Source organism: Streptomyces sp. NPDC007905 (assembly GCF_042959345.1).
Taxonomy (GTDB): domain Bacteria; phylum Actinomycetota; class Actinomycetes; order Streptomycetales; family Streptomycetaceae; genus Streptomyces.
This window is the reverse complement of the sequence record NZ_JBIBKS010000009.1, coordinates 225,700-334,428: the sequence shown is the minus strand read 5'-3', so window position 1 is coordinate 334,428 and position 108,729 is coordinate 225,700. Positions and strand designations below refer to the sequence as shown.

General features: G+C 71.8%; 106 protein-coding genes, 7 tRNA genes and 5 pseudogenes (1 of these 118 only partly in view). 45 read left to right on the top strand and 73 right to left on the bottom strand.

Going from position 1 to position 108,729, the window contains the following annotated elements; genetic code table 11:
- Nucleotides 1-357 precede the first annotated feature (357 nt).
- Nucleotides 358-2,004, top strand: a complete 1,647-nt coding sequence (locus ACFZDC_RS18865) for a hypothetical protein (protein ID WP_391325090.1) — start codon at nucleotides 358-360, stop codon at nucleotides 2,002-2,004.
- 73 nt (nucleotides 2,005-2,077) lie between these two features.
- Here ACFZDC_RS18865 and ACFZDC_RS18860 read toward each other — a convergent pair whose 3' ends face one another.
- Complete coding sequence (locus ACFZDC_RS18860; protein WP_391325088.1) at nucleotides 2,078-2,638, bottom strand: HIT domain-containing protein; 561 nt, start codon at nucleotides 2,636-2,638, stop codon at nucleotides 2,078-2,080.
- Between the two features lie 67 nt (nucleotides 2,639-2,705).
- Between ACFZDC_RS18860 and ACFZDC_RS18855 the strand changes: the two genes are divergently transcribed.
- Nucleotides 2,706-3,365 carry an ion channel gene (locus ACFZDC_RS18855; protein ID WP_391325086.1) on the top strand — a complete coding sequence of 220 codons (660 nt, stop codon included), beginning with the start codon at nucleotides 2,706-2,708 and terminating at the stop codon, nucleotides 3,363-3,365.
- Between the two features lie 37 nt (nucleotides 3,366-3,402).
- On the opposite strand, the gene thrS is transcribed toward ACFZDC_RS18855, so the two are convergent.
- The 3 genes from thrS to ACFZDC_RS18840 form a co-directional block, all read right to left on the bottom strand.
- Complete coding sequence (thrS, locus tag ACFZDC_RS18850; protein ID WP_391325084.1) at nucleotides 3,403-5,379, bottom strand: threonine--tRNA ligase; 1,977 nt, start codon at nucleotides 5,377-5,379, stop codon at nucleotides 3,403-3,405.
- A gap of 98 nt (nucleotides 5,380-5,477) precedes the next feature.
- Nucleotides 5,478-6,719, bottom strand: a complete 1,242-nt coding sequence (locus ACFZDC_RS18845; protein WP_391325082.1) for a hypothetical protein — start codon at nucleotides 6,717-6,719, stop codon at nucleotides 5,478-5,480.
- A complete protein-coding gene (locus ACFZDC_RS18840) occupies nucleotides 6,716-7,282 on the bottom strand; it encodes a DUF4365 domain-containing protein (protein ID WP_391325080.1) in 567 nt (188 codons plus the stop codon). The genes ACFZDC_RS18845 and ACFZDC_RS18840 overlap by 4 nt, the downstream gene beginning before the upstream one ends.
- Nucleotides 7,283-7,449: 167 nt before the next feature.
- Between ACFZDC_RS18840 and ACFZDC_RS18835 the strand changes: the two genes are divergently transcribed.
- On the top strand, nucleotides 7,450-8,175 hold the full coding sequence (locus tag ACFZDC_RS18835) for an exonuclease domain-containing protein (RefSeq protein WP_391325078.1): 726 nt from the start codon (nucleotides 7,450-7,452) through the stop codon (nucleotides 8,173-8,175).
- Between the two features lie 387 nt (nucleotides 8,176-8,562).
- On the opposite strand, the gene ACFZDC_RS18830 is transcribed toward ACFZDC_RS18835, so the two are convergent.
- The 6 genes and pseudogenes from ACFZDC_RS18830 to ACFZDC_RS18805 form a co-directional block, all read right to left on the bottom strand.
- A tRNA-Val gene (locus ACFZDC_RS18830) sits at nucleotides 8,563-8,634 on the bottom strand.
- Between the two features lie 39 nt (nucleotides 8,635-8,673).
- Complete coding sequence (locus tag ACFZDC_RS18825; protein ID WP_391325112.1) at nucleotides 8,674-9,120, bottom strand: SRPBCC family protein; 447 nt, start codon at nucleotides 9,118-9,120, stop codon at nucleotides 8,674-8,676.
- 123 nt (nucleotides 9,121-9,243) lie between these two features.
- Nucleotides 9,244-9,495 (bottom strand): annotated as a pseudogene (locus ACFZDC_RS18820) (Tat pathway signal sequence domain protein); the annotation flags it as partial.
- Nucleotides 9,496-9,504: 9 nt separating this feature from the next.
- Nucleotides 9,505-10,280, bottom strand: a pseudogene (locus ACFZDC_RS18815) (ABC transporter substrate-binding protein); the annotation flags it as partial.
- A 489-nt stretch (nucleotides 10,281-10,769) separates the two neighbouring features.
- Nucleotides 10,770-10,841: transfer RNA gene (locus ACFZDC_RS18810), tRNA-Val, on the bottom strand.
- A gap of 83 nt (nucleotides 10,842-10,924) precedes the next feature.
- Nucleotides 10,925-11,404, bottom strand: coding sequence for a TIGR02611 family protein (locus tag ACFZDC_RS18805; protein WP_391325076.1), 480 nt, complete (start codon nucleotides 11,402-11,404; stop codon nucleotides 10,925-10,927).
- A gap of 191 nt (nucleotides 11,405-11,595) precedes the next feature.
- Between ACFZDC_RS18805 and ACFZDC_RS18800 the strand changes: the two genes are divergently transcribed.
- On the top strand, nucleotides 11,596-12,009 hold the full coding sequence (locus ACFZDC_RS18800; RefSeq protein WP_004002642.1) for an SsgA family sporulation/cell division regulator: 414 nt from the start codon (nucleotides 11,596-11,598) through the stop codon (nucleotides 12,007-12,009).
- Between the two features lie 287 nt (nucleotides 12,010-12,296).
- A complete protein-coding gene (locus ACFZDC_RS18795; protein ID WP_391325074.1) occupies nucleotides 12,297-12,857 on the top strand; it encodes a CGNR zinc finger domain-containing protein in 561 nt (186 codons plus the stop codon).
- A 62-nt stretch (nucleotides 12,858-12,919) separates the two neighbouring features.
- On the opposite strand, the gene ACFZDC_RS18790 is transcribed toward ACFZDC_RS18795, so the two are convergent.
- Nucleotides 12,920-13,120: a hypothetical protein gene (locus tag ACFZDC_RS18790; protein WP_391325115.1), complete on the bottom strand. Its 201-nt coding sequence runs from the start codon at nucleotides 13,118-13,120 to the stop codon at nucleotides 12,920-12,922.
- Nucleotides 13,121-13,193: 73 nt separating this feature from the next.
- Nucleotides 13,194-13,637 (bottom strand): hypothetical protein, encoded by a 444-nt coding sequence (locus ACFZDC_RS18785; RefSeq protein ID WP_391325072.1) that lies wholly within the window; start codon nucleotides 13,635-13,637, stop codon nucleotides 13,194-13,196.
- 249 nt (nucleotides 13,638-13,886) lie between these two features.
- On the opposite strand from ACFZDC_RS18785, the gene ACFZDC_RS18780 reads away from it, so the two are divergent.
- A complete protein-coding gene (locus tag ACFZDC_RS18780) occupies nucleotides 13,887-14,408 on the top strand; it encodes a DsbA family protein (protein ID WP_391325071.1) in 522 nt (173 codons plus the stop codon).
- Nucleotides 14,409-14,417: 9 nt separating this feature from the next.
- Here ACFZDC_RS18780 and ACFZDC_RS18775 read toward each other — a convergent pair whose 3' ends face one another.
- Genes ACFZDC_RS18775 through ACFZDC_RS18765 form a run of 3 tightly spaced genes read right to left on the bottom strand, consistent with a single transcriptional unit; the run spans nucleotide 14,418 to nucleotide 17,215 of the window.
- Nucleotides 14,418-15,242: a GNAT family N-acetyltransferase gene (locus ACFZDC_RS18775; protein WP_391325069.1), complete on the bottom strand. Its 825-nt coding sequence runs from the start codon at nucleotides 15,240-15,242 to the stop codon at nucleotides 14,418-14,420.
- Between the two features lie 54 nt (nucleotides 15,243-15,296).
- Complete coding sequence (locus tag ACFZDC_RS18770) at nucleotides 15,297-16,118, bottom strand: aminotransferase class IV (RefSeq protein WP_391325067.1); 822 nt, start codon at nucleotides 16,116-16,118, stop codon at nucleotides 15,297-15,299.
- Nucleotides 16,115-17,215, bottom strand: coding sequence for a chorismate-binding protein (locus tag ACFZDC_RS18765; RefSeq protein ID WP_391325065.1), 1,101 nt, complete (start codon nucleotides 17,213-17,215; stop codon nucleotides 16,115-16,117). The genes ACFZDC_RS18770 and ACFZDC_RS18765 overlap by 4 nt, the downstream gene beginning before the upstream one ends.
- Nucleotides 17,216-17,392: 177 nt before the next feature.
- On the opposite strand from ACFZDC_RS18765, the gene ACFZDC_RS18760 reads away from it, so the two are divergent.
- The 5 genes from ACFZDC_RS18760 to ACFZDC_RS18740 all read left to right on the top strand — a co-directional run bounded on the left by ACFZDC_RS18760 (nucleotide 17,393) and on the right by ACFZDC_RS18740 (nucleotide 17,874).
- Nucleotides 17,393-17,465 (top strand) — tRNA-Gly (locus tag ACFZDC_RS18760).
- A gap of 38 nt (nucleotides 17,466-17,503) precedes the next feature.
- A tRNA-Cys gene (locus ACFZDC_RS18755) sits at nucleotides 17,504-17,577 on the top strand.
- 1 nt (nucleotide 17,578) lies between these two features.
- A tRNA-Val gene (locus ACFZDC_RS18750) sits at nucleotides 17,579-17,650 on the top strand.
- A 26-nt stretch (nucleotides 17,651-17,676) separates the two neighbouring features.
- Nucleotides 17,677-17,748 (top strand) — tRNA-Val (locus ACFZDC_RS18745).
- Nucleotides 17,749-17,802: 54 nt separating this feature from the next.
- Nucleotides 17,803-17,874: transfer RNA gene (locus ACFZDC_RS18740), tRNA-Val, on the top strand.
- Between the two features lie 53 nt (nucleotides 17,875-17,927).
- On the opposite strand, the gene ACFZDC_RS18735 is transcribed toward ACFZDC_RS18740, so the two are convergent.
- The 3 genes from ACFZDC_RS18735 to ACFZDC_RS18725 form a co-directional block, all read right to left on the bottom strand.
- Nucleotides 17,928-18,239 (bottom strand): zf-TFIIB domain-containing protein, encoded by a 312-nt coding sequence (locus ACFZDC_RS18735; RefSeq protein WP_391325064.1) that lies wholly within the window; start codon nucleotides 18,237-18,239, stop codon nucleotides 17,928-17,930.
- A gap of 80 nt (nucleotides 18,240-18,319) precedes the next feature.
- The gene (locus tag ACFZDC_RS18730) at nucleotides 18,320-19,276 is read right to left on the bottom strand and encodes a phosphotransferase (RefSeq protein WP_391325062.1); all 957 of its coding nucleotides are present in this window, start codon (nucleotides 19,274-19,276) and stop codon (nucleotides 18,320-18,322) included.
- A gap of 407 nt (nucleotides 19,277-19,683) precedes the next feature.
- Entirely contained in the window at nucleotides 19,684-19,860 is a 177-nt protein-coding gene (locus ACFZDC_RS18725) for a hypothetical protein (protein WP_391325060.1), read from the bottom strand.
- A 604-nt stretch (nucleotides 19,861-20,464) separates the two neighbouring features.
- Between ACFZDC_RS18725 and ACFZDC_RS18720 the strand changes: the two genes are divergently transcribed.
- A complete protein-coding gene (locus ACFZDC_RS18720) occupies nucleotides 20,465-21,853 on the top strand; it encodes a protein kinase (protein ID WP_391325058.1) in 1,389 nt (462 codons plus the stop codon).
- A 16-nt stretch (nucleotides 21,854-21,869) separates the two neighbouring features.
- Here the strand turns inward: ACFZDC_RS18720 and ACFZDC_RS18715 are convergent, their stop codons facing one another.
- The 9 genes and pseudogenes from ACFZDC_RS18715 to ACFZDC_RS18675 all read right to left on the bottom strand — a co-directional run.
- Nucleotides 21,870-22,688 (bottom strand): TrmH family RNA methyltransferase, encoded by an 819-nt coding sequence (locus ACFZDC_RS18715; protein ID WP_391325056.1) that lies wholly within the window; start codon nucleotides 22,686-22,688, stop codon nucleotides 21,870-21,872.
- A gap of 74 nt (nucleotides 22,689-22,762) precedes the next feature.
- A complete protein-coding gene (gene cobA / locus ACFZDC_RS18710) occupies nucleotides 22,763-23,995 on the bottom strand; it encodes a uroporphyrinogen-III C-methyltransferase (protein WP_391325054.1) in 1,233 nt (410 codons plus the stop codon).
- A 138-nt stretch (nucleotides 23,996-24,133) separates the two neighbouring features.
- Nucleotides 24,134-28,351: a nicotinate-nucleotide--dimethylbenzimidazole phosphoribosyltransferase gene (cobT, locus tag ACFZDC_RS18705; RefSeq protein WP_391325052.1), complete on the bottom strand. Its 4,218-nt coding sequence runs from the start codon at nucleotides 28,349-28,351 to the stop codon at nucleotides 24,134-24,136.
- A gap of 345 nt (nucleotides 28,352-28,696) precedes the next feature.
- Nucleotides 28,697-29,935 carry a precorrin-6y C5,15-methyltransferase (decarboxylating) subunit CbiE gene (gene cbiE, locus ACFZDC_RS18700; protein WP_391325050.1) on the bottom strand — a complete coding sequence of 413 codons (1,239 nt, stop codon included), beginning with the start codon at nucleotides 29,933-29,935 and terminating at the stop codon, nucleotides 28,697-28,699.
- Nucleotides 29,936-30,068: 133 nt separating this feature from the next.
- On the bottom strand, nucleotides 30,069-30,707 hold the full coding sequence (locus ACFZDC_RS18695; RefSeq protein WP_391325048.1) for a GNAT family N-acetyltransferase: 639 nt from the start codon (nucleotides 30,705-30,707) through the stop codon (nucleotides 30,069-30,071).
- A gap of 199 nt (nucleotides 30,708-30,906) precedes the next feature.
- A complete protein-coding gene (locus ACFZDC_RS18690; protein ID WP_391325047.1) occupies nucleotides 30,907-31,737 on the bottom strand; it encodes a MetQ/NlpA family ABC transporter substrate-binding protein in 831 nt (276 codons plus the stop codon).
- A gap of 85 nt (nucleotides 31,738-31,822) precedes the next feature.
- Nucleotides 31,823-32,560: an ABC transporter permease subunit gene (locus ACFZDC_RS18685; RefSeq protein ID WP_391325045.1), complete on the bottom strand. Its 738-nt coding sequence runs from the start codon at nucleotides 32,558-32,560 to the stop codon at nucleotides 31,823-31,825.
- Nucleotides 32,557-33,609: an ATP-binding cassette domain-containing protein gene (locus tag ACFZDC_RS18680; RefSeq protein WP_391325043.1), complete on the bottom strand. Its 1,053-nt coding sequence runs from the start codon at nucleotides 33,607-33,609 to the stop codon at nucleotides 32,557-32,559. Before ACFZDC_RS18680 ends, ACFZDC_RS18685 begins: the two co-directional genes overlap by 4 nt.
- Before the next feature lie 389 nt (nucleotides 33,610-33,998).
- A pseudogene (locus tag ACFZDC_RS18675) lies at nucleotides 33,999-34,136 on the bottom strand (HAD family hydrolase); the annotation flags it as partial.
- A 141-nt stretch (nucleotides 34,137-34,277) separates the two neighbouring features.
- On the opposite strand from ACFZDC_RS18675, the gene ACFZDC_RS18670 reads away from it, so the two are divergent.
- Complete coding sequence (locus ACFZDC_RS18670; RefSeq protein ID WP_391325041.1) at nucleotides 34,278-34,637, top strand: hypothetical protein; 360 nt, start codon at nucleotides 34,278-34,280, stop codon at nucleotides 34,635-34,637.
- Nucleotides 34,618-35,058, top strand: coding sequence for a hypothetical protein (locus tag ACFZDC_RS18665; RefSeq protein WP_391325040.1), 441 nt, complete (start codon nucleotides 34,618-34,620; stop codon nucleotides 35,056-35,058). The genes ACFZDC_RS18670 and ACFZDC_RS18665 overlap by 20 nt, the downstream gene beginning before the upstream one ends.
- Here ACFZDC_RS18665 and ACFZDC_RS18660 read toward each other — a convergent pair.
- The 3 genes from ACFZDC_RS18660 to ACFZDC_RS18650 form a co-directional block, all read right to left on the bottom strand.
- Nucleotides 35,048-35,545 carry a GNAT family N-acetyltransferase gene (locus ACFZDC_RS18660; protein ID WP_391325038.1) on the bottom strand — a complete coding sequence of 166 codons (498 nt, stop codon included), beginning with the start codon at nucleotides 35,543-35,545 and terminating at the stop codon, nucleotides 35,048-35,050. The genes ACFZDC_RS18665 and ACFZDC_RS18660 overlap by 11 nt on opposite strands.
- 45 nt (nucleotides 35,546-35,590) lie before the next feature.
- Nucleotides 35,591-36,097: a sigma-70 family RNA polymerase sigma factor gene (locus ACFZDC_RS18655; protein ID WP_391325036.1), complete on the bottom strand. Its 507-nt coding sequence runs from the start codon at nucleotides 36,095-36,097 to the stop codon at nucleotides 35,591-35,593.
- 93 nt (nucleotides 36,098-36,190) lie between these two features.
- A complete protein-coding gene (locus ACFZDC_RS18650; RefSeq protein WP_391325034.1) occupies nucleotides 36,191-37,366 on the bottom strand; it encodes a glycerophosphodiester phosphodiesterase family protein in 1,176 nt (391 codons plus the stop codon).
- A gap of 384 nt (nucleotides 37,367-37,750) precedes the next feature.
- Here ACFZDC_RS18650 and ACFZDC_RS18645 point away from each other — a divergent pair, with 384 nt between their 5' ends.
- Nucleotides 37,751-38,422: a 1-acyl-sn-glycerol-3-phosphate acyltransferase gene (locus tag ACFZDC_RS18645; RefSeq protein WP_391325032.1), complete on the top strand. Its 672-nt coding sequence runs from the start codon at nucleotides 37,751-37,753 to the stop codon at nucleotides 38,420-38,422.
- Nucleotides 38,423-38,501: 79 nt separating this feature from the next.
- On the opposite strand, the gene ACFZDC_RS18640 is transcribed toward ACFZDC_RS18645, so the two are convergent.
- The 6 genes from ACFZDC_RS18640 to ACFZDC_RS18615 all read right to left on the bottom strand — a co-directional run bounded on the left by ACFZDC_RS18640 (nucleotide 38,502) and on the right by ACFZDC_RS18615 (nucleotide 45,546).
- The gene (locus ACFZDC_RS18640; protein WP_391325030.1) at nucleotides 38,502-40,058 is read right to left on the bottom strand and encodes an MFS transporter; all 1,557 of its coding nucleotides are present in this window, start codon (nucleotides 40,056-40,058) and stop codon (nucleotides 38,502-38,504) included.
- An 11-nt stretch (nucleotides 40,059-40,069) separates the two neighbouring features.
- On the bottom strand, nucleotides 40,070-40,621 hold the full coding sequence (locus tag ACFZDC_RS18635; RefSeq protein WP_391325028.1) for a TetR family transcriptional regulator: 552 nt from the start codon (nucleotides 40,619-40,621) through the stop codon (nucleotides 40,070-40,072).
- A gap of 84 nt (nucleotides 40,622-40,705) precedes the next feature.
- A complete protein-coding gene (locus ACFZDC_RS18630; protein WP_391325026.1) occupies nucleotides 40,706-41,677 on the bottom strand; it encodes an aldo/keto reductase in 972 nt (323 codons plus the stop codon).
- A gap of 86 nt (nucleotides 41,678-41,763) precedes the next feature.
- Nucleotides 41,764-42,528, bottom strand: coding sequence for an alpha/beta fold hydrolase (locus tag ACFZDC_RS18625; RefSeq protein ID WP_391325024.1), 765 nt, complete (start codon nucleotides 42,526-42,528; stop codon nucleotides 41,764-41,766).
- A 268-nt stretch (nucleotides 42,529-42,796) separates the two neighbouring features.
- On the bottom strand, nucleotides 42,797-44,227 hold the full coding sequence (argH, locus tag ACFZDC_RS18620) for an argininosuccinate lyase (protein ID WP_391325023.1): 1,431 nt from the start codon (nucleotides 44,225-44,227) through the stop codon (nucleotides 42,797-42,799).
- Nucleotides 44,228-44,352: 125 nt separating this feature from the next.
- Nucleotides 44,353-45,546, bottom strand: a complete 1,194-nt coding sequence (locus tag ACFZDC_RS18615) for an argininosuccinate synthase (protein WP_391325021.1) — start codon at nucleotides 45,544-45,546, stop codon at nucleotides 44,353-44,355.
- A gap of 765 nt (nucleotides 45,547-46,311) precedes the next feature.
- On the opposite strand from ACFZDC_RS18615, the gene ACFZDC_RS18610 reads away from it, so the two are divergent.
- From ACFZDC_RS18610 to ACFZDC_RS18590, 5 genes are all read left to right on the top strand, one after another.
- Entirely contained in the window at nucleotides 46,312-46,746 is a 435-nt protein-coding gene (locus ACFZDC_RS18610; RefSeq protein ID WP_391325019.1) for a hypothetical protein, read from the top strand.
- 9 nt (nucleotides 46,747-46,755) lie between these two features.
- Nucleotides 46,756-47,616 carry an alpha/beta fold hydrolase gene (locus ACFZDC_RS18605; protein WP_391325017.1) on the top strand — a complete coding sequence of 287 codons (861 nt, stop codon included), beginning with the start codon at nucleotides 46,756-46,758 and terminating at the stop codon, nucleotides 47,614-47,616.
- Between the two features lie 19 nt (nucleotides 47,617-47,635).
- A complete protein-coding gene (locus ACFZDC_RS18600) occupies nucleotides 47,636-47,761 on the top strand; it encodes a hypothetical protein (RefSeq protein ID WP_391325015.1) in 126 nt (41 codons plus the stop codon).
- Nucleotides 47,762-47,887: 126 nt separating this feature from the next.
- Nucleotides 47,888-48,475: a pyridoxamine 5'-phosphate oxidase family protein gene (locus ACFZDC_RS18595; RefSeq protein WP_391325013.1), complete on the top strand. Its 588-nt coding sequence runs from the start codon at nucleotides 47,888-47,890 to the stop codon at nucleotides 48,473-48,475.
- 3 nt (nucleotides 48,476-48,478) lie between these two features.
- Nucleotides 48,479-49,192 (top strand): L,D-transpeptidase family protein, encoded by a 714-nt coding sequence (locus ACFZDC_RS18590; RefSeq protein ID WP_391325011.1) that lies wholly within the window; start codon nucleotides 48,479-48,481, stop codon nucleotides 49,190-49,192.
- On the opposite strand, the gene ACFZDC_RS18585 is transcribed toward ACFZDC_RS18590, so the two are convergent.
- Nucleotides 49,179-50,672 (bottom strand): ATP-binding protein, encoded by a 1,494-nt coding sequence (locus ACFZDC_RS18585; RefSeq protein ID WP_391325009.1) that lies wholly within the window; start codon nucleotides 50,670-50,672, stop codon nucleotides 49,179-49,181. The two genes, ACFZDC_RS18590 and ACFZDC_RS18585, sit on opposite strands and share 14 nt — an antisense overlap.
- Nucleotides 50,669-51,409 (bottom strand): response regulator, encoded by a 741-nt coding sequence (locus ACFZDC_RS18580; RefSeq protein WP_391325110.1) that lies wholly within the window; start codon nucleotides 51,407-51,409, stop codon nucleotides 50,669-50,671. Before ACFZDC_RS18580 ends, ACFZDC_RS18585 begins: the two co-directional genes overlap by 4 nt.
- A 208-nt stretch (nucleotides 51,410-51,617) precedes the next feature.
- Here ACFZDC_RS18580 and ACFZDC_RS18575 point away from each other — a divergent pair, with 208 nt between their 5' ends.
- The 8 genes from ACFZDC_RS18575 to ACFZDC_RS18540 all read left to right on the top strand — a co-directional run bounded on the left by ACFZDC_RS18575 (nucleotide 51,618) and on the right by ACFZDC_RS18540 (nucleotide 59,644).
- Nucleotides 51,618-52,970 carry a ferric reductase-like transmembrane domain-containing protein gene (locus ACFZDC_RS18575; protein ID WP_391325007.1) on the top strand — a complete coding sequence of 451 codons (1,353 nt, stop codon included), beginning with the start codon at nucleotides 51,618-51,620 and terminating at the stop codon, nucleotides 52,968-52,970.
- A 10-nt stretch (nucleotides 52,971-52,980) separates the two neighbouring features.
- Complete coding sequence (locus ACFZDC_RS18570; RefSeq protein ID WP_391325005.1) at nucleotides 52,981-53,490, top strand: FMN-binding protein; 510 nt, start codon at nucleotides 52,981-52,983, stop codon at nucleotides 53,488-53,490.
- A 59-nt stretch (nucleotides 53,491-53,549) separates the two neighbouring features.
- On the top strand, nucleotides 53,550-54,932 hold the full coding sequence (locus tag ACFZDC_RS18565; protein WP_391325003.1) for a ferric reductase-like transmembrane domain-containing protein: 1,383 nt from the start codon (nucleotides 53,550-53,552) through the stop codon (nucleotides 54,930-54,932).
- Nucleotides 54,933-54,949: 17 nt separating this feature from the next.
- Nucleotides 54,950-55,762, top strand: coding sequence for an FMN-binding protein (locus ACFZDC_RS18560; protein WP_391325001.1), 813 nt, complete (start codon nucleotides 54,950-54,952; stop codon nucleotides 55,760-55,762).
- 55 nt (nucleotides 55,763-55,817) lie between these two features.
- A complete protein-coding gene (locus ACFZDC_RS18555) occupies nucleotides 55,818-56,558 on the top strand; it encodes an FAD:protein FMN transferase (protein ID WP_391324999.1) in 741 nt (246 codons plus the stop codon).
- 91 nt (nucleotides 56,559-56,649) lie between these two features.
- A complete protein-coding gene (locus tag ACFZDC_RS18550) occupies nucleotides 56,650-56,832 on the top strand; it encodes a hypothetical protein (protein WP_391324997.1) in 183 nt (60 codons plus the stop codon).
- A gap of 74 nt (nucleotides 56,833-56,906) precedes the next feature.
- Nucleotides 56,907-58,742 (top strand): ABC transporter transmembrane domain-containing protein, encoded by a 1,836-nt coding sequence (locus tag ACFZDC_RS18545; RefSeq protein ID WP_391324995.1) that lies wholly within the window; start codon nucleotides 56,907-56,909, stop codon nucleotides 58,740-58,742.
- Nucleotides 58,739-59,644 (top strand): protein kinase, encoded by a 906-nt coding sequence (locus tag ACFZDC_RS18540; RefSeq protein WP_391324993.1) that lies wholly within the window; start codon nucleotides 58,739-58,741, stop codon nucleotides 59,642-59,644. Before ACFZDC_RS18545 ends, ACFZDC_RS18540 begins: the two co-directional genes overlap by 4 nt.
- 19 nt (nucleotides 59,645-59,663) lie before the next feature.
- Here ACFZDC_RS18540 and ACFZDC_RS18535 read toward each other — a convergent pair whose 3' ends face one another.
- The 9 genes and pseudogenes from ACFZDC_RS18535 to ACFZDC_RS18495 all read right to left on the bottom strand — a co-directional run.
- A complete protein-coding gene (locus ACFZDC_RS18535) occupies nucleotides 59,664-60,437 on the bottom strand; it encodes a hypothetical protein (RefSeq protein ID WP_391324991.1) in 774 nt (257 codons plus the stop codon).
- Nucleotides 60,427-61,014, bottom strand: a complete 588-nt coding sequence (locus tag ACFZDC_RS18530; RefSeq protein WP_391325108.1) for a sigma-70 family RNA polymerase sigma factor — start codon at nucleotides 61,012-61,014, stop codon at nucleotides 60,427-60,429. Before ACFZDC_RS18530 ends, ACFZDC_RS18535 begins: the two co-directional genes overlap by 11 nt.
- A 97-nt stretch (nucleotides 61,015-61,111) precedes the next feature.
- Nucleotides 61,112-61,657, bottom strand: a complete 546-nt coding sequence (locus ACFZDC_RS18525) for an arginine repressor (RefSeq protein WP_391324989.1) — start codon at nucleotides 61,655-61,657, stop codon at nucleotides 61,112-61,114.
- A 53-nt stretch (nucleotides 61,658-61,710) separates the two neighbouring features.
- Nucleotides 61,711-62,904, bottom strand: coding sequence for an acetylornithine transaminase (locus ACFZDC_RS18520; RefSeq protein WP_391324987.1), 1,194 nt, complete (start codon nucleotides 62,902-62,904; stop codon nucleotides 61,711-61,713).
- On the bottom strand, nucleotides 62,901-63,815 hold the full coding sequence (gene argB / locus ACFZDC_RS18515; RefSeq protein ID WP_391324985.1) for an acetylglutamate kinase: 915 nt from the start codon (nucleotides 63,813-63,815) through the stop codon (nucleotides 62,901-62,903). Before argB ends, ACFZDC_RS18520 begins: the two co-directional genes overlap by 4 nt.
- A complete protein-coding gene (gene argJ / locus ACFZDC_RS18510) occupies nucleotides 63,812-64,963 on the bottom strand; it encodes a bifunctional glutamate N-acetyltransferase/amino-acid acetyltransferase ArgJ (protein ID WP_391324983.1) in 1,152 nt (383 codons plus the stop codon). The genes argB and argJ overlap by 4 nt, the downstream gene beginning before the upstream one ends.
- A gap of 175 nt (nucleotides 64,964-65,138) precedes the next feature.
- Nucleotides 65,139-66,167: an N-acetyl-gamma-glutamyl-phosphate reductase gene (gene argC / locus ACFZDC_RS18505; RefSeq protein ID WP_391324981.1), complete on the bottom strand. Its 1,029-nt coding sequence runs from the start codon at nucleotides 66,165-66,167 to the stop codon at nucleotides 65,139-65,141.
- A 45-nt stretch (nucleotides 66,168-66,212) separates the two neighbouring features.
- A complete protein-coding gene (locus ACFZDC_RS18500) occupies nucleotides 66,213-66,584 on the bottom strand; it encodes a GtrA family protein (RefSeq protein ID WP_391324979.1) in 372 nt (123 codons plus the stop codon).
- Nucleotides 66,584-66,822 (bottom strand): annotated as a pseudogene (locus ACFZDC_RS18495) (glycosyltransferase); the annotation flags it as partial. The pseudogene ACFZDC_RS18495 and the gene ACFZDC_RS18500, both read right to left, overlap by 1 nt.
- Before the next feature lie 393 nt (nucleotides 66,823-67,215).
- Between ACFZDC_RS18495 and ACFZDC_RS18490 the strand changes: the two are divergent.
- Both ACFZDC_RS18490 and ACFZDC_RS18485 read left to right on the top strand, forming a co-directional pair.
- Nucleotides 67,216-67,641, top strand: a complete 426-nt coding sequence (locus tag ACFZDC_RS18490; RefSeq protein ID WP_391324977.1) for a MerR family transcriptional regulator — start codon at nucleotides 67,216-67,218, stop codon at nucleotides 67,639-67,641.
- A complete protein-coding gene (locus ACFZDC_RS18485) occupies nucleotides 67,638-68,081 on the top strand; it encodes a carboxymuconolactone decarboxylase family protein (RefSeq protein ID WP_391324975.1) in 444 nt (147 codons plus the stop codon). Before ACFZDC_RS18490 ends, ACFZDC_RS18485 begins: the two co-directional genes overlap by 4 nt.
- Here ACFZDC_RS18485 and ACFZDC_RS18480 read toward each other — a convergent pair.
- Nucleotides 68,068-68,458, bottom strand: a pseudogene (locus ACFZDC_RS18480) (alpha-N-arabinofuranosidase); the annotation flags it as partial. The gene ACFZDC_RS18485 and the pseudogene ACFZDC_RS18480 sit on opposite strands and share 14 nt — an antisense overlap.
- Before the next feature lie 98 nt (nucleotides 68,459-68,556).
- Here ACFZDC_RS18480 and ACFZDC_RS18475 point away from each other — a divergent pair.
- Entirely contained in the window at nucleotides 68,557-69,000 is a 444-nt protein-coding gene (locus ACFZDC_RS18475; protein ID WP_391324973.1) for a DUF6314 family protein, read from the top strand.
- Here the strand turns inward: ACFZDC_RS18475 and ACFZDC_RS18470 are convergent.
- The 3 genes from ACFZDC_RS18470 to ACFZDC_RS18460 all read right to left on the bottom strand — a co-directional run bounded on the left by ACFZDC_RS18470 (nucleotide 68,982) and on the right by ACFZDC_RS18460 (nucleotide 71,696).
- A complete protein-coding gene (locus tag ACFZDC_RS18470; RefSeq protein WP_391324971.1) occupies nucleotides 68,982-69,575 on the bottom strand; it encodes a histidine phosphatase family protein in 594 nt (197 codons plus the stop codon). The genes ACFZDC_RS18475 and ACFZDC_RS18470 overlap by 19 nt on opposite strands.
- 73 nt (nucleotides 69,576-69,648) lie before the next feature.
- Nucleotides 69,649-70,104: a GNAT family N-acetyltransferase gene (locus ACFZDC_RS18465; protein ID WP_391324969.1), complete on the bottom strand. Its 456-nt coding sequence runs from the start codon at nucleotides 70,102-70,104 to the stop codon at nucleotides 69,649-69,651.
- Nucleotides 70,105-70,169: 65 nt separating this feature from the next.
- Nucleotides 70,170-71,696 (bottom strand): aminotransferase class I/II-fold pyridoxal phosphate-dependent enzyme, encoded by a 1,527-nt coding sequence (locus ACFZDC_RS18460; protein ID WP_391324967.1) that lies wholly within the window; start codon nucleotides 71,694-71,696, stop codon nucleotides 70,170-70,172.
- Between ACFZDC_RS18460 and ACFZDC_RS18455 the strand changes: the two genes are divergently transcribed.
- Both ACFZDC_RS18455 and ACFZDC_RS18450 read left to right on the top strand, forming a co-directional pair.
- The gene (locus tag ACFZDC_RS18455) at nucleotides 71,695-72,606 is read left to right on the top strand and encodes an EamA family transporter (protein ID WP_391324966.1); all 912 of its coding nucleotides are present in this window, start codon (nucleotides 71,695-71,697) and stop codon (nucleotides 72,604-72,606) included. The two genes, ACFZDC_RS18460 and ACFZDC_RS18455, sit on opposite strands and share 2 nt — an antisense overlap.
- 16 nt (nucleotides 72,607-72,622) lie before the next feature.
- Nucleotides 72,623-72,820: a DUF1918 domain-containing protein gene (locus ACFZDC_RS18450; RefSeq protein ID WP_391324964.1), complete on the top strand. Its 198-nt coding sequence runs from the start codon at nucleotides 72,623-72,625 to the stop codon at nucleotides 72,818-72,820.
- Between the two features lies 1 nt (nucleotide 72,821).
- Here ACFZDC_RS18450 and ACFZDC_RS18445 read toward each other — a convergent pair whose 3' ends face one another.
- On the bottom strand, nucleotides 72,822-74,066 hold the full coding sequence (locus ACFZDC_RS18445) for a family 10 glycosylhydrolase (RefSeq protein WP_391324962.1): 1,245 nt from the start codon (nucleotides 74,064-74,066) through the stop codon (nucleotides 72,822-72,824).
- Nucleotides 74,067-74,236: 170 nt separating this feature from the next.
- On the opposite strand from ACFZDC_RS18445, the gene ACFZDC_RS18440 reads away from it, so the two are divergent.
- Together ACFZDC_RS18440 and ACFZDC_RS18435 are read left to right on the top strand one after the other, a co-directional pair.
- Nucleotides 74,237-75,112 (top strand): 3-hydroxybutyryl-CoA dehydrogenase, encoded by an 876-nt coding sequence (locus tag ACFZDC_RS18440; RefSeq protein WP_391324960.1) that lies wholly within the window; start codon nucleotides 74,237-74,239, stop codon nucleotides 75,110-75,112.
- A gap of 194 nt (nucleotides 75,113-75,306) precedes the next feature.
- Nucleotides 75,307-75,564 (top strand): hypothetical protein, encoded by a 258-nt coding sequence (locus ACFZDC_RS18435; protein WP_391324958.1) that lies wholly within the window; start codon nucleotides 75,307-75,309, stop codon nucleotides 75,562-75,564.
- 30 nt (nucleotides 75,565-75,594) lie between these two features.
- On the opposite strand, the gene ACFZDC_RS18430 is transcribed toward ACFZDC_RS18435, so the two are convergent.
- From ACFZDC_RS18430 to infC, 10 genes are all read right to left on the bottom strand, one after another.
- Complete coding sequence (locus ACFZDC_RS18430) at nucleotides 75,595-76,131, bottom strand: NUDIX domain-containing protein (RefSeq protein WP_391324957.1); 537 nt, start codon at nucleotides 76,129-76,131, stop codon at nucleotides 75,595-75,597.
- A 65-nt stretch (nucleotides 76,132-76,196) separates the two neighbouring features.
- Nucleotides 76,197-77,537 (bottom strand): transcriptional regulator, encoded by a 1,341-nt coding sequence (locus ACFZDC_RS18425; protein ID WP_391324955.1) that lies wholly within the window; start codon nucleotides 77,535-77,537, stop codon nucleotides 76,197-76,199.
- A 208-nt stretch (nucleotides 77,538-77,745) separates the two neighbouring features.
- Nucleotides 77,746-78,840, bottom strand: a complete 1,095-nt coding sequence (locus ACFZDC_RS18420; protein WP_391324953.1) for a SpoIIE family protein phosphatase — start codon at nucleotides 78,838-78,840, stop codon at nucleotides 77,746-77,748.
- 268 nt (nucleotides 78,841-79,108) lie between these two features.
- A complete protein-coding gene (pheT, locus tag ACFZDC_RS18415; protein WP_391324951.1) occupies nucleotides 79,109-81,628 on the bottom strand; it encodes a phenylalanine--tRNA ligase subunit beta in 2,520 nt (839 codons plus the stop codon).
- A complete protein-coding gene (gene pheS / locus ACFZDC_RS18410; protein ID WP_391324949.1) occupies nucleotides 81,628-82,749 on the bottom strand; it encodes a phenylalanine--tRNA ligase subunit alpha in 1,122 nt (373 codons plus the stop codon). Before pheS ends, pheT begins: the two co-directional genes overlap by 1 nt.
- A 128-nt stretch (nucleotides 82,750-82,877) precedes the next feature.
- The gene (locus ACFZDC_RS18405; RefSeq protein WP_391324947.1) at nucleotides 82,878-84,023 is read right to left on the bottom strand and encodes an ATP-binding protein; all 1,146 of its coding nucleotides are present in this window, start codon (nucleotides 84,021-84,023) and stop codon (nucleotides 82,878-82,880) included.
- Nucleotides 84,024-84,073: 50 nt separating this feature from the next.
- On the bottom strand, nucleotides 84,074-84,937 hold the full coding sequence (locus tag ACFZDC_RS18400) for a TrmH family RNA methyltransferase (RefSeq protein WP_391324946.1): 864 nt from the start codon (nucleotides 84,935-84,937) through the stop codon (nucleotides 84,074-84,076).
- 166 nt (nucleotides 84,938-85,103) lie between these two features.
- Nucleotides 85,104-85,487 (bottom strand): 50S ribosomal protein L20, encoded by a 384-nt coding sequence (gene rplT, locus ACFZDC_RS18395; protein WP_006141703.1) that lies wholly within the window; start codon nucleotides 85,485-85,487, stop codon nucleotides 85,104-85,106.
- Nucleotides 85,488-85,585: 98 nt separating this feature from the next.
- The gene (rpmI, locus tag ACFZDC_RS18390) at nucleotides 85,586-85,780 is read right to left on the bottom strand and encodes a 50S ribosomal protein L35 (RefSeq protein WP_004933563.1); all 195 of its coding nucleotides are present in this window, start codon (nucleotides 85,778-85,780) and stop codon (nucleotides 85,586-85,588) included.
- Between the two features lie 111 nt (nucleotides 85,781-85,891).
- Entirely contained in the window at nucleotides 85,892-86,611 is a 720-nt protein-coding gene (gene infC, locus ACFZDC_RS18385) for a translation initiation factor IF-3 (protein WP_391324944.1), read from the bottom strand.
- 359 nt (nucleotides 86,612-86,970) lie between these two features.
- Here infC and ACFZDC_RS18380 point away from each other — a divergent pair, with 359 nt between their 5' ends.
- Nucleotides 86,971-87,327 (top strand): DUF1844 domain-containing protein, encoded by a 357-nt coding sequence (locus ACFZDC_RS18380; RefSeq protein ID WP_391324943.1) that lies wholly within the window; start codon nucleotides 86,971-86,973, stop codon nucleotides 87,325-87,327.
- Between the two features lie 65 nt (nucleotides 87,328-87,392).
- On the opposite strand, the gene ACFZDC_RS18375 is transcribed toward ACFZDC_RS18380, so the two are convergent.
- Nucleotides 87,393-88,124 carry an SseB family protein gene (locus ACFZDC_RS18375; protein ID WP_391324941.1) on the bottom strand — a complete coding sequence of 244 codons (732 nt, stop codon included), beginning with the start codon at nucleotides 88,122-88,124 and terminating at the stop codon, nucleotides 87,393-87,395.
- A 749-nt stretch (nucleotides 88,125-88,873) separates the two neighbouring features.
- On the opposite strand from ACFZDC_RS18375, the gene ACFZDC_RS18370 reads away from it, so the two are divergent.
- Together ACFZDC_RS18370 and ACFZDC_RS18365 are read left to right on the top strand one after the other, a co-directional pair.
- The gene (locus ACFZDC_RS18370) at nucleotides 88,874-89,542 is read left to right on the top strand and encodes a methyltransferase domain-containing protein (RefSeq protein ID WP_391324940.1); all 669 of its coding nucleotides are present in this window, start codon (nucleotides 88,874-88,876) and stop codon (nucleotides 89,540-89,542) included.
- Nucleotides 89,543-89,701: 159 nt separating this feature from the next.
- Nucleotides 89,702-90,661: a serine hydrolase gene (locus tag ACFZDC_RS18365; protein ID WP_391324938.1), complete on the top strand. Its 960-nt coding sequence runs from the start codon at nucleotides 89,702-89,704 to the stop codon at nucleotides 90,659-90,661.
- 61 nt (nucleotides 90,662-90,722) lie between these two features.
- Here the strand turns inward: ACFZDC_RS18365 and mycP are convergent, their stop codons facing one another.
- The gene (mycP, locus tag ACFZDC_RS18360) at nucleotides 90,723-91,898 is read right to left on the bottom strand and encodes a type VII secretion-associated serine protease mycosin (RefSeq protein ID WP_391324936.1); all 1,176 of its coding nucleotides are present in this window, start codon (nucleotides 91,896-91,898) and stop codon (nucleotides 90,723-90,725) included.
- 8 nt (nucleotides 91,899-91,906) lie between these two features.
- Nucleotides 91,907-93,787, bottom strand: coding sequence for a hypothetical protein (locus ACFZDC_RS18355; RefSeq protein ID WP_391324934.1), 1,881 nt, complete (start codon nucleotides 93,785-93,787; stop codon nucleotides 91,907-91,909).
- Between the two features lie 271 nt (nucleotides 93,788-94,058).
- Between ACFZDC_RS18355 and ACFZDC_RS18350 the strand changes: the two genes are divergently transcribed.
- Nucleotides 94,059-95,261 (top strand): alanine racemase, encoded by a 1,203-nt coding sequence (locus ACFZDC_RS18350; RefSeq protein ID WP_391324932.1) that lies wholly within the window; start codon nucleotides 94,059-94,061, stop codon nucleotides 95,259-95,261.
- A gap of 7 nt (nucleotides 95,262-95,268) precedes the next feature.
- On the opposite strand, the gene ACFZDC_RS18345 is transcribed toward ACFZDC_RS18350, so the two are convergent.
- The 4 genes from ACFZDC_RS18345 to ACFZDC_RS18330 are packed head-to-tail and all read right to left on the bottom strand — an operon-like array spanning nucleotide 95,269 to nucleotide 100,053.
- Nucleotides 95,269-96,498 (bottom strand): haloacid dehalogenase-like hydrolase, encoded by a 1,230-nt coding sequence (locus ACFZDC_RS18345; RefSeq protein WP_391324930.1) that lies wholly within the window; start codon nucleotides 96,496-96,498, stop codon nucleotides 95,269-95,271.
- 26 nt (nucleotides 96,499-96,524) lie between these two features.
- Complete coding sequence (locus tag ACFZDC_RS18340; protein WP_391324928.1) at nucleotides 96,525-97,307, bottom strand: 3-oxoacyl-ACP reductase; 783 nt, start codon at nucleotides 97,305-97,307, stop codon at nucleotides 96,525-96,527.
- Entirely contained in the window at nucleotides 97,304-98,677 is a 1,374-nt protein-coding gene (locus ACFZDC_RS18335) for an aldehyde dehydrogenase family protein (RefSeq protein ID WP_391324927.1), read from the bottom strand. The genes ACFZDC_RS18340 and ACFZDC_RS18335 overlap by 4 nt, the downstream gene beginning before the upstream one ends.
- Nucleotides 98,678-98,688: 11 nt before the next feature.
- Nucleotides 98,689-100,053 carry a glutamine synthetase family protein gene (locus ACFZDC_RS18330; protein ID WP_391324925.1) on the bottom strand — a complete coding sequence of 455 codons (1,365 nt, stop codon included), beginning with the start codon at nucleotides 100,051-100,053 and terminating at the stop codon, nucleotides 98,689-98,691.
- A gap of 95 nt (nucleotides 100,054-100,148) precedes the next feature.
- Here ACFZDC_RS18330 and ACFZDC_RS18325 point away from each other — a divergent pair, with 95 nt between their 5' ends.
- Both ACFZDC_RS18325 and ACFZDC_RS18320 read left to right on the top strand, forming a co-directional pair.
- The gene (locus ACFZDC_RS18325) at nucleotides 100,149-100,901 is read left to right on the top strand and encodes an FCD domain-containing protein (protein ID WP_391324923.1); all 753 of its coding nucleotides are present in this window, start codon (nucleotides 100,149-100,151) and stop codon (nucleotides 100,899-100,901) included.
- Nucleotides 100,902-100,953: 52 nt separating this feature from the next.
- Nucleotides 100,954-101,640: a gamma-glutamyl-gamma-aminobutyrate hydrolase family protein gene (locus tag ACFZDC_RS18320; RefSeq protein WP_391324921.1), complete on the top strand. Its 687-nt coding sequence runs from the start codon at nucleotides 100,954-100,956 to the stop codon at nucleotides 101,638-101,640.
- A 6-nt stretch (nucleotides 101,641-101,646) separates the two neighbouring features.
- Here ACFZDC_RS18320 and ACFZDC_RS18315 read toward each other — a convergent pair whose 3' ends face one another.
- On the bottom strand, nucleotides 101,647-102,576 hold the full coding sequence (locus ACFZDC_RS18315; protein WP_391324920.1) for a LysR substrate-binding domain-containing protein: 930 nt from the start codon (nucleotides 102,574-102,576) through the stop codon (nucleotides 101,647-101,649).
- A gap of 70 nt (nucleotides 102,577-102,646) precedes the next feature.
- Here ACFZDC_RS18315 and ACFZDC_RS18310 point away from each other — a divergent pair, with 70 nt between their 5' ends.
- Nucleotides 102,647-103,804: a TDT family transporter gene (locus ACFZDC_RS18310; protein WP_391324918.1), complete on the top strand. Its 1,158-nt coding sequence runs from the start codon at nucleotides 102,647-102,649 to the stop codon at nucleotides 103,802-103,804.
- Here ACFZDC_RS18310 and ACFZDC_RS18305 read toward each other — a convergent pair.
- The 3 genes from ACFZDC_RS18305 to ACFZDC_RS18295 all read right to left on the bottom strand — a co-directional run bounded on the left by ACFZDC_RS18305 (nucleotide 103,716) and on the right by ACFZDC_RS18295 (nucleotide 105,623).
- Nucleotides 103,716-104,435 (bottom strand): helical backbone metal receptor, encoded by a 720-nt coding sequence (locus ACFZDC_RS18305; RefSeq protein ID WP_391324917.1) that lies wholly within the window; start codon nucleotides 104,433-104,435, stop codon nucleotides 103,716-103,718. The genes ACFZDC_RS18310 and ACFZDC_RS18305 overlap by 89 nt on opposite strands.
- Nucleotide 104,436: 1 nt before the next feature.
- Nucleotides 104,437-105,009 carry a helix-turn-helix domain-containing protein gene (locus ACFZDC_RS18300; RefSeq protein ID WP_391324915.1) on the bottom strand — a complete coding sequence of 191 codons (573 nt, stop codon included), beginning with the start codon at nucleotides 105,007-105,009 and terminating at the stop codon, nucleotides 104,437-104,439.
- Between the two features lie 389 nt (nucleotides 105,010-105,398).
- Nucleotides 105,399-105,623: a hypothetical protein gene (locus ACFZDC_RS18295; RefSeq protein WP_391325114.1), complete on the bottom strand. Its 225-nt coding sequence runs from the start codon at nucleotides 105,621-105,623 to the stop codon at nucleotides 105,399-105,401.
- Between the two features lie 9 nt (nucleotides 105,624-105,632).
- On the opposite strand from ACFZDC_RS18295, the gene ACFZDC_RS18290 reads away from it, so the two are divergent.
- The 3 genes from ACFZDC_RS18290 to ACFZDC_RS18280 form a co-directional block, all read left to right on the top strand.
- Nucleotides 105,633-106,559, top strand: coding sequence for a 5'-3' exonuclease H3TH domain-containing protein (locus tag ACFZDC_RS18290; RefSeq protein ID WP_391324913.1), 927 nt, complete (start codon nucleotides 105,633-105,635; stop codon nucleotides 106,557-106,559).
- A 106-nt stretch (nucleotides 106,560-106,665) separates the two neighbouring features.
- The gene (locus ACFZDC_RS18285; protein WP_391324911.1) at nucleotides 106,666-107,514 is read left to right on the top strand and encodes a siderophore-interacting protein; all 849 of its coding nucleotides are present in this window, start codon (nucleotides 106,666-106,668) and stop codon (nucleotides 107,512-107,514) included.
- 222 nt (nucleotides 107,515-107,736) lie between these two features.
- Nucleotides 107,737-108,729, top strand: partial view of an amino acid permease gene (locus ACFZDC_RS18280; protein ID WP_391324909.1) — the 5' portion only. 531 nt of this gene lie beyond the right edge of the window; 993 of the gene's 1,524 nt are visible here — the first part of the coding sequence; it begins with the start codon at nucleotides 107,737-107,739; the stop codon falls past the right edge of the window.

Below are 108,729 nucleotides of genomic sequence, written 5' to 3'. Positions count from 1 at the left end.
TAGAGTGCGGTCACGAGGGTGTCCAGGTTCGTCGTCACAAACGATCATGGACACCCTCTCCTCGCGCCCGCAGGCATTTGGAAAGACTCGTCTAGGAGCCCGGGGCGGACCGGGTACGGCGTTCATGGAGTGCACGTTCACGGAGTTCACCACCGCTGAACTCCGTGCGCCGGCGGGCGGCTTCGGCCGTCCGCCGACGCGGTGTCAGTGGCTACGGATACGCTGATCACCCGATCACGTCGTGCCGAACTCGTGCGGTAGTGATGTGGTATCGGCAGGACGGCCTGGACAACAGGTGTGCGGGGCAGGGAAGTCGGGAAGGCCGCAGGAGCGACACCGGCGGCGATGGGGGCGGGAATGTCGGTTGGAACGGAGTGGGACGGACCGCAGGTGCCCGTGTCCGGTGACGAGGGCCAGGCGGCGACCTTCGCGCTGGCCTCGGCCGCCTACCGGGACAACGTGATCGAGGACATCAAGAAGACCGACAACGAGTGGCACCAGTCGACGGTCAAGGCCGGCAAGTGGAGACTGGTCCGGCCGAATCTCGGCGAGGCCTTCTCCCGGGCCGTCGTCGATCGCATGCTCACTCCCGGCCGCACGCCGCTCATCCAGTCCTTCGGCGCCGAGCCCCAGGTCGTCGTGGAGCACTGCCTGGCGGCCAACAACATCCGCCGCGAGCGCGACAGCCGGCTGTCCGTCGTCGTGGCCCTGTGCGGCCTGATCTTCCTGCCGGGACTCATCGGCTGGCTGCTCGTCTTCCAGCTGCGCACCTTGGTCGTCAGGCGCGACGACAAGCGGGCCGGGGCACTGGCCACCGCCCTGCTCACCGGGGTCGGTGTGCTCGCCGGGCTCTTCCTGCTGAAGATGCCGTTCAGCGGGTTCTGGGCGTGGTACGCGCGTGGGGCCGTCGTCGCCCCGGTGCTCGGCTGGTTCTGGGCCAAGCAGATCTGCGAGCGCACCGCGAAGGACCTGCGGGCGCGCTGGGACGGTCTGCTCTCGGGCAGCAGCGTCGGCGCCAAGGTCCCCGAGGCCGTGCCGCGCGGTCCCGGTGAGACCGCGGCCGAGCAGCTGCGCCAGTCGCTGGCCCGGCTGAGCGCCGAGCAGCAGTCCAACTCGGTCTTCTACGCCGGCCCCAAGGGCATACTCGGCATGGGCACCCGCTGGGGCGCCTGGCAGCTCGCCGAGGACCTGGTGCCGGCCGACCCCACCCGGGAGATCCACCCCTTCCGCAGCTGGGACGTCATACGCGCGATCCACGACCAGCTGCGCATGCTGGAGCGGGGCCCGCTGAACACCGGCGGCTTCCCGAAGCCGTCGATACGGCACTGGATCGTCACGCCGATCGGGGAGAAGGCGACGGCGGTGTCCCGGCCGGAGGGCACGGACGTCGAGGCGTTCCAGGTCAAGCCGCACGCCATACAGGAAATCTGCAACAAGCAGCAGTTCGGCAGCGGCGACCGGCACTACCTGGGCGTGCAGTGGACCCTGTGGGACGGGCAGCTCGTCATCACCATGCTGATCACGGTGACCGTGCTGCACGAGACGCTGCGCATCGAGGTGACCGGACATGCCCTGGGCCCGGTGAACCCCCTGTTCACCACGAAGCCGGAGGCGCCGGCCAAGGAGGTCTCCAAGTCCTTCAAGCCCTGGGAGACCCGCACGGTCAAGCTGCCGCTGGTCCCCACCGACGAGGTGGTACGGCTCACCGCGCGCGCCCCGCTGACCTGGTATCCGCCGCTGCTGAACTGGCTCGGCGGCTCGCTCGTGCTGCCCGAGCCGTTCGGCCTGCGGCACGCGTGGGCCGACCAGCCCTGGCGGCACCGCTTCATGGCCGACGACGCGCTGCGCGCGGCCACGCCGGTCCTGCGGGTGGTGCACTCGGCCGCGCTCCGGGTCCTGGAGGAGAACGGCGTGGACATCGAGAAGTTCGGCAACCGCTCGTCCGTCCTCAGCGGCCTGGTCCAGGACCCGACACCGAAGAAGGCCGACCTGTACGACGCGTGAGCCTCCGGCGGTCCGGCGGGGTGCGGGTCGGTGGGGGCAGCGGCTCCGGGGGCTGCCGGCCGGCGCAGCAGGGTCAGGCCGCCGGCCAGGCCTCCGCGAGCATCTTGCGGGTGTCGGCGAGCAGCTGCGGCAGTACCTTCGTGTGGCCGACCACCGGCATGAAGTTCGTGTCACCGCCCCAGCGCGGGACGATGTGCTGGTGCAGGTGGGCCGCGATGCCGGCACCGGCCGCCGTGCCCTGGTTCATGCCGATGTTGAAGCCGTGCGCGCCGGAGGCGGTGCGCAGGGCCGTCATCGCCTGCTTGGTCAGCTCGGCCAGCTCGGCGGTCTCCGGGCCGGTCAGCTCGGTGTAGTCGGCCACGTGCCGGTACGGCACGGTCATCAGGTGGCCGCCGTTGTACGGGTAGAGGTTGAGGACGGCGTAGACCTGCTCGCCGCGGTGGACGATCAGGCCGTCCTCGTCGGACTTGGCCGGGATCGAGCAGAAGGGGCAGCCGTCGTCGGCCCCCGGACCGGTCGGCTTGTTCTCGCCCTGGATGTAGGCCATCCGGTGGGGCGTCCACAGGCGCTGGAACGCGTCCTGCGTCCCCACTCCGATCTGCTGCTCCGGCTCACTCGTCATGCAAGGCAGCATATGGCTTCGCCCGTTCGCGGCGTGTCGCCGGGGCGGCGAGACGGCGGTGACCGGCCAAGCTTGGCCGGTGGACGACGACAGCCCCGCGGCTCACTGGGAGCAGCGCACCGAGATTCCGCTCTTCGTGGCGTCACTGGTGTTCATCGCCGCCTATGCCACTCGTGTCCTGGCCGTGAGCCTGCCGTCCGGCTGGCGGAACCTGTGCGGGTTCACGATGCTCGCCCTCTGGGTGCTGTTCGCCGCGGACTACGTGGTGCGCTGGCGGCTCAGTGGGCAGCACTTCCTGCGTTTCGTCAGCACGCACTTCCTGCACACGGTCGTGGTCATCCTGCCGCTGCTGCGCCCGCTGCGGATCGTTCCGCTCTACGACGTCATCCAGCGCCGGCAGGGAGAGCCCCGGCTGTCCCTGTACGCACGCGTGATCGCCTACGCGAGCCTGTCCACCCTGCTGCTCGGCTTCTGCGGCGCCCTCGCGGTCTACCAGCAGGAGCGCGGGGCGCCCGGCGCCACGATGAAGACGTTCGGGGACGCCGTGTGGTGGGCCGCCTCGACCCTGAGCACGGTCGGCTACGGCGACATCACCCCGGTGACCGCGCTCGGCAGGGTGATCGCGATCGGGATGATGGCCTGCGGCCTCGGCCTGCTCGGCGCGGTGACGGGTTCGTTCTCGTCCTTGCTGATGCAGATCTTCTCCCGCCAGAGCGACGAAAGGCCCCCGGGACGCTGAGCCTCCCGGGAGCCTTTCGTGCGGGTCAGGTGCCGGATCAGACCTGGGTCCGCTCCTCCACGACCTTGGCGATCTTCGCGATGGCGTCGTCGAACGGGATGCCGTTCTCCTGCGAGCCGTCGCGGTAGCGGAAGGACACCGAGCCGTTCGACATGTCCTCGTCGCCCGCGATGACCATGAAGGGCACCTTCTGCTTCTGGGCGTTGCGGATCTTCTTCTGCATACGGTCCGAGGAGGAGTCGACCTCGACGCGCAGGCCCTTCTTCTTGGCCGCCGCGGCGAACTTCGCCAGGTACTCGACGTGCGCGTCGCCGATCGGGATGCCGATCGCCTGGACCGGGGCGAGCCACGCCGGGAAGGCACCCGCGTAGTGCTCCAGGAGTACCGCGAAGAAGCGCTCGATGGAGCCGAAGAGCGCGCGATGGATCATGACCGGACGCTGCTTGGCACCGTCGGGGCCGGTGTATTCGAGGTCGAAGCGCTCGGGCAGGTTGAAGTCGAGCTGGATGGTCGACATCTGCCAGGTACGGCCGATCGCGTCCTTGGTCTGGACGGAGATCTTCGGGCCGTAGAAGGCGGCGCCGCCCGGGTCGGGAACCAGGGGCAGGCCCTGCTTCTCGGCGACCTGGCGGAGGGTCTCCGTGGCCTCCTCCCAGACCTCGTCCGAACCGACGAACTTCTCCGGGTCCTTGGTGGACAGCTCCAGGTAGAAGTCGGTCAGGCCGTAGTCGCGCAGCAGGCCGAGGACGAAGGTGAGGGTCTTGTCCAGTTCCTCGGACATCTGCTCACGGGTGCAGTAGATGTGCGCGTCGTCCTGGGTGAAGCCGCGGGCCCGGGTCAGGCCGTGCACGACTCCCGACTTCTCGTACCGGTACACGGTCCCGAACTCGAAGAGACGCAGCGGCAGTTCGCGGTACGAGCGGCCGCGCGCGTCGAAGATCAGGTTGTGCATCGGGCAGTTCATGGGCTTGAGGTAGTAGTCCACGCCCTCGTCGAGCTGCATGGGCGGGTACATGCCCTCGGCGTACCAGTCCAGGTGCCCGGACGTCTCGAAGAGCTTCCCCTTGGTCGCGTGCGGGGTGTAGACGAACTCGTAGCCCTCTTCCTCGTGGCGGCGCCGCGAGTAGTCCTCCATCACACGGCGGACGATGCCGCCCTTGGGGTGGAAGACGGCGAGACCGGAGCCGATCTCCTCGGGGATCGAGAACAGGTCCAGCTCGGTGCCGAGCTTGCGGTGGTCGCGCTTCTCGGCCTCGGCGAGGAAGTCGAGGTGCGCCTTCAGCTCGTCCTTGGACGGCCAGGCGGTGCCGTAGATGCGCTGCAGCATGGGGTTCTTCTCGCTGCCGCGCCAGTAGGCGGCCGCGTTGCGCATCAGCTTGAACGCCGGGATGAGGCGGGTGGAGGGCAGGTGCGGACCACGGCAGAGGTCCTTCCAGCACAGCTCGCCGCTCTTGGCGTCCAGGTTGTCGTAGATCGTCAGCTCGCCGGCGCCGACCTCCACGTCCGCGCCGTCGTCGGCGGAGGCCGAGCCCTTGAGGCCGATCAGCTCCAGCTTGTACGGCTCGTTCGCCAGTTCCTCGCGGGCGTCCTCGTCGGTCACCACGCGGCGGGAGAACTTCTGTCCCCGCTTCTGGATCTCCTGCATCTTCTTCTCGACGGCCTTGAGATCCTCGGGCGTGAACGGCTTGGCGACCTCGAAGTCGTAGTAGAAGCCGTCCTTGACCGGCGGGCCGATGCCCAGCTTGGCCTCGGGGAAGAGCTCCTGCACGGCCTGCGCCATGACGTGCGCGGTGGAGTGGCGCAGGATGTTCAGACCGTCCTCGGAGGAGATCTCGACGCCCTCGACCTCGTCACCGTCGGACAGCTCGTGGCTGAGGTCCTTCAGCTCGCCGCCCACGCGCGCGGCGATGATCGAGCGCTCGCCCGCGAAGAGGTCGGCGGCCGTAGTGCCCGTCGTCACCACGCGTTCTTCCCGCTCGGAATCGCGTTGGATGATCACACGGACGTCTGACACCGGTCTCTCCTGACTGAAGGGGGGTGCGGCGCCATACCAGGAGCGCGCGCACAAGGGATCGTACCGACCCGACGCCGCCGACCGCGAAACGGTCACCCTCAGTCCTCGTCCCCGTACGCCTCCCCGCACGCCTCCTCGAAGAAGTCCCCTTCCTCGGGGGTCTCCTGCAGGGACTTCATCAGCCGGTCCCGCTCGGCGTCGTCCACCTGCACGGGTACGACCCCAAAGGCGCCGGTGAGCCTGCGGAAGCCGCCCCGGCGCTCCAGCCGGCCGTGCACGCGCACCGGGAGGCCCACGAGGTGGGCATGCCCGGCGATGCGGTAGTCCTCCTCGTCCAGCGTGACGCGGAGGTGCGGGACCTCGGCGCCGGCCAGCACCCGCAGCCGTACGGTGCCCTCGCCGCACGGCCCGGAGCGGCGCAGACGGACCACGGCGCCGGTGATCTGCACCGGCACGGAGGGTTCCTCCTGCAGATAGCGGGCTCCCGCGGCGTGGAGCACGGGCAGGTCGCCGGGTGAGAACTCGACGGGTTCGGCCGAGGGGGCACAGCCCACGGGCACACCGGGCCCGGGGGCCCAGGCGATGGCGATGCGCGCACCCTCGGTCCCGCGGACGAGCGCGGTCAGCGCCTCGGTCAGCTCGCGGCTGACGCCGGCCGCCACGGCGCCGTCGAAGGCGTCCATGCCGCCGGTGGCCCGCTGGTAGTCGATGGCCTCGCGGGCCGCGTACAGGGCCTGGTGGAGGCGGACGGCGAGCGGGCGGCCGGTGGGCACGGGCACGAACGCGGTCAGCCGGCGGCCCTCGGCGGTGGGGCCGACGAGGACGTTCTCCAGGAGCGAGGCGGCGGGCCGGCGGTGCCGGGCGCCGTAGTAGCCGGCACGCGCGCGCGTGGCGAGCGCGGCGGCGAGCAGCGTCCGGCGGGCGGCGGCGCGCAACTGTTCGTCGACCGTCCAGGGGGCGGCGCCCACCGGCCCGCTCGGGATGTCCCGCCACCAGCGGATCTCGTCGCTGGGCACGGCGAGGGAGATCAGCATCTCGCGCGCCGAGGGGGTGTCGCTGCGGGCGAGGGCGTCGAGGGCCTCGCCGAGCAGGTCGTCGCTGTCGGGGAAGGCCCGGCTCTCGGGCACCAGCAGGCTGGTCCCGTTGCCGCCGGGCCCGGGTGGGGTCCAGCGGCCGTAGCGCCCGGCCGCTCCCCCGCGCCGCTGCCAGCCGTGCCGGTGCAGCAGGGCGCCGAGCACGGCCGGGTCGACCTCCGCGGGCACGGGCGGCCGGTTCCAGGCGAGGTCGTCGGGGTGCGGCCGGACCTGCCGGGCCGGCTCGTCGTACGGGCGGATCCTCATGGCCTGCCTCCCGTCCCGACCCGCGTCATGATCTCGCACAGCGCACGGTCGTCGAAGATGCGCGAGGTCGGTATCCGCACGGTGGTCCGGTGCCGGCCGGTGACCGGATGGCCGGCGAGGTTGACCCAGTAACAGCAGTGCCTGAGGTCGAGCCGGTCGTGGCTGGCGCGCAGCCAGTCGTCCTGGGAGCGCGGGACGAGCATCACGACCAGGATCTTGTGCACCGAGACGGGCGTGCGGGCGAGCTTGCGCAGGTGGGCGTTGTCGAGCGTGAAGGAGAAGAAGCGGCCCGGCGGGTTCGGCGCGACCTGGTAGGTGCACTTCAGCTGCACCTTGATGGTGACCTCGTCGTCGACGGTGTGGCCGGGTGCGCTGTGGCTGACGTGCCAGTCGATGCCGTTGTCCGGGAAGGGCTGGGACAGCGAACAGCCCGCGGCCGCGGCGACCGCGTGCAGATAGCCGACCTGCAGTGTCTCCATGCAGGCGGTGGTGGCGAGCGTGCCGCGAAGGGTGCCCGTACGTTCGGGCAGCAGCCCGCCCCGCTCGGGCTGCGCTATGGCCATGACCAACAGCCTTCCAAGCCAAGAGTTTCCCGCTGCGGGCCGCTGAACTGCAAAGACCCGTACTCCTGTTGTGTCCTTGCGGCGTACGGCGCAAACGGCCCGGGTATCACCAAACGGGCAGAAGACGGAACGTCTCTTGCCGTGGGTGAACGAGGAGTTGGGTTGGGATGACGTGCTGGTACGAGGGGCCGCTGGCTGCCTTCGACACGGAGACGACGGGCGTGGACGTCGAGACCGACCGGATCGTGTCGGCCGCCGTCGTCGTCCAGGACGCGCCGGGCACCCGGCCCCGGATCACCCGCTGGCTGGTGAACCCGGGTGTGCCGGTGCCCGAGGCGGCGACGGCGGTGCACGGACTGACGGAGGATCACCTGCAGCACCACGGCCGCTGGCCGGCGCCGGTGATGTACGAGATAGCCGAGCAGCTGGCCGAGCACGCGGCGATGGGGCGCCCCCTGGTGGTGATGAACGCCCCCTTCGATCTGACGCTGCTGGACCGGGAGTTGCGCCGGCACCGCGCCACCTCGCTCGACCGCTGGTTCGAGGCGGCCCCGCTGCGGGTGCTGGATCCCCGGGTCCTGGACAAGCACCTGGACCGCTACCGCAAGGGCCGGCGCACGCTGACCGACCTGTGCGCGCACTACGGCGTGACGCTGGAGGGCGCGCACGACGCGGCAGCGGACGCACTGGCCGCGCTGGACGTCGTACGGGCCTTGGGCCGCCGTTTCGCGACGCGGCTCGAGCGGCTCTCCCCCGCCGAGCTGCACACGCTCCAGGCGAACTGGCACGCGGCGCAGGCGCGCGGGCTTCAGGCATGGTTCGCGCGCAGCGGCTCGGAGGAGATCGTCAGCACGGAGTGGCCGCTGCGTCCGGAGCTGCCGGCGGCGGCGTGAGGGTGCGGGGCGGATGCGACACCGAGGGCCACGACCCACGCGGCGTACCGGTCCGCCCGTTGCCCGACGGGCAGTTCGTCGGGGCAGGTGGCGGGGTCGGCCAAGTAGGGCCGGAATGCCTCGGCCTGGAGCCGGAGGGCGGTTCCGCGCGGCGTGCGCCTCTCCAGTTTCCCGTGGCGGCCGACGAGGGCCACACTGACGCCCGCGACGACGGCGGCCGCCGGCAGGACGGCTGCGACCACGCTCAGCGCCCGCACCCTGCGCCGCGCACCGAGATCGCCTTTCCCGGTCTTCTCCTGCCTGCCCCACCCCTCATGACGTCCCCGTCACGACGTACGACCGGACACGAAAAGGCCGGTCTGCGTGTGCAGACCGGCTCTTTCCCGGTGGGCGATACTGGGTTCGAACCAGTGACCTCTTCGGTGTGAACGAAGCGCTCTCCCACTGAGCTAATCGCCCGGGAACGCACTGAACCATACAGGTCCCCGCGGTGTTACTTCAAACCGCTTCGAGGTACCGCAGCAGTCCGCGCCGCCCGGCGGCCATCATCAGCCGGTGGTTGGCGCGGAAGACGGGCCGTCCGGGCGCCGCCAACCGCCTGAGCAGGGGCTTGCGTACCTCGACCTCCTGCTCGTACAGGGCGAGGGTTCCGGGACCGCCGGCGGTGACCGTCCAGCGTGCCCAGCCCTCGATGTCACCGGACACGGCGATCTCCAGCACACCGGCGTCGGGTTCGTCGCGGCTCCGGCGTGCGGTGAAGGTCATGGCGTACGGGAGGACGGACCGGATGGTGATCACACCGGTGTCGTCGTCCAGCCGGGTCACCGACCGCACCTGCGGCCACCAGCGCGGATAGTCCTCGGGCCGCTCCAGCGCGGCATACACGACGGCCGGCGCCGCGGGCAGGGGCCACAGGCTGCGGAAGCGGTAGTGGGTCCAGTCCATGAGGCGAGTCTGCCCGCGGACACATGGATCTGAGTACGCGTACTCATGCGTCGCAGCGTGCTCCCGGCCACACTCCGGGCGGGAGCACCGCCGCCCGTGCGACGGTGCTCCCCTCCACCACTGGGGCATCCTGTCGCCGAGCAGGGCCAGGTTCTCGATGGCCGCGAGGCCGTACCGCGCGGTGTCGTTATGGACACCCAGTTCGCCTCGCTGCCTCGACCAGGGTGGGCGGTCCGGTCAGCTTCTCGGTCTTCCACGGCGAGCCGGACCCGGTGTAGCCGTCGGAGCCGTAGAACTTGGTCCGGGCGCGCTTGGCGAGCGCCGCGTCACGGTCTGTACGGCGGCGTGGGCGTGCAGGCGCGAGTGGCCCTGGAAAGCGCAGCAGAGGGCGGACTGCGGCATGTCCTGCTGGACGACCTTCGGTCGGTGACGATGCCGGCCTTCACACGGTTGCAGCCGTCCGTCCACCACTCCGTCAGGTCGGCCCTGTCGAAGCCGAGTCCGTCCTTGGTGAAGAACGCCTCGCCGTTCTGGCGGAGGTAGAGGCCGTACAGGTGCATGATGCTGAAGTAGCCGGTGTCGCCGCGACCTTCGTGTTGTCGTTGAAGGTCGTCACGGCCTTGAAGTACTCGTCCCAGGTCCAGCCGTGCCGCGGCTCGACGCCCGCCTTCTGGAAAACCTTCTTGTCGGTGACGAGCGCCATCGTGTTGGACCCGACGGGAATTCCCAGCTGCTTGCCGTCGACCTCGCCGACCTTCGTGCGCCGCCCGGAAGTGATCCATGCTCAGATTGCCCGCCTGCACCTGGGACTTCAGGTCGAGAAGAATTCCCCGCGTGTCGTACTTCCGAAGGAAAGTGACGGCGTTTTGGAAAACGTCCGGGGGATTTCCGCCGGCCGCCTGCGTCCGGAACTTCTCCCAGAACGACCGGTAGGTCTGGAAGTCGGTCTTGCCCTTGATCTCCGGGTACTTCTTCTCGAAGAGCGCGATCGCACTGATTGATCTTCTTTGGCCCGCTCTTCGGCATCCCACCAGGAGTAACGGATCGTCACCGTGCCGTCCCTCGCCCCACTGCCCGCCACACCCGGCTGTCGCGGCGAACCCGAGCGCGGCCGCCTTCAGGACCGTACGCCTCTCAAGCTTCCTGTTGGTTCCCGCAATTCTTCCTCGCAGCGTCGTCGCGCGTCATGAATCGTTTCAAGAAATGCGACGGCGGTGGCCGGCCGTCGCCGAGGGGGTGGTCAAGGGGTGACGGCGCAGGTGAAGGGAGGTCCGGCCGGCAGAACGGGCGCGGGCGACGAGTCAGCCGGAACCGGTCGACGCCGGACGCACGTACGGAGCCGGCCGGAGACGGACAGCGGTGGGCCTCGGCGCAGGGGGGGGGCGACCGGCTCAGGCGTCACACCGGTCGCATGTCGGCCCGATGAGTGCGGGTCATGCGCCTCGGCCACCTGCGTGGCGCCCTGGACGCGTCCTGCGGCGAGTGGCTCTCGGCGCGGTCCAGGCGGCCCCGTCGAGCAGGGGAATGCCATGACGGTGGGTGCCGCTCGCGCACCCGGAGAGTCGGCTCCCGCAGTGCGTCCCGGCAACGGCCTGCCGCGGCAACGACGACGGCCCACCTGCTCTCGCGGGTGGGCCGTCGTGTCCGGGTGGGCGATACTGGGTTCGAACCAGTGACCTCTTCGGTGTGAACGAAGCGCTCTCCCACTGAGCTAATCGCCCGGACGCAGGAAGAACATTACCCCATGTCAGGGGATGCCTCCGACCAGGGCCGGACCGGTGGACGGCCGCGCCCCGGCGCCGGATCACTGGTCATTGATCTTCCACGGCATCACGGCGCCGAAGTTCCACAGGTAGATCCCGACGAGTGTGCCGACGATCACCAGGCCGATCACCGTGAGGGTGATGTTCCGGCGGCGCACCTTCGGATCGAGGGCCCGCTGGGCCGCCTCGGTGACCTTGCGCTTCGTCCAGCGCAGCACGAGCTGGGCCCAGACGAACTCGGTCGCCCAGATCGCCATGCCGGCGAAGATCACGACCCAGCCCGGTCCGGGCAGCGGCAGCATGACGACGCCGGCGCCGACGACCGCCAGGCCGACCACGAAGACGCCGACCTGCCAGCTCAGGTGCAGGGCCCGGCGGGCCTTGACGAATTGGGGCGCCCGGGAGCCGAGCCTGCGCTCGGACCGCTCCGAGCCCGCCTTCGCCTTGTCCATCCCGTTGGCCTTGTCCGCCTCGCCCGATGCTACGACAACCTCGCCCGGCTCGTCACTCCCCGTATTCATGCAGACAAACCCTACCGGAGTGAATCAGGTCACCGGAATGGGCGTAGACCTCGTACGAGTTCTCGGCCGGAAGAGTTACGTAAAGGCACGCAAAACACTCAGAGGGGTTTACAACGGCACCGTAGGTGGCATGTCGATTTCGCCGACGTGCGAATCCCCGAGCGCACACTGAGCGAAAGGCCCTGGCGCTTATGAACACCACGGTCAGCTGCGAGCTGCACCTGCGCCTCGTTGTGTCGAGCGAGTCCTCCCTGCCTGTCCCCGCAGGCCTGCGGTACGACACGGCCGACCCCTACGCCGTGCACGCCACCTTCCACACCGGAGCCGAGGAGACCGTCGAGTGGGTGTTCGCCCGCGACCTCCTCGCCGAGGGGCTGCACCGGCCCACCGGCACCGGCGACGTCCGCGTCTGGCCATCCCGCAGTCATGGTCAGGGCGTCGTGTGCATCGCCCTCAGCTCCCCGGAGGGGGAGGCCCTGCTCGAGGCCCCGGCGCGGGCCCTGGAGTCCTTCCTGAAGCGAACAGACGCCGCTGTGCCCCCCGGCACGGAACACCGGCACTTCGATCTGGATCAGGAGCTTTCGCACATCCTGGCGGAGAGCTAGGTCGCGGCACCCCTGAGCCGCCCGGCGCCGTCCACTCGGGGAGACGGCTCGGGCCAAGACAACCGCATACGGCACACGCCGACGCCGTCACCGTGAGTGTTCACGGGGCGGCGCCGGCCTGTTCTCCGTGCGCTCCAGGGGCGTAGGTCTCGGGAACCCTCAGAGGCACGGAGGCGTTCCACCGGCAATCGCCGGTGGGGCGGAACCCGGTGCGGTGGGCGTGGATGTCGCTACCATCGGCCAGCATCGGCGGGCGCCCGCCCGACATCCAGGCCAGGGAGCGAAACGTGCTGATCACCCACGACACCCGGTGCGCCCTCGACACCGTGGTGGATCTGGTGAACACCGTGCCGGAGGACGACACGGCGGCGGACGGACTGCCGGATGTCCCGGCACTCGCCGATTTCGTGCGAAGCCACGCCATCAGCGATGTCGGGGTGCTGTCCGAGTTCGACCTGTCGGCGGTGCGCAAGGTCCGGGGCCGGTTCGCGGGGATCTTCGCGGCCCCGGACGCCCGGTCCGCCGCCGGGATGATCAACGAGCTGGTCGCCGCGGCCGGCACCACCCCGCGACTCACGGACCACGACGGCTACGACTGGCATGTGCACTACTTCGCACCCGGCGCCTCCGTGGCCGACCATCTGGCCGCCGACTGCGGAATGGCACTCGCCTTCTTCGTGGTGGCCGGGGAGCAGGAGCGGCTGCGGCGCTGTGAGGCGCCGGACTGCCGACGTGCCTTCGTGGATCTCTCCCGCAACCGCTCGCGCCGCTACTGCGACAGCCGCACCTGCGGGAACCGGCTGCATGTCGCCGCCTACCGGGCACGGCGCAAGGAAGCGGCGGGCTGACCACGGGGGCGCCCGGGGCGACGCCGGTCCCGGCGGGTGACGCCGGGACGGACGTGTACGGCTCACAGCAACAGCAGGTCGTGCAGCGCAGCCATGAGGAGCAGACACCCGATCACCGCAAGGAAGATCATCAGCGGTGGCTGGGAAAGGGCGAAGAGGCACCCGCGCGGCTCGTCCTTCGGCGGCGCGGCCTCGCTCTGTGTCGTGTCCAGCATCTCGCCGGTGATGATGGCCCAGGCGGCACCCCGTTGGCGATCACACACTCGCCGAGTGCAGGACTTCACCGATTTCCGTACCGGCCTGTTCGACTTGCTTCCGGTAGTGAACGGTTTCAGGTCATATGCCGTGCTTCTTCAGGATGGCCTCGATGTCGCTGAAGTCGTCGGCGGAGCTGCTGGAGCGCGGGGCGGCGGTCGGCCGGGCGGCGGGGGTCGTCCCCGCACCGAGTGAGGGCGCCGAGGCCGCCGGTGCCACCGTGTCGGCGCGCGCGCCCCGGGCCGCCCTGCGCTCGGCCCGGGTGCCGCCGCGGCGGCGCTCCACGGCGCGGGCGCCCGCGAACAGCAGCCAGGCCGCAGCCAGCACGCCGAAGCCCGCCCAGGCCGTGGGGCTGAAGGCGGTGTCGGCGAGCCAGCCGACGACTCCGGTCATCACCAGGCCGATCGGCACCAGCGAGTAGGCGGCGATACGCGCGGCCGAGAGGAAACGCTTGCGGTAGGCCGTGACCACCGCGATGCCCAGGCCCGCGACGGAGACGGCGGAGCAGACGGTCTCGGCAATCATCCGGTCCTCCTGGCGGGCTCGGTCGGTGGGCGGCGGACGCAAGAGCACGAGCAAGGTGCGCTTCGTCCCTTCCATCCTGCACCGCCCGGTCCACGCCATGCCATGCTCAGGTCCGACATCAGGGAGATCTCCGGGTCGCCTCCTCCTCGGGTGCCGGTCCGCCGGCCCCGCCCCACCAGGCGCCATGGTCGTGCGGGGCCGTACGGTCCCGATTGGGTCGGCCGCCTCCGGCCTGGAAGACTGGACCGCATGAGCGACTCCTCCCCCGCCCGCGCCGAAGCCCTCGTCCTCGACGTCTGGTGCGAACTGCAGTGCCCCGACTGCCGCGGCGCCCTGGACGACGTCCGTGCCCTGCGCGCCCGCTACGGCGACCGGCTGGAGCTGCGGCTGCGGCACTTCCCGCTGGAGAAGCACAAGCACGCCTTCGCCGCCGCCCAGGCCGCCGAGGAGGCACTGGAGCAGGGCAAGGGCTGGCCGTACGTGGAGGCCGTGCTGGAGCGGGTCGAGGAGCTGGACCGTGCGGGGGAACCCTTCCTGGTCGACGTCGCCCGTGAACTGGGGCTGGACGCCGAGGAGTTCGACACCGCGCTGATCGACGGCCGGCACATCCTGATCGTCGACGCGGACCAGGCCGAGGGCAAGGCGATCGGCGTCACCGGCACGCCCACCTACGTCATCGGGGGCGAGCGCCTGGACGGCGGCAAGAGCCAGGAGGGGCTGCGCGAACGCATCGAGGAGATCGCGGACCGCCTGCTGGCCGGAAAGGTCTGACCCGGAGCCCTACAACAGCGGCTTGGAGAAGGCGCGCTGCGTCGTCTCGTAGCCGAGCGACTCGTACAGCCGCTCGGCCGGGGCGTTGCCGGCGAACACGTTGAGGGCGAGGACGGACCGGCCCGCGGCGAGCGCCTGGCGCTCCGCCAGCAGCATGAGAGTCCGGCCGTGCCCACGGCCGCGGTGGGCCGTGTCGGTCTCGACGTCGAAGACGAACGCCTCGGCGTCCTGCAGGGCCACCCACAGCGTGCCCACCCGCGTCCCCTCGTGTTCCAGGACGCTGAAGAGCATGTCCTCGGTGCCGAGGCCGTGCGGCAGCAGCGTCTCGTGGTCCCGTCGCGACTTGGCGCGTGCCACGGCCTCGGGTACACCCAGCTCGATCCAGTCACGGGCGTACCGCTCGGACTCGTACTCCTCCCACGCGTCGTACTCGGCCGGGGTCATCGGCCGTGCGTGGCTGCCCGGGGGCAGTGCGGGCGGGGTGGCTCCGAGACGTTTCCCCATGCCGCGGTTGCGCAGCGTGTAGCCGAGGACGTCGACGAGCCGCAGCACGGCCTCCGCTCCGGCGGGGACCACGATCTCGATGTGGGTGCAGCCCCAGCCGCGGGCCACCTCCTCCGCGGCGAGCGCTGCCACCGTGCCCCGGCCGCGCCGCCGGTCGGGCTCGGCTATCCGCAGGGTGAGGATGCGGGCCACCGAGGCGCCGAGGGACGGCGAGGTGCCGAGACGGATCTCGCCGACGGGACGGCTGTTCACGCACACCTGGTAGCGGCGCGAACGGGTGCCGTCGGCTTGCTGCTGGAGCGGCTCGGCCGGCCGCAGGGTCGTCGTCATCACGGGAGTTCTACCCGCTCACGAGCCCTCGGTCAGCCGGATTTCCCGCTTCTGTCAGGGGTCCAGGTCCCGGCCGGAGTGCTCGTCGAAGATCCGCATCGCCTTGGCGGTCACCGGGCCGGGTGCCGCGGGAAGTTCCCTCTCGTCGATCCGGTGCACGGCCTGGACGTCCCGCAGGGTGGAGGTGAGGAAGACCTCCTCGGCCCGCTCCAGGACGTCGAGCGGCAGGTCGGTCTCCCTGGCGCCGGTCCATTCCACGGTCAGGGCCCGGGTGATGCCGGGGAGGCAGCCGGAGGAGACCGGCGGGGTGTGGATCTCGCCGTCCAGGACGACGAAGACGTTGGACCCGGTGCCCTCGCAGAGCCGGCCGACCGTGTTGCCGAACAGGGCCTCGGAGGCGCGGTGTTGGTGAGCGCGGGCGAGGGCGACGACGTTCTCGGCGTACGAGGTGGTCTTCAGGCCGGTGAGGGCGCCGCGCTCGTTGCGGGTCCAGGGGACGGTGATCACGGCGGTGACGTCGGGACGGCGTGCGGTCTCGCCGAGGGCGACCACCAGGGTCGGGCCGTGGTCGCCGCGGTCGGAGCCGAGGGGGCCGTGGCCGCCGGTGTAGGTGATGCGCAGCCGGCCCAGCGGCATCGGGTTGGCCTCCAGGACCGCCGTACAGGCGCGGCGCACCTCGTCGTGGTCGGGGTCGGGCAGGCCGAGGCCCCGGGCCGAGCGGGTCAACCTGTCCAGGTGGCGGGTGAGCGCGAAGGGCTTCCCGTCGACCGCCTTGACCGTCTCGAAGACGCCGTCTCCGACGGTCAGGCCGTGGTCGAAGACGGAGACACGGGCGGACTCGATGTCCTGCAGCCCGCCGTCCAGCCAGATCCTCATGTGAGCGCCCCTTCGTCCGTTCCCGCCCCGCCCGCCCGGTCTTCCTGGTACATCCCCGACGCTACCGCGAGCAGCCGGGACGCCTTCAGGTCGGTCTCCCGCCACTCCCCCTGGGGATCGGATCCCCAGGTGATGCCGGCGCCGGTGCCGAAGCGCAGCATCGCCGTGCCGGGGGAGGGCCGGTCGATCCAGAAGGTACGGATGCCCACGGCCAGCTCCCCGACGCCCCGGTCGGCGTCGACCCAGCCGATGCCGCCGCAGTAGGGGCCGCGCGGCGCGGTCTCCAGGGCCTCGATGATCCTGAGGGCGCTCGACTTGGGGGCGCCGGTGACCGAGCCGGGCGGGAAGGCCGCGGCGAGCAGGTCCGGCCAGCCGGCGTCCTCACGCAGCTCGCCGCGGACGGTGGAGACCAGGTGGACCAGACCGGGGTGCTTCTCCACGGCGCACAGGTCGGGCACCGTCACGCTGCCGGTGGCGCAGACGCGCCCGATGTCGTTGCGGACCAGGTCCACGATCATCACGTTCTCGGCGTAGTCCTTCTCCAGGAGGTCCGCCTCGGTGCGGCCGGTGCCCTTGATGGGGCCCGACTCGACCGTACGGCCGGCCCGGCGCAGGAACAGCTCGGGCGAGGCGGTGGCGATCTCCACGCCGTGCTCCGGCAGACGGATCGTGCCCGCGTAGGGCGCCGGGTTGCCGCGGGCCAGCTCGGCGGTCAGCGCGTCCACGTCGGCGTCGGGGGCCACCGGCGCGCTGAGCACCCGGCAGAGGTTGGCCTGGTAGACCTCGCCGGCCGCGATGTGCTCGCGTATCCGGCCGACGGCGGCGGTGTACGCGGCGCGGTCCAGGGAAGAGGTCCAGTCCCCGACGGCCGGGCCCTGCCAGCCGCCCGGCACCGGGGCGGGCACCGACTCCTCCCGTACGTCCGCGAAGCGGGCGCAGGTCAGCCGGCCCTCGAAGTCCGCGCAGACGGCCCAGAAGCCGGCGGAGTCCAGGGCGGCGGGATCGCTGGTGACGTCGAGGAGGCCGGTGGCGAGTCGGTCGCCGAAGCGGGCGAGGGGAGGGAGCCCGGAAGGGCGCCGAGGAGGGTGGTGGAGCACGGGTCGAGTCTAGGACGGGTGTCCGAAAGGCGGCCCGGGCATGTCCCGCCGCGGGCGCCGACCACGTCGTCCGGTGGGTGCAGCGCAGCACGCTGCGCAAACGCGTTTTTGTGCTGGCCCAGGAATCCGCTAGAGTTCAACACGTCGCCGGGACGTGGAAGCGGACCGAAACGACAGGCGGACGTAGCTCAGTTGGTAGAGCGCAACCTTGCCAAGGTTGAGGTCGCGAGTTCGAGCCTCGTTGTCCGCTCGAAGGAAGAAGGGGTCTTCCCGGTCCCCTACACTCCTGGTGGAGTGGCCGAGAGGCGAGGCAACGGCCTGCAAAGCCGTCTACACGGGTTCAAATCCCGTCTCCACCTCCAAGGACGATTAGCTCAGCGGGAGAGCGCTTCCCTGACACGGAAGAGGTCACTGGTTCAATCCCAGTATCGTCCACTGGATCTTCTCGAAGATCCCTACCCGCGCGATTAGCTCAGCGGGAGAGCGCTTCCCTGACACGGAAGAGGTCACTGGTTCAATCCCAGTATCGCGCACGCAGTGCCCATGATCCGCTCTGTGGAGTGACGTCCGAGTGATCGTGGTCCCGAGGACGATTAGCTCAGCGGGAGAGCGCTTCCCTGACACGGAAGAGGTCACTGGTTCAATCCCAGTATCGTCCACACACCGAAGAAGCCCCCGGCCGTCTCGTACGGCCGGGGGCTTCTTCGTTCGCTCAGCTGGAGAAGAGCATGTGGCCGAAGCTCTTGGGGCGGTGGTGGCCACCGTGGCCGCCGTGGCCGCCGTAGTGACCCCCCTGGTGGCCGCCGCCGTGCGGGGCGCCCCAGGCGGGGGCGGACGGCGCGGGGTACGCCTGCGGGGCCGACGGGGGCGGGGGCGCCGGCTGGGACCACTGGGACTCCAGGCGGGTCAGCGCCTCCAGCTCGCCGTAGTCGAGAAAGATGCCGCGGCAGCCGCTGCACTGCTCGATCTGAACGCCGTTGCGGTTGTAGGTGTGCATCGGCGCATGGCACTTCGGACACTGCATGGTCGGCTCAACTCCTCGCCGGTCGGTCCTGCTTCGTGTTTCCCCAGGACAGACTCCGTCCGGCCCCGGTCGGTTGCAGCCTATGCCGGGAATCCGTGCGTCAACTGGTGCGGGACGGGAGTCATTCGGGCACAGGCGTCCACCAGGGCCTGGTCCACCTCGTCCAGCGGGCGGTCCGCCGCGAGCGCCTTGGTGATCGCGCGGGCCGCGGTCTGCACGGTGAGGGTGCGGGCCGGGACGTCCAGGGCGGCCCAGGGGTCGCCGTCCGCGGGTACGGCGGGGCCGCCGGCCTCACGGTACGCGGTCAGGAAGCGGGTCCACTCGTCGGGCGGGAGCAGCCCGCAGGCGTACCAGGCGGCGGGGCGGGCGAGGTCCCAGGCCGGGACGCCGAGGCCGAGGTCGTCCACGTCGATCAGCCGCCAGGGGCCGCCGGGTGCGGGGTGGCGGACGAGCTGGCCGAGGTGCAGGTCGCCGTGGCAGAGGACCGGGGTTCCTGGCATGGGGGCCTCGGCGCGGGCCCAGGCGGGCAGGCCGTGCCAGGCCTGGAGGACAGGGGGTGCGGCGGGGTGGGGAGCGCTGCCCACGGCCGTCCGCAGGCGGCGGACGGCGTGGGCGGCTTTCCCGGGGCCGCGCATCGGGGGCAGGGGAACGGGAGGGGCCGTCCGGTGAAGCCGTGCGAGGAGGGTGGCGGCGGCTTCCCAGGGAGCGGCGTCCGGATCGTCCGGGTCCACGGGGGCGCCGTACGGCCAGAAGGTCACCAGGCGGTCGTGCAGGGCGACGGGGTCGCTGGTGAGCGGCGCGAGGAGGACGTCCGGGAGCCGGTCTGCCATGGCGAGGCGGAGAGCCAGCTCGGCGGGGTCGGTGTCCGGCGCGTGGGCCTTCGCGACGGTGCCGGCATGCCGGACGACGGTGGCGTCGGGGCGCACGGCGAGGGGGGTGGTGGCGCAGGTGCAGGGGGCTTCGCCGGTTTGGGGGTGGGCGGCGGCCGTGAGCGTCGCGGTGAGGGCAGGCAGGAGCGCGGGGGTGTCTGGGGTCACGGGGGCCTCGAGAAGGTGGGCTGTGCGGTGAGGGTACTGGTAGCCGGCCGAGGGAGGCTTCGCCTGCCCGCGCTTGCGGGGTGCCGCTGCGCCCGCCCGCGCCGCCCCAGCGGCACGACTGCCCGCACCACGTGGGCACGACGGCCCACCGCTGCGGCGAGTGCTGAGGCTCTGTGGCCGACGGTGGCGCTACTCCTCAGGGGCGCGGGGAACTGCGCGACCGGCCAAGGGCCGGCCGCGGTCGGCGATGGTGCTGCCGGCCGGCGTGGGGGGGACCGGAAACGGCGATGCCGGCGCAGCTCCCCAGCTGCGCCGGCATGTGTGCCGTCCGCCGCACCCCCGTCCCCACGGGGTTTCATGGATGGATGTCCCCGCCCGGACCGCTCTTCCGGGCCTGGGGTCGCCGCTCAGCGCCCCAACATCGCACCCACGGACGACGCCTGTGTGGCCACCGTCTCCCAGCCGTCGAAGACGAGGAGGAGCAGGGCCGCGAGGGGAAGGGCCATGAGCGTCGCCACCAAGGGGTGGCGGCGGGCCGTCCGGCGGGTGGCGAACACTGTGCGCCGCGGTGCCGTGTGGGCCATGGTCCCTCTCCTGACCGTTTCGGTTGTCGTTCGCAGCGGCGGGTGCCTGACCTCGGGGGACGAGTGTTGCACCCGCCGCTTGACCTCAAATCTAGGGGCGCGGCGCCCGGCGGACGTCATGCCCTCGTACCGAATCCCGGGCCTCCCGGAGGATGAGCCATGACCTGTGGAGTACTCCCCTGGGTGGAGAAGCGGTCCCGGATCTCGGGGTCTTCCCGGAGGGGTCGCCCGCTGTGTCCCGTCATGTCCGGACCGGTCCGGCGGGGCGGTTCGAGTGACTTCGATCACTTCGACCGGATCCGGGGGAGGGGTGACGTCCGCGCCGCGGACGGCTCTGGGCGGCGTACGCCCGTCCACCGGTGGGCCCCTCCGGGCGGTGGCGGGCCCCCACTCATGGTCACCGGCCTCGGCTTCAACCTCCGTGACACACATGTGCGTTGGAGTGCCGGGCGTCCCAAGGGCTCCGCAGACAGTGGCTTCCTGACCGTGTTTCACCTCGCGCGCCCGCCACGCACAATCCATCCGCCCGAGAGGGCGCGGCCTCTGCGCGCGGGCGGCCGTGGAAACGTAAGCTGTGCCACGTCACAGGGACCGGGCAGCGGGGATGAACATGGCGATGATGCGCCTGAGGCGCGAGGACCCGCGCGTCGTCGGCTCGTTCAGGCTTCACCGACGGCTCGGCGCGGGCGGGATGGGCGTGGTCTACCTCGGCTCCGACAAGAAGGGGCAGCGGGTCGCGCTGAAGGTGATCCGGCCCGATCTGGCGGAGGACCAGGAGTTCCGGTCGCGGTTCGCCCGTGAGGTCTCGGCGGCCCGGCGCATCAGGGGCGGGTGCACGGCCCGGCTGGTGGCGGCGGATCTGGAGGCGGAGCGGCCCTGGTTCGCGACGCAGTACGTACCCGGGCCCTCGCTGCACGACAAGGTCGCCGACGAGGGCCCGCTCGGCGCGGCCGAGGCGGCGGCGATCGGCGCGGCGCTGTCCGAGGGGCTCGTCGCCGTGCACGAGGCCGGCGTCGTCCACCGGGACCTGAAGCCCTCCAACATCCTGCTGTCCCCCAAGGGGCCACGGATCATCGACTTCGGCATCGCCTGGGCCACCGGCGCCTCCACGCTCACCCATGTCGGCACCGCGGTCGGCTCCCCCGGCTTCCTCGCTCCCGAGCAGGTACGCGGCGCGGCGGTCACCCCGGCGACGGACGTCTTCTCGCTGGGCGCCACCCTGGCCTACGCCTCGACCGGCGACTCACCCTTCGGGCAGGGCAGTTCGGAGGTGATGCTGTACCGCGTGGTGCACGAGGAGCCGCAGCTGCACGGCGTACCGGACGCCCTGGCCCCGCTCGTACGGGCCTGTCTGGCCAAGGACCCCGAGGACCGGCCCAGCACGCTCCAACTGGCGCTGCGGCTCAAGGAGATCGCCGCCCGCGAGGCACAGGGCCCGACCGACGTACGACCGCCCGCGCCGCGCGCCGCGGAAACCGACCGGCCCACCGGACGACTCGTGGACACCTATCCCGAGCAGCAGCGCACCCAGCGGCGGACCGCCCCCGGCACCCCGGTGCCGCGCGGTGGCACACCCGCCCGGGGTGGTGCGCCCGCGCGGGGCGGCAGCAACCCGCGCGGGGGCGTCACCTCCCGGTCGGGCGCGGCCCGCCCCACCCCGGTCCCGCGTGTCGGCGGCCCCCGCTCGGGAAGCGGGAGCCGGTCCGCTCCGCGCAGCGGTACCGGGCGTCCGGCGCCGCGTGCGACGGGGACCGGGCGGCGGCCCGCCAATCCCCGGCTGCTGCGCCAGCGGCTTTTCGTGTTCGTGGTGGTGACGCTGCTGGTGGCGCTGGGCATCGCGGTGGCGCAGGGCTGTCAGGGTCCGGCGCGCGGGCTCGGCGGCGGCGACGGCCGGCCTCAGCAGCACGCGGCGACGGGCTTCGGGCCACTGGACGACGGGAAGCCGATGCCGCGGCGGTACGAGTCGGTCCTCACCTCCGGCTCAGGGACGTGACGCTCCCGATTCCGGCTCAGGCCCCCGGCCGTCCCGTCGCCACCGCGTAGAACGCCACCGCGGCCGCCGCGCCCACGTTGAGGGAGTCCACGCCGTGGGACATGGGGATGCGCACCCATTCGTCGGCGGCGACCAGGGCCTGCGTGGACAGGCCGTCCCCCTCGGCGCCGAGCATCAGGGCCACCCGGTCCATCCTGTGGGGAGCGGCCTCGTCCAGGGGCGCGGCCTTCTCGTCCGGGGTGAGCGCGAGCAGGGTGAAACCCGCCTCGCGGACCGACTCCAAACCCTTGGGCCAGGTCTCCAGACGGGCGTAGGGCACGGAGAACACCGCACCCATGGAGACCTTGACGCTACGGCGGTACAGCGGGTCGGCGCAGTCGGGCGACAGCAGTACCGCGTCCATGCCGAGGGCGGCCGCTGAGCGGAAGATCGCGCCGATGTTGGTGTGGTCGTTGACCGACTCCATGACCACCACCCGGCGGGCGGAGCGGAGCAGTTCCGCCGCCGTCGGCAGCGGCTTGCGCTGCATGGAGGCGAGGGCGCCCCGGTGTACGTGGTAGCCGGTGACCTGCTCGGCGAGTTCCGGGCTGACGGCGTACACGGGGGCCGGGAGTTCGTCGATGACGTCGCGCATGACGTCGATCCACTTGGCCGAGAGCAGCATGGAGCGCATCTCGTATCCGGCTTCCTTGGCCCTTCTGATGACCTTCTCGCCCTCGGCGATGAACAGGCCCTCGGCCGGCTCGCGCTTGCGGCGCAGTTCGACGTCGGTCAGGCCCGTGTAGTCGCGCAGGCGCGGGTCGTCGGGATCCTCAACGGTGATGAGATCGGCCACAGGGTGATACTGCCTTGTCCTGGGTGTGCTGCCAACGGCTCGGAACGGGTTGTGTTACCCCGGGTTACGCGTGATCAAGCCACAGGCCCCGGACCGGCGTTCACGACCTCGCCGATGACGATGACCGCCGGGGGCTTCACGTCCTCGGCGCGTACGGTCTCGGCGACCGTGGCGAGGGTCGCGTCCACGCGGCGCTGCGCGGCCGTCGTGCCCTCCTGGACGAGGGCGACGGGGGTCTCGGGCGACTTGCCGTGCGCGACGAGCGTCTCGGCGATCTTCCCGATCTTGTCGACGCCCATGAGGATCACGAGCGTGCCGGTGAGCTTGGCGAGCGACGGCCAGTCGACCAGGGAGCGCTCGTCGTCGGGAGCGACATGGCCGCTGACCACGGTGAACTCATGGGCGACACCGCGGTGGGTGACCGGAATGCCGGCCGCGCCCGGCACCGAGATCGAGCTGGAGATGCCGGGGACGACCGTGCAGGGGATGCCGGCCTCGGCGAGCGCCTGGACCTCCTCCATGCCCCGGCCGAAGACGAACGGGTCGCCTCCCTTGAGCCGTACGACGGACTTGCCCTGCTTGGCGTGCTCGACCAGCGCGTTGTTGATGGCCTCCTGGGCCATGAAACGGCCGTACGGGATCTTCGCGGCGTCGATGACCTCGACGTGCGGCGGGAGTTCGGCGAGCAGGTCGCGTGGGCCGAGCCGGTCGGCGATGACGACGTCCGCCTCGGCGAGGAGGCGGCGGCCGCGGACCGTGATCAGGTCGGGGTCGCCGGGGCCGCCGCCGACCAGCGACACGCCGGGGGTGCGGGTGCGGTGGTGCGGGGCGACCAGGGTGCCGTCGCGCAGGCCCTCGACCACCGCGTCGCGGATGGCGGCCGTGTGGCGCGGGTCGCGGCCGCGGGCGTCCGTGGTGAGGACGGCGACGGTGACGCCTTCGCTGTGACCGGTCGCCGGGGTCCAGGCCGTCGCCCGGTCGGCGTCGTCGGAGCGGACGCACCAGACGCGGTGGCGCTCCGCTTCGGCGGAGGCCTGCGCGTTGGCTTCGGGGTCGCTGGTGGCGATGAGGGCGTACCAGGCCTCGGCGAGGTCGCCTTCGGCGTAGGCGCGCCGCTCCCAGCGGATTTCCCCCGCGTCCGCCATGGCCTCCACCGAGGGGGTCGCTTCCGGGGAGACGAGCACGATGTCCGCCCCGGCGGCGATGAGCGCCGGAAGACGCCTCTGGGCCACCTGACCGCCGCCGAGGACGACCACGCGGCGGCCGGAAAGGCGGAGGCCTACGGGATAGGCGGGGTGTTCGGCCATGAGGTACGGCTCCTCGTGCAGCTGTGAGGTGGGCGCCCTGCAACTCCGGAGCGGCCCTGACGTGCGGATTTTATGCCGTGAGCAGGGCAGACGGCACAGGTGGTCCGGCAGCTGAACACCGGACCACTTCCGCGCCCGCTACTTCTCGGTGACTCCCGCCGAATCGAACGTCGCCACCTCGTGCATCGCCCGGGCCGTGCTCTGGACCAGGGGCAGGGCCAGCAGGGCGCCCGTGCCCTCGCCGAGGCGGAGGTCGAGGTCGACCAGGGGGCGCAGACCCAGCCTGTTCAGGGCTGCCACGTGGCCGGGCTCGGCGCTGCGGTGCCCGGCGATGCAGGCCGCGAGGACCTCGGGGGCGATCGCACGGGCGACGAGAGCCGCGGCGCCGGCGCTGACGCCGTCCAGGATCACCGGCGTACGCAGCGAGGCACCGCCGAGGAGCAGGCCGACCATGGCGGCGTGCTCGAAGCCGCCGATGGCCGCGAGGACACCGATCGGGTCGGCCGGGTCCGGCTGGTGGAAGTCCAGGGCGCGGCGGACGACCTCGGTCTTGCGGGCCAGCGTCTCGTCGTTGATGCCGGTGCCCCGGCCGGTGACCTCGGTGGGGTCGGCCCCCGTGAAGACGGAGATGAGCGCGGCGGACGCCGTCGTGTTGGCGATGCCCATCTCACCGGTGAGCAGCGCCTTGTTGCCGGCCGCCACCAGGTCTCGGGCGGTCTCGATGCCGACCTCGATGGCCGCCTTGGCCTCCTCGCGGGTCATCGCGGGGCCGGTGGTCATGTCGGACGTGCCGCCGCGGATCTTGCGGGGCAGCAGGCCCGGCGTGGCCGGCAGGTCGGCGGCGACACCGACGTCCACGACGCACACCTCGGCGCCGACCTGGGTGGCGAAGGCGTTGCAGACCGCTCCCCCGCCCAGGAAGTTGGCCACCATCTGAGCGGTGACCTCCTGCGGCCAGGGGGTGACGCCCTGGGCGTGCACGCCGTGGTCGCCGGCGAAGATGGCGACGGCCGCGGGCTCCGGGATCGGCGGCGGGCACTGCCGGGACAGCCCGGACAGCTGCGCGGAGATGATCTCGAGCATGCCGAGCGCGCCGGCCGGCTTGGTCATGCGCTTCTGGCGCTCCCAGGCCTCGCCGAGGGCCTTGGCGTCCAGCGGGCGGATCTGTGCGACGGTCTCGGCAAGCAGGTCGTGGGGTTCCTCTCCGGGCAGGGCGCGGCGGCCGTAGGTCTCCTCGTGCACCACCCAGGACAGCGGGCGCCGCTTGGACCAGCCGGCCTGCATCAGCTCGGGCTCGTCCGGGAATTCGTCGACGTACCCGACGCACAGGTAGGCGATGACCTCCAGGTGCTCGGGCAGGCCGAGGGCGCGGACCATCTCGCGCTCGTCGAAGAAGCTGACCCAGCCGACGCCGAGGCCCTCGGCGCGGGCGGCGAGCCAGAGGTTCTCCACGGCGAGCGCGGCGGAGTACGGCGCCATCTGCGGCTGGGTGTACCGGCCGAGGGTGTGGCGGCCTCCGCGGGTCGGATCGGCGGTGACGACGATGTTCACCGGGGTGTCGAGGATGGCCTCGATCTTCAGTTCCTTGAACTGCTTCGCCCGGCCCTTGGGAAGCGACTTCGCGTACGCCTCGCGCTGGCGCATGGCCAGTTCGTGCATGGTACGGCGGGTGTCGGCGGACCGGATCACGACGAAGTCCCAGGGCTGCGAGTGGCCCACGGAGGGCGCCGTGTGGGCCGCCTCCAGCACGCGCAGCAGCACCTCGTGCGGGATCGGGTCGCTGCGGAAGCCGTTGCGGATGTCGCGCCGCTCGCGCATCACCTTCAGGACGGCCTCGCGCTCGGCGTCGTCGTAGGCGGGAGCGGCCGGTCCGGTGGACTGTTCTGCCTCTTCCACAGCGGCCGTGCTCTCTTCCTGGTCGGCGGCCCTGGTCTCCAGGTCCTCCGCCTGCTGTACGACGTCGGGGGCGTACTCGTCCGCCGGTGCGGCCGGTACGGCAGCGGGCTCGGCCTCGCGGGGCGCGGGGACCGTGGCCACGGGCTCCTGCAGCTCCTGGGCGGGCAGGACGAGGGGCTGCGGCGGGGTCGGGGCCAGGTGGGGGGTGGTCGGCACCTGGCCGTCGACCGGCACGAACTGCCCGAGCGGCTGCTCGGGGTGCGCCTGCAGCGGAACGCCGGAGGGCAGGGGGTCGGTGGCGGCGGCCGGTCGCGGGCTCTCCGCGGCCGGGCCTGCCTCGGCGGCCGGCTCGGACGGCGGCACAGCCTCGTCGGCGCCCGCGGCGGGAGCGGCCTCGGTGGGCTGGAGCTGCGGGCCGGAGGGCACGGCGGCCACGGCGGTGACCGGGGCCGGCGGCCCGGCGGCAGCGGCCTGGTCGGCGGCATCCTGCGACTGCTGCTCGCCGGTCGCGGCTTCGCCGTCGTGCGGAACGGGCCCGGCGAGCTGCGGGCCCTGGGCCTGCGAAAGGGCGGGCTCGGTCGCCGTGGGAAGGCCGTCGGCGAGCGGGGCCTGTACGGCGTCCTGGGCCGAGCCGACCGCTTCGGGGGTCGCCTCGGCCGCTTCGGGCCCGTACGCCGGCATCGGCTCGGCAGCGGGGACGGGCTCGGGCGCCTGCGCGGGGTCGGTGGCGGGCGGGACCTGGGCCGCGGCGTGGGCGGCGGTTTCGGGGGCGTCGGCGGGCATGGCCTCGGCGGTGCCCTGGGCGGCCGCGTGGGCCTGTACCGGGGCGCCCTCGGCGGCTTGGGCCACGCCTTGAGCGGCGACAGCGGGGTCGGCGACGCCCTGGACACCGGCGTCGGCAGCCTCGGCCTGCACCGGAACGGAGACAGCGGGGTCGGCCATGCCCCGGACACCGGCGTCGGCAGCCTCGGCCTGCACCGGAACGGAGACAGCGGGGTCGGCCATGCCCCGGACACCGGCGTCGGCGGCCTCGGCCTGCACCGGAACGGAGACAGCGGGGTCGGCCATGCCCTGAGCCGCGGCGTCGGCAGCCTCGGCCTGCACCGGAACGGAGACAGCGGGGTCGGCCATGCCCTGAGCCGCGGCGTCGGCAGCCTCGGCCTGCACCGGAACGGCGACAGCGGGGTCGGCGACAGCCGCAGGTACCTCTGCCTGCGGGGCCTCGGTGCTCTGCGCGCCCTCAACAGGCGGTACGGGCTCAGCGGGCTCTACCGGCTCAGCGGGCTCGGGCGGCTGGACGGCCTGCGCGACCTGCGCCGCTTCCGGCGCCTGGACCGGAGCACCCGGTTCCACCGCGTCCGCCACCCGCCCGGTCTCGTCCCCTGCCGTGACCTCGGCGGGCTGGACGGTCCCTGCGGCCTCTGCGGCCTCCGCCGCGGGTACCACCGCGTCGGCCTGCGGGGCGGCCTCAGTCACGGCCGGCACTTCGGCCACCACCCAACCGTCGGCAGCGCCCCCGCCATCGGCGGCGGCCACGGCTCCGGCGGCAACCGCGCCCTCGGGCCCGGGCCCGGGCACGTCCATGGCCGGCTGCGCGCTCGGCACGCCCTGCCCGGGCCCGACCGGAGCCCCGGCCGCATCCTGGGCGGCCTCGGGCGCCTGGCCCGCGTCGCCCCGAGCGACGTACACCCCGTCGTGGCCGTGTGCGGGCTGCACACCGTCGTGACCGTGCACGACCTGCGCCTGGCCCGCGGCCTGGACCTCCTCGACCGCTACCTGCGCGGCCGCCTGGGTGGCGAGTCGGGCCATGGCGGCCCGGGCGGCGTCGGACGCGTCGGCGGCGGGCTGGGTGACTCCGGCCGGACCAACCGTTTCGGCAGCCGGCGCCTCCGCGCCGGCCTGGGCCACGGCGGCGGGCGCCGCGCCCCAGGGAGCCGCGTTCTGCGGGGCCATGTCGCGCAGCGGCTGGACGTCGAGGTACTCGGGGCCGACCGTGGCCGGACCCGGCTGCCGTACCGGCGCTCCAGCGGGGCCGCGGTCGGCGAGGGAACGGACCGGGCTCGCGGAGGCGTCGGGGATCGGCGGGCCGAGGTGCAGCGGCCGGCGCGGCGGCTGGGGTGCCGGAGCCGGCTCGTGCGGGGCCGAGAGGATGGGCGACGGCGGCACGGAGGCCGGCGCCGGGTTCGGCAGCCGGACGCCGCCGAGGTCGACGGAACCGCTGTCCCGGCCGGCCGTCGCGTGCGGGTCCGGTTCGTGGACGGCCTCGACGATCGGTTCCGGGGCCGGGGGCGGCACTTCGTTGCCCCACGCACCCTGGGCACCCGGCAGCAGCAGGTCTTCGTCCTCGGCGGGTGCCTCGGAGAGGTAGGTGTACGCGCCGTGCGCGGGGACGCCCGGCTGTTCCACCATGCCTGCGCTCTCCGGCTGCCCCTCGCCCGGGACCTGGCCGGTGTCGGTCATGCGTACCCCTCGCCCATCGGTTAGTGCTTCTACGACCAGCTCACCCGGAACGGCGCACCGACCGCCCCATAGTGAAGAACGAGCGTGCGTGCCCAGCGGCACGAACGACCCGCCCCAAAAAGGCGACAAAGCCATTCAGTGGCATTGTCCCGGCCGTTGCGCCATCGCGACAGCATGATCCGCGACAGTCCGCTGTGGACTGCGCCACGTTGCGCGTCCTCGGGTTCTGCCGTACCACACCCACCCCAAAACGGGCGCGCTTTCCGGACATTGGCGAACGAAGTTCCGGGCCACCGGTGCGGTACAACGATCGGCCAGCCTACCGCGCGCAGTACGACAACAGGATCACGGGGCGCGATCCGGCAATACCCCGCTGAGCAGGAACGCCACGTTCCGCTCGGTCTCCGTCCAGGCCCTGGTGTCCAGTTCGACGGACTGCAGCAGGGCGCACTCGACCCGGTATCCGTGTTCGGTCAGGCCACGGCCGACGAGTTCGGCCTCGTCGCGGGTCGCGGCGTGGGCCACGATGCGCTGCGGGCGGCGGTCGGCGACCGCGGAGACCACGGCCGCTCCCCCGCCGCCGACCCGTACGACGTCCGGTTCGGGCAGGTTCTCGAGGACGTGCGGGGCGGTCCCCCGCACCACCTGGAGCTGGACACCGAAGCGACGCGCGACCGCCTCGGTGCGGGCGCAGGCCTCGGCGAGCCGGTCGACGGCGATGACGGCGGCGCCCGCACGCGCGGCCTCAGCGGCGAACGCCCCGCTGCCGCAGCCGATGTCCCAGACGAGGTCGCCGACCCGGGGGCCGAGCCGGGCCAGTTGGGCGGCTCGGAGCAGTTGCGTCTCTCCCTCGGCGAGCCCGCCGCCGTACGCCGCGTACGCGGCGTACTCGTCGTCGGGCTGCACCCAGCCGCGCGGCCCGGCACCCGGGTCGCGCCCGGCGATCCAGCCGCCGCCCTCGGCCGCGGCCCCCGGTCCGGCGGGTCCGCCGATGACCATGACGACGTTCGGATCGCGCCAGCTGTGGTCGGCGGCCTTGTCGGACGTGACGACGGTGACCTGCTCGCGTTCGGTGCCCAGTTCCTCGCAGATGACGAAGGTCCGGTGGATCCCGTCCAGGAGCAGACCGAGTTCTGCGGGGCCCGCGCCCGGCGAGGTGAGGACGGCGACCTTGGTGTGGGCGCGGCACACGTTCACGGCCCGGCGCAGGGTACGGGGGTGGGCGACGACCACCTGGGCGTCGTCCCACGGCATGCCGGCCCGGGCGAAGGCCGTGGCCACGGAGGAGACGGCGGGGACGACCTCGATCTCCAGGCCGAACTCCGGTGCGCGCAGAGTCCGTACGATGCCGAAGAAGCCGGGGTCGCCGTCGGCGAGCACCACCGCGGTGCCGCGGTGTGCGGCGATCCGGCGGGCGGCCAGGGCGAGGCTGCCGAGGCGGATGCGCTCGGCGCCGGGCGGGACCTCGGGGAGCGCCAGGTGGTGGGCCGCGCCCGCCACGAGCGTGGCGGCGCCGAGGGCGGCGCGTGCCGCGTCGGTCAGCGGCGAGCCGTCCCAGCCGATCACCGTGACCCGGTCGGCCATCGTCGTCAGTCTCCAGGTTTGCGCAGATCGTCAGGGATACGGGCCCGTGGGCGGGCTTCGTGAGCGTATCGGGTGAAGGTGACGGACGCGCGCGGGCGGGGCCGTGCGCGGATCCGGGCGCGCCTCGGCGGGGTCAGTTCCAGTCGGAGTACGCGGTGAAACCGCCGGTGTCGGCGAGCTGCTCGTCGGCGCCTTCCAGGTCCTCCGGCAGGAGGCTCCACACGATGAAGTCGCTGCGCACGTCGGTCCAGGTGCCGTCCTCGGTGCGGTGGTGCACTATGCAGGCGTTGCGCAGCACGCCCTCGCTGATACAGCCGATCTTCTGGGCGACCTGCTGGGAGGCGGTGTTGTCGGCGGGGGTGCGGATCTCGATGCGTTCGAACTTCTGGTCGCCCAGGAGCCATTGGGCGGTGGCGAGCGCGGCCTCCGAGGCGTAGCCCTCGCCGCGGGCCCAGGGGGCGATGATGTAGGACAGCTCGGTGGCGCGGATGTGCCAGTTGGTCCTGGTCAGCTGGACGACGCCGACCAGGCGCTGGGTGAGGAACTCGGTGACGGCGAGGTCCAGGCCCCGGCCGGCGGTGCGCTCGGCGGGCGCGTACTCGGTGATCCAGTGCCGGGCGCCGTCCTCGGTGAACGGCCGGGGGACGTCGGTCCAGGCGGCGACCTGCTCGTCGTTCATCATCTCGGCCAGGGCGGGCACGTCGTCCTCGTCGAGGGGACGCAGCACCAACCGCTCCGTGCTGATGGAGATGTTGGGGAAGGTGCTAGTCATGCGCCGCTCCGTAACCTTCGGAAAAAACGTGAGAGACCATCAGGACGTGTCGGGGAGCCCTGCTGAACTGCCCAGCATGCAGCATGAAACCACTGAACCGCACGACGGGTCCCACTCCGGGTGAGGGAGTGGGACCCGTGCGTGGCGATACGCCGTAAAGGTGCCGTCGGATCCGGGTCTTTCCCGGCGACCAGCCGGCTCAGAAGGAGGGGAGGACCGAGCCCTGGTACTTGTCCTCGATGAACTTCTTGACCTCGGGCGAGGTGAGGAGCTTGGCGAGCTTCTTCACCCGCGGGTCCTTCTCGTTGCCCTTCTTCACGGCGAGGAAGTTGCCGTACGGGCTGTTCTTCGCGGACTCCAGGACGAGGGCGTCCTTCGCGGGCTTCAGGCCCGAGGGGATGGCGAAGTTGCCGTTGATGACGGCCGCGTCCACGTCGTCCAGGGAGCGCGGGGTCTGGGCCGCCTCGACCTCCTTGAACTTGAGGTTCTTGGGGTTCTTGGCGATGTCCTGCGGCGTGGCCTCGGCGCCGGCGCCGTCCTTCAGGGTGATGAGCCCGTGGGCGGCGAGCAGCTTCAGGGCGCGGGCCTCGTTGACGGCGTCGTTCGGGACGGCGACGGTCGCACCGCTCTTGAGGGCGTCGGCGCTCTTCACCTTGTGGGAGTAGAGGCCGAGCGGCTCCAGATGCACCGTGACGACGGGCACGATGTGGGTGCCGCGCTTGTTGTTGAAGTCGTCCAGGTACGGCTGGTTCTGGAAGTAGTTGGCGTCCACCGAGCCGTCCTCGGTCGCCGTGTTCGGCGTGATGTAGTCGCTGAACTCCTTGACCTCGAGGTCGAGGCCCGCCTTCTTCGCCAGGTTCTTCTTGACGAAGTTCAGGATCTCGGCGTGCGGGGTCGGGCTCGCGGCGACGACCAGCGGACCGCTGGTGTCGGAGGAGCCGGAGTCCTTGTCCGAGCCGCAGGCGGTGAGCCCGAGGGTGAGGGCTCCGGCGGCGAGGACGGCAGTGGTGAGCTTGGCGGTGTTACGCACGAAAAGTGCCTTTCCTTAAGGGTGGTGCGACCCCGTGTGGGTGACGGGGAGTCCGTGGAGTGCCGCTTGCAGGAAGCGGTGCTGCTCAGGCGACCTTGCCGACGTCGGCCGCGGCCGGCTCCTTCGCCTTGAGCAGGCGGAGCCTGGGCGCCGGGCCGGAGCGGCCCCCCCGGCTGTGCAGGGAGCGGGCCGCGAAGTCGCCGGCGAACTGGATGAGGGAGATGACGACGGCGAGGATCGCGACGGTGATCCACATCAGCTCGGTCTCGAAGCGCTGGTAGCCGTAGCGGACGGCGAGGTCGCCGAGGCCACCGCCGCCGACCGTGCCGGCCATGGCCGAGTAGCCGATGAGGGCGATGATCGTGGTGGTGGTGCCGGCGATCAGCGAGGGCAGGGCCTCGGGGACGAGGACCTTGCGGACGATCGTCCAGGTGTTGCCGCCCATCGACTGCACGGCCTCGACGAGACCGTTGTCCACTTCGCGGACAGCCGTCTCGACGAGACGGGCGAAGAAGGGAATGCCACCGATGGCGAGCGGCACGATCGCGGCGGTGGTGCCGATCGTCGTGCCGGTGACCCAGCGCGTGAAGCTCATCAGCGCGACCATCAGGATGATGAACGGCATGGACCGGCCGATGTTCACGACCTGGCCGATCACCTTGTTGGCGACGGCGTTCTGCAGCAGGCCGTCCCGGTCCGTGAGGACGAGGAGGAGGCCGAGCGGAAGGCCGACGGCGACGGCGATCAGGGTGGACCACAGCACCATCGAGAGCGTCTCGGAACACGCCTGCGACAGCAGCGGCTGCATCTCGGACCAGGTCACTTGGCCCCCTCCTTCACCAGCACGGGCGCCTGGCCCCCGCGCCCGACGACATCGATCTGCAGGCCCTGTTCGCGCAGAAAGCCGATGGGCACCACGTTGTCCTCGTAACGGCCGGGCAGTTCGAGGCGCATGCGGCCGATCTGCAGGCCACCGACGGTGTCGATGGCGGCGCCGAGGATCGAGATGTCGATGTTGTAGGTGCGCGAGAGCTGGGAGATGACCGGCTGGGTGGCGGCCTCGCCGTGGAAGGTGACGTCGAGGACGGTCCGGTCGGCGCCCGTGGCCTCGCCGCCCACCGGGAACAGCGCGGCGGCCAGTTCGGAGCCCGGGGTGCCGAGCAGCTCGCTGACCGTGCCGGACTCCACGATCCTGCCCTTCTCCATGAGGGCGGCGGAGTCGCAGACCGACTTCACGACGTCCATCTCGTGCGTGATGAGCAGAACGGTCAGGCCCAGCTGCCGGTTCAGGTCGCGCAGCAGCTGGAGGATGGAGCGGGTGGTCTCCGGGTCGAGGGCGCTGGTGGCCTCGTCGGAGAGCAGCACCTTGGGGTCGCCGGCGAGGGCGCGGGCGATGCCGACGCGCTGCTTCTGACCGCCGGAGAGCTGGGCCGGGTAGGCCTTGGCCTTGTCGCCGAGGCCCACCAGGTCGAGCAGCTCCAGCGCCTTGCGGGAACGCTCCTTGCCGGACTTGCCGAGGATCTCCAGCGGCAGCTCCACGTTGTCCTGCACGGTCCGCGAGGAGAGCAGGTTGAAGTGCTGGAAGACCATGCCGATCCGGCTGCGCGCCCGGCGCAGCTCCGTGCCGGCGCGCGGTCCGCGGCCGGCCAGGGCGGTGAGATCCTGCCCGGCGACCGTCACGGTGCCGGAGGTGGGGCGTTCCAGCAGGTTGACGCAGCGGATGAGCGAGGACTTCCCGGCGCCGGACTGGCCGATGACGCCGTAGACCTCGCCTTCGCGGACGTGAAGATCGACGCCGTCCAGGGCGGTGACCTCTCGGCCGCGGGAACGGTGTGGCCGGTAGATTTTCGTCAGGCCCGATGTGGTGATCACAGGATTTCCGTCACTGTCGAGTGCGCGGGCGTGGGTGTGCCCGGGCACGGGTGCATTCATCGCATTCAGGGACGCGGCACGGTTCTCGCGGTGGCGATGGAACCGGGGGAGAACATCGTGTGCGCGGGAGGCCTCCGTCCCGTATGCCGGACAGCGGGCACGGGGACAGGCCGCGGCCCTCGCTTCGGGGCGCGAGGCTCAGATGGTGCGGGGGCCCTCTAGAAGGCGCACATTCGACACGTCATGCGACACATACAACGAGCACCGGGCGTCAGGGTCGCCTCGGTCGCAAGGGTGCGGCTGCTCGTCGTGGTCATGCGATCAGTAAACCAGACCTACGGTGCTGACAGGCCGCCGCCGTCCGCATGCTGGACAGCGGCGGACAGCGCTCAGCCGCGGACACGGATCTCCACTCCCCCGTCGGTGACCAGTGCGGGCAGGGCCGACAGGTCCTTCACCACCAGATCGGCGTCCAGCTCCTCCGGCCGGTGGGTTGTGGCCAACGCCACGGTGGTCATGCCGGCCGGCGCGGCAGATCGGCGACCCTCTCCACCGCGGCACGCCCGTGCACGTCGACCAGGAGGGCGTGCGTGGATCGTCATGTAGACCCTGCGGCGTACGGCGGGGTCGGCGGCGGCGGGCCATTTCGGCCGTAATAGGGTCGCGGCATGCTCAACGCCCTGACGCTGGTGACCGGGGTCGCCGCGCTGTTGCTCGCCGCCTGGTGCGGCTGGGCCGCCTACCGGGACCAGCCGACCAAGGACTGGCACTTCATCGGCATGGCCGTGGTGTCCCTGCTGGCCGTGATCCAGCTGGTCATCGGGATCGTGCAGTTGGCGCGGGGCGAGAAGCCCGAGCAGGGCACGACGATCTTCGTGGCCTATCTGCTGGGCGCGCTCGCGTGTGTGCCGGCGGCGGGCTTCATGTCGCTGGCCGAGCGGACGCGCTGGGGTTCGGTGACGGTGGCGGCCGGCGGTGTGGTGCTGGCCGTGCTCGAGGTGCGGCTCTATGACATCTGGGGAGGCTGAGGTGACGGCGGTGGAGGAGAAGCCGACCCGGTTGATCAGCGGGCCGGGCATGCTGCTCGTCTGGTTCTACGGCGTGATGGTGGTCGGCGCGGTGTCGCGCTCGGCGTACCAGATCGCGACGGACTTCGACCGGGCGCCGCTGGCGTACTCGCTGTCGGCGGTGGCGGGTGTGGTGTACGGCTTCATCACCTACACCTTGATCCGCGGCGGCGAAACGGCCCGCAGGGCGGGACTGGTGTGCTGCGCCGCCGAGCTCGCGGGCGTGCTGATCGTCGGCACCTGGACCCTGGTCGACCGCTCGGCCTTCCCGGACGCGACCGTCTGGTCCGACTACGGCATGGGCTACGTCTTCATTCCGGTGCTGCTGCCGCTCTCGGCGCTGTACTGGCTGCGGAAGTCGCGCAGCGCCGTCACGCGGTAGTCGCGTACGTCCCCGCCTGCTTCTCCAGGACGATCATCTCGACCCCGTCGGCACCCTGGGACCGGCCCACGGTCTCGTAGCCGACCCGGCGGTACAGACGGAGGTTGCCCTCGCTGCGGTGGCCGGTGTGCAGACGGAACCGGGTGGCACCGCGCTGCTCGGCGAGGGCCGTCTCGGCCGCGCGGAGCAGCCTCGCGCCGATGCCGTGGCCCTGCAGGCGCGGGTGGACACAGAGCTTGCCGATGGCGGCCGCGCCATCCTCGGTCACCTTGCCGCGCACCGAGCCGACCACCTCGTCACCGAGGCGGGCGACGAAGACGCAGTCGGAGACCACTTCCTGGCGGAGCGAGTCGAGGCTCTGGACGAGCGGGTCGATGCGGTAGTTGCCGTACAGCGCCGCCTCGCTCTGGAAGCACAGGTACTGGAGCTTGAAGATCTGCTCCGCGTCCTGCTCGGTCGCCACCGAGATGGTCACGCTCATGCCCATGTGCGCATGCCTCCCGCTCACCTGATCACCCGTTGTCCCCCACTCCTATCCCCGCACTTCGCGGGCCGCAACCTCCGGGGTGAGCATTCGTCGGAGACATCCCAGACATCTGGAGCGTTCCGGGCCGAGACTACCTTGTGAGATACCCAACTCCCCCGCGATCTCCCGGTATGTCAGGTCCTTCGGGGAGAGCAGCGCCTCCATGAGACGGGGGCAGCGGCCGGGCAGGCGGCGGACCGCATCACGCAGGGCGCGGTACCGGGCGGCGGCGAGGGCCAGTTGCTCGGGCCCGGGGCGGGCGTCGTTGACCGGCTCGACATCGTACGGCCGTTCGAGGCGGTGGGTGCGGCGGCTGCGGCGTGCCTCGGCACGGACGGCCTTGCGCAGCCAGCCCTGCGGGTCCAGCGGGGGCCCGTCGGCCTCCAGACGCTCCAGGAGGCGGAGCCACACGGCCTGCTCCAGGTCACCCGGCTCGCTACCGGAGGCATGTGCCTCGGCGGAGGCCTCGGCGGTGAGCAGGGGGCGCAGGGTGGCCACCAAGTCGTGTGTCATATGCGGAACGACGCACCGCCCCGGCGGCAGGTTCCGGGGCGGCGCACGGACACCCCGAACGGGGTTGCGGAGGGATCCCGTTGACGACGGCGGTCAGTCGGCGAGGAAGTCGGCGCGGGCGAGCAGTCCGGTGTCGGCGTTGTCCGTGAAGACGCCGTCGATGCCGGTCGCGAAGTACGTCTTGAAGGCGCCGAAGACGTCACCGTAGGCGTCCGCCGCGCTGCCCTTGCGGTACTCGGCCGGGAGGAAGGGGTTCTCGTTGCGCAGGGTGTAGGGGTGCAGGATCAGGCCCACCTTGTGCGCGTCGGCGACCAGCGCGGTCGGCGTGGCCAGGGTGCCGTCCGCCTTCTTCGGGATGATCAGGTCCAGCGTCGGACCGATGCCCTGTGCGTAACCGGCGATCTCCCTGAGGCCCTTGGGCGTGATCAGGTCGGCGACCGTGCGCGGGTCGCCCGTCTCGACGAAGTCGTAAGGGCGGCTGTCGGCCGAGGAGAGCAGGACGACGAGCGGGTTGTCGACCAGCTGGTTCAGTCTCTGGATGCTGCTCGGCTCGAAGGACTGCAGGATGACCGGCGAGTTCCGGCCGTCCTTGCCGTAGGTGCGCAGCAGCTTCGCCACCCGCTCCTCCAGGCCGAGGCCCAGCTTGCGGAAGTAGGTGGGGTGCTTGGTCTCGGGGTAGATCCAGACCTGCCTGCCCCGCCTGCGGGTCTGCTCGTCCTGCCACTTCAGGACCTCTTCGAAGGTGGGGATCTCCCAGCGCCCGTTGTAGAGGGTGTTGTGCGGGCGGTTGGCCGGGATGCGCTCGACCGCCCGCAGGGTCTTCAGCTCGGCGAGGGTGAAGTCCTCGGTGAACCAGCCGGTGGTGGGGACGCCGTCGAGGATCTTGGTGGTCTTGCGGTCGGCGAACTCCGGATGCGCAGCCACGTCCGTGGTGCCGCCGATCTCCGGCTCGTGGCGGCAGACGAGGTGCCCGTCCTTGGTGGGCACCAGGTCCCCGGCCTCCACCACGTCGGCGCCGAGGTCGAGGGCCAGGTTGTACGAGCCGAACGTGTGCTCGGGGCGGTAGCCGCTGGAGCCCCGGTGGCCGATGATCGTCGGCACCGGCAGGCTCTTCAGCCCGCGGTCGCCGCGCACGGACGTCCGGGTGTCGGCCGCCCGGGCGGTTCCGGGCAGTCCGAGGACCGTTCCGCCCGCGCCGAGAACCGCCGCACCGAGCAGCGCCCGTCGTGCCGTTCCCCGCGTCCGCTCGTTCGCCTGGTCGCTGTCCATGAGCCTCTTCCTGCCGTCTGCCGTCCGCCCTGCCTCTGTTTCTGGCGCGCGCCGATCGTAGGGGCGCGCACATGACCGACGGGAGACCTCGGTTCGAACGCGCGGGTGACGCCGTACGTCCTGTGGGAGGCAAGATCTGACGGTCCGTCGGCATCGGCGGGCGTGAGGCGGGTAGCCGGATGGTGAGGACTCCGCGCGATCTCCGTCACATCGTCGCCGGGGCGTTACGGCCGGACTCCGGCGCGCCACCGCAGGTAAACCCGCGTCAACAATGCGTAAGACCTCGGTGAACCGCCCCCACCCGATGTGCGCTTCCCCCGGAGCCGCGAGTAATGTCCTCACCTGCACAGACTCATATCGCTTCCCTCGACATCGGAGGACCCGTTGTCCCGCTTCGCGCTCATCAAGGCAGTGCTCGGACCGATCATGCGCCTGATGTTCCGCCCACAGGTGGAGGGCGCGGAGCACATCCCCGGGGACGGCCCGGTCATTCTGGCCGGTAACCACCTGACCTTCATCGACTCGATGATCCTGCCCCTGGTCTGCGACCGTCAGGTCGTCTTCATCGGCAAGGACGAGTACGTCACCGGCAAGAGCCTCAAGGGCCGGCTCATGGCCTGGTTCTTCACGGGCGTCGGCATGATCCCGGTGGACCGCGACGGCGGTCGGGGCGGTGTGGCGGCGCTGATGACCGGCCGCCGCGTCCTCGAAGAGGGCAAGATCTTCGGCATCTACCCGGAGGGCACGCGCTCTCCCGACGGCCGCCTCTACCGTGGCCGCACCGGCATCGCCCGCCTCACGCTGATGACCGGCGCCCCCGTGGTCCCCTTCGCGATGATCGGCACGGACAAGCTGCAGCCGGGTGGGGCGGGGATCCCGCGGCCCGGCCGCGTGACCGTGCGGTTCGGTGAGGCGATGGAGTTCTCGCGGTACGAGGGCATGGACCGGGACCGGTATGTGCTGCGGGCGGTCACCGATTCCGTGATGGCCGAGGTCATGCGGCTGTCCGGCCAGGAGTACGTGGACATGTACGCCACCAAGGCGAAGGCAGCCTGACCCGTACACCCGCATCCCGGCAACCGGCCGACCGCCCAAGGCGGGGACGACCGCGCGCCCGCGCCCCTGGTGACTCCCATTACCCGGCGTTCTCCAGCTTCTGGTTCCTCAGCAGGAACCATGCCGTCGCTGCCGTCGCCAGCAGGATCGCCGCACCCGCGGCCGATGCGAGGTGCAGGCCGTGGACGAAGGAGCCGCGGGCCGCGTCGAGCAGGGCCCCCGCCGTGTGCGGGGACATGTGCGCCGCTGTCTCGACCGCGGCACCCAGGGATTCGTGGGCCGTGGCCGGCGTGCCGGCAGGGCCCGTGAAGTCGCGGTAGACGCCCGTCACGATGGACCCCAGGAGGGCGATACCCAGGGCCGCGCCCAGCTCGTACGCCGTCTCGGAGACGGCCGAGGCGGCGCCTGCCTGGTCCTTGGGCACGCTGGAGAGGATGACGTCGGCCGTCACCGTGAAGGAGAAACCGGCACCGATGCCGACGACCAGGAGTGCGGTGCCGAGGACCGGGTAGCCCGTCGACCGGCCCAGGGTCGTCAGCACGGCCAGGGCCACACCGACGGCGGCCAGGCCGCCGGAGACCACCGCGCGTACGGAGAAGCGGCGGGCCACGCGGCCCGCGACCAGGCCGGCCGCCACCGCACCGACGGCGGCGGGCAGTTCGGCCAGGCCCGCCTCGAACGGCCTCCTGCCCTGGACGAGTTGCAGGTACTGGGAGAGGAAGAACACCAGGCCGGACATGCCCAGCACGGTCAGCAGGTCGGCGAGCACGGCCCCGCTGAAGCCACGATGCCGGAACAGGCGCATGTCCAGCAGCGGGGTCGGCATGGTGAGCTGGCGGTGTACGAAGCCGTAGAGGGCGCCGGCGCCCAGCAGTCCGGTGGCGAGCGTCTGCCAGGTGAAGCCGTGGGTCGCCGCCTCCTTGACCGCGTACACGAGGGCGATCACGCCGACGAGCGACAGGACGACGCTGACCAGGTCCCAGGGGCCGGGGTCGGGGTTGCGGGACTCGGGCAGCGTGCGGATGCCGACGAGCACCAGGACGGCCATCACCGGCAGGTTGATCAGAAAGACCGAACCCCACCAGAAGTGTTCGAGGAGGAAGCCACCGGCGATCGGGCCGACGGCCGTGCCGGCGGAGGCCGTCGCGCCCCAGACGCCGACCGCGAGGCTGCGCTCGCGCGGGTCGTGGAAGAGGTTGCGGATCAGGGCGAGGGTGGCGGGCATCAGGGTCGCGCCCGCGACGCCGAGCAGCGCCCGCGCCAGGATCATGAGTTCCGGTGTCGTCGCGTAGGCGTTCAGGACGGACACGGCGCCGAACGCCGTGGCACCGCCGAGCAGGATCCGCTTGCGGCCGATGCGGTCGCCGAGACTGCCCATGGAGACCAGCAGACCGGCGATGACGAAGGAGTAGACGTCACCGATCCACAGCAGCTGGGTGCCGGAAGGGTTGAGGTCTTCGCTGATGTAGGGAGTCGCCAGGCCGAGGACCGTGGCGTCGACGGCCACCAGCAGCACGGCCAGCACGAGGACGGAGAGCGCGAGCCAGCGGCCCTGGCGCTGCTCCACCTCCGCCGCGCGATCCACCGAGCTCTCGGCTGCGCTCGAGCGACCCCCATGCTGCAGGGTGCTGGTCATGATTCCTCTCTTCAGGGTGCGTGTGTGCGTCGTACGCCGCCGAGCAGCAGCTCGACGACCATGTGGGTGAAGTCCTTGGGTGCCACCCGGCCCTCCGCCACCGCCCAGGCGCCGGAGGCCAGCAGGCCGTACAGCGCCTCGGTGAGCCAGGCCGGGGTGAGGTCGATGCGGAACTCGCCGCTCTCCTGGCCGCGCCGGAAGAGGCCTGTGAGGCGTTCGTCGATGCGGGCCCAGCCCTGGTTCTGCTGCTCGCCTTCGAACAGCTGGTTCTCGGTGTAGAGGAAGGCGAGCAGGGCGGCCGACGGTTCGATCGCCCGGACCAGGCGGTGGACGGCCTCGCCCGCCGGACCCTCGTCCAGGCGGGCCGCGTCCAGGGCGGCCTCGCACTCCGCGATGCCGAGCGCCTCCAACGCCCTTACGAGCGCGTCGCGCCCGGCGAAGTGGCGGTGCAGCGTGGCCCGGCTGATCCCGGCGGCCTTGGCGACCTCGTCCATGGTCGCCGTGGCTTTACGGGTCAGCAGGGCGGCTGCGCTGCGCAGCACGTGGTCACGATCCAAGGCCATGAGACAAGGATAGCGCGCATGAGACATTCTTGTCTCATCGTAGGCATGGATGACTCATCGATGCTGGTCGGAGTGGGGTTCCGTTCAGTGCCAGGGCAGCTGTCCGCGCCGCTCCCAGTATGTCTGCGGGTCCTCCACCAGCGTGGCGAGACGGGTCAGCTGGTCCTCGCCCAGATCCACGACGGCCGCGTGCAGGTTGGAGGCGAGCTGCGTGAGGCTCGCGGCACCGGAGAGCACGACGCCGGCCCACGGCTGACGCAGGATCAGGGCGAGGGCCACGGCGTCGCAGCCGAGAAAGGTCTCCTCGGCCACGGCCTTCAGCACGTCGGGCGCGTGCGGTGCGGCGAGCCGGCCGTTGGCCATGCCCTCCTTGACGATCACGGTCAGTCCGGCGTCGTGCGCCTCGGCGAGCGCGGGTCCCGCCGAGGTCTCCAGGGCGTTGTACGTCGACTGGACGGTACGGAAAAGGGGCTCGCCGTCGACCGTCACCTCGAGGGCGGCACGGATCGCGTCGGCCTGGGCGGGGCCGCTGGTGGAGAAGCCGACGGTGAGGCCCTCGGCGGCGGCCTCGGCGAGCCTGGCGTGGAGTTCCTTGTCGGTGAGGGCCGGGCTGTCCGGGGTCACCGAGTGGATCTGGTAGAGGTCGAGCCGGTCGCCGAGCAGCGCGTCGGTCTCGGCGCGCTGCCGTTCGTAGGTCGCCAGGCTGTGGTCCTTCACCTCGTGCTGTTCCGCGTCGGTGGACCAGCCGGCGGTGTAGGTGTAGCCCCACTTGCTGCCGACGACCACGTCGTCGATGTCCGGGCGGGCGTTCAGCCAGTCGGCGAGGAACTCCTCCGAGCGGCCGTAGGAACGGGCGACGTCGACATACCGCACGCCCTGGGCGTAGGCGGCGTCGAGGAGTTCGTGGGTGCGTTCGCGCAGCGCGCCGACCGTGCGCTCGGCCGGGAGGTCGCCCTCCCGGCCGAGGTTGATGTAGCCCGGACGGCCGACGGCGGCCAGGCCGAGCCCGATGTGCGCGGTGGGCGTGGTCGCGGTGGCCAGGCGGCTGAAGGGCATGCGAACTAACTCCCTGCACGATCGGCGGAGGGGCATCCCGCGCCAGGGGCCGGGATCTCGCACCAATCTACCCAGCCCCGTGCGGTTCAGCCCGTGCTGACGCAGCGCGGCGCGAAGGCCGGGTCGGCCGGCCCGTCGCGCTTCAGGGCGTTGAGCACCCACTGTTCGACCAGCGGCGACTTGGGCGCCTGGTCGTGCTCGGTGGTGTCGAGCGGGCAGCGGTCCTGGAGCAGCACATTGGTCACGCGCGCGTCCGGGCCGTCGAGGAAGGCGCTGGTGTACGGCAGCACGACCTCGTCGTGCCTGGTCGCGACGGCCGTGTAGTCGGGGCCGGCCGGCGTCTCCGGGGCGGAGTTGAGCTTTCGCAGGAAGTCCGAGCCGGCGGTCTGGTCGACGCAGGACGGGCAGACGGTGGCGCCGGCGGCGAGGGCGAGCGGGTTGGTGGTGCCGTGGTTGGAGGGCACGATGCCGACGAGGTCGTCGACCTTGGTCGCTCCGCCGAGGAACTTGACGTAGTAGCGGGGCATCATGCCGCCCTGGCTGTGCCCGACGATGTCGACCTTCCTGGCGCCGGTCGCGCCGAGCACGGCGTTCACGAAGTCGCGCAGTTCGGCCGCCGAGTCCGGTATCGGGGCGGTCTCCAGGTCGCCGTACTCGAAGGAGAAGACGCAGTAACCGGCGTTCGCGAGCTCGGGCGACAGGGTCAACCAGTTCTCGTAGGAGGTCTTGAAGGTGCCGTTCACCAGGACCACGGGCTGCGGATGAGCGGAGTCCGGCTTGCAGGACCAGTCGTTGGCGCCGGGTGGCGGGGTGTCGGCGGCGCCCGCGGGGGCCGTGAGGCCGAGGCGCACAGCGCCGCCACGGCGGTGACGGCGAGGAGGCGGGCTGTTCGTCTTGTACGTCGTGCGCGCATGACGTCCCTTTCATGCTCGGCGGCCCGACCGGCGTTCGGCAATGCCGACCGGGTAACCGGAATGCTCACCTCCGAGGTAGCGGCAAGTCAAGGATTCGGCCAGTGGCCGAATCTCATCCGTTACCAAGCGGTCCCACCCAGCGGTCCAGGCAGCGCGAAGGGCCCGGACACGACTCGAGGTCCGGGCCCTTCGGTCGACTACGTTGCTAGGCCTGCTTGGCCGTGGCCCACGCGTGTTGGGCCGCAACGTCCGCCTTGACCTCGGCGAGCTGGACGGCGACCGCACTGGGTGCCGTCCCGCCGCGGCCGCTGCGGGAGGCGAGGGCGCCGGGGACGTTGAGGACCGTGCGGACCTCGGGGGTGAGGTGGGCGGAGATCTTCGCGAACTGCTCGTCCGTGAGGTCGTCCAGTTCCTTGCCCTCCGCCTCGGCGACCTTTACGCACTCGCCGGCGACCTCGTGCGCGACGCGGAACGGCACGCCCTGCTTGACCAGCCACTCGGCGATGTCGGTGGCGAGCGAGAAACCGGCCGGGGCCAGCTCCTCCATGCGCTCGCGGTGGACCGTGAGCGTGGCGATCATGCCGGTGAAGGCGGGGAGCAGCACCTCCAGCTGGTCGCAGGAGTCGAAGACCGGCTCCTTGTCCTCCTGGAGATCGCGGTTGTAGGCGAGGGGCAGGGCCTTGAGCGTGGCCAGCAGCCCGGTGAGGTTGCCGATCAGGCGGCCCGACTTTCCGCGCGCCAGCTCGGCGATGTCCGGGTTCTTCTTCTGGGGCATGATCGACGAGCCCGTGGAGAACGCGTCGTGCAGGGTCACGAAGGAGAACTCCTTCGTGTTCCAGATGATGATCTCCTCGGCGATCCTGGAGAGGTTGACGCCGATCATCGCGGTGACGAAGGCGAACTCGGCGACGAAGTCCCGGGAGGCCGTGCCGTCGATGGAGTTGCCGACACTTCCGTGCTCGAAGCCGAGGTCCTTCGCCACCGCCTCCGGGTCCAGACCGAGCGAGGAGCCGGCCAGCGCCCCGGAGCCGTACGGCGAGACCGCCGTCCGCTCGTCCCACTGGCGCAGGCGTTCGGCGTCCCGGGACAGGGGCTGTGCGTGGGCCAGGACGTGGTGGGCGAACAGGATCGGCTGGGCGTGCTGGAGGTGGGTGCGGCCGGGCATCGCCACGCCCGGGTGCGCCTCCGCGAGGCCGATCAGGGCGTCCTGGAGGTCGGCGATCAGACCGCCGATGATCCGGGCGTGGTCCCGCAGGTACATGCGGAAGAGGGTCGCCACCTGGTCGTTGCGGGAACGGCCCGCGCGCAGCTTGCCGCCGAGGTCGGGACCGAGGCGCTCCAGCAGGCCCCGCTCCAGGGCGGTGTGGACGTCCTCGTCGGCGATGGTGGCGACGAAGGAGCCGTCGGCCACGTCCGCCTCGAGCTGGTCGAGCCCGGCGATCATGCGGGTCAGCTCGTCGTCCGTGAGCAGTCCCGCCTTGTGCAGCACGCGCGCGTGGGCACGCGAACCGGCGATGTCGTACGGCGCGAGCCGCCAGTCGAAGTGGACGGACGCGGACAGCTTCGCCAGGGCCTCGGCGGGGCCGTCGGCGAAACGGGCGCCCCAGAGCCGTACGTCACCGCTGTTGCTGCTCACTTGCGTTGCTCCTCGGAAGATGTCTTTGTACGGCCGATGTCTCTGTGCCACCGCCTCCCCACCTTTGCAGGCGAGGAGGCGGCCGTCAGGCTGATGCGTGCGAGGTGACCCGAAGGGCTGGGCGCCTACGCGAGGTCGCGCTTGGCCGCGATCTTCGACGACAGGCTGTAGATGTCGATGAAGCCCTTGGCCGCCGCCTGGTCGAAGGTGTCGCCGGTGTCGTAGGTGGCGAGGTTGAAGTCGTACAGGGACGACTCCGAGCGCCGGCCGGTGACGACCGCGCGGCCGCCGTGCAGGGTCATCCGGATGTCGCCGGAGACGTGTTGGTTGGCCTCGTTGATGAAGCCGTCCAGGGCGCGCTTGAGCGGGGAGAACCACTGGCCGTCGTAGACCAGTTCGCCCCAGCGCTGCTCGACCTGCCGCTTGTAGCGCGCCAGTTCCCGCTCGACGGTGACGTTCTCCAGCTCCTGGTGGGCGGTGATCAGGGCGATCGCCCCCGGGGCCTCGTACACCTCGCGGGACTTGATGCCCACGAGACGGTCCTCGACCATGTCGATCCGGCCGATGCCCTGGGCACCCGCGCGCTCGTTGAGCTGCTGGATGGCCTGCAGGACGGTGACGGGCCTGCCGTCGATCGCGACCGGGACGCCCTCCTTGAAGGTGATGATCACCTCGTCGGCGTCGCGCGGGGTGGCCGGGTTCGAGGTGTACTCGTAGATGTCCTCGATCGGGGCGTTCCAGATGTCCTCCAGGAAGCCCGTCTCGACCGCGCGCCCGAAGACGTTCTGGTCGATGGAGTAGGGGGACTTCTTGGTGGTGGCGATCGGGAGCTGCTTGTCCTCGCAGAAGGCGATCGCCTTGTCCCGGGTCATCGCGTAGTCGCGGACCGGGGCGATGCACTTCAGGCCGGGGGCGAGGGCGACGATGCCCGCCTCGAAGCGGACCTGGTCGTTGCCCTTGCCGGTGCAGCCGTGGGCGACCGTGGTGGCACCGTGCTTCTCGGCGGCGGCGACGAGGTGCTTGACGATCGCCGGCCGGGAGAGGGCGGAGACCAACGGGTAGCGGTCCATGTAGAGGGCGTTGGCCTTGATCGCCGGGAGGCAGTACTCGTCGGCGAACTCGTCCTTGGCGTCGGCGACCTCGGCCTCGACGGCACCGCAGGCGAGCGCGCGCTTGCGGATGACGTCCAGGTCCTCGCCGCCCTGGCCGACGTCCACCGCGACAGCGATGACCTCGGCGCCCGTCTCCTCGGCGATCCAGCCGATGGCGACGGAGGTGTCCAGACCGCCCGAGTAGGCGAGTACGACGCGCTCGGTCACGGGGTTTCTCCTCACACTGCACTGGCTGACATGCATGAGTATGCAGAACTCCGCATGATTCGTCAATCGCCGCCCTCGGCGGTGCGGGTCCGGGCCAAGGTGAGGGAGTTTCGAAAAAGGGCTGAACAGACGAAACCGCTTTCTCGTCCTCCCCCGAACGCAGGCGTCTGTGACTGTGCGCGATAGTCGGCCTTTGAGCACGCTAGTCCTCGCAGCCGTTCCGCCTGCGGTTTCTCGACGGGGGCCGCAGGGAGCACATCCCGGACTTCCTGGTCGCGACCGCAGGGTCGACGCTGTTGATCGACGGCCGCCCGGCCCACCTGGTGAAGGAGTCGGACGTCACCGTGTTCGCGGCGACCGGCCGCGTGACGGCTTCCGCCGGCTGCACCACTCTGCGAGTACGCACCTGGCAGAAGCTGCCTTGCAACGCTGAGGCATACCAGGCAGCCCTGCAGCACGTCGCAGAGATCATCATGGCTGCTCGACAGCACGGATGAAGCGCGGGGCAGTTCGCGCACGACCTCGCGGAGATAAGGGGCCTGCCAGAGGTCTTCGACCCAGAGCAGGAAGAGGACCTCTACCTCTGCAAAGGGTTCGGTCTGCCTGGAGGCCCGCACCCGGATTGCAGGCGGCCGACAGGATGCCCAAGCTGGAAGGAGCGAGGCCGGGACGTGGTCGTCGGCCGCGCCGGCCGACGACCGGCCGGTCACCGTGCCGGTGCGACGTCCCGGCGTACGGCAGCGACGACACGTCTCGAGGTGGCACATGACATCAGCGACGACGACCGACGCGGCGGAGGAGTTCCGGCGGCTGAGCGACGACGATCCGGAACTGCAGGCCCACGGCAAGTACTACTCGTGCAGCTTTCTGCTGGACATGGACCCCCACCGGTTCCTCGTGCGGATGCACAAAGGAAAGGTGGACGAACTGATCACCGACCCCGAGCCGTTGGTGGCCTACGACTTCGCGATCCGCGCGGACGCGGAGACCTGGCAGGGCTTCTGCCGACAGACGCCTCCGCCGATGTGCCACGGCATCTGGGCGGCCACATTCCGACGGGGCATGCGCCTGGAGGGCGACCTGCTCGTGCTCATGCAAAACCTGCGCTGCCTGACCCGGCAGCTGGAGCTGCTGCGCGTCACGGGCCCCCTCGGGCCGGCGGACGAGGCCGGGCCCGCCCCATCCTCTCGTGAGACATAGGAGCTCCCCATGGTCAGCGGCAGGATCTCTCCGGTAACCGGCCACTACGTCACCATCGACGTGGAGGACGCACAGTACAAGGTGTTCTACCTGGAGAACGGGCAGGGCACGCCTCTGGTGTGCCAGCACACCGCGGGCTGCCACAACCACCAGTGGCGGGGCCTCCTCGAGGACGAGGAGATCACCGGCCGCTACCGGGTGATCGCCTACGACCTCGCCCGGCACGGCAAGTCGGACCCGCCGTGGAACCAGGAGTGGTGGAAGGAGGAGTACAGGCTCACCGCGGACCACTTCACGTCCTTCATCGTCGCCTTCTGCGACGCCCTCGAACTGCAGGACCCGATCTTCATGGGGTCGTCGTTCGGGGGGAACGTGGCCCTGCAGCTCGCCCTGCGGCACCCGGACCGGTTCAAAGCGGTGATCCCCGTCGAGGGCGCGGACTACTCACCCGGCTTCTACCTCGACTGGTGGCAGCATCCCCACGCCAATGCCGCCCAGGTGTGCGCCAGCGGCGTGTGGGACCTCATGGCACCGCAGTCCCCGGAGCAGGACCGCTGGGCCACCTGGTTCTACTACACCCAGGGCTCGGAGGCGTTCAAGGGCGACCTGTACTTCTACTCCGTCGACCACGATCTGAGGGACCGGCTGGACGACATCGACGGCGACCGGTGTCCCGTGATCATGCTGACCGGCGAGTACGACTACCTCACCACCCCCAAGGACGGGCGCCGGACCGCAGAGGCCATCCGCGGAGCGGAGTTCATCGAGATGAAGGAGATCGGCCACTTCCCGATGAGCGAGAACTACCCGCGCTTCGCCCAATACCTGGGGCAGGCCCTGGAGCGGATCGAGAAGCGGACCGGCTCCTGAGGCCACGGCGTACGTCCGTGTGTCCCGCACCCACGGTCGCACGCGTGCCACCGGCCACTTCGACCGGATCGCCATCTCCATCGGCCGCACCTCAGCCAAGCCGACCGGTCCTGACCCGCTGGCGGCCTGCACGCTCACCAAGTGAGCTGACGAGCAGCCGTGGCCGCCCCCGTGGGAAGCGCCGGCCGGGGCGGCCGCGGTGGCCCCGTGAGGGCTTCCGGTACGGCAATTCGCGGGACGGGCGAAGGAGTCCCGTCGATAATCGTTAGACATGGGAAAGACCTATGAGCGCATAGACGGCAGGCTCCGGACGTTCATCGAGGAGCAGCCCCTCTTCTTCACCGCGACCGCTCCCCTCTCCGGCGACGGCACGGTCAACCTCTCCCCCAAGGGCCTCAAGGGCTCCTTCGTGGTGCTGGACGAACGCGCGGTGGCCTACCTCGACTTCGCCGGGTCCAACGCCGAGACCATCGCGCACCTGCGGGAGAACGGCCGGATCACCCTCATGTGGTGCGCCTTCCAGGGGCCGCCGAACATCGTGCGGGTGCACGGCCGGGGCGAGCCCGTCTTCCGGGACGACCCCCGCTTCGCCGAGCTGCTCGCCCGCTTCCCCGACATCGACCCCAGCGCACACGGGCTGCGCGCGATCATCGTCGTCCACGCCGAACTGATACGCGACACCTGTGGTTACACCGTCCCCCACATGGCGTACGAGGGGGACCGCGACCTGCACGGCAAGCGCTTCGCGCGCGAGGACGACGCCTCGCTGAGCGCGTACTTCGCGAAGAAGGAACACGTCGCCACGAGCCTGGACGGGCTACCCGGGCTGCCGTTGCCACTCCCGCCGTCTACCGTCTGAGCCATGCGCCCCGGTGTCGTCGTCGCCCTCGTGTCCGCGTCCTCCCTGTCCTGCCTCTCCCTGCTCGGCTTCGCGCCGGGCCCCGGGCCCGTTCCGTTGCCCGCGCGGATGGCGGACACCGGCGGCGGCACCCAGCTGATCACCGCTCAGGCACCGCGTGCCGGCTCGACGTCCGGGACGCTCGTCTGGTGGAACCGCAGGCACGGCCAGTGGGTCCGGGCCGGGTCGGCGCCGGCACGGTTCGGGGCGAAGGGGCTGGTGGAGGGGGGTACGCGGAAGCAGGGGACGAACACCACTCCGACCGGGCTGTACGGCTTTCCCTTCGCCTTCGGGATCAAGGCGGCGCCCGGCGGCACCCGCGTCGCGTACCGGGCGGTGACGAAGACTTCCTGGTGGTGCGAGGACACCGGGTCCACGGCGTACAACCGGTGGGTCGACCCTCTTCCGGCCGACTGCCGTGCCTCCGAGTCCGAGCAGCTGCTCTCCTACAAGACGCAGTACGCCTACGGACTCGTCATCGGGTTCAACTACGACCGTCCGGTGCGGGGGCGGGGGGCCGGGATCTTTCTGCATGTGAACGGGCGTGCGGCGACGGCCGGTTGTGTGTCGGTGCCGGAGGATGCCATGCGGCGGATTCTGAGGTGGGCGGACCCCGGCAGGAAACCGCACATCGCGATCGGGACCGTGAACGGCCGGACGGCGATCACCCGTTACTGACGTCAGCACCGGCATCGCCCAAGGGCAGCCGCACGGTGAACGTCGTCGCCCCCGGCCTGCTGTCCAGGCCCACACCGCCCCCGTGCGCCTCCACCACCGCCGCCACGATCGACAGGCCCAGCCCTGCCCCGCCGCCGGAGGCGTCCGGGCGGCGGCGGTGTTCCGCTCGCGTGAAGCGTTCAAAGACGCCCGGCCGGACTTCCTCGGGTACACCCGGCCCGTCGTCGTGGACGGACAGGCAGGCCTGATCCGCCTCGGCCTCCAGGATCACCGTCACCTTCGTGCCCACGGGCGTGTGCAGACGCGCGTTGGCCAACAGGTTGGCCAGCACCTGTTGCAGGCGGTGGCTGTCGCCCGGCACCGTCACCGGTTCCTCCGGGAGATCCAGGATCCAGCGATGGTCAGGGCCCGCGGCCCGGGCGTCCGTCACCGCGTCCAGGACCAGGTGGGTGAGGTCGACCGGACGGCGCTCCAGGGGGCGGCCCGCGTCGAGGCGGGCCAGCAGGAGCAGGTCGTCCACCATCTCGCCCATGCGGGAGGACTCGGCGGCGATGCGCTCCAGGGCCCGGGTCACCTCGGCGGGTACCGGCCCCGGGTGGAGGAGGGCCAGTTCCGCGTGACCGCGGACCGAGGCGACCGGGGTGCGCAGTTCGTGGCTGGCGTCGGTGGCGAAGCGGCGCAGCCGCTCCTCGCTGGCGTGGCGCTTGGTCAGGGCGTCCTCGACGTGCCCCAGCATGCGGTTGAAGGCGCCCGCCACCCGGCCGACCTCGCTGCGGGGCTCGGACTCCGGGGCCCGGGCAGGCAGCGCGACGTCGCCGCTGGCCAGGGGGAGTTCGCTGACCCGGGTGGCGGTGGCGGCCACCCGGCTGAGCGGGCGCAGCGACCAGCGGACCCAGAACGCCCCGGCCACGCCGGTGACCACCAGGGCCAAGCCGAAGACGATCCCGGCCACCAGTTCGAGACGGTGGACGGTGACCTGGACGGGCTCCAGCGGCAGGCCGACCAGCAGGACGTCTCCGTCTCCTCCCGCGGTCGCGACGACCCGGTAGTCGTCCAGGGCGGAGAGGTCGACGGTGTGGGGTCTGCCGTCGACCGGAACCGAGGCCAGCCGCTTGCGGTCCGAGGCGGTCAGGTCGACGTTCAGGTCGGCGGAGGGGTCACCGGAGCGGATGAGGCCCTTGTGGGTGACCTTGCCGTTCAGCATGCGGGCGCCGAAGGTGCCGGTGGCCAGGCGGCGGGTGTCACCGTGCTCGTCGCCGTCGTGGTCGTCCGGCACCGGGCCGTTGTGTTCCAGGCTCTCCGGGAACCGTGTGCCGACCTGGGCGAGCTGTTCGTCGAGGCGCTGGGTGAGGAAGCCGTTCAGTTCGACGACCGCGGCGAGTCCCACGGCAGCGCAGCTCACCGCGAGCAGGATCACCAGGCCGAAGGTGAGGCGGGCGCGCAGGGTACGGGGGCGGGACAGTTGCCGTACGGACCTCACCTGGGCACCGGCTTCAGGACGTATCCGGCCCCGCGCACCGTGTGGATCATGGGCTCGCGGCCCGCGTCCACCTTCTTGCGCAGGTAGGAGATGTACAGCTCGACCACATGGGCCCGGCCGCCGAAGTCGTAGGACCAGACCCGGTCCAGGATCTGTGCCTTGCTGAGGACACGGCGCGGGTTGCGCATGAGGAAGCGCAGGAGTTCGAACTCGGTCGGTGAGAGGTCGACCAGCTCTCCGTTCCGGGTCACCTCGCGGGCCTCCTCGTCCATGACCAGGTCGCCGACGGTCAGCCGCGGCCCCTCCTCCAGCTGGCGGGCCATGCCCGCGCGGCGCAGCAGCCCGCGCAGCCGGGCGACCACCTCCTCCAGGCTGAACGGCTTGGTCACGTAGTCGTCGCCGCCCGCGGTGATACCGGCGATCCGGTCCTCGACCGCGTCCCGCGCGGTGAGGAAGAGGACGCACACCTCGGGCTTCACCTCGTGCAGCCGGCGCAGCACGGCGAAGCCGTCGGTGTCCGGGAGCATCACGTCCAGGACGACGGCGTCGGGCAGCAGCTCGCGCGCCGCGGTGACCGCGGAGGCACCGTCGCCGGCCGCGCGCACCTCCCAGCCCTCGTAGCGCAGGGCACCGGTGAGCACCTCGGCGAGATCGGGGTCGTCGTCGACGACGAGGACACGCAGGGCGGTCCCGTCGGGTCGGGTGAGGGCGGGGCGGCCGGAGCGGGTGGTGTTCATCGCGTCTACCAGCATCGCTCCCGCCGAGGGCGGCGTGCCGCCCGGGGGGCTCTGAGTTTTCTCTGAGTCGGTCCGGGCCCACGTGAGGGCCGGGTGCGGAAGCCCTCTGAGTTTCCTCTCAGAGGGCTTCCGCACCCGGTCGCTCAGAGCTGCCTCAGAGCTTCGGCACGCACAGTGGCCTGGCACGACGAACGAAGGGACGGCACTCATGACGACCGTGGACGAGCGGCGCGCGGCTCCGCCCGTGCCGCCGGCCGCACGGCGCTCCCCCGCGGGGCTCGTGTCGGCCGTGCTGTGGGCCGGGGCGGCGGCCGTGGTCGCCCTGTGGTGGGCGGACACGGGCGCCGTGGTCGGCACCACGGGCTGGCTGACCGGGGCCGGGCGGATCGCCGGCCTGCTGTGCGGGTACGCCTGCGCGGTGCTGGTCGGCCTGATGGCACGGGTCCCGCTGCTGGAGGTGCGGATCGGCTCCGACCGGGTGGCGCGCTGGCACGCGATGGCAGGCCGGTACACGATCTGCCTGCTCGTCGCGCACATCGGGCTGGTCCTGGCCGGGTACGCCGCCCAGGACCGGGCCTCGCTGTGGCACGAGGCGCTCACCGTCGTCCTGGACTATCCCGAGATGCTCAAGGCCACCGCCGGCACGGTGATCCTCTTCGCGGTGGGCATCACCTCGGTGCGTGCGGTGCGCCGGCGCACGAGCTACGAGTTCTGGTACTACGTCCACCTCCTCACGTACGCGGCCGTCTTCCTCGCCTTCGGGCACCAGATCGCCCTGGGTGACGAGTTCAACGGCAAGCCCGTGGCCACCGCCGTCTGGTACGCGCTGTACCTCGGGGTGGCCGCCCTGGTGGTGTGGTTCCGCGTCCTCGCCCCGGTCCGGCTCAACCTGCGGCACCGGCTGCGCGTGGAGTCGGTGCACAGGGAGGCACCGGGCGTGTACTCGGTCGTCATGCGCGGGCGGAATCTGGACGAGCTGGGTGCGCGGCCGGGGCAGTTCTTCCGCTGGCGGTTCCTGGGCGAGGGCATGGGCTGGGCGTCGACGCCGTACTCCCTGTCGGCACCGGCGCGCCCGGACCTGCTGCGGATCACGGTGAAGGCGCTCGGCGACCACAGTGCGGCCGTCCCGCTGCTGCGGCCGGGCACCCGGGTGTGGGCCGAGGGCCCGTACGGCTCCCTGACCGCGGACCGGGCCACCGGCCACCGGTCCCTGCTGATCGCCGCCGGCGTCGGCATCACCCCGCTGCGGGCGCTGTTCGAGACGCTGCCCGGCGAGGTCACCCTGCTCTACCGTGCGCGCTCCGCCGAGGACCTGGCGCTGGGCGGCGAGCTGGAGGCAATCGCCCGCCGACGTGGCACGCAGGTGCTGTACGCGCTGAACGGGCCGCGCGGAGAGCGCCCGGGCATCACGGCGGAGTCGCTGCGCGCGACCTTCCCGGGGCTGGCCGGCCAGGACGTCTACCTATGCGGTCCGCACGGCTTCGCGCAGGACGTGTACGGCGCGCTCCGGGCGGCCGGGGTCCCGGACCGCCGTATCCACCACGAGTCGTTCGAACTGTGAGGCATCACCGGTGCACGCACTGAAGAAGAACCGTCCCCTGCGCCGCATCGTGCTCGCGAGCGCCGCCACCGTCTCCGGGATGGTGCTGCTGCTGTCGCTGAAGCCCCACACGAGCCCCGGGATCGCCGTGGGCGCCTCCTCCCCCGCCCCGTCCAGCAGCACGAGCGCGCCGGCCGAGTCGGGCGGGTCGAGCGGGTCGTCCGGTGGGTCCAGTGGATCGTCCGGCGGATCCGGCTCCAGCGCCAGCAGGACCGTCACCGGCGACACGATCCAGACCCGGTGGGGTCCGGTCCAGGTCCGTGTCACGATCAAGAGCGGCAAGCTCACCGAGGTGACGGCCCTGAACTACCCCCAGGACAACCCGCGCGACCAGGAGATCAACGGCTACGCCCTCCCGCAGCTGCGGCGCGAGGCCCTGACGGCGCAGAGCGCGCAGATCGACACGGTCTCGGGGGCCACCTACACCAGTGACGGCTATCGCCAGTCGCTCCAGTCCGCGCTGGACTCCGCGGGCCTCTGAACACTCAGCGCATGCGGCGCGTATCTGTGGGCCAAGGGTCAAGTCCCCACGGAGGAACCGTGACCACCACGCTCGCAGGCGGACGTGCCGCCCGCCGCCAGACGATGCGCCGCATCCGCCCGCGCCGCTCGCCGGCCGTCCCGCTGCTGCTCGCGGTCGGGGCGGGCGCGGCGGCCGTGCTGTGGCTCTGGTGGCACAACACACCGTCCATCGCCGACGACAACGGCAAGATCCTGAACGCGGGCCGGATCACCGGCCTGCTGGCCGGCTACCTCATGGCGCTGGTCGTGCTGCAGATGGCGCGGGTCCCCGCACTGGAACGGCGCGTGGGCTCCGACCGGGTGGCCCGCTGGCACGCGATGAGCGGCCGTTACACGCTCTGTCTGATCGTCGCGCACGTCTTCCTCACCATGTGGGGGTACGCGCTGCAGGCCGGCAAGTCGCTCGGCGACATCGTCCAGCAGACCACCGACTCCATCAACCAGCTGCCGGACATGGGCAAGGCCGCGATCGGCACGGGCCTGTTCGTGCTCATCGGCCTGACGTCGATCGGCGGGATCCGCCGCCGGCTGCCGTACGACACCTGGTACCACGTCCATCTGCTCACGTACGCGGCGGTGTTCCTGACGTTCTGGCACCAGATCACCACCGGCAACGACTTCGCGGTCGAGCCCGCCGCCAAGACCTTCTGGTACGGGCTCTACGGCACGGTCACCGCGCTCGTGATCTGGTACCGGATCCTCACCCCGATCCGGCTGAACGTCCGTCACCGCTTGCGGGTGGAGGCGGTCATCGAGGAGACGCCGGGCATCGTGTCGGTGCTGATCGGCGGGCGCAGGCTGCACCGGATGGGCGCGGAGGCGGGCCAGTTCTTCCGCTGGCGGTTCCTCGCGCCCGGGATGCGGTTCAGCTCGCACCCGTACTCGCTGTCGGCGGCGCCCCGCCCCGACATGCTGCGGATCACCGTGAAGGCGATCGGCGACCACAGCGCCCGGCTGCGCGAGCTGACCCCCGGCACCCGGGTGTGGGCGGAGGGCCCGTACGGCGCGCTCACCGCACAGCGGCGAAGTCGGGGCAAGGTGCTGCTGGTCGCGGGCGGGGTCGGCATCACGCCGATGCGGGCGCTGTTCGAGACGCTGCCCGGGGCGGCCGGTGACATCACCCTGCTCTACCGGGCCAACACCACGCAGGACCTGGCGCTGTGGGACGAACTGGCCGCGATCGCCGACGAGCGCGGCGCCCGGCTGATGTACGCGGTCAACAGCCCGGACGGCGAGCGGCCCGACATCTCGGCGGAGAACCTGGAGCGGAAGATCCCGGACATCGACCGCCACGATGTCTTCATGTGCGGCCCGCCGGGCTTCGCGCAGTCGGTGTACGAGGCACTGCGCGGCGCGGGGGTTCCCGCGCGCCGTATCCACCACGAGTCGTTCGAGATGTGAGCGGGAGCTGCGAAGCGATGAGGAAGAGCCACCCCATTCGGCGCGTCGTGCTGGCCACCGCCGCCACCGTGTCCGGTGTCGTGCTGCTGCTGTCGCTGAAGCCCGCCTCGGATCCGGCCGCCGCGTCGGCGGCGGGTGCGGCACCGCAGCAGACGGCGTCAGGGCAGGAGTCTCCCCAGGGCGGCCAAGGCGGCGCGCAGGCCGCCACCGGCTCCGGCACGGTGACGGGTGACGCGGCGCAGACCCAGTACGGGGCCGTGCAGGTACGGCTGACCGTCGCAGGCGGCAAGATCACCAAGGCGGAGGCGGTGCAGGCGCCCAAGGGCGGCCTCAGCGACCAGAAGACGCACCTGGCCGTGCCCAAGCTCAACCAGGAGGCCGTGGCGGCGCAGAGTGCGCAGATCGACGCGGTGTCCGGGGCGACGTACACGAGTACCGGGTACAAGAAGTCGCTGCAGTCGGCGTTGGACAAGGTGAAGACCTCCTCGGCAGGCACCTCCGGCTCCTCCGGCTCCTCCGGCTCTTCGGGCTCCTCCGGCTCTTCGGGCTCGGCGCAGGCCCGTACGGTCACCGGCAAGGTCGCCCAGACGCAGTACGGACCGGTGCAGGTGCGGATCACGGTCAGCAACGGGAAGATCACCAAGGCGGACGCGGTCCAGGCGCCCAAGGGCGGCCTCAGCGACCAGAAGACGCGACTGGCCGTGCCCAAGCTCAACCAGGAGGCCGTGGCCGCGGGCACCGCGGACATCGACGCGGTCTCCGGGGCCACCTATACCAGCACCGGCTACAAGCAGTCGCTCCAGTCGGCGCTGGACCAGGCCGGTGGCTGACGCGGTGGCCGAGCCGGCTGAAGCTCCCGCCGCGGTGCGTCATGCGGAGGAGGTCATGGGGACCGTCTTCTCCTTCGACGTCCGCGGCGGGGAACCCCGTGCGGTACGGCAGGCGCTGGAGGAGGCGGTCGCGGGCCTGCACCGCGTCGACGCGCTCTTCTCCACCTACCGCGAGGACAGCGAGGTGTCGCGGCTGGCCCGGGGCGAGCTGACCGTGGCGGAGTGCGCTCCGGAGGTGGCCGAGGTGCTGGGACTGGCGGCCGAGGCGGAGCGGGTGAGCGAGGGATGGTTCAGCACCCGGTACCGAGGGGTGCTGGATCCGACCGGGATCGTGAAGGGCTGGTCGGCGGAGCGGGCGGCGCGGCTGCTGGCCGCGGTGGACGGCGTGTGCGGGGTCAGCGTGAACGGGGGCGGTGACGTCCAGATGCTGGGCGCGCCGCAGCCGCAGCGCCCGTGGCGGGTGGGGGTGTCCGACCCCCTGCGCCCCGGCGGGCTGGCGGCGGTGATCTCGGCGGCCGGGGTGGAGGAGCTGTCGGTGGCCACCTCCGGTACGGCCGAGCGCGGGGCGCACATCGTGGATCCGCGCACCGGCAGGTCGGCGGTGACGGACCTGGTGGCGGTGACGGTGGTCGGGCCGCGGCTGACCTGGATCGACTGCTGGGCCACGGCGGCGTTCGCGATGGGGTCGCGGGCGGGACTGGCATGGCTGGAGTCGCTGCCGGACGTCGAGGGACTGCTGATCACGGCAGGTGACGAGGTGCGCTGCACCGACGGGCTGGCGGCCCGACTGGGCTAGATATGGTATTTCGTCCAGTTTTACCTTGAGACGGCATCCAACTTCCGCCCTGAGACGTATTCCCTGTGAAGCAAGTTTCAGGAGGAACGACATGGCCATCTTCAGCAGTCTCATGCCCGCCAAGCGTCGCGACGACAACTCGTCGAACAACAACGGGTCGGGGCATGGGCACCGTCACAACAACGGCCACGACCACGGCGGTCACGGCGACCACGGCCACGGCGACCACGGCCACGGCGACCACGGCGGCCACGGCGGCCACGGCGGCTACTGAACACACCCGAAGGCTGAGCGGACCGGAGACGGAAGGACCCGGTCCGCTTCGCCGATCCCCGAGGAACGCATGCCATGGCGCATGTCCTGCGGCGTCTGCTGTCGGTGGGTGACACCTCCGACGCAGTGGTCGCGGCCGCGCCCCCGGTGCCGCCGAGCGCGGTGTTCCGGCGGTTCTGGCCCTACACCCGCGGCTGGCGGCGCTGGCTCGTGCCCGTCGTCTTCTTCAGCCTGGTCGGCCCCGCGGTCGACGCCGCGGAGATCTGGCTGTTCAAGATCGTCGTCGACGACGTGCTGGTCCCCCGTGACCTCGGGCCGTTCCTGTGGATCGCACCGGCCTATCTGGGGCTCGTTCTCTGCTCCGGCATTCTGGGGTTCGCCGACGACGTGACGTCCACCTGGATCAGCGAACGCTTCCTGCTGTCCCTGCGCGCCGATGTGTTCCGGCACGTGCAGGGGCTGTCGCTCGGTTTCTTCGAACGCCGGCGGCTCGGTGACGTGCTGGCGCGGGTCACGGGCGACGTCGACGCGGTCGAGACGTTCCTGCTGTCGGGAGTGGCGGACGCCCTCTACTACGTGATCCGGCTGGGCGTCTTCCTCGGCCTGCTGTTCTACCTGCAATGGGATCTGACCCTGCTCGCCCTGCTCATCGTCCCGCTGTTCTGGGGTGCCGGCCGGCACTTCTCGCGGCTGATCAAGGATGCCTCGCAGGAGCGCAGGCGTCTGACCGGCTCGATCAGCGCGATCGCCGAGGAGTCGCTGGGCAACGTCGCCCTCGTGCAGGCGTACAACCGGCAGGGGTGGGAGGAGCGCCGGTTCGAGCGGGAGAGCGCCGGCCGGTTCCGGGCGGCGATGGCCTCGGCACGCATCCGTGCCGTCTACGCACCCATCGTCGAGGTCATCGAGGTGACCGGCGGCCTCGCGGTCATGGGCCTGGGCACCTGGAAACTGGCCCAGGGACAACTCACCCTGGGCGGGCTGCTGGTCTTCCTGGCGCTGATCAGCAAGCTCTACAGCCCGGTGCGCGGCCTGTCGCGGCTGGGCTCCACCTTTTACGCGGCGTCCGCCTCGGCCGAACGCATCATCGAGTTGCTGGATCAGCAGCCCGAGGTGACCGAGTCCGCGAGTGCCCGGCGGATCGGCCGGGCGCGCGGGGACGTGGAGTTCGACGGCGTCTCCTTCCGCTACCCCGGCATCTCGTCCTGGGCGCTGTCGGACGTGTCCTTCCACGTGGCGCCCGGCGAGACGCTGGCCCTGGTCGGGGCCAGCGGGGCAGGCAAGTCGACGGTCGCCAAACTGCAGCTGCGCTTCTACGACCCCGACCGGGGGGCGGTCCGCCTCGACGGGGACGACCTGCGCACCCTGCGCCTGCCGGACGTACGGGAGAACGTCGCGGTGGTGCTCCAGGAGACGCTCGTCTTCCACGGCACCGTGCGGGAGAACATCGCCTACGGCCGGCCGGAGGCGACGGAGACGGACATCGTCGCGGCGGCGCGCGCCGCCGACGCGCACGAGTTCATCGAGCTGCTCCCCGAGGGCTACGACACGCTGGTCGGCCAGCGCGGCCGGACCCTCTCCGGCGGACAGCGCCAGCGCCTGGCGATCGCCCGCGCGATGATCAGGGACGCGCCCGTGCTCCTGCTCGACGAACCGACCACCGGGCTCGACGTCCGGTCGGGCCGGCGGATCATGGATCCGCTGCGCCGGCTCATGGCCGGGCGGACGACCATCGTCATCTCCCACAACCTGCTGACCGTGCGGGACGCCACCCACATCGTGGTGCTCGACCACGGCCGGGTCGTCGAGCACGGCGCCCACGACGAACTGCTCCGGCGCGAGGGGACGTACGCCCGGCTCCACCGGCTGAACGGCACGACCGGATCCGGGGACCCGGGAAAGGTGCTGTCGTGAGCGCCCCCGCGGGCCGGACGGCCCCACCCTTGGTACCGGGCACGAAACCGGTCGCGGGCTACGAGGTCCTCGCCCACCTGGCGCGCACGGGCTGGCTCGACGTCTACGACGCCTGGAGCGACGAACGGGGCTGCCGCTGCGTGATCAAGGTGGTGCGTCCCGACCATCAGGGCGAGGAGCGGCTTGCCCGGCGGCTGTTGCGGGAGGGCCGGTGGCTGCGGGAGTTCACCCATCCGCACCTGGTCCGCGCCTACGAGACCTTCGAGTCGCCCGAGCCGCTGGTCGTCCTGGAGACCCTGACCGGTGAGACGCTGTCCCACCTCCTGGACCGGGTGCGGCGCCGGCCGGCCGCCGCCGACGTGGCGCTCCTCGGGATCCAGTTGTGTTCGGCGATCCACTACCTGCACGGTCAGGGGCTGCTCCACCTGGACCTCAAGCCGTCCAACGTGGTGGTGGACCGTGGTCATGCGAAGGTGCTGGACCTGAGCGTCGCGCGACCTCCGGGGCCGGCGCCCGCCGGGTTGGGCACGTTCTGCTATCTGGCTCCCGAGCAGGCCCGGGGCAACCCGCTGACGGCCGCCGCGGACGTGTGGGGCATCGGCATCACGCTGTTCGAGGTGGCCTGCGGTGGTCTGCCGTTCGACTGCGACGGGCCGGTGGGCGAGCCCTACGGCGGGGACGAGGCGGACGGCGACGGTTCCGGCTGCCCGGACAAGCGCTATCCGCAGTTGGAGCAGACTGCCCCGCCGATCGGGTCCCGGCGGCGCCTGCCCGCTGCTCTCGCCGCCGCCGTCGACGGCTGCCTCCGGGCCGACGCGTCGTGCCGGCCCACGGTCGCCGAACTGGCCGCCGCCCTGGAAGCGGCACTGCCCGGCCTGCCGGACCCCGCATCCCGCGGCTGAGGCCCGGCGGGCGCCGGGTTCACTGCACGGGGGTCACGACGTGACCCGTCTCCAAGTGCGCCGTGGCGAGGATCGTGCCGTCCGGTGACGTCAGACGGGCACCGGCGACCCCCGCCGGGTCGACGGGGGCGGCCACGCCCCACTGGCCGTGTCCGTCGCGCAGGTCGAAGTCGCCGACGCGGACGGTCGTCCCGTCCGGGCGCTCGAGCAGGCAGTGGACCTTGCCGCTGTAGGGTGCGGCGGGCCCGGTGAGAGCGACGGTCATGAAGATCCAGCCGGGGGTCCCGGGGTGGGCGTACACCTCGCCCGCGGGCTGCCCACCGTCCGAGACCGACGTCATGTCTCCGACCAGCACGGGCTCGGACGACACGGCGACCGGGGAGGAGGCCGTGACGTTCTCGATGGCGGTGCCGACCGCCCAGCCCGCGAATCCGAGGGCGACGGCGAGCGCGGCCGCGACGGACGCGATCCGCACCCGGGTCCGGCGGGCGCGGCCGCGCAGGCCCTGCTGCGGGCGGCCGGACTTGCGCGCGTGCGCGCGCACCTCGTGCGCCGCCGCGTCGTGGGCGAGCCTGCGCGACACCCGCGTCTCGAACCCGAGTGGAGGCTCGCGGTCCGGCAGCAGGCCGACCAGCTTGTCACCGACGAGACACAGGTGCCCGACGTACTCCCGGCAGTCCGCGCACCGGTCCAGATGGGCGATCGCGGCCGCCCGCTCACGGCCCGGCAGCACGCCGAGCGCCAGCTCGGCCCCGATCTCCCGCAGATTCTCGCAGGTCTCGTCACTGGACATGGTCGCCTCGCTTCGGAGACGCGAGTGTGATCCGCAGTTTTCCCATCGCTGCCCTGATCCGCGTCTTGGCGGTGCCCAGCGGGATCTCCTCCGCGTCGGCGACCTGCTGGGCCGTCATTCCGTAGATCCCAGCCATCACCAGGGCACGGGCCTGTTCCCGCGGCAGCCGCGCCACCGCGGCCCGGAGCTGGGACGAGGCCTCGTCGGCCAGCGCCCACCGCTCGGGGGTCTCGGTGACGACGCCCAGAAGCGCATCCAGGTCCTCGGGCGCCACCGGCTCCGTCCGACGCGCACGGACGGCGTCGATGGCGAGGTTGTGCGCGATGGTCGTCAGCCAGGTGGTGACCGACCCGCGCCGCGAGTCGTAGATCTGCGCATGACGCCACGCACGCTCGAACGTCTGCTGGGCAACGTCCTCGGCGATCTGTGGGTCCCCGGTGACCGCCATGGCGACGCCGAAGACCCTGTGCTGGAACCTCCGTACGAAAGTGACGGCAAGTTCCGGGTCACCGGTGGCCAACCCGGACAGGAGTGCCTCGTCCGGGAGGCGGCCCACGGGGAACCGGAAACCCGACACACCTCTGTATACGGCCGACCGCCGCCAGGAGATTGCCCGGCCGCCGTGGAAGATCACATTCCTATTCTCCGCCGACGGGCCGGGCCCCGCACGCCGGTCAGTGCCCGTTCTGCGCGAGCCGCAGCAGGTGGTCCGCCAGTGCCTGCCCCCCGGTGGGATCACGGCTGATCAGCAGCAACGTGTCGTCACCCGCGATCGTGCCCAGGATGTCGTGCAGTTCCGCCTGGTCGATGGCCGAGGCGAGGAACTGCGCGGCCCCCGGCGGGGTGCGCAGGACCACGAGGTTGGCGGAGGCCTCCGCGGAGATCAGCAGCTCCTGGGACAGGCGCCGCATCCGCTCCTCCTTCGCCGACTCCCCCAGCGGAGCGCGCGGCGTGCGGAAGCCTCCCTCGCTCGGTACCGCGTAGATCAGGTCACCGTCGGTGTTGCGGATCTTGACCGCGTTCAGCTCGTCGAGGTCCCGCGACAGCGTCGCCTGGGTGACGCTCAGCCCGTCATCGGCGAGCAGCTTCGCCAGCTGGCTCTGCGAGCGCACCGGCTGCCGGTTGAGGATGTCCACGATCCGGCGGTGGCGCGCGGTGCGGGTCTGCGGCACGGCCGGCCCGGCGCCCGCCGCCTGCTCGTGGTCCTGCGCCTGGCTCATCGTCGCCTCATTCTCCGGATCGCCCGTCCCCGTTCACTGGGTGTCACTGGGTTTCACTGGGTGTTCACTGGTTCCGCCGCGTCGAGGATGCCGGGCAGTGCCCGGAGGAAGGCACCCGTCTCGTCGTCGTGGAGGTTCAGCGGCGGCATGAGCCGCACGACGTCGGGAGCGGGCGCGTTCACCAGGAACCCGGCCTCCTGGGCCGCCTGCTGCACCTGCGCTGCGAGCGGCCCGGTGAGCACGATACCCAGCAGGAGACCCGCGCCCCGGACATAATCGATCAACGGGTGCCCCAGAGCCTCGATTCCGTCGCGCAGTGCCCCGCTCTGCCGCTTCACGTTGTCCAGCAGGCCCTCGTCCGCGATGGTGTCGAGGACGGCGAGCCCCGCGGCGCAGGCCACCGGGTTGCCGCCGAAGGTCGTACCGTGCTGACCGGGCCGGAGCAGTTCGGCGGCCCGCCCGAAGGCCACGGTGGCGCCGAGCGGCAGGCCGCCGCCGAGCCCCTTGGCGAGCGTGACGACATCGGGCAGGACGCCCTCGTGGGCCTGGTACTCGAACCAGTCACCGGTGCGGCCGATACCGGTCTGCACCTCGTCGAGGACGAGCAGTGCCCCGGTGGCGGCGGTGATCGCGCGGGCCGCCTTCAGATACCCGGCCGGGGGCACCACGACCCCGTTCTCGCCCTGGATCGGCTCGATGACGACGAGAGCCGTCTCCTCCGTCACCGCCGCGGCCAGGGCCTGGGCGTCGCCGTACGGGACGTGGGTGACGTCGCCGGGCAGGGGCAGGAAGGGCTCCTGCTTGCCGGGCTGGCCGGTGAGCGCGAGGGCGCCCATGGTCCGGCCGTGGAAGCCACCCTGGGTGGCGACCATGTGGGTGCGCCCGGTCAGCCGGCCGATCTTGAAGGCGCCCTCGTTGGCCTCGGCGCCGGAGTTGCAGAAGAAGACCCTGCCGTCCCGCCCGAAGAGCTGGAGGAGCCGTTCGGCGAGGGCGACGGGCGGCTCGGCGACGAACAGGTTGGAGACATGGCCGAGCGAGGCGATCTGCTTGCTCACCGCCTCCACGACGGCCGGGTGGGCGTGGCCGAGCGCGTTGACCGCGATACCGCCGACGAAGTCCAGGTACGCGTTGCCGTCGGCGTCCCACAGCTTGGCGCCCTCACCGCGGACCAGGGGCAGTCGCGGGGTGCCGTAGTTGTTCATGAGCGCGCCCTGCCACCGCGCGGTGAGCTCCTGGTTGCCCGTCATGACTGCTCCCCCTCGGCTTCGTCGGGCACGACCATGGTGCCGATGCCCTCGTCGGTGAAGATCTCCAGCAGGATCGAGTGCTGGACCCGGCCGTCGATGACGCGGGCGGTGTGCACGCCACCCCGCACGGCGTGCAGGCAGCCCTCCATCTTCGGCACCATGCCGGAGCTCAACTCCGGCAGCAGCTTCTCCAGCTGGGACGCGGTGAGGCGGCTGATCACCTCGTCGGAGCGGGGCCAGTCCTCGTAGAGGCCCTCGACGTCCGTGAGGACCATGAGGGTTTCGGCCCCCAGTGCCGCAGCGAGTGCCGCAGCAGCCGTATCAGCATTGACGTTGTAGACATGTCCGTCGTCCTGACTGCGGGCGATCGAGGACACGACCGGGATGCGGCCGTCGGCCAGCAGGGCCTCGATCGCGCCGGTGTCGATCGCGGTGATCTCGCCGACCCGCCCGATGTCGACCAGCTCGCCGTCGATCCGCGGCTGGTGCTTGACGGCGGTGATGGTGTCAGCGTCCTCGCCCGTCAGGCCCACGGCGAGCGGGCCGTGCTGGTTGAGCAGCCCGACCAGCTCGCGCTGGACCTGGCCGGCCAGCACCATTCGTACGACGTCCATGGCGTCCTCGGTGGTGACCCTCAGGCCCGCCTTGAACTCGCTGACGATGCCGTGCCGGTCGAGGGCGGCACTGATCTGGGGGCCGCCGCCGTGCACCACGACCGGCTTGAGGCCGGCGTGCCGCAGGAAGACCACGTCCTGGGCGAAGGCGGCCTTCAGGTCCTCGTTCACCATGGCGTTTCCGCCGAACTTGATGACGACGACCTTGCCGTGGTGCCGGGTCAGCCAGGGCAGCGCCTCGATGAGGATCTGGGCCTTGGGCAGGGCCGTGTGCTTACGCGTCGTTCCAGTGCTCATGAGGAGTAGGCGCTGTTCTCGTGGACGTAGTCGGCGGTGAGGTCGTTGGTCCAGATGGTGGCGGTCGCGGAGCCCGCCGCGAGGTCGGCGACGATGTGCACCTCGCGGTAGCGCATGTCGACCAGCTCCCGGTCCTCGCCGACCGAACCGTTCTTGCACACCCAGACGCCGTTGATGGCGACGTTGAGCTCGTCCGGTTCGAAGGCGGCCCCGGTGGTGCCGATCGCGGACAGGACGCGGCCCCAGTTCGGGTCCTCGCCGTGGATCGCGCACTTGAGGAGGTTGTTGCGCGCGATGGAGCGGCCCACCTCGACGGCGTCGTCCTCGGTCGCGGCGTTGATCACCTCGACCTTGATGTCCTTGCTGGCGCCCTCGGCGTCGCCGATGAGCTGCCGGCCGAGGTCGTCGCAGACCTTCCGCACGGCCTCGGCGAACTCCTCGTACGCGGGCGTGATGCCGGAGGAGCCGGAGGCGAGCAGGAGCACGGTGTCGTTGGTGGACATGCAGCCGTCGGAGTCGACCCGGTCGAAGGTGGTCCGCGTCGCCGCGCGCAGCGCCTTGTCCAGTGCGTCGCTCTCCAGTTCGGCGTCCGTGGTGAGGACGACCAGCATGGTGGCCAGACCCGGCGCGAGCATGCCCGCTCCCTTGGCCATGCCGCCGACGGTCCAGCCGTCCCCGGTCACCACGGACGTCTTGTGGACGGTGTCGGTGGTCTTGATGGCGATGGCGGCCTTCTCGCCGCCGTGCTCGCTCAAGGAGCCGGCCGCCGACTCCACTCCCGCGAGGACCTTGTCCATGGGCAGCAGCACGCCGATGAGGCCGGTGGAGCAGACGGCGACCTCGATGGCGCCCCGGCCGAGCACCTCGGCCACCTTCTCGGCGGTCGCGTGCGTGTCCTGGAAGCCCTTGGGGCCCGTACAGGCGTTGGCACCACCGGAGTTGAGCACCACGGCCGACACCTGGCCGCTGTTGAGGACCTGCTCCGACCAGAGCACGGGCGCGGCCTTCACACGGTTGGAGGTGAAGACGCCCGCGGCGGCACGGCGCGGCCCGTTGTTGACCACGAGGGCCAGGTCGGGGTTGCCGTTCTCCTTGATCCCGGCGGCGATGCCCGCCGCTGTGAATCCCTTGGCTGCCGTGACGCTCACTGCATCTCCTCGTTCGCTCCGCCGCGGATGGGGGTCCCCCCGCTCGAGCGAAGCCGAGAGTGGGGGAGGCTGACGTCACTGCCGCCCGTGCAGCGCAGCGGTGCGGCTCTCGTCGTTGTCTGCGGCCCGGCGGCTGCGCCTGCTCCCCCGGCTACCGCTGGGCGGTACCCCCGGCTCACGGAGCGACTCCGATCGTGGAAAGCCCGGTCGTCTCGTCGAGTCCGAGGGCGAGGTTCATGCTCTGGACGGCACCGCCCGCGGTGCCCTTGGTCAGGTTGTCGATGGCGCTGATCGCGATGATGCGGCCCACGGACTCGTCGTGGGCGACCTGCACCTGAACGGCGTTGGAACCGTGGACGGACGCCGTCGTGGGCCACTGGCCCTCGGGGAGCAGGTGGACGAACGGCTCGTCGGCGTACGCCTTGTCGTAGGCGGCGCGGACGGAGTCCGCCGTCACCCCCGCGACAGCGGACGCGCTGCACGTGGCCAGGATCCCGCGGGGCATCGGCGCCAGGGTCGGCGTGAAGGAGACGGAGATCCGCTCCCCGGCCACCGCGCTGAGGTTCTGGATCATCTCGGGGGTGTGCCGGTGGCCGCCGCCGACGCCGTACGGCGACATGGAGCCCATGACCTCGCTGCCGAGCAGGTGCGGCTTGGGCGCCTTGCCCGCGCCGGAGGTGCCGGAGGCGGCGACGATCACCGCCTCCGGCTCGGCGAGATGGGCCGCGTAGGCCGGGAACAGGGCGAGGGAGACGGCGGTCGGGTAGCAACCGGGCACCGCGATGCGCTTGGACCCCTCCAGCGCGGCACGGGCGCCCGGAAGTTCGGGGAGGCCGTAGGGCCAGGTGCCGGCGTGCGGGGAGCCGTAGAACCGCTCCCAGTCGGCCGGGTCCTTCAGCCGGAAGTCGGCGCCCATGTCGACCACGAGCACATCCGGGCCGAGCTGTTCGGCGACGGCTGCGGACTGTCCGTGCGGCAGCGCCAGGAAGACGACGTCGTGCCCGGCGAGGGCGTCGGGCGTGGTCTCGGCGAGCACGCGGTCGGCCAGCGGCAGCAGATGCGGCTGGAGCGCGCCGAGCCGCTGCCCGGCGTTGGAGTTGCCGGTCAGGGCACCGATCTCGACCTCCGGGTGCGCGAGGAGCAGGCGCAGGACCTCTCCGCCCGCGTATCCGCTCGCTCCGGCCACCGCCGCACGTACCGCCATGTCCACCCTCCTCTGGATGGCATGACTATACGTATCGCTGCACTTTTATGCAATCGACTTCGGGAGCATCACCCGGCGGGACACGACGAAGGTGACCGGGACCGCCGCCGCCGAGGCGAGCAGCGGGGCGAAGCGGCTCCCGGCGTGCAGGACGTCGACGATCACGTACACCCCGGCCGTGGTGATCAGGAAATTGGTGACGTTCGTCAGCGGGAACAGCAGGAATTTCCGCAAGGTGGGCCGCGTCCGGTAGGTGAAGCGCGCGTTCAGGAAGAAGGATCCGGTCATGCTGATCAGAAATGCAAGAACGTGCGCCGCGAGGTAGGGAAGGCCGGTCAGAAACAACAGATAAAGGCAGTAGTAGGTGGCCGTATTCACGACACCGACCACAGCGAAGGTGAGCATCTGCCTCGACATCAGGGGATGAGATCTTTCGTCCGTTCCACGGTGGTCGCCTTCACCAGGAAGTGCGGGCGCCCCTTCACCTCGTAGTAGATGCGGCCGGTGTACTCCCCGATGACTCCCAGCATGACCATCCGGACGCCCGCGAGGGCGGTGACGGCGGTGATGATGGTCACATACCCGGGCGTGTCCGGACTCTGTTGACGAGTGCGGCGCCCGCGATCCGAGCGGTGTACGGCCCCGCGCACAGCATCGGGCGCCATGCGGTGGCCGAAGGGACAGCCGCGGGCGAGGGCGTCGGCGGCACGGAACGCCGCGGTCGCGACGGCAGCGGCGAGCAGGGCCGCGGCCGGCCCGGGCGCGCGGAGCCCACCGGCCGACTCGAGCGGCCCATTCGCCGGCAGGCCCCCAGCGAATTCACCTCGCTGGTTTCGCCGACTTGGACGGGGGAGGTTTCCGAATGATTGTGACCTCACCTGAAAATGAGGCCCAAAATTCCGAATCCCGTCGACGAATCATGGATTTCGTGACCGGCGGGGGAAAGTCCAGTTTTTCGGAAGGTGCCTTCAAGGAGGATTGAGCTCTGGTCAGGCGGTCGCGGGGAGGGCTTGACCTGGAGCGCGCTCCAGGTTCTACCGTTCTGGTCATGACCAGCGGACAGCCCCTCCCGCAGGACCGGGAGCCGTCTTTGACGATCGCCCAGGTGGCCGAGCGCACCGGCCTCTCCCACGACACGCTGCGCTACTACGAGAAGGCCGGCCTGATCGAGCGGGTCGGCCGGACCACCGGCAACCAGCGGCGCTATCAGGCGGCGGACCTGGCCTGGCTGGAGTTTCTGCTGCGGCTGCGCGAGACCGGCATGTCCATCGCCGACATGCAGCGCTTCGCACGGCTGCGGGCGCAGGGGGACGCGACGGTCGCCGGCCGGCTGGCGATGCTCCGCGCGCACCGGGCCGAGGTGGCCGGCCGCATCCGAGCGCTCAGGCGCAACGCGGCCGCACTGGACGACAAGATCGACCACTACGAAGGGCTGCTGGACGAGCGGCGGCCGGGAACGGACGAGCAGACATGAGCGAGAGCACCACCCGTGACGAGCGCTTCACCCACGGCCTGGAGGTCCTGAGGAACGTCGACGGCGAGGCCGGGCAGCGGGTCGTCGACGCGCTCGCCGACGTCAACCCGGAGCTGGGGCACCAGATCGTCGCCTGGGCCTTCGGAGAGATCTACGACCGGCCCGGACTCGCCCCGCGCGACCGCCAGCTGGTCACCCTGGGCATGCTCACCGCGCTCGGCGGCTGCGAGGCCCAGCTGGATGTGCATGTGAACGCGGCCCTCAACGTGGGGCTCACCCCCGAGCAGATCACGGAGGCGCTGCTGCACTCCGCCGTCTACTGCGGCATACCGAAGGCGCTCAACGCCACCTTCGCCGCGAAGAAGGTGTTCGCCGAGCGCGGGCTGCTGCCCCTCGGACAGCAGCCCGCCCGGCAGGCCCCGGGGGCTACTTCTGCTTGATCCGCAGGAAGGTGACGGAGTTCGCCGGGAAGGGCGAACTTCCCCGCGACGCCGGTGAAGGTGGACGTCTCCGGGGCGGCCGCCCTCGAGGTCCCGGTGTTCACCGCGCCGGGCGCGGCGGCCGGCGTGGTCACCCTGGCCCCGGAGGCGACCTCCGCGCCGGCCAGGTCGATGGCCGTACGGGCCGCGGAGGCCTGGTTCGTCGACGACCTCGACGATCAGCTCACCGGTCCTCGCGTCCCGGGTGACGGCCTGGCGGAACGGCTCGGCCGGCTTGTCGTCGGTGGAGCTGCCCCACTGCTGCCCGTCCGGGCAGAGGGTGACCTGCGGCCGCGCACCTCGATGTCGATGTCGTAGGGCCGGCCCGTCTCGACCGAGGTTGATTCGTGCGAAGTCAACAGTGGTCAGCACTTCGAACGGCAAGATGGGGAAGGGGTATGAGCGCGTCGATGGGACGGACGGACGGGTGGTGACGATGGCCGAGTTCTGGCCCGTGGCCGACGTTCTGGCCCACCTGGCCGGACGCTGGCGGGTGGAGCGGAGCGTGCGGGACCTGGTGAGCGGCGAAGAGGGCCGTTTCGAGGGAACCACCGCCTTCGCCCCGCACGACGGCGGCGGACTGCTGCACGAGGAGTCCGGGACTTTCACCTGGCAGGGCGTGGCGCGTCCCGCCACCCGCACCCTGCGCTTCCTGCCCGGGGCCTCACCCGGCACGGCGGACGTACGGTTCGCGGACGGCCGGCCCTTCCACGACCTGGACCTGACCTCGGGACGGTACGTCACCGACCATCCCTGCGCGGCCGACCTCTACCGCGGCGAGTTCACGGTCACGGACGCCGACCACTGGCGAACGGTGTGGCGGGTCGCCGGGCCGGCGAAGGACCTGGTCCTCACCACCGACTACGTGCGCGAGGGCTGAGCGGACGCGCCGTCGAGCCGGAGGTTCCAGCGGCCCGAGCAGCCCGTCACCGTGGTCGTCGACAGCGGGCGGACGTCGATGTTCCAGTAGGTCGAGGGTGGCGCCTTCAGGGCGTACACCAGGGCCGCGCGGATCACGGAGGGCTCGGCGACGGCGACGATCCGGCCGCCGTCCTCCACCGGGCGGGTGTCCAGCCAGCCGCCCACCCTGGAGATGAAGGCCAGCAGCGACTCGCCGCCGTGGGGGGTGGAGCGCGGGTCGCCGAGCCAGGCGTCCACCGCCTCCGGCTCGCGGGCCATGGCCTCGCCCAGCGTCAGCCCGCGCCAGCGGCCCATGTCGCAGTCGCGCAGGGCGAGCTGCACCAGCGGCGCGTACCCCAGGGCGTCGCCGGTCGCACGGCTGCGCGGGGTCGGCGAACAGTAGCGCAGCTCGGCTGCCGCCAGCGGCAGCAGGTCCCCGGCGACGCGCTGCGCCTCGTCCCAGCCGGCCTGGTCCAGCGGCCGATCGTCCTCGAAGCGCTCCGCGAGCAGCGGGGAACTGCGCGCGGCGGCGACGAACGTCACCCGAAGTGGCATGCGGTGATGGTGAGCCTCGGATGTGCGCAGGTCAAGGGCCGTTGCCTGTGAGTTACCAAGGGTATGCGGACGGTTACTCGAATGGATGCACCATCCATTGGCCGGGGCGGTCCAGCGGCCGGAAGCCCAGCTTCTCGTAGACCCCCTGCGCGTCCTGCGTGGCGAGCAGGATGCGGCGCAGCCCGAAGGGCCGCAGGTGCTCCCGGATCCGGCCGACGAACGCGGTGCCGACACCCTTGCCGCGCACCGAGGGGTCCACGTACACATCGGCGAGCCAGGCGAACACCGCCCGGTCGGTCACGACGCGCGCGAACGCCACCTGTTCGCCGGAGGCTGTGTCGTAGACCCCGAAGTTGATCGAGGACGCCATCGCGCGCTCGTGCAGCTCCCGTGGGCGGTCGATGGCCCAGTAGGCGTCGGTGGACAGCCAGCGGTGGACGCGGTCGACGTCCACTCGGGCGGTGTCGGCGGAGAACTCATAGCCTTCGGGGAGGCCGGGTACGTCGCTGCGGCCGGGTACGTCGCTCATGCGGGGATCCTCACAGGCGCGGCGAGCCGGAGTCGACCCATTTCCCGGGCCCGAGGGCTTCCGGATCATGAAGGCGACGCGGGACCGGGCACCGTTGCTGTCCGCCGAGCTGATCGAGAAGACACCCCCTGCCACACCTCGTCACAGGCCGCCCGCAGCCGCCGAACTCCCTCCGCGATCTCCCCCGTCCCCGCCACGGCCGCGAAGCTCAGCCGGAGGTGGCCGGCGGGGGGTTCGGCGCTGAAGTAGGGGCGGCCGGGAGTGAGGGCGACGCCCGCGCGCAGGGCCGCCGCGGTCAGGGACGGCTCTCCCCCGGCGCCGAAAGCCTGGGAGGTGCCCCCCTCACCGTCCGGGAGGCGGAGCCAGAGGTGGTAGCCGCCGGACGGGATGTGCGGCAGGGCGAGTTCGGGGAGGTGCAGGGCGAGCGCGGTCGTCATGGCGTCGCGGCGGGTCTTCAGCTCGGCCGACAGCGACCGCAGATGGCGGGGCCAGGCCGGGGAGCCGACCAGTTCCAGGGCGGCCTCCTGGAGGGGCCGGGGGACGAAGAAGCTGTCGACGACCTGGATGGCGCGCAGCCGCTCCAGCACCGGCCCGCGGGCGGCCAGCGCGCTCACCCGGAAGCTGGGCGAGGTCGCCTTGGTCAGGGAGCCCACGTGCACGACGACGCCGTCGGGGTCGTCCGCGGCCAGCGGGCGGGGCAGCGGGCCCGAGTCCGCGTGCACGAGGCGTCGCACGAAGTCGTCCTCGACGATGAACGCGCCCGCGGCGCGGGCGATGCGCAGCACCTCGGCGCGCCGGTCGGGCGCCAGGACCGCGCCGGTCGGGTTCTGGAAGAGGGGCTGACAGACGAACACCCGGGCGCCGGTGGCCCGGAAGGCGTCGGCGAGCAGATCAGGGCGCACGCCGTCCGGGTCCACGGGGACCGGGACCGGACGCAGGCCCGCCGCACGGGCCAGGGCCAGCATGCCCGGGTAGGTGGGCGACTCGACCAGTACCGGCGCCGCTGGCGGGGCCAGGGCGCGCAAGGCCGTGGCGAGGGCGGACTGGCCGCCGGCGGCGATCAGCACCTCGGCCGCGGTGACGGCCCCGCCGATGCCGCGCGCGAACCACTCCCGCAGCTCCGGCAGTCCCTCCAGCGGCGGCCTCCCCCAGGCTCCGGGGCGCCGCCCGGCCCGGGCCAGGGCCGCGGCCATCGCGCGCTCGGGCTGCAGGGAGGGGTGCGGATAGCCGCCGCTGAACTCCAGCACGCCCGGTGGCGGGGCGGCGAGCGAGACCGTGACCCCGGAGGCGTCCACCGTGCGCGGTACGAGGTCGGTGGTGCCGTCGGCGCTCAGGGCGACCTCCTGCCAGGAGGTGTCGCCGGCGGGCTCGGCGGGCGCGTGCGGCCGTGCGCGGAAGGCACCGGCGCCGGGCCGGGTGACCACCAGTCCCTCGGCGGCCAGCTGGGCGAGGGCCCGGGACACCGTCACCGGGCTCACCCGGAACCGCTCGACCAGGGCCCTGCTCGACGGCAGCTTTCCACCAAGAGAGTAGCGGTTAAGTTCTTGCCTCAGCTGTTCTGCCAGCTCTCCGACACTGCTACGCTCATACATGAGAGCACAGAGTAGCGCTACTGCCGCGACAGCGATAGCGGTCCCCGCCCCCCGCGAGCGCCGGTCCTTCGGCGCCGGGCAGGCCGCCCTCGGCGTGATCGCCTTCTCCCTCACCTTCCCGTCCACCGCCTGGGGCCTCGAGAGCTTCGGCCCCTGGTCCCTGGTGGCGGTGCGCAGCGTCCTCGCCGCGCTCGTGGCGGGCGGGTGTCTGCTTCTCCTGCGGGTGCCGTTGCCCGACCGCAGGCATCTGCCGGGCCTGGCCGTCGTCGCCGCCGGTGTGGTGCTCGGCTTCCCGATGCTGACCACGCTCGCCCTGCAGACCTCGACCACGTCGCACGCCGCCGTCGTGGTGGGGCTGCTGCCGCTGACCACCGCCATCTGCTCGGCCCTGCGCATGGGCAACCGGCCCTCGCGGAGGTTCTGGCTGGCGGCGCTGGCGGGCGCGACGGCCGTGCTCGCCTTCACGATCGCCCAGAGCGGCGGCGCGCTCACCGCTGCCGACGGCTACCTCTTCGCCGCACTGCTGGTGTGCGCGGCCGGGTACACCGAGGGCGGCAGGCTGGCCCGGATCATGCCGGGCTGGCAGGTCATCGGCTGGGCGCTGGTGCTGTGCCTGCCGCTGAGCCTGCCGGCCGCCGCGCTGGCGCTGTCGCAGGAGCCGGTGCATCTCACCGCGCACGGGGTGGCGGGGCTGTTGTGGGTGGCGCTGGGCTCGCAGTTCCTCGGCCTGGTCGTCTGGTACCGCGGCATGGCGGCCATCGGGATCCCCAGGGCCAGCCAGTTGCAGTTGGCCCAACCGCTGCTCACACTGGTGTGGTCGGCGCTGCTGCTGGGCGAGCGCCTCACTGCGGCCGCTCCTGCGACCGCTGTGGCCGTGCTCGTCTGCATCGCCGTCACCCAACGGTCGTGACCGTGAGGAGGGCCCGATGCGCGCAACCGTGGGCGACCAGCTAGTCCAGCACGGCAGGGTGGTCGGTCAACACGACCAGATCTCGGTAGTCGTCGAAGTGATGGGCACGGAGGGCAACCCGCCCTACCGCGTCCGGTTCCCGGACGGGCACGAGGCCGTGATGTCCCCCGGCCCCGACTGCCAGGTCAAGCACAGGGGCAAGGAACAACGGTAGATCAGCGCGGTGGCCTCGCCGGCTCGCGGTAGTGGTCGGCGACCACCCGCGCCATCGCCCCGATCGGATCGGCCGCCACGTCCTTGGCGGCGAAGAACACGTGCCCGCGCACCTGCGGATGCCCCGCGGCGAGCGTGAGATGGCGGGACAGCTCGACCGGGTCCTGCCACGCCGACGGCTGCCCCGCGGCTCCGGCCTTGTAGAGCGCCTCACCGATGTAGAGGCGTGTCCCGGTGCCCTTGGCCACGTCCGCCCACCATGCGACCAGGGTCGCGTAGTCGGCGGCGGCGAAGCCGATGTGCCAGTAGAGCTGCGGGACGATGTAGTCGATCCAGTGGTGGCGCACCCACTTGCGGGTGTCCGCGCACAGATCGTCGTAGGTCTGCACGCCCGCCCGGGTGTCCGAGCCGCGGGAGTCGGTGGCGGCGTTGCGCCACACCCCGAAGGGACTGATCCCGAACCGGGTGCCGGGCCGGACCCGTTTGACGCCCGCCGCCATCTCCTTCACCAGGCGGTCGATGTTGTCGCGGCGCCAGGTGGCACGGCTGGAGAAGTCGCCGCCGTACCGGTCGTACGCGGCGTCGTCGTCGAAGGTCTGCCCGGCCACCGGATACGGGTAGAAGTAGTCGTCGAAGTGCACGGCGTCGACCGGGTACTTGGCGACCGCGTCGAGCATGGCCCGCTGCACGAAGGCGCGCACCTCGGGCAGGCCCGGGTTGTAGTAGAGCTTCCCGCCGTACGGAACCGCCCAGTGCGGGTGCTTGCGCGCCGGGTGCGAGGCGGCCAGGCGGGTCGGGTCGGTGTGGTTGGCGATGCGGTACGGGTTGAACCAGGCGTGCAGTTCCAGGCCGCGGGCGTGCGCCTCCTTCACGGCGGTGCCGAGCGGGTCCCAGCCCGGGTTCCGGCCCTGGGTGCCGGTGAGGTACTGGGACCAGGGCTCGTACGGCGAGGGCCACAGGGCGTCCGCCGTGGGCCGCACCTGGAGGACAACCGTGTTGAGCCGGTCGCGGACCGCTCTGTCGAGGTGGGCGATCAGCTCCCCGCGCTGCTCGTCCGCCGTGAGGCCGGTGCGCGAGGGCCAGTCGCGGTTGGAAACCGTCGCCAGCCACACGCCCCGCATCTCGGCGGCCGCACGCGGCCACCGGCGGTCCGGGCCCCGCCGGCCCGGCGCCGCCGCCGCGCCCTGGGCCATGGCCGGCGTCGACAGCGCGGCCATCGCGAACGCGCGCCGTGACATTCCCACCATCCGTACACCCCCATACGCTCCGGATCCGCGCCATCACGGATCGTTCCGCGCCCCAGGATGCCCCCCACCCGGGCGATCGATCATCGATACTTGGCGGTAACGTGCACGATCGGAGCAGGCGCCGGACCCGGAGGTCCTGCACGAGCGCGAGAACCAGCGAAGGGGTCGATGTGACGGGCATCGCAACGGGAGACATTGCGCGCGTCGGAGTCGTGGGCTGCGGCCAGATGGGCGCGGGCATCGCCGAGGTGTGCGCCCGCGCCGGACTGGACGTGAAGGTCGCCGAGACCACCGGCGAGGCCCTGGAGATCGGCCGTACCCGGCTGTTCAATTCCCTGGCGAAGGCCGCCGAGCGCGGCAAGATCACGGAGGAGGAGCGGGACGCCACGCAGGCGCGGCTGGGCTTCACCACCGACCTCGGCGAGTTCGCCGACCGCGATCTGGTGATCGAGGCCGTCGTGGAGAACGAGCAGGTGAAGACGGAGATCTTCCAGGTGCTCGACCAGGTGGTGACCCGCGCGGACGCGATCCTGGCCTCCAACACCTCCTCGATCCCGCTGGTGAAGCTGGCGGTCGCCACCTCCCGCCCCGACCACGTGGTCGGCATCCACTTCTTCAACCCGGCTCCGGTGCAGCAGCTCGTCGAGCTGATTCCGGCGCTCACCACCTCCGAGGGCACCCTCAGTCGCGCGCAGGTCTTCGCGGAGAAGGTGCTCGGCAAGCACGCCATCCGTGCCCAGGACCGCTCCGGGTTCGTGGTGAACGCGCTGCTGGTGCCGTACCTGCTGTCCGCGATCCGCATGTTCGAGTCGGGCATCGCGAGCCGCGAGGACATCGACAACGGCATGGAGATGGGCTGCGCCCACCCGATGGGCCCGCTGAAGCTGTCCGACCTGATCGGCCTGGACACCATCGTCTCCATCGCCAACTCGATGTACGCCGAGTACAAGGAGCCGCTGTACGCCGCTCCCCCGCTGCTGCAGCGCATGGTGGAGGCGGGCCGGCTCGGCCGTAAGGCGGGGTCGGGCTTCTACACCTACGCCTGATTACGAAGAGCGATGCCCAGTGGGCCCGGCACCGAACCAGGTGCCGGGCCCATCTGTTTCACACACCGTGTGCGTGCCGGGCACGCATATGCCCTTCGCACACGCTCCCCACGCGCCCACCAGGCGAGTTGACTCTTCATGCGCATGCAAGGGATGCGGAACCACCACGTTCGACTACGGAAAGGAGTGGACCCGTGACCGCCGATCCGGAGCATCCCGTGGTCCATGGAGAACTCGCAGAGTTACGGCGCCGCATCGACGTGGCGTACGCCCGCGTCGAGGGAGGGCTCGCCCTGCTCAGTCACCGCACCGAGGAGACCGCCAAGGAAGTGGACGAGCTGCACTCGCGCATGGTCTCGCTGGAGCACGCACGCTGGCCGCTGCCATCTCTCGCCGCGCTCACGGCGCTGGGAGCGCTGCTGGTGACGGTCTGGCAGGTACTGGCCCATTAGCGCCTGTTGCTCCAGGGCCTGTTGCGGGCTCTAAGCCTCGGCGAGCCTGAGGTGGTGCAGCAGGAGTAACGCGGCCGCCATGTTGGCGGCCGGGACCTCCCCCCGGGCGATCAGGTCGGGGACGACTTTGAGGGGGACCCATTCCCGGCGGTCCGACTCGAAGTCGTCCACGGGATGTCCGACGTACTCGCCCCGGTCGGCCCAGTAGATGTGGTGCCGGGCGTCGGTGAGGCCGTTGGACGGCTCGACGCTCATCAGGTGGTGCAGGGGTCCCGGCCGCCAGCCGGTCTCCTCCTCCAGTTCCCGGGCGGCCGCGCGCGCGATGTCCTCGCCGTCCTCCACCACGCCGGCGGCCAGTTCCCAGCCCCAGCTGTCGGTGATGAACCGGTGGCGCCACAGGAGCAGGACTTCGTTGGCCTCGTTGACCACCGTGGCGACGGCGACCGGCCTCAGCCGGATCAGGAAGTGGTCGAGGTGCCGGCCGTCCGGCAGCTCGACATCTGCGAGGTTGACGCTGAACCAGCGGTTTTCATACACAGTTTGTTCGTTCTGTTTCGTCCACTGCACGGTTCTGCCACCTTCCGACGAGTAAGTGGCAATATCGCAGCAGGGACTGTGTACCTACAGGGCGCCTACAGCGGTACGCGCAGCGCACCGTCGATGAGTTCGGCGGCTTCCGCGGTTCCGGCCGAGCCGCAGCGCACCAGGTGTTCGCGTACCGCACGCAGTCTGTCGCGCAGCCGCTGGGACTCCATCCCGCGGGCCTGCTCGGCCATCTGCACGGCGGTGGCCACCGCCTTGTCGGCGTTGCCCCGGCGCAGTTCGATCGTGCTGAGCATGGCGAGCCGGTGCACCCGGCCCCGGTCGTGGGCCGGGTTGTCCACCGCCGCGGCCGCGTGCTCCCGGGCGGCGGCCAGTTCGCCGAGGCTCAGCAGCGCCTCGGCCACCTGGACGTTGACCAGACCGGGCTGGACGTAGCCGGTCTCGTCGGGCTCGTACCCGCGCCGGATGCGGTCGGCGGCCGTCTCGGCGCGACGGATGCAGGACAGGGCACTGCCGCCGTCGCCGAGGTGGGCGTACGCCTTGGCCTGCATCGCGTACAGGTCGGAGGCCAGCGCCGGGGTGATGTGCTTGCCGGCGGCGCGCAGGGCCGCCTCGGCGAAGGCGACGGCCTGCCGGTACTCCCTCATGAACAGCGACTGGTTGACCAGCAGCGCGATCACATAGGCGCCGAGTCCCCGGTCCCCGCTGGCCTTTGCCAGCCTGAGCGCCTGGTGGAAGTAGCGCTGGGCGAGCCCGTGCGCGTCGGAGTCGTACGCGCAGATGCCCGCGATCGCCACCAATCCACCGGTGGCCCGGTGCAGTTGACGGCCGGTGGCGTCGGTGTAGCTGCCACGCAGCAGCGGAGCGGCCTCGGCGTTCAGGAAGCCGACGATCCGGGTGCGGGTCGCGATGCCACCGGCCTTGCGGTACATCTGCTCGTAGTGAGTGCGGGCGGCACGCAGCATCTCGAGGTCGGCCGGGGTGACCCGGTGCCGGCCGCCCCGTGAGACGTCCACGTCCTCGGGCGGGTTCTCCCACTCCCACACCGGCATCACGGCGGGGGTGCCCGTGACGGCCGGTGCGCCGAGCACATGCGGGCGCTGCTGTTCGTCGGAGCGCCACAGCGCGGTGGCGCGCTCGACGAAGCCGGAGAGGGAGCCGGTGGACGGGGTGCTCGGCTGCCCGGGAACCCCGAGCCCGATGTCGTCCAGGGTGACCGGCCGGTGCAGCCGTCCCGCGAGCACCTCGCAGATCAGGTCGGGCACCTGACCGCGGGGCCGCTGGCCCTTCAACCACCGTGCCACGGCCGTGTGTTCGTACCGGAGCGCGAGGCCCCGTTTCCGGCCGGCCTGGTTGACGTGGGCGGCGAGACCTGCGTGCGAGATCCCCGCCTCGTCCAGGATCGCGTCGAGCAGTGTGTTGGGCTGCATGGTTGACCCCCGGGTGGCCTGGTGCCGTCAGCGTAGTGGTTTCGGCTTCACACGGGGTGTGAACGGAGTGCGCGCATCCGCACGGTGCGCGCGCTGTCGCGGAGCGTGTTCCGCCGGTTGACTGAGGTCCCTCGCAAGAGGCCGGCCAGGCCGCCGGCTCCCCCTCATAAAGCGGCGGCCTGGCCGGAAGCGGCCCTGCGGTGCGCGGTCAGGGACGGGTGGTCGGCTGCGGATCCGTGGAGGACGGTCCCGCCCGCGCGGCGGAGCCGCATGTGTCGCTGTCCCGCGCCCCCAGGCAGGAGAGTCTGGACCTGCCTCGATCGTTCCGCAGGACCAGCACCGCCACGTCGTCCGTGGGTGTGCCGGAGGTGTGGTGCAGGAGGGCCGCGAAGACCGTCCGGAGGACCGTCTGCGGCGTCACCGGGTGAGTGCCCACGACCTCGCGCAGCACCGTCGGCAGGGAGAAGAACCGGCCCCGGGCGTCTCTCGCGTCCTCCGCGCCGTCCGTGAAGAGGACCAGGGACTCGCCGGGCAGCAGGCGGCCGCAGGGGCGGGCCTCCAGTTCCGCCGGCAGGGGGAAGGGACCCAGGGGCGGGAGCGGGTCGGCTCGGCTGAGGGGCTCCACTCGGGCGCCGCTGAGCAGGTACGGCCAGGGGTGCCCGCAGTTGAGCGCCCGTACCTCTCCGTCCCGGGCGATCTCCAGCAGCAGGACGGTGACGAACTCCTCGGCGACCGGCGGGCCCGGCTCCTGCCCGCTCGCCGGGTGGTCGGCGCGGCAACGCTCACGCAGGTGACGGGCATGGGCCCGCTCCAATCGCCGCAGGACACGGGCGAGTTCGGTCTCGTCGTGGGCGGCCTCGCGGAAACTGCCCAGAAGCGCGGCGGCGGTGCCGAGCGCGGCGAGTCCATGGCCGCGTACGTCACCCATGACCACGCGGACGCCGTGCTCGGTGGCGACGGCCTCGTAGAGGTCGCCGCCGATGGCCGCGCCACGGTCGGCGGACAGCTGGGCGGCCGCCACGTTCAGCCCGTCGAGGCGGGGCGGCGGAGGCCGTAGCAGCACGCTCTGCGCGGCACCGGCCACCCGTCGGGCCTGCCGGAGTTCGCGCAGCAGGGAGCGGCGGACATGGAATATCAGTCCAGTGCCGACCGCGAAGAAGACGGCACTGGTGACGATGCGTGCGCCCAGCCCGTTCTGCTGGGCGAGTGGGCAGCCGAACTTGTAGCCGACCGCCACGGCCCCCCAGACCGTGGGCAGGACGGCTCCCCGCGCGGTGGGTGCCCGTGCCTTGATGCGGATCATGCCTCTGGTCCCCCATGTGGGCCCTGACAGAGCAGACGGACCGGCCCCGAAAGGCCGGTCCGATTCTGTCGACGGCCTGCCCCGGAAAGGCCAGATCGCCCCGGATTCCCACCCGAATGAGTGAGGTTCACCTAAGTCAACCTGCATTTATGCGGCGGACGGCAGGGTCGGCTCGGGGGCGAGCTGTGTTCCCGCGCGGCTGCGCCGCATGGGCGCGGCCGGCCGCGGAAGACCCGCAGCCGGCCGACAACAGAACACCCTGCGGCGATCAGCCCCTCAGGACGGCACCCGTCCGCTCGCCCGCCAGGGCGACGGCCGCATCGCGAGCGGCGGACGCCTCATCCACGGTCAGCGTCCGATCCCGCGCACGGAACCGCAACGCGTACGCCAGCGACTTCTTCCCCTCGCCGAGCTGCGCAGCGTTCTCGTACACGTCGAACAGCCGGATGGACTCGAGCAGTTCACCCGCACCCTCACGCAGCGCCGTCTCGACCTCCGCGGCCGGCACCGGCTTGTCGACCACGAGGGCGACGTCCTGCGTGGCCACCGGGAACGTGGAGATGCTCGGCGCCTGCGGAACGCCGTCGCCCACCGCCTCCAGCGCGTCCAGGTCCAGCTCCATGGCACAGGTGCGCTCGGGCAGCCCGAGGGCCTTCAGGACGCGCGGGTGCAGCTCACCCGCGTGACCCACGACCTGCTCCGCGCCGTCCACGGCGACCGCGAGCTCGGCACAGCGGCCGGGGTGCCACGGGCCGTACTGGCCCTTGCGGACGATCAGCTCGGCCCCGGCCTCACGGGCCACGGTGCGCGCCGCCTCCACGGCGTCGGCCCAGTCGGCCGGGCGGCCCTTGCCCCACCAGCCGGCCTGCTCGCGAGCGCCCGCGAGGACGACGGCCACGAGCCGCGGCTGCTCGGGCAGCACGGCGTTCAGCTCGGCGATCTCCTCGTCGGTGGGACGCCGGTCGACGGGCAGGTGCACGGCGGCGCGCTGCTCCTCGCGAGGCCGGAAGACCAGGCCGGTCTCGAACAGGGCCAGATCGTGCGAGCCCCGGCCGTCATTGCGCCGCAGGGCACCCAGCAGGCCCGGCAGAAGCGTCGTACGGAGCGCCGGCTCCTCGTCGTTGAGCGGGTTGACCAGCTTGACGACGCGGCGGGCCGGGTCGCCCGCGTCCAGCGCGAGCTGGTCGAAGACCTGCTCGGCGACGAACGGGTAGTTCGGCGCCTCGACGTAGCCCGCGCCGGCCAGCGCGCGGCCGACCCGGCGGTGCAGCCGCTGGCGGTGGGTCAGGCCGCGGCCCGAGGGGAGCTTGGGCAGCGTGGAGGGCAGGTTCTCGTAGCCCTCGAGCCGGATGACCTCCTCGGCGAGGTCGTTCGGGTCGGCGAGGTCGGGCCGCCAGGACGGGACGGTGACGATCAGCTCGTCCTGCCCGTAGACGTCACAGCCGACCTCCTGGAGACGGCGCACCACCGTCTCGCGGCCGTAGTCGACGCCCGCGACCTTGTCCGGGTGGTTGGCCGGGAGGGTGATGGTGTGCGGCGCGGACGGCGCGAGGACCTCGGTGACGCCCGCCTCGGCCGTGCCACCCGCGAGCAGCACCAGCAGGTCCACCGTGCGCTGGGCGGCGGCAGCCGCGGCCTGCGGGTCGACCCCGCGCTCGAAGCGGCGGGACGCCTCGGACAGCAGCTTGTGACGGCGGGCCGTGCGGGCGATGGAGACGGCGTCGAAGTGGGCCGCCTCGATGACCACCTCGGTGGTTGCGCTCGCCCCGTTCTCGGCCTCGTGGTCGGCGATCTCCGTGTTGGCGCCGCCCATGACGCCGGCGAGGCCGATCGGGCCGCGCTCGTCGGTGATGACGAGGTCCTCGGCGTGCAGCTTGCGCTCGACGCCGTCGAGGGTGACGAGCTTCTCGCCCTCCTCGGCCCGGCGCACGCCGATGGTGCCCTGGAGCAGCCGTCGGTCGTAGGCGTGCAGGGGCTGGCCCAGCTCCATCATCACGTAGTTCGTGACGTCGACGGCGAGCGAGATCGGGCGCATGCCGACCTTCTGCAGCCGGCGCTGCAGCCAGATCGGGGAGCGCGCCTCGGGGCTCAGGCCGGTGACCGTGCGGGCGGTGAAGCGGTCGCAGCCGATCGGGTCGGACACCTGGACCGGGTAGCCGAACGCGTTCGGGGCGGGCACGTCGATCAGCGCCGGGTCGCGCAGCGGCAGACCGTAGGCGATGGCGGTCTCGCGGGCGACACCGCGGATGGACAGGCAGTCGCCGCGGTTGGCGGTGACGGCGATGTCCAGGACCTCGTCCACGAGCTGCAGCAGCTCGATGGCGTCCTTGCCGACCTCGGTCTCCGGCGGCAGCACGATGATGCCGTGGGCGCCGTCGTCGCCCATGCCCAGCTCGTCGCTGGAGCAGATCATGCCGTGGGACGTCTTGCCGTAGGTCTTTCGGGCGGAGATCGAGAAGCCGCCGGGCAGCGTGGCACCGGGAAGGACCACGACGACCTTGTCGCCGACCTGGAAGTTGCGGGCGCCGCAGACGATCTCCTGGGGCTCACCCGTGCCGTTGGCCTGGCCGACGTCGACCGTGCAGAAGCGGATCGGCTTCTTGAAGCCGTCCAGTTCCTCGATGGTCAGCACCTGGCCGACGACCAGCGGGCCCTTGAGGTCGGCGCCGAGCTGTTCGACGGTCTCGACCTCGAGGCCTGCCGAAATGAGCTTGGCCTGGACGTCGCGGCCGGTTTCGGTCGCCGGCAGGTCGACGTACTCCCGCAGCCAAGAAAGCGGGACCCGCATCAGATCTCCATCCCGAACGGCCGGGTGAACCGGACGTCACCCTCGACCATGTCTCGCATGTCCTCGACGTTGTGGCGGAACATCAGCATCCGCTCGATGCCGAACCCGAAGGCGAAACCGCTGTACTTCTCCGGGTCGACGCCGCAGGCGGTGAGCACCCGCGGGTTGACCATGCCGCAGCCGCCCAGCTCGATCCAGCCCTCGGACGAGCAGGTGCGGCAGGGCCGGTCGGGGTTGCCGATGGACTCGCCCTTGCAGACGTAGCAGAGCATGTCCATCTCGGCGCTCGGCTCGGTGAAGGGGAAGAAGTTCGGCCGCAGCCGGGTCTTCATGCCCTCGCCGAACAGGGACTGGACCATGTGGTCCAGGGTGCCCTTGAGATCGGCCATGGTCAGGCCCTCGTCCACGGCGAGCAGCTCGACCTGGTGGAAGACCGGGGTGTGGGTGGCGTCCAGCTCGTCGGTGCGGTACACGCGGCCGGGACAGATCACGTAGACCGGCAGCTCGCGGTCGAGCAGGGAGCGGATCTGGACCGGCGAGGTGTGGGTGCGCAGCACGACGCCGGACTCGGTGCCGCCGTCGGGGCCCTGCACGAAGAAGGTGTCGGCCTCGCCGCGGGCCGGGTGGTCCGGGCCGATGTTGAGGGCGTCGAAGTTGAACCACTCGGCCTCGGCCTCGGGGCCCTCGGCGACCTCGTAGCCCATGGCCACGAAGATGTCCTCGATGCGCTCCGAGAGCGTGGTCAGCGGGTGGCGGGCGCCGGCCGGGACGCGGTCGTGGGGCAGTGTGACGTCTACGTCCTCCTCGACCAGCACGCGGGCGTCACGCTCGGCCTCCAGTTCGGTCTGGCGGCCCGCGAGGGCCTTGTTCACGGCGCCGCGGGCCATGCCGACGCGCTTGCCGGCCTCGGCCTTGGCGTGCGGGGGCAGGGCGCCGATCTCGCGGTTGGCGAGGGCCAGCGGGGAGGCCGGGCCGGTGTGGGCGACCTTGGCCTCGTGGAGCGCGTCGAGGGAGTCCGCGGCGGCGAAGGCGGCGAGCGCCTCGTCCCGCATGCGCTCGATCTCTTCCGGTTTCAACGCCTCGACCTCGACAGGGTCGTACGACTTATTGGGTGCCGACATCTCTTCCCGTGCTTCCGATTGGCTGGCGGATGGTCCCCGTCACCGACTCGCGAGTGCCGCGTGAAGGACACAAAGGTGCCAAAGGCCGAGTCTAACGGGGTGGAGACAGGCGAATGGCCCGTGGGCCGCTAGGCGAGATACGCCGGCGCGCTCACGGGCAACGTAAATCGGAACTCGGCGCCGCCGCCGGTGGCGCGGCCGACCGTGATGACACCGCCGTGGGCCTCGACGATGCCCTTGACGATGTAGAGCCCGAGGCCCGTGCCACCGCGCTTGCTGCCCCGCCAGAAGCGGGTGAAGACGCGGTTCATCGATTCCTCCGGAATGCCGGGCCCTTCGTCGCTCACCGTGACCGACGTGCCGGTTTCCTCTCCCTCGCGGGGGGACGCCGAGGGCGTGACGTCAATGGTGACGGTTCCCTCGCCGTGCCGCACGGCATTTTCCAGCAGGTTGCTCAGCACCTGGTCGACCTTGTCGGGGTCGGCCCACAGGGCGGGGAGCGGCTGCTCGATGCGCAGCAGGAAGCGGTCGGCGGGCTGGCCCGCGGCGACGTAGGCCTGGATGTGCCGGCCGACGGCCGCGCCGATGTCGACGGGCTGTCGGCGCACCTCGAGCCGGCCGCTGTCGATCCTGGAGATGTCCAGCAGCTCGGCGATGAGCCGGGTGACCCGGTCGGCGTCGGCGTCGACGGTCTCCAGCATCAGCCGCTTCTGGTCGTCGGTGAAGCGTTCCCACTTGGCGAGGAGCGTGGCGGTGAAGCCCTTCACGGACGTCAGCGGCGAGCGCAGCTCGTGGGCGACGGTGGCGATCAGCTCGGCGTGGCTGCGCTCGGTGCGGCGGCGGGCCTCGGTGTCCCGCAGGGAGACGATGACGCGGCGGACGGCCCCGAGGGGCTCGGCGCGCACGTACCGCGCGGAGACCAGGACCTCCCGGCCGCCGGGCAGCAGGAGGTTGCGCTCGGGCTGCCGCACCCGGATGGCGAGGCCGCCGTAGGGGTCGGTGAGCGGCCACCAGCGCCGGCCCTCCAGGTCCTCCAGCGGCAGCGCCTGCTCCAGCCGCCTCCCGAGGGCGTCGGCGGCGCGGACGGCGGTGACGCGTTCGGCGGCGGCGTTGAAGCAGATGACGCGGCCGTTCTCGTCGGCCACGACGAGGCCGTCGGGCAGCTGGTCGGGGTCGATGCCGAGGCCGATCTCGGGGGAGTCACCGTGCCGGGGCGCGGGTGTGCGGCGCACGTCCCGTCCGTCCGGCGCAGTGCTCGTGCCGACCACACCCATCCCCGTACCTCACCTCTCAGCCGGCGCAGGGCCCCGAGCTGGCCACCCTACTAGCTCTCGGTGACGGAGCGGCACCCTCCGGAGGCGCGCTGGGCACGGGCCGACGCGTAGAGACATACGGCGGCGGCCGTGGCGAGGTTCAGGCTCTCGGCCTTCCCGTGGATGGGGACCCGTACGACGGCGTCGGCGAGGGCGCGGGTCTCCTCCGGTAGTCCCCAGGCCTCGTTGCCGAACACCCAGGCGGTCGGTCCGCCCATCGTCCCCTTGTCCAGCTCCTCGTCCAGGTCGTGGTCACCGGCCCCGTCGGCGGCCAGGATCCGCACACCGGCGTCCTGCAGCCCCCGTACGGCCTGTTCGACGGGCACGCCCACGGCCACGGGCAGATGGAACAGGGATCCTACGGAGGCGCGTACGGCCTTGGGGTTGTACAGGTCGACGCTGGCGTCGGTGAGGACGACCGCCTCGGCGCCGGCGGCGTCGGCACAGCGCAGCACGGTGCCGGCGTTGCCCGGGTCGCGGACGTGGGCGAGCACGGCGACGAGCCTGGGCCGGGCGGCGAGCACCTCTTGGAAGGGGGTGTCCAGGAACCGGCAGACACCGGCCAGTCCCTGCGGGGTGACGGTGGTGGAGATGTCGGCGATGACGTCCTCGGAGGCGAGGTGCACCCGGGCCCCGGCGTCCCGCGCCTCCCCGATGATGTCGGCGTACCGCTCTGCGGCCTCGACCGTGGCGAACAGTTCGACGAGCGTCGGTGCCCCGTCGGCACTCCGATGCCCGGCAGCCTCCCGTACGGCCTGCGGCCCCTCGGCGAGGAACAGCCGGTCCTTGCCCCGGAAGTTCCGCTTGGCGAGCCGCCGGGCAGCGCCGACGCGGGCGGACCGGGGCGAGATGAGCTCAGGAGAGACGGGGGGCATCCTCTTGCTTTCGGAACGTGTGGCGCCCGAAGGGGCGCGGGGACCTGCGCGACCGGCCACGGCGCGCCCGCAGCCGGACGAGGGCCGAGCCGCCCCAACAACAGGACCCGCAAGCCCTAACGGCCTGCGGGTCCTCCCGTCACGTCGGCTCACAGCCGGCGCAGCGTCACGCAGCCTTGGGGGCGTTGACGTCCGACGGCAGCGCCTTCTGCGCGACCTCGACGAGCGCCGCGAAGGCGTTCGCGTCGTTGACGGCCAGCTCGGCCAGGATCTTGCGGTCGACCTCGACGTTCGCGGCCTTCAGACCCTGGATGAAGCGGTTGTACGTGATGCCGTTGGCGCGGGCGGCGGCGTTGATGCGCTGGATCCACAGCTGGCGGAAGTCACCCTTGCGCTTCTTGCGGTCGTTGTAGTTGTAGACCAGCGAGTGGGTGACCTGCTCCTTGGCCTTGCGGTACAGGCGCGAACGCTGACCGCGGTAGCCGGAGGCCTGCTCGAGGATCGCCCGGCGCTTCTTGTGGGCGTTGACTGCCCGCTTGACGCGTGCCACTTGTTACTCCTTGTAGCGGGGTCGTGGGGGTACTCACACGACCCGGAAACGATTGGGTCCCGGTCCTGGACGTACGGCGCTCAGGCAGCGCCGGGACGTCACTTACCGAGAAGCTTCTTGATCTTCGCGGCGTCGCCCGGGGCCATCTCGGCGTTACCGGTGAGGCGACGCGTCACACGGGACGACTTGTGCTCGAGCAGGTGGCGCTTGCCGGCGCGCTCACGGAGCACCTTGCCGGAGCCGGTGACCTTGAAGCGCTTGCTGGCACCGCTGTGCGACTTGTTCTTCGGCATAGCGCCGTTATCTCCTCGTCAGTGGCGCTCCGGTGCCCGGTCGTGAAACCGGGCACGGCGGAACGTCGCTCTTGTATCGGTTACATCCTTGGGGACTGGCGTCCCCCGGGATCACGCCTCGGCGGAAGCCTCGGCAGGGGCCTCGACGTGGGCCTCGGCGTCGGCGTCGGCGTCGGCGTCGGCGTCGGCGTTCACAGCGTCCGGGTCCGCGGCGTTCTGCGACTTACCAGGGTTCGCCTTCGCTTCGGCCTTGCGGGCCTCCTGCGCCTGACGGGCCTCGGCCATCGCCTCGGTCTTCTTCTTGTGCGGACCGAGGACCATGATCATGTTGCGGCCGTCCTGCTTCGGGTTCGACTCGACGAAACCGAGGTCCTGGACGTCCTCCGCGAGACGCTGCAGCAGTCGGTAGCCCAGTTCGGGCCGGGACTGCTCGCGACCACGGAACATGATCGTGATCTTGACCTTGTCGCCCTGCTTGAGGAACCGAACGACGTGACCCTTCTTGGTGTCATAGTCGTGCGGGTCGATCTTCGGCCGGAGCTTCATCTCCTTGATGACCGTGTGCGCCTGGTTCTTGCGCGCCTCACGGGCCTTCATGGCCGACTCGTACTTGAACTTCCCGTAGTCCATGAGCTTGCACACGGGCGGACGGGCGTTCGCCGCGACCTCGACCAGGTCCAGGTCGTACTCCTGCGCAAGCTCCAGTGCCTTGGCCAGCGGGACAATGCCCACCTGCTCGCCACTGGGACCGACAAGTCGCACCTCGGGAACGCGAATCCGGTCGTTGATGCGGGGCTCGGCGCTGATGGATCCTCCTCGGTAGCACCACACGGCGGTCTGGCGGACAGCCGCGTAACGTCTCTTTTCGTAGACCGAACCGCGCCGAAGCATAAAAAATGCCCCGGACGATCACAGGCGGGGCTCCCATTGCTACCGGAGCACCGCGCGGTGACCGCGGGGCGCGACTCGGGCGGCTCCATCGTCCGTACGGAACGATGGTGGCCGCCTGACCGGATGACCCGCCGCCCCGGAGGACGGTCAGGTGGGAGATCGGAGCCTCCACTTGTGGGCCGAGCACACTGGTGTCCGGCCGGTCGTCCACCAGATTAGCAGCATCGCTTGACAAGGGCTAATTGAGGCGGGGTGGGGCTGATGAAGAGGGCCGTTTGCCCTCGCCTATCGTGTGGGGCATGAGTGAGACCCCTCCTGAGAACTCCGACTTCGACGCGATGACCCGGGACATCGCCGAGGTCCCCGCCGTCGAGGTGATCGTGACGGTCGCCGTCAATCTGATGAGCGCCGCCGCCGTGAAACTCGGGCTGACCGAGGAGGGCGACAAGTACAAGGACCTGGACGAGGCCCGCAAGCTGGTGACCGCGCTCGCCGGTCTGCTGGACGCGAGCGCGACCGAGATCAGCTCCTTCCACGCGGCCCCGCTGCGCGACGGTCTGAAGTCGCTGCAGCTGGCGTTCCGCGAGGCGTCGATCGTGCCGGACGAGCCGGGCCAGGGTCCGGGCGAGAAGTACACGGGTCCCGTGTACGGCTAGCTTTCCCGGACTGCTCATCCCCCTACGAACGTCATCGCCGTACGGATGTCATCCCCGTACGGATGTCATCCCCGCACGAACAAGGGCTCGCCCGGAGGCGTGGTCCCGGCCGGCAGAAGCGCCAGGTCGAGGCCGCGTACCAGGCGGGCCCTCAGTGTCTCGTCCGCGGACAGCCGCCCGGCGACGGCCCGGGCGGCCTCGGCGGGCGGGGCGGCCGGATCGAGGACCAGGGCGAGGGTGCCGTCGGCCTGTCCGGGCCCGAGGTGGGCGCGCAGTACGGCGGGCTCGGCGGCCACGGCGGCGCGGACGGCCTCGACCACGGCCGGGTCGGTGAGCGGGTCGGTGCTCGTACGGCCCTCGGCGAGGGCGAGCAGCGCGGGGCCGGTCAGTTCGAAGGGCACCGGTCCGGCGAGGTCCAGCACGACCGTGTCCGCCTTCTCGTGCGCTGCGGCCTGCAGCGCCTGGTGCAGGGGTACGGCGACGGGCCGGGCCGCCGGATCCCAGCGGGCCAGGGAGGCGGTGGAGGTGAAGGCTGGCAGGGCGGTGCGATGGCCGGCCTTCAGCGTGGGTACGGCCATGTCGCTGGTCTTCTCGCGGCGCCGTCCGTTCTCGTCCTCCTCGACCTCGCCGAGCACCGCCACGACGGGCACCAGCAGCCGGGCGCCCTTGAGCGCCTCCAGGACGGGGCCCACCGCCGTACGGTCCTCGGCCCAGGCGGCGAGAGCAGCGCTCAGCCGGGGGTCGGCCGAGCCGTCGTCGTCGGAGAAGCCGGGGTCGGGAATCTTCTTGTTCGCCACGGTCACCGACCCTAATCCAGGGTGTAAGCAGCTCGTGCCTGGCCCCCACAAGGAGCCGACGAGCGGTTTGCGTGGGCAGCGGACGCCTTGGCCCTCTCTAGCCCCTGAGGCTCGCTCCGAGACGGGCGCCGTTGCCCACCAATGGATCCGTGGTGGTGACGTGGGCGCCGGGAAGGCCCAAACCGACCCTGGCCCGCGAGGCCTCCCTAGAGCGGCAGCCCGGCGTCTGCGCACCACCGCGAGTCCACGCTTGCCGTGCTTCACGGTGAGGACGCGGGCGTCGGGCTGATGCCTTCGTTTCCCTGGCCCTTCGAGGCCTCTGTCAAGAGCGGCACAGCCCGGCGTCTCCGTCGTCACCGCGAAACTCACGGCGGCCGTCCGGACGTTGATCGTCACGGCGCGAGCCCGCCCCAGGGCCGACCTCTTGTTCCATCCGCGAGCCCGCGAGCTCTGCAGACAGATCGAGCCCCTGGGGTGCGCTGGTGTCGCGAACGGCTACTGAGATGGCGGACCCGTGAGTCCTGGGATTAGGGCGACGCGTGACCCGCATGTGCTCGTGACCTGCACAAATGAACGTGGATCTGGGGAGGATGGCTTGACCGTGTTCTGCGGCTCGGTCAGCTCCACCACTGCCTGCAGACCCGGCAGCACTTCGACGAACAACGCGCCTTCGCCCCACTCGCTCATGCACCTGCGTGAGCCGGCCGTCGGTCACAGGCGCTGTCAGTGCACCCGTCTAGATTCACCGCGTGACTGAGCCTTCCTACCTCGCCGCGGTCCGGGAGTCATACGACACCGTGGCCGACGACTACGTCGCCCTCGTCAAGAGCCCGTCTGAGCTGGACCCCCTGTCACGCTCGATGCTGACCGCCTTCGCCGAGTTGGTGCAGGCATCCGACCGAGGACCGGTCGCGGACCTGGGCTGCGGACCCGGAAGAGTGACGGCGCACATGGCCGGACTCGGGGTTTCTGCATTCGGCATCGATCTGTCCCCAAAGATGATCGAACTGGCCCGAAGCACCTATCCGGACCTGCGCTTCTCCGTGGGCTCCATGACCGCGCTGGAGATCGAAGACGACACGCTCGGCGGCATCCTGGCGTACTACTCGACCCACCACACACCTCCGGAACTGCTGCCGGTCGTGTTCGCCGAGTTCCACCGCACCCTGGCACCCGGCGGACATCTCCTCCTCGCTGGCCACGTAGGCACCGGTGAGCACCGCCGTCCGGCACACGGCTATGGCGGCCACCCCGTGTCCTACGCGTCGTATCGGCTGCCCACACACCAGCTCTCTGAGCTGCTGAACCAGGCCGGATTCACCATCACCGCTCAGCTGGTGCAGGAGCCCGACAAGAAACGGAACTGGAAGTTCGCCAGTTTCCTGGCCTACAAGCCGACTACCGAGGAGCCAGCTTGACTTCCCAGCCCCCTGAGATGTCTATAGGGGGGAAGCTGCTGCGGCTGTGCGGGGCTGGAAACGCGGTGGTCACCGGATGCACTGGAATCTCAGGATTCGCTGACGCAGATATAACCCCGTCCAACGAAGCGCACAGTCCCCGCCCCGAGCATCGCGGGCATGGAGTCCTCCGGAGCCGGCCGTCGCCGCGGCCGCCGCGCCCGCCGATGCCCGCTTCTGTACACCGCTCTCGCCGTGGTCGCCGTCGGCGGGGGCACGGCGGGCGGCACGGTCCATGTGAAGGCGCGCGCGCACTTCGGTGCCGGGGCCGTATCGTCGGCGGCGGCGCCGTCGGCCTCCTCCTCGGCCACGGCGGGCGAGGAGGCATCGGTGGAACCCGCGACGTCCCCTTCTGCTGCCGACCGGAAGGCGTTGCTGTGGAAGGCGATGGCATCGGTGACCGTGCCCCCGGGGGCGCAGGTGTCGGCGGCGGTGCTGGAGCTGGACTCCGGGGAGAGTGCCGGGTACGGCGAGGCCGCTTTCGACACGGCGAGCATCGTGAAGGTCGACATCCTGGCCACGCTGTTGCTGCAGGCGCAGGACGCGGGGCGGCAGCTGACGGCGGCGCAGAGGGCGTACGCCACGAAGATGATCGAGAACAGTGACAACGCGTCGGCCACCGCGCTGTGGCACACGATCGGGCGGGCCGAAGGCCTGGACGCGGCGAACAAACGGTTCGGGCTGACGTCGACCTCTGGTGGTTCCGGTGAGTTGTGGGGGCTGACCCAGACCACTGCCGTGGATCAGCTGGTGCTGCTTCAGCAGGTGTTCGGGGAGGAGTCCGACCTGAGCGCGGCTTCTCGGACGTACATCCAGGGCCTGATGGAGGGCGTGGAGGCCGATCAGGAGTGGGGGGTTCCGGCGGCGGCTGTGGGCTCGTCCTGGGCTGTGAAGAACGGGTGGCTGGCGCGTAGTACGACCGGGTTGTGGGATGTGAATAGCATCGGGCGGGTGCCGGTGGACGGGGCCGATTACCTGGTGGCGGTGTTGTCGAAGGGAACCGTCAGTCAGGCGAAGGGGATCGCCCTGGTCGAGGCCGCGGCAAGGGCGGCCGTGTCCGGGTTCGCCTCTGCCTCGTAGCCGCGGGCTGTCCGGGTTCGCCTCCGCCTCGTTGCCGCGCGCGTCCCGTGACGGCCCCCTGTCAGGGAGCCGTCCTGCGGCTTCGCCAAAGGACCAGGCCCGCCACCAGCAGCACCCCGCCCACGCTCCCCGCCACAGGGCCCGCCCACTCGGACGCGGAGCCGGTGGGCTTGGCGGTGTCCGGCCCTGAGCCGAAGTACTTCTCGTGGTACGACGCCGGGCGCAGGGCCCGCGGGTGGAGACGGTCGGCTGCCTTGAGTGCCGCCGCCGGGTCGATCATGCCGAAGCCCCGGGAGTCGTCGCGGCCGCCTGCCGGGGCGTCTCTGGCCGTGTCCTCCAGGAGCCTCTTGATCTGGGCCGGGGTCAGGCCGGGATGGGCCGCCTTGATCAGGGCCGCGGCGCCCGACACGAAGGCGGAGGCGGCCGAGGTGCCCCAGCCCTCGTAGTACTTGTGGTCGGGGTCGGCGATCACGACGTCCACACCGGGTGCGCTGACCGCGGCGTACCAGCGGCGGGTGGAGAAGGAGGCGCGGGTGCCGAACTTGTCCACGGCGGTGGCGGCGATGACGCCCGGGTAGGCGGCCGGGTAGGAGACGTGGTCGCCCTTGGCGCCGCCGTTGCCCGCGGAGGCCACGACGACCACGCCCTTCTGCAGGGCGTACTGCACCGCCTCGTCCTCGCCGGGCTCCGGGTGCGCGGAGGCGGAGTCGTCCCCGAGGGAGAGGTTGATGACGTCGGCACCGTGGTCGGCGGCCCAGCGGATGCCCTCGGCGAGGGCGTTGCCGCGGGTGGTGCGGGCCTTTGTGCGGGCGGAGTCGCCGTCCTCGAGGATGACCCGTACGGGCAGGATCTTCGCCTCGGGCGCGACGCCCACGACGCCCTCGGTGCGGCCGGGTCCGTGGCCGTGCCCGGCGATGATCCCGGCCATGGCGGTGCCGTGCCGGGCCCAGGCGCGGTCGCCGGGCTTGGCGCCGAACTCGATCATGTCCTTGGCGGGCAGGACGTTTCCGGCCAGGTCCGGGTGGTCGGCCTCGACTCCGGTGTCCAGGACGGCGACGGTGACGCCCCGGCCCCTGGTGGTGCGCCAGGCCTCGTCGAGGTGGAGCGCGGACAGGCCCCACTGCTGGGCGCGGATGCCGTCGGCGTGGGCCGTGGCGGACGGCAGCAGGACGAGGGAGCCGGCGAGCAGGAGGCTCGCCGCCGAGCCGGTGACGCCCACGCGGCGACAGCCGCGCATCGGTCGCATCATGAGGGCTTCTCCGTGGCCGAGCCGGCGGTCTGGCGCAGCCGCCGTTCGATGCGGTCGGCCAGGCCCTGGGCCTCGTTGCCGAGGCCGGCCTGGGCGGGTGCCGTGGTGGCGCCGGAACGGACGGCGTCCGCGGCCGGCTGGGGCGAGTCGACGGTGCGGCCGTCGGCCCAGCCGGAGACGGCGTAGGTGACGACGGGGGCGTCGGTGAGGACGGAGATGGTCCAGGTGGCGCGCTGCGGGTCGCCGAAGCCGGCCGCCGCGGTGCCCTTGGCCGCGTACGGCCGGGGTATCAGGTCGCTGCGGCGGTCCAGGTGCTCGTCGCGGAAGCGGGTGGCGAGCGCGGACATGGCGGCGGAGTCGCCCTTGGTGAAGAGCAGGCCGACGGTGGTCACGTAGCTCTGGGTGGCGTCGGTGTAGGTGGCGCGCAGGAGCCGCTGGCAACCGACGGGGGCGAGGGCCCTGTTCAGCAGCGGGTCGAAGGCGTCGACGCAGCGACTGTCCGGGGCGACGGCGATCCGCGTCCAGGTGCGGTCGGCACCACCGGGGCCGGCGCCGGTGCCCTGGAGGGTGGGCGGGAACAGCCGGTCGACGGGCACGCTGTGCCACAGCGTCGCGGCCGCGCTGAATCCGCTCCCGGCCGTGCCGTCCCCACCGTCACCGGTGAGCCAACTCCCGGTCACCGCACCGCCGATGAGGCCGAGCCCGAGGACCAGGCAGGCGGCGGCAGCGGCGGTCCGGGGCCTCATCCGCAGCCCCAGCGGCCGCGCCCGCATCCGCTCGTCGTACCCCTCGGGGTCCCCGAACGACACGACGGGCCGTGCGGCCGCACCGGCACTCCAGGAGAGGGCCGGGTCCGGGGAGGCCGACGGTGGGCTCCCGGGATGGGCGGGGTCGCTCGCGCTCCAGGCGGTCCTGGGGCCGCGCGCGGTGGAGATGGGCGGCGGCACCGGGGAGGGAGCGGGGCGGCCGGTGGCCTGCGCCGGCGAGGGTTCCTCGCGGCGGGAGGCGGGCACGGAGGCGGCATCCGACCGCTGCGGCTGCGGCCCCGAAGGGATGGGCCGGAGGCGGGCCGTCGTCTCCGTGGGCGATTCCACCCGGGCCCCAGGGCGGCCGGCCCGCGGGAGCGTCGCCGACGAGGCGCCCTCGCGGGCGGGAGCGGGGGGCGTCGGTGAGGAACCCGGAGAGCCGGAAGCGCGTTCCTGCGCGGAGCCCCGGTGTCCGGTGGAGGCGGAGGAGGACGCGGAAGGGGAGCGCTGCGGCTGCGGCCCCGAACGGATCGGCCGGAGGCGGGCCGTCGTCTCCGACGGCGACTGCGCCGGGCCCCCCGGGCGGCCGCCCTGCGGGCCGGGGCGGTGGGCCGGGCGTGGGGGCACGGGCGTCGCGGCGCCGTCACGGTTCGTGCTCGGCGGGGCGTCGGGGAAGCGCGCGGAGGCGGGGGGCGGGGGCGGACTCACGGGATCGGTGGCCTCGGGCACGGCGAAGGACCTGCGCCCCGGGAAGCGGGAGCCGGACGCACCGGTCACCGCTTCGGAGAGGCCGGTCTGCGGCTGCCCCTCCCCCGCGGACCGCCCGGCCGAAGTCCGGGAGGCGCGCGGAGCGAACACGGAGGGCTCGTCGTCGAGGTCGCCGTCTCCCGGCACGGACACGGCCGCGGTGCGCTCGGGCGCCGGGCCGCGGCGCGGGGCCGGCTCCGCGGTGGTTCCGCGTGCCGACGATCCCGCCGTGGCCAAGTCCTGCCCGGATTCCGCGTGGTTGGTCTTCGGCCTCGCCGTCTGCGCACCCGGCGACTGGGGGTCCGCGGGGGTGTCCTTCGGGTGGCCGGGGGGCGGGTCCGTCGGGCGTGGAGGGATCGGGGCGCGGCGCGCTTCCGTGCTCATGCACCCCCCGTTCCTCGTGCCCGGGCCGCTTCCTCGTACGCGGGCCGTTCCAGCAGCGGTCGCGCCCGGGGTGGAGACTCCGTCCGGGCACGCATACCCGTACGGCTGGACAGGCATCCCGGTTCAGGTGATGCGGCCGGATGCGTTCCGCCGTACGTGCGCGTCACTCTACGGCTTGTCCAAGAGAGAAGGAGAACCAGTCCACGCGCCGGGGGCATCTGCCCGGAACGTCCCCCTACCCTGGGGTAATCCTGTCTGGCAGGCTTCCGTCATGACTGCGCGCGACGCCGACCGGGCCCGTTACGACCGGGCCACCGCCCATCTCGACGCCCCTCTCGCGATCGTGGACCTGGACGCCTTCGACGCCAACGCGGACGACCTGGTCCGCCGTGCCGCGGGAAAGCCCGTCCGGGTCGCCAGCAAGTCGGTTCGCTGCCGGGCCCTGCTGGAACGCGTCCTGGCCAGAGACGGCTTCCAGGGCATCATGTCGTTCACCCTTGCCGAGTCGCTGTGGCTCGCGCGCTCCGGGTTCGAGGACATCCTGCTGGCGTACCCGTCCGCCGACCGGTCCGGTTTCGCGGAACTGGCCGCCGATCCCAAGCTCGCCGGCGCCGTCACCGTGATGGTCGACGACGTCTCCCACCTCGACCTCATCGACGCGGCTCGCGACGGCGCGCGCGAAGTGGTGCGGGTCTGCCTGGAGTTGGACACCTCGCTGAAGCTGCTGGGGGGCCGGGTCCGGGTCGGGGCGCGCCGGTCGCCGCTGCACTCGCCGGCCCAACTCGCCGAGCTGGCACGGGCCGTGGCCCGGCGGCCGGGGTTCCGGCTGGTGGGGATCATGGCGTACGAGGGGCACATCGCCGGGGTCGGGGACGCCGTGGCCGGACGGCCGCTGCGGTCGCGGGCCATCCGGCTGATGCAGGCCACCGCCCGGCGCGAGCTGGCCGAGCGGCGCGGTGCGGTGGTGCGGGCGGTGCGGGCCGTGGCGCCCGACCTGGAGTTCGTCAACGGCGGTGGCACGGGCAGCGTGCAGCACACCGCCGCCGAGGACGCGGTCACGGAGATAGCGGCCGGTTCGGGGCTGTACGTGCCCCGGCTCTTCGACAACTACACGTCCTTCGCCGGCCGTCCGGCCGCCCTGTTCGCACAGCCCGTCGTACGGCGGCCGGGCGTGGGTGTCGTCACCGTGCTCGGCGGCGGCTACCCCGCCTCCGGCGCGGCCGGTCCCGACCGGTTGCCGGTGCCGTACCTGCCGCAGGGGCTGACGTACGACCCGCAGGAGGGACCCGGCGAGGTGCAGACCCCGTTGCTCGGCTCCCCCGCCGACGACCTGCTCATCGGCGACAAGGTGTGGTTCCGGCACGCCAAGGCGGGCGAGCTGTGCGAGCGGTTCGACGCGCTGCATCTGATCGAGGGGGACGCGGTGACGGCGACCGTGCCCACCTATCGGGGTGAGGGGCGGACCTTCCTGTGAGCCGGGCTCAGTGGATGGCGTCCGCCTGGTCCGGCACCACCGAGCCGTCGGCGCGCCGGAGCGGTTCGTGTGTGCCGTCCGGGGCGGTGTAGGCGGTGATCGCGCACGGGTACGGTTGCGGCCTGCGCGGCAGTGGGGCGATGAACATCGGCTCGATCAGCCATCGGCCGTCGGCGTCGTCGTAGGCCCGGCACATCAGCTCCGGCTTGTTGCGGTTGATCACGAGGTGGGCGCCGGTGGCGTCGCCGACGAAGGTTACGTCGGTGTCGGCGTCGCCGGCCGCGATCGCCGGCCGGTCCCTCCAGGGCCGCTTCCGCCAGGCGGCGGCGCCCCGGACGCGGTACACCTCCTGGTTGATCCAGCAGCGTTTACCGTCGATGTACGGGATGACCGCTCCCCGGGACGCCGGAACGTCCCCGCAGCCCTCGTTGCGCGGGGTGATGCGGCCCCGGCCGTCCAGCACCGAGCGGATGGCGATGGTGTGGGCGGCGTCGACGCCCACGGCCCGGGACCACACCTCGGTGATGGGCTCGGCGCCGGCCGAGACGACGTAGACCCGGAATCCGGCCCGCCGCAGGGTGCGCATCAGGTCGCGCTGCTGGTCGTAGTAACGGACGTAGGCGGGGACCGTGCGGGTGCCGAGGGTGCGGGTGGCGCCGACCGGGGCGGCCAGCGCCTCGCGGCGGGCGGCGCGGGCGTAGGAGGCGAGTTCGGCGGGGGTGCGGCCCGCGAAGAGCTGCGGGACCCAGGCGTACTGCGGGACCGTGCGCCGGTGGTTCCAGGCCCCCGCGAAGGCGGGGGCGCCGCCGGTCGTGGTGCCGTTCTCACGGATCTGCACGATCTCGTCCGTGCAGCGGGGCTCGGCTGAGGTCCGCAGGGGTGCGCCCGCGCCGGTGCCGCAGGCTGCCGCAAGGGCCCGGTCGGCGATGTCGGTCAGCCAGGCGCTGGTGTCCTTCCAGCGGGCAGGGCGGAGCAGTCGGTCGTGGCGCAGGGCCCAGGAGAGGGTGGCGTCGGTGACGTCGTTCTTGGTGACCGTGTTGTCCCAGTCGAACGCGGCGACCGCACCCGTGCGTCCGGAGCAGATGCCGTAGGTGTCGACGACGTGCTGGAGACGGGCACGGTGGTCGCCGTGCCAACTGCCGCTCAGGCGCGGGCAGTCGTGTGCGGTCACCGGTGCGGTGGGGGCGGCCGCCAGGACGGCGGCCGCTGCCAGGGTCCACGCGAAATGCTGTCGCATATGACGGGGACCGTACACCTTTGTCCTTACAGGGGTGTGACGTACGCGCCCGAGATTCCGCCGTCCACCAGGAAGTCGGTGGCGTTGACGAAGGAGGCATCGTCACTGGCCAGGAAGGCCACGGCGGCGGCGATCTCCTCCGCCTCGGCGAACCGGCCGACCGGGATGTGGACGAGCCTGCGGGCGGCCCGCTCGGGGTCCTTGGCGAACAGCTCCTGCAGCAAGGGGGTGTTGACCGGGCCGGGGCACAGGGCGTTCACCCGGATGCCCTCACGGGCGAACTGCACACCCAGTTCGCGGGACATGGCGAGTACGCCGCCCTTGGACGCAGTGTAGGAGATCTGCGAGGTGGCCGCGCCCATCCGGGCCACGAAGGACGCCGTGTTGATGATGGAGCCCCTGCCCTGACGGCGCATGTAGGGGATGGCGGCCTTGCAGCACAGGTAGACGGAGGTGAGGTTGACCTCCTGGACGCGCTTCCAGGCCTCCAGGCCGGTCTCCAGGATGGAGTCGTCGTCGGGCGGGGAGATACCGGCGTTGTTGAAGGCGACGTCGACGCTGCCATAAGTGTCGTGGGCCGTCTTGAACAGCGCCTCGACCTGCTCGGGGTCGGTGACGTCGACCCGCACGAAGAGTCCGCCGACCTCGTCGGCGGCGGCCTTGCCGGCGGTCTCGTCGATGTCGCCGCAGACCACGTGGGCGCCCTCGGCGGCGAGGCGGCGGGCGGTGGCGAGGCCGATGCCGCTGCCGGCTCCTGTGACGACGGCGGTACGGCCGGCCAGGCGGCGGCAAACGATGGAGTCGGTCACTGTGCGGGGCCCTCCGTGCTGATGAAGACGTTCTTGGTTTCGGTGAAGGCGGTCAGGGCGTCGGGGCCGAGCTCGCGGCCGAGACCGGAGTGTTTGAAGCCCCCGAACGGGGTCCAGTACCGGACGCTGGAGTGGGAGTTGACGGACAGGTTGCCCGCGCGGACGGCCTGGGAGACGCGCAGGGCGCGCCCGACGTCCCGGGTCCAGATGGAGCCGGACAAGCCATAGGGGGTGTCGTTGGCGAGGCGGATCGCGTCCTCCTCGTCGGTGAAGGGGAGCAGGACGGCCACGGGTCCGAAGATCTCCTCGCGGGCCGCCGGGCTGTCGTGCCGCTCTCCGGTGAGGACAGTGGGCGGGAACCAGAAGCCGGGGCCGTCGGGGGCGTCGCCGCGCAGGGCCGGTGCGCCCTCGGGTACGCAGGACCGTACGCGGTCGAGTTGCTGACGGGAGATCAGCGGGCCCATCCGGGTCTTCTCGTCGGCCGGGTCGCCCACCACGACGGCGGCCAGGGCGTCGGCGAGGAAGTCGCGGGCCTCCTCGTACACCGGCTCCTGGACCAGGATGCGGGTGCGGGCGCAGCAGTCCTGGCCGGAGTTGTCCAGGAAGGAGAAGGGGTCCAGGGCGGCCTCCAGGGCGGCGTCGGCGAAGACCACGTTGGGGCTCTTGCCGCCGAGTTCCAGGGTGACCGGCTTGACGAGGCGGGCGCAGCGCTCCATGACTTCGCGGCCGGTGCGGGTGGAGCCCGTGAACACGATCTTGGCGACGTCGGGGTGGTCGACCAGGGCGCGGCCCGCGGTGTGGCCGTAGCCGGGAAGCACCTGGAAGAGATGCTCGGGCAGACCCGCCTCCAGGGCGAGTTCGGCCAGGCGCAGGGCGGTGAGCGGGGTGGTCTCGGCGGGCTTGAGGACGACCGCGTTGCCGGCCGCGAGGGCCGGGAAGGAGCCCCAGGCGGCGATGGGCATCGGGAAGTTCCAGGGTGCGATCACACCGATGACGCCCAGGGGTTCGTGGAAGGTGACGTTCCAGCCGCCGGGGGCCGGGATCTGCCTGCCGAGGAGGCGTTCGGCACCGCCGGCCGCGTAGAGCAGCAGGTCACGGGCGTTACCTGCCTCCCAGCGGGCGTTGCCGACGGTGTGGCCGGCCTCGCGCACCTCCAGCTGCGCCAGTTCCTCGAGGTGGGCGTCGACCACGTCGGCGAAGCGGCGGAGCAGGCGGGCGCGGTCGGCGGGCGGGAGTGCGGCCCACCGCGGCTGGGCGCGCGAGGCCTGTACGACGGCGGCGTCCACGTCGGCCGCGTCGGCGGCGGGGACGGTGGCGACGACCTCCTCGGTGGCGGGGTTGAGGACCTTCAGCTCGTGCGGGTCGGACACGTGATGACCTTTCACAGGCGTTCGAAGGAGCGGCGCAGCTCCCAGTCGGTGACCGCGGCGTCGAAGGCCGCCAGCTCGACGCGTGCCATGTTGTGGTAGTGCGCGACGACCTCGTCGCCGAAGGCCGCCTTGGCGAGCGGACTGTTCTCCCAGAGTTCGGCGGCCTCGCGCAGCGTGGTCGGGACGTGCTCGAAGTCGGCGGTGTAGGCGTTGCCGGGACAGGGCTCGGGCAGTTCCAGCTTCTGCTCGACGCCGTACAGGCCTGCCGCGACGAGTCCGGCGACGGCGAGGTACGGGTTGACGTCGCCGCCGGGGAGGCGGTTCTCGAAGCGCAGGGAGCGGCCGTGGCCGACCACGCGGAGGGCGCAGGTGCGGTTGTCGTGGCCCCAGGCGACGGCGGTGGGGGCGAAGGAGCCGGGCTGGAACCGCTTGTAGGAGTTGATGTTGGGGGCGTAGAGGAGGGAGAAGTCGCGCAGGGCGGCCAGCTGTCCGGCCAGGAAGTGGCGCATCACCTCCGACATGCCCCCTTCCGGCTCGCCCGCCATGGCGTTGTTGCCGTCGGCGTCCGCGAGCGAGAGGTGGATGTGGCAGGAGTTGCCCTCACGCTCGTTGTACTTCGCCATGAAGGTGATCGAGACGCCCTCCTGGGCGGCGATCTCCTTGGCGCCGGTCTTGTAGAGGGCGTGCTGGTCGCAGGTGACGAGGGCCTCGTCGTAGCGGAAGGCGATCTCGTGTTGGCCGGGGTTGCACTCGCCCTTGGCGGACTCCACGGTGAGACCGGCTCCGGCCATGTCGTTGCGCAGGCGGCGCAGCAGGGGCTCGATGCGTCCGGTGCCGAGGACGGAGTAGTCGATGTTGTACTGGTTGGCCGGGGTCAGGCCCCGGTAGTTCGCGTCCCAGGCCTGCTCGTAGCTGTCCTTGAAGACGATGAACTCCAGCTCGGTGCCGACCCGGGCCGTGTAGCCGAGTTCGGCGAGCCTGTCGAGCTGGCGGCGCAGGATCTGGCGCGGGGCGGCGACGACCGGGGAGCCGTCGTTCCAGGCGAGGTCGGCGACGAGCAGGGCGGTGCCGGGGTGCCAGGGGATGCGGCGCAGCGTGGACAGGTCGGGGTGCATGGCGAAGTCGCCGTAGCCGCGGTCCCAGGAGGACATCGCGTAGCCGTCGACCGTGTTCATCTCGGTGTCGACGGCGAGCAGGTAGTTGCAGCCCTCGGTGCCGTGCTGCAGGACCTCGTCGAGGAAGAAGCGGGCGGCGAACCGCTTGCCCTGGAGCCGCCCTTGCATGTCGGGGAAGGCCAGGACGACAGTGTCGATCTCACCGCCGGCGACGAGGGTGTGCAGTTCCTCGACGCTCAGCGGGGGTGTGCGGTTGGCCACTGGAGAGCCTCCTTCGGCTTCTGCGCGTGTTGCGGCGGGGCCGGGAACCATAAGGTATTGCCGAGGACCATTGCTTGGGAAGGGGGTACGGCCGGATGCCGCAGGGGACGGATGCGCAGGGGGTGCCTGCACAGGGGGTGGGCGACCGGCTCGCTCCGGTGCTGCGGCCGGTGCGGGCGGGCAACGGCTTCGAGGAGGCGCTGCAGCAGATCCTGCAGGTCGTTCGCCTCGGCCTGGTGCCGGGCGGCGAGCGGCTGCCCGCCGAGCGGGGGCTGGCCGAGCGGCTCGGGATCAGCCGGGTGACGCTGCGCGAGGTGCTGAAGGTGCTGCAGGACCAGGGCCTGGTGGAGTCGCGGCGCGGACGGTACGGCGGAACGTTCGTGCTGCCGCGCGCGGACGCGGGCGGCGAGGACGAGCTGCGGCGGCGGATCGCCGAGATCGACATCGAGGACGTGCTGCGCTTCCGCGAGGTGCTGGAGGTCGGGGCGGCGGGCCTGTGCGCGGCCCACGGGCTGACGCAGGAGCAGGCCGACCGGTTGCGGGAGGCGCTGGACCGCACCCATGAGGCTCCGCTCGCGGACTACCGGCGGCTGGACACGCTGCTGCACCTGACACTGGCCGAGCTGTGCGGTTCGCCGTCGCTCACCGCGCAGTACGTGGCAGTCCGGGCGACCGTCAACGATCTGCTGGACTGCATCCCGCTGCTGGTCCGCAACCTGGAGCACTCGCAGCGTCAGCACACCGCCCTGGTGGAGGCGGTGCTGGACGGGGACGCGGAGGGGGCACGGGAGATGATGCGGGAGCACTGTGCGGGTACGGCGGCGCTGCTGCGGGGGTTCCTGACCTGAGTCCGCTCTGCAAAGGTATGCGCATGGACCTTTGGATCGCTGGGAGGGCGGCGTGAGCGTACGACCGCTGATCGGTGTGAGCACGTATCTGGAGCCCGGTGCGCGCTGGGGCGTGTGGGAGCTGGAGGCGGCACTGCTGCCGGCCGCGTATCCCCGGCTGGTGCAGCGGGCCGGGGGGCTGGCGGCCATGCTGCCGCCGGACTCTCCGGAGCACGCTGCGGCCGCGGTGGCCCGGCTGGACGGGCTGGTGATCGCCGGCGGCCCGGACGTCGATCCGTCGCGGTACGGGGGCGAGCGGTCTCCTCGTACGGGTCCGCCCGCGCCGGAGCGGGACGCCTGGGAGCTGGCCCTGATCGGGGCGGCACTGGCCGGGGGTGTGCCGCTGCTGGGGATCTGCCGGGGCATGCAGCTGCTGAACGTGGCTCTCGGGGGCACGCTCGTACAGCATCTGGACGGGCACGCGGAGGTGGTCGGCGCGTTCGGCGGTCATCCGGTGAAGCCGGTGCCGGGGACGTTGTACGCCGGGATCGTCCCCGAGGAGCTGACGGTGCCGACCTATCACCATCAGGCGGTGGAGCGGCTCGGGGAGAGGCTGGTGCCGTCCGCCTACGCGGCGGACGGGACCGTGGAGGCGGTCGAGTTGCCGCCGGGGCAGGGCTGGGTGCTGGGCGTGCAGTGGCATCCGGAGATGGGGGAGGACTCGCGGGTCATGCGGGCGCTGGTGCGGGCCGCGTCCTGAACCGGCTCACCCCCTCGTCAGCGACAGCAATTCCCGCGCCGGGCCCGTCGGCCGGTGCCCCGTCGGCCACACCGCCCGCAGGTCCCGGCGCAGCGACACGCCCTCCACCGGGATGCTCACCAGGCGCCGCATCGCCAGCTCCTCCCCCACCGCCAGTTCGCTCAGCACCGAGGGGCCCGCGCCGCTGACCGCGGACGCCTTCACCGCCGTGGTCGAGGAGAGCTCGATCAGGGGGCGGGCCAGACCGCCCAGGGCCGTGTCCAGGACCTGGCGGGTGCCGGAGCCGCGCTCGCGGAGGATGAGGGGGGTCGCCGCCAGTTCCTCCGGCGTCACAGGGCGCCGGCGGCGGGCCCAGGGGTGGCCGGGGGCCGTGACGACGATCAGGCGGTCGCGGGCGATCACCGTGGAGTCCAGGCCCGCCGGGACCGTGAGGCCCTCCACGAAACCCAGGTCCGCCTCGTCGGCCAGCAGGAGTTCCGCGACCTTCGCCGAGTTCCCCGCGAGCAGGGACACCGCCGTGTCGGGGCGCTCGGCGTGCAGGGCGAGGAGCCAGCCGGGGAGCAGGTACTCCGCGATGGTCATGCTCGCCGCGACCCGCAGCCGGGAGTCCCGCCGGTCGCGCAGGGCCCGCGCGCCCGCGTCGAAGGCCGCCGCCGCCTCCACGACCCGGCGGGCCCAGTCCGTCACCAGGGCGCCCGCGTCCGTGAGCCGGGAGCCGCGGGGAGAGCGGTCCACCAGGGCGACGCCCAGCTGCCGTTCCATGGAGCGGATGCGGCTGCTGGCGGCCGGCTGGGTGATGCCGACCTCCCGCGCCGCCGCCCCGAGACTGCCCAGCCGCGCCACGGCCAGCAGGAGTTCCAGCGCGCCGAGGTCCGGCACCCGGTGGGCCAGCGAGCCACCGGAACCGCCGTCATCGGCCGCGTACTCGTCGCTCATAAGACCAGCTTATGCCCTCATAGACGCGAACTCCCTGGTCTGCGCAGGCCGGCGGCGGGACCGTGAAGCCGTGATCACCGCAGCCCTTTCCCGGCCCGTCCCCCGGTACGCCCGCGTCCGGCACCTCGGCCCCCATTGGTACGCCTGCGTGATGGGCACCTGCGTCGTCGGCACGGCCGGCGCCGCGCTCCCCGTGCGCATGGGCGGACTGCGCGAGGTCTGCACGGCCGTCTGGGCGCTGTCCCTCGTCCTGCTGGTGACCCTGCTGTGCGCCCGCGCCCGGCACTGGACCCACCACCGCGACCAGGCCCGCGCCCACCTCCTCGACCCGGGTATGGCCCCCTTCTACGGCTGCCTGTCCATGGCCCTGCTGGCGGTGGGCGGCGGCGCCGTGACCGTCGGCCGGGACTGGCTCGGCACCGGTGCGGCCATCGCGCTCGACGTGGTGCTGTTCGCGGCCGGCACGGCGGTCGGGCTCGCGGCCGCCGTGGCCGTGCCGTACCTGATGGCCGTGCACCATCGCGTCCGGGCCGCCGAGGCCACCCCGGTCTGGCTGCTGCCGCTCGTCGCGCCAATGGTCTCGGCCGCGCTCGGTCCGCTGCTGGTGCCGCACCTGCCGCCGGGGCAGCCCCGGGAGACCCTGCTGCTGGCGTGCCTCACGCTGTTCGGGCTGAGCCTGCTGGCAACGCTGCTGATGCTGCCGCTGGTGTTCGCCCGGGTGATCACCTCCGGCCCGCTGCCGCTCGCGCTCACCCCGTCCCTGTTCCTGGTCCTCGGCCCGCTCGGCCAGTCCACCACCGCCGTCGGTCTGATCGCGGACATGGCCGACGGGGTCGTACCGGCGCCGTACGAGCGCGGGCTCGGTGTGTTCGCCGTGCTGTACGGGGTGCCGGTCATGGGGTTCGCGCTGCTGTGGCTGTGCCTCGCGACCGCACACGTGGTGCGGGCCCGGCGCCGGGGCATGGGCTTCTCGCCGACCTGGTGGGCGTTCACCTTCCCGGTGGGCACCTGTGTCACCGGCGCCGCCACCCTCGCCCGGCACACCGGGCTGGCGGTGTACGACGGGCTGGCCGTCGGGCTGTACGGCCTCCTCGTCGCCGCCTGGTCGGCGGCGGCCGCCGGGACCGTACGCGGCCTGTTCAGCGGTGAGCTGCTCGCAGGGCCTCGGCCAGCACCCGTGGCGCTTCCGCCAGTGAGGGGCCGTACCAGGTCAGATGCCGTCCGCTGACAAGGGCGCAGGGCAGGCCGGGAAAGGCTTCGGGGCCGTCGTCGGCGGTGAAGCGGTAGGGCTCGTCGGGGAGGACGACGAGTTCCGGGGCCGCCGCCCTCAGCTCGTCGAGAGGGACGCGCGGGTAGCGTTCGGGGTGGGTGGCGTACAGGTGGTGCACCCCCAGGCGGGCCAGGACGTCGCCCGCGAAGGTGTCGCGGCCCAGGACCATCCAGGGCCGGCGCCAGATCGGTACGACCGCCGTCGTAGCGCTCGAGGGCTCGGGCAGCCTGGTCCAGGCGGCCTCCGCCTCGTCCAGCCAGCCGGGCCGTGCCGTCGCGCCGCACACGTTCAGCACCCGCTCCAGCTCCCGGAAGGCCTGGGGCACGGTGCGCACCTCGGTGACCAGCACCTCCGGGCCCGCCGCGCGCAGCGCGTCCAGGTCGGGCGCGCGGTTCTCCTCCTCGTTGGCGATCACCAGGTCGGGGGCGAGGGCGAGGATGCGGTCCATCGCGGGGTTCTTGGTGCCGCCGACGCGGGTCACGTCGAGGCCGGGCGGATGACTGCACCAGTCGGTGGCACCGACCAGCACCCCGGGCACGGACACGGCCACCGCCTCCGTCAGGGACGGTACGAGGGAGACGACCCGCACCCTAACGGGACCGGTCCTGAAACGCCTCGATGTGCTCGGCGACCGCCACCACGACGATCCGGGTGTCCGGGACCGTGGCCCGCCAGCGATGGCGGACCCCGCCGGTCAGGTACAGGGTGTCGCCGCGGCCGAGGCGGTAGGCGCGGCCCTCGGCCTCGATCTCGACGGCGCCGTCGGCGACGTACATCAGCTCGTCGTTGCGGTGCTGGAACTCGCGGCCGGCGTCGTGGTCGCCGGTGAACTCGGAGGCGTGCAGCTGGTGGTGGCCGCGCACCAGGGAGCGGGTGCGGGGGGTGAAGTCGCCCTCGGCGGTGGGCTCGGCGCGGACGACGTCCACACTGGCCGCCGGGTCCGCGGCGGCGAGGAGTTCCACGGCCGTCGTGCGCAGGGCGTCGGCCAGCTTCTCCAGGGAGGTGTGGCTGGGCCGGGCCTTGTCGTTCTCGACCTGGCTGAGGAAGGGCACCGAGAGACCGGTGCGCTCGGCCACGACGGCGAGGGTGAGTTCCAGCGCACGGCGGCGCCGCCGGACGGCCGCGCCGACCCGCACGGGCTGTTGCTCTTTGTGGTCGCCCATCGCGCCGGCTCCCTCGTTCACTCGTCGTGCCGCCGACCGGGTCCCCACCGCCGGGCACACCTCTGATGAGTTCTCTGCACCCTACGCATGTTCGGCAAACCGTTTCACGCGCCCGTCACATCACTGACATGCCGGTGGGCCCGCACCCTCACGGTTCGCGCCAGCGGGGCGGCTGCCCTGCGGGTCGGGTCTCTCCTGGTTCAAGGCCGAAAAGGGCGTTCGTGTTCCCGGCCCGGCAGGGCCCATGGCGCTCCGTGGTTGGCCGGATCCTTGCCGTGGTCGGGCGCCCGGGCACGGGGGTGCGCGGACGCCACGAGGGGCGGGCAGCGCCGCACGCCCGTGGACGTACGGCGCTGCCCGCCCGGTGGCGGCGGTCCGGGACGGTCGGGTCACCCGGCCGCCCGGCTCTTCGGCTGGGCGACCGGTGCCCACGTGTCCGCCGGGCCCGGATTGCGCTCCAGCCAGGTGCGGACGGCGTCCTGCTCCCTGCCCTTGCCGGACTTCTGGATCTGCGCCTCCAGGCCGGGGCAGACCCGCGAGTGGCCGGGCTCACGGCGATGCGCAGCACGCAACGCGTTCCGGCGCGCGAGGTCGCTGTCGGTGGCGTGCGGCATGATGCGAGCGTGACCGGACGACTCATGCTTCTCGACACCGCCTCGCTGTACTTCCGCGCCTATTTCGGCGTGCCGGACTCCGTGAGGGCGCCGGACGGCACGCCGGTGAACGCCGTGCGGGGGCTGCTGGACTTCATCGACCGCCTGGTGAAGGACCACCGGCCGCAGCAGCTGGTGGCCTGCATGGACGCCGACTGGCGGCCCCAGTGGCGGGTGGACCTGATCCCGACCTACAAGGCGCACCGGGTCGCCGAGGCGCACGAGGGCGCACCGGACGAGGAGGAGGTGCCGGACACGCTCTCCCCGCAGGTGCCGGTCATCGAGGCCGTGCTGGACGCGGTCGGCATCGCCCGGGTCGGGGTCGAGGGGTACGAGGCCGACGACGTGATCGGCACGTTCACCGCGCGCGCCGAGGGGCCGGTGGACATCGTCACCGGCGACCGTGACCTGTATCAGCTCGTCGACGACGAGCGGGAGATCCGGGTGCTGTACCCGCTCAAGGGCGTCGGCACGCTGCAGCTGACCGACGAGGCCGCGCTCCGCGAGAAGTATGGGGTCGACGGCCGGGGGTACGCGGATCTGGCGCTGCTGCGCGGCGACCCGAGCGACGGCCTGCCGGGCGTGGCCGGCATCGGCGAGAAGACGGCCGCCAAGCTGCTCGCCGAGTTCGGCGACCTGGCCGGGATCATGGCGGCGGTCGACGACCCGAGGGCGAAGCTCACGCCGTCGCAGCGCAAGCGGCTGACCGAGGCCCGGCCGTACGTCGCGGTCGCGCCGAAGGTGGTGCGGGTGGCCGGCGACGTCCCCCTGCCGGACGTGGACACCAGGCTGCCCCGTACCCCGCGCGATCCGGCGGGACTTGAGGCGCTGGCGGCCCGCTGGGGGCTGGGCGGCTCCCTGCAACGGCTGCTGACGACACTCGAGTCGTCAGCCTGACCGGAATATTCCGGCAAAGGGCGCTCATCGAGCCCTCATGGAAGACCTGTTCACCGGAAAGAGATGCTAACTTAGGTAACCCTAACCAATGCAGCAGGAGGCCGTGATGGCAGAGCGCCCGGGACGAAAGCCGCGCAAGGCCCATACCGCCCAGGTGGTGCGCACCGAGCGGTTGACGCCGCGCATGCAGCGCGTGGTGCTCGGTGGCGAGGGTCTCACCGGTTTCGCCGCGGACACCTGCACCGACCACTATGTGAAGCTGCTGTTCGGCCCCGAGGGCGTGACCTACCCGGAGCCCTTCGACCCGGAGCGGATCCGCGCGGAGTTCCCCCGCGAGCAGTGGCCGGTGACGCGGACGTACACGGTGCGCGCCTGGGATCCCGAGCACCGCGAGCTGACCCTGGACTTCGTGATCCACGGCGACGAGGGGCTGGCGGGGCCGTGGGCCGCGCGGGTGCAGCCCGGTGAGAGCGTCCGCTTCATGGGCCCCGGCGGCGCCTACGCGCCCGACCCGAGCGCCGACTGGCATCTGCTCGCCGGTGACGAGAGCGCTCTGCCCGCGATCGCCCGTGCCCTGGAGACGCTGCCCGCAGGCGCCCTGGCGCGTGCCTTCGTGGAGGTGTCGGGGCCCGAGGAGGAGCAGAAGATCGACTCCGATGTGCAGGTCGTCTGGCTGCACCGCGGGAAGCGTCCGGTGGGCGAGGCCCTGCTGGAGGCCGTGCGGGGGCTGGAGTTCCCGGAGGGCCGGCTGCACGCGTTCGTGCACGGCGAGGCCGGCTTCGTGAAGGAGCTGCGCCGGCTGCTCCGGGTCGAGCTGCAGATCCCGCGCGAGGTCCTGTCCATCTCCGGCTACTGGCGCCTCGGCCACAACGAGGACGGCTGGCAGGCCTCCAAGCGGGAGTGGAACGCCCGTATCGAGGCCGAGCAGGAGAGCGGCGGCGCGGCGGCCGCGTGAGCCCGGGGAAGCGGCGGCACCTGCCCGGGTGCCGCCGCTTTCCCTTGCGCACCGATCCCCACGCGCCGGACTTGACCCCGTACACCCCCGCCCGAGCGGCGTTTCGGGGCGTGAGGACTTGGGCCCGCACCGGACACGACGGCGTGACGCGGTCGAAACAGGGCGTCCCTAATTTCTGTCGCCCGACAGGAATTAACTCCTCGCCCCTAGGCAGGTGCCGCCGTGCCCACGACCGACGACCGCTCCCTGGAGGAGTTCGGCTACCGCCAGGAGCTGCACCGCAGCCTGGGCCGGTACGCCTCCTTCGCCGCCGGGTTCTCCTTCATCTCCGTCCTGACGACCGTCTTCCAGTTCTTCGCCTTCGGCTTCTCCTTCGGCGGCGCGGCCTTCTTCTGGGCCTGGCCGGCCGTCCTGGTAGGCCAGCTCATGGTCGCCGCGTGCTTCGCCGAGCTGGCCGCGCGCTACCCCCTGTCCGGGGCGATCTACCAGTGGTCCTCGCGCCTGGCGACCCCGGCGTTCGGCTGGTTCGCCGGCTGGATCATGGTGGTCGGACAGATCGTGGTCGTCGCCGCGGCCGCGCTGGCCCTGCAGATGGTGCTGCCCGCCCTCTGGTCCGGTTTCCAGCTGATCGGCACCGACCCCTCCCCCGCCTCCGCCGACGGCGCCGCCAACGCGGCGGTGCTGGGCGTGGCGCTCCTCGCCCTGACCACAGCCGTGAACCTGGTGGACAACCGGGTGATGTCCATGGTCAACCGGGTCGGGGTGACCGCCGAGATCATCGGCGCAGTGCTGATCGTCGTCCTCCTCCTGACCCACTCCCGGCGCACTCCGGGCATCACCCTCCACACCACAGGCGGCGCCGAGACCGGTCTCTTCGGCGCGCTGCTGATCGGCTCGTTCACGGCTGCGTACGTGATGATCGGCTTCGACAGCGCGGGCGAGATGAGCGAGGAGACGGTGAATCCGCGCCGGACCGCCCCCCGTACGATTCTCACCGCCCTCGGCGCGGCCGGTCTGCTGGGCGGCCTCGTCGTCCTCGGCGGACTGCTCGCCGCGCCGAGCCTCACCGACGGGAAGCTGGCGGTGGACGGGCTGAGTTACGTCCTCACGAGCAGCCTGGGCGACGGGGTGGGGCGGGTGCTGCTGGCCGACGTGGTGGTGGCGATCGCCGTGGCCACGCTCGCGATCCAGACGGCGGCCTGCCGCATGCTGTTC

Bases quoted from the DNA above. Each gene is read 5' to 3' on its own strand.
- ACFZDC_RS18865 (WP_391325090.1), top strand. From the start codon at position 358: ATGTCGGTTGGAACGGAGTGGGACGGACCGCAGGTGCCCGTGTCCGGT.
- ACFZDC_RS18860 (WP_391325088.1), bottom strand. From the start codon at position 2,638: ATGCTGCCTTGCATGACGAGTGAGCCGGAGCAGCAGATCGGAGTGGGG.
- ACFZDC_RS18845 (WP_391325082.1), bottom strand. From the start codon at position 6,719: ATGAGGATCCGCCCGTACGACGAGCCGGCCCGGCAGGTCCGGCCGCAC.
- ACFZDC_RS18840 (WP_391325080.1), bottom strand. From the start codon at position 7,282: ATGGCCATAGCGCAGCCCGAGCGGGGCGGGCTGCTGCCCGAACGTACG.
- ACFZDC_RS18835 (WP_391325078.1), top strand. From the start codon at position 7,450: ATGACGTGCTGGTACGAGGGGCCGCTGGCTGCCTTCGACACGGAGACG.
- ACFZDC_RS18825 (WP_391325112.1), bottom strand. From the start codon at position 9,120: ATGGACTGGACCCACTACCGCTTCCGCAGCCTGTGGCCCCTGCCCGCG.
- ACFZDC_RS18805 (WP_391325076.1), bottom strand. From the start codon at position 11,404: ATGAATACGGGGAGTGACGAGCCGGGCGAGGTTGTCGTAGCATCGGGC.
- ACFZDC_RS18800 (WP_004002642.1), top strand. From the start codon at position 11,596: ATGAACACCACGGTCAGCTGCGAGCTGCACCTGCGCCTCGTTGTGTCG.
- ACFZDC_RS18785 (WP_391325072.1), bottom strand. From the start codon at position 13,637: ATGATTGCCGAGACCGTCTGCTCCGCCGTCTCCGTCGCGGGCCTGGGC.
- ACFZDC_RS18780 (WP_391325071.1), top strand. From the start codon at position 13,887: ATGAGCGACTCCTCCCCCGCCCGCGCCGAAGCCCTCGTCCTCGACGTC.
- ACFZDC_RS18775 (WP_391325069.1), bottom strand. From the start codon at position 15,242: ATGACGACGACCCTGCGGCCGGCCGAGCCGCTCCAGCAGCAAGCCGAC.
- ACFZDC_RS18770 (WP_391325067.1), bottom strand. From the start codon at position 16,118: ATGAGGATCTGGCTGGACGGCGGGCTGCAGGACATCGAGTCCGCCCGT.
- ACFZDC_RS18735 (WP_391325064.1), bottom strand. From the start codon at position 18,239: ATGCAGTGTCCGAAGTGCCATGCGCCGATGCACACCTACAACCGCAAC.
- ACFZDC_RS18725 (WP_391325060.1), bottom strand. From the start codon at position 19,860: ATGGCCCACACGGCACCGCGGCGCACAGTGTTCGCCACCCGCCGGACG.
- ACFZDC_RS18720 (WP_391325058.1), top strand. From the start codon at position 20,465: ATGAACATGGCGATGATGCGCCTGAGGCGCGAGGACCCGCGCGTCGTC.
- cobA (WP_391325054.1), bottom strand. From the start codon at position 23,995: ATGGCCGAACACCCCGCCTATCCCGTAGGCCTCCGCCTTTCCGGCCGC.
- cobT (WP_391325052.1), bottom strand. From the start codon at position 28,351: ATGACCGACACCGGCCAGGTCCCGGGCGAGGGGCAGCCGGAGAGCGCA.
- cbiE (WP_391325050.1), bottom strand. From the start codon at position 29,935: ATGGCCGACCGGGTCACGGTGATCGGCTGGGACGGCTCGCCGCTGACC.
- ACFZDC_RS18695 (WP_391325048.1), bottom strand. From the start codon at position 30,707: ATGACTAGCACCTTCCCCAACATCTCCATCAGCACGGAGCGGTTGGTG.
- ACFZDC_RS18670 (WP_391325041.1), top strand. From the start codon at position 34,278: ATGCTCAACGCCCTGACGCTGGTGACCGGGGTCGCCGCGCTGTTGCTC.
- ACFZDC_RS18665 (WP_391325040.1), top strand. From the start codon at position 34,618: ATGACATCTGGGGAGGCTGAGGTGACGGCGGTGGAGGAGAAGCCGACC.
- ACFZDC_RS18660 (WP_391325038.1), bottom strand. From the start codon at position 35,545: ATGGGCATGAGCGTGACCATCTCGGTGGCGACCGAGCAGGACGCGGAG.
- ACFZDC_RS18655 (WP_391325036.1), bottom strand. From the start codon at position 36,097: ATGACACACGACTTGGTGGCCACCCTGCGCCCCCTGCTCACCGCCGAG.
- ACFZDC_RS18650 (WP_391325034.1), bottom strand. From the start codon at position 37,366: ATGGACAGCGACCAGGCGAACGAGCGGACGCGGGGAACGGCACGACGG.
- ACFZDC_RS18640 (WP_391325030.1), bottom strand. From the start codon at position 40,058: ATGACCAGCACCCTGCAGCATGGGGGTCGCTCGAGCGCAGCCGAGAGC.
- ACFZDC_RS18635 (WP_391325028.1), bottom strand. From the start codon at position 40,621: ATGGCCTTGGATCGTGACCACGTGCTGCGCAGCGCAGCCGCCCTGCTG.
- ACFZDC_RS18630 (WP_391325026.1), bottom strand. From the start codon at position 41,677: ATGCCCTTCAGCCGCCTGGCCACCGCGACCACGCCCACCGCGCACATC.
- ACFZDC_RS18610 (WP_391325019.1), top strand. From the start codon at position 46,312: ATGACATCAGCGACGACGACCGACGCGGCGGAGGAGTTCCGGCGGCTG.
- ACFZDC_RS18605 (WP_391325017.1), top strand. From the start codon at position 46,756: ATGGTCAGCGGCAGGATCTCTCCGGTAACCGGCCACTACGTCACCATC.
- ACFZDC_RS18595 (WP_391325013.1), top strand. From the start codon at position 47,888: ATGGGAAAGACCTATGAGCGCATAGACGGCAGGCTCCGGACGTTCATC.
- ACFZDC_RS18590 (WP_391325011.1), top strand. From the start codon at position 48,479: ATGCGCCCCGGTGTCGTCGTCGCCCTCGTGTCCGCGTCCTCCCTGTCC.
- ACFZDC_RS18580 (WP_391325110.1), bottom strand. From the start codon at position 51,409: ATGAACACCACCCGCTCCGGCCGCCCCGCCCTCACCCGACCCGACGGG.
- ACFZDC_RS18575 (WP_391325007.1), top strand. From the start codon at position 51,618: ATGACGACCGTGGACGAGCGGCGCGCGGCTCCGCCCGTGCCGCCGGCC.
- ACFZDC_RS18560 (WP_391325001.1), top strand. From the start codon at position 54,950: ATGAGGAAGAGCCACCCCATTCGGCGCGTCGTGCTGGCCACCGCCGCC.
- ACFZDC_RS18555 (WP_391324999.1), top strand. From the start codon at position 55,818: ATGGGGACCGTCTTCTCCTTCGACGTCCGCGGCGGGGAACCCCGTGCG.
- ACFZDC_RS18550 (WP_391324997.1), top strand. From the start codon at position 56,650: ATGGCCATCTTCAGCAGTCTCATGCCCGCCAAGCGTCGCGACGACAAC.
- ACFZDC_RS18545 (WP_391324995.1), top strand. From the start codon at position 56,907: ATGGCGCATGTCCTGCGGCGTCTGCTGTCGGTGGGTGACACCTCCGAC.
- ACFZDC_RS18535 (WP_391324991.1), bottom strand. From the start codon at position 60,437: ATGTCCAGTGACGAGACCTGCGAGAATCTGCGGGAGATCGGGGCCGAG.
- ACFZDC_RS18525 (WP_391324989.1), bottom strand. From the start codon at position 61,657: ATGAGCCAGGCGCAGGACCACGAGCAGGCGGCGGGCGCCGGGCCGGCC.
- ACFZDC_RS18520 (WP_391324987.1), bottom strand. From the start codon at position 62,904: ATGACGGGCAACCAGGAGCTCACCGCGCGGTGGCAGGGCGCGCTCATG.
- argB (WP_391324985.1), bottom strand. From the start codon at position 63,815: ATGAGCACTGGAACGACGCGTAAGCACACGGCCCTGCCCAAGGCCCAG.
- argC (WP_391324981.1), bottom strand. From the start codon at position 66,167: ATGGCGGTACGTGCGGCGGTGGCCGGAGCGAGCGGATACGCGGGCGGA.
- ACFZDC_RS18500 (WP_391324979.1), bottom strand. From the start codon at position 66,584: ATGTCGAGGCAGATGCTCACCTTCGCTGTGGTCGGTGTCGTGAATACG.
- ACFZDC_RS18490 (WP_391324977.1), top strand. From the start codon at position 67,216: ATGACCAGCGGACAGCCCCTCCCGCAGGACCGGGAGCCGTCTTTGACG.
- ACFZDC_RS18485 (WP_391324975.1), top strand. From the start codon at position 67,638: ATGAGCGAGAGCACCACCCGTGACGAGCGCTTCACCCACGGCCTGGAG.
- ACFZDC_RS18475 (WP_391324973.1), top strand. From the start codon at position 68,557: ATGGCCGAGTTCTGGCCCGTGGCCGACGTTCTGGCCCACCTGGCCGGA.
- ACFZDC_RS18470 (WP_391324971.1), bottom strand. From the start codon at position 69,575: ATGCCACTTCGGGTGACGTTCGTCGCCGCCGCGCGCAGTTCCCCGCTG.
- ACFZDC_RS18465 (WP_391324969.1), bottom strand. From the start codon at position 70,104: ATGAGCGACGTACCCGGCCGCAGCGACGTACCCGGCCTCCCCGAAGGC.
- ACFZDC_RS18455 (WP_391324966.1), top strand. From the start codon at position 71,695: ATGAGAGCACAGAGTAGCGCTACTGCCGCGACAGCGATAGCGGTCCCC.
- ACFZDC_RS18460 (WP_391324967.1), bottom strand. From the start codon at position 71,696: ATGTATGAGCGTAGCAGTGTCGGAGAGCTGGCAGAACAGCTGAGGCAA.
- ACFZDC_RS18450 (WP_391324964.1), top strand. From the start codon at position 72,623: ATGCGCGCAACCGTGGGCGACCAGCTAGTCCAGCACGGCAGGGTGGTC.
- ACFZDC_RS18445 (WP_391324962.1), bottom strand. From the start codon at position 74,066: ATGGTGGGAATGTCACGGCGCGCGTTCGCGATGGCCGCGCTGTCGACG.
- ACFZDC_RS18425 (WP_391324955.1), bottom strand. From the start codon at position 77,537: ATGCAGCCCAACACACTGCTCGACGCGATCCTGGACGAGGCGGGGATC.
- ACFZDC_RS18420 (WP_391324953.1), bottom strand. From the start codon at position 78,840: ATGATCCGCATCAAGGCACGGGCACCCACCGCGCGGGGAGCCGTCCTG.
- pheT (WP_391324951.1), bottom strand. From the start codon at position 81,628: ATGCGGGTCCCGCTTTCTTGGCTGCGGGAGTACGTCGACCTGCCGGCG.
- pheS (WP_391324949.1), bottom strand. From the start codon at position 82,749: ATGTCGGCACCCAATAAGTCGTACGACCCTGTCGAGGTCGAGGCGTTG.
- ACFZDC_RS18405 (WP_391324947.1), bottom strand. From the start codon at position 84,023: ATGGGTGTGGTCGGCACGAGCACTGCGCCGGACGGACGGGACGTGCGC.
- ACFZDC_RS18400 (WP_391324946.1), bottom strand. From the start codon at position 84,937: ATGCCCCCCGTCTCTCCTGAGCTCATCTCGCCCCGGTCCGCCCGCGTC.
- rpmI (WP_004933563.1), bottom strand. From the start codon at position 85,780: ATGCCGAAGAACAAGTCGCACAGCGGTGCCAGCAAGCGCTTCAAGGTC.
- ACFZDC_RS18380 (WP_391324943.1), top strand. From the start codon at position 86,971: ATGAGTGAGACCCCTCCTGAGAACTCCGACTTCGACGCGATGACCCGG.
- ACFZDC_RS18365 (WP_391324938.1), top strand. From the start codon at position 89,702: ATGGAGTCCTCCGGAGCCGGCCGTCGCCGCGGCCGCCGCGCCCGCCGA.
- mycP (WP_391324936.1), bottom strand. From the start codon at position 91,898: ATGCGCGGCTGTCGCCGCGTGGGCGTCACCGGCTCGGCGGCGAGCCTC.
- ACFZDC_RS18355 (WP_391324934.1), bottom strand. From the start codon at position 93,787: ATGAGCACGGAAGCGCGCCGCGCCCCGATCCCTCCACGCCCGACGGAC.
- ACFZDC_RS18350 (WP_391324932.1), top strand. From the start codon at position 94,059: ATGACTGCGCGCGACGCCGACCGGGCCCGTTACGACCGGGCCACCGCC.
- ACFZDC_RS18345 (WP_391324930.1), bottom strand. From the start codon at position 96,498: ATGCGACAGCATTTCGCGTGGACCCTGGCAGCGGCCGCCGTCCTGGCG.
- ACFZDC_RS18325 (WP_391324923.1), top strand. From the start codon at position 100,149: ATGCCGCAGGGGACGGATGCGCAGGGGGTGCCTGCACAGGGGGTGGGC.
- ACFZDC_RS18315 (WP_391324920.1), bottom strand. From the start codon at position 102,576: ATGAGCGACGAGTACGCGGCCGATGACGGCGGTTCCGGTGGCTCGCTG.
- ACFZDC_RS18300 (WP_391324915.1), bottom strand. From the start codon at position 105,009: ATGGGCGACCACAAAGAGCAACAGCCCGTGCGGGTCGGCGCGGCCGTC.
- ACFZDC_RS18295 (WP_391325114.1), bottom strand. From the start codon at position 105,623: ATGCCGCACGCCACCGACAGCGACCTCGCGCGCCGGAACGCGTTGCGT.
- ACFZDC_RS18285 (WP_391324911.1), top strand. From the start codon at position 106,666: ATGGCAGAGCGCCCGGGACGAAAGCCGCGCAAGGCCCATACCGCCCAG.